Source organism: Ramlibacter cellulosilyticus (genome assembly GCF_014297465.1).
Lineage (GTDB): Bacteria > Pseudomonadota > Gammaproteobacteria > Burkholderiales > Burkholderiaceae_C > Ramlibacter > Ramlibacter cellulosilyticus.
On sequence record NZ_JACORT010000013.1, the window covers coordinates 1 to 112,370 of the forward strand.

The following is a 112,370-nucleotide window of genomic DNA, read 5'->3' on the forward strand; positions in this document are numbered from 1 at the left end:
CCCCCGAGCACCAGCTCCACCATCTGCTTCTGGAATTCCGCCGGATATGGCGGCACGAACCTTCTCATCGGACACCCCTCCTTTCAGGACGGTAAGGTGTCCGCGAAAAGGGGTCAACTTCAGGGCCCCTTGTAGGCTGGGTTGCGCGCAGCGCACCCCAGCCAAGCCTCACGACCCTTCACCCATCTGCGACTGCAGGTAGTTCTGCAGGCCGATCTTCTGCAGCAGGTCGATCTGCGTCTCCAGCCAGTCGATGTGCTCCTCGGTGTCCTCGAGGATCGCCACCAGGATCTCGCGCGACACGTAGTCGTTGACGGACTCGCACTGCGCGATGCCCGCCTTGATCGTCGCCTGCGCGCCGCGCTCGCTCTTGAGGTCGCAGTCCAGGATCTCCGGCACGTTCTCGCCGACCAGCAGCTTGCCCAGGTCCTGCAGGTTGGGCAGGCCGTCGAGGAAGAGGATGCGCTCCATCAGCTTGTCGGCGTGCTTCATTTCGCCGATCGATTCCTCGTATTCCTTCTTCGCCAGGCGGTCGAAGCCCCAGTGCTTCAGGATGCGGTAGTGCAGGAAGTACTGGTTCGTGGCCGTCAGTTCGTTCCTGAGCTGGGCCTGCAGGTGCTGGATGACTTGGGGATCGCCTTGCATGGTCGTTTCTCTCGCTTGGTCTTGTGCGGCGATTGTGGCCCAGAAAAAAGGGGGCTTGCGCCCCCTTTTTTTCCTCCCCGTCCGTCAGTGGCGGATCAGGTGGTCGAACGCGGACAGCGCCGCCTTCGCCCCGTCGCCCGCCGCGATCACGATCTGCTTGAAAGGCACGGTCGTGCAGTCGCCGGCGGCGAACACGCCGGGCATCGAGGTCTGGCCCCGGGCGTCGACCATGATCTCGCCATGCTTCGACAGCTCCAGGGAGCCCTTGAGCCACTCGGTGTTGGGCACCAGGCCGATCTGGACGAACACGCCTTCCAGGTCCACGCGCTTCTCCTCGCCGCTCGCGCGGTCCTTGTAGGTGAGGCCGTCCACCTTGTCGGTGCCGGTGATCGCCGTCGTCTGCGCGTTGAGGATCACGTCCACGTTCGCCAGCGAGCGCAGCTTCTCCTGCAGCACCGCGTCCGCGCGCAGCCTGGTGTCGAACTCCACCAGCGTCACGTGCTTCACGATGCCGGCCAGGTCGATCGCCGCTTCCACGCCGGAGTTGCCGCCGCCGATCACGGCGACGCGCTTGCCCTTGTAGAGCGGGCCGTCGCAGTGCGGGCAGTACGCCACGCCCTTGTTCTTCAGCTCCTTCTCGCCGGGCACGTTGATGTTGCGCCAGCGCGCACCGGTGCTGAGGATGACGGTCTTCGCCTTGAGCTTCGCGCCGCTTTCCAGTTCCACCTCGACGACGTCGCCCGCCTTCAGCGCCTTCGCGCGCTGCAGGTTCATGATGTCCACGTCGTAGTGGCGCACGTGCTCCTCCAGCGCCAGCGCGAACTTCGGACCCTCGGTTTCCTTCACCGAGATGTAGTTCTCGATGCCGAGGGTGTCGAGCACCTGGCCGCCGAAGCGCTCGGAAGCGATGCCGGTGCGGATGCCCTTGCGCGCCGCGTACACGGCCGCCGCGGCGCCCGCGGGGCCGCCGCCGACGATCAGCACGTCGAACGGGTCCTTGGCGGAAATCTTCTCCGCCTCGCGCTTCGCGGCGCCGCTGTCCACCTTGGCGACGATCTCTTCCAGGCTCATGCGGCCGGAGCCGAAGAAGGTGCCGTTCAGGAAGATCGTCGGCACGCCCATGATCTGCCGGTCCTCGATCTCCTGCTGGAACAGGCCGCCCTCGACCATCGTCGCCTTGATGCGCGGGTTCTGCACCGCCATCAGGTTCAGCGCCTGCACGACGTCCGGGCAGTTGTGGCAGGTGAGCGAGACGTACACCTCGAAGTCGAGGTCGGCGTCGAGCGCGCGGATCTGCTCCAGCAGCGCCTGTTCCACCTTCGGCGGGTAGCCGCCCACCTGCAGCAGCGCCAGCACGAGCGAGGTGAACTCGTGGCCCATGGGCAGGCCGGCGAAGCGCGGGCCGTCGCCGTGGCCGGGCTTGTTGATCTGGAACGAGGGCGTGCGGTGCGGGCCGCCGCGGGTCTCGCTCACGGTGACGCGGGGGGAAGTCTCCGCGATGTCCTTCAGCAGCGCCTGCATTTCGGCCGAAGCAGGCGTGTCGTCGAGCGAGGCGACGATCTCCACCGGCTGGGTCATGCGCTCCAGGTAGGCGGCCAGTTGGGCTTTCATGTTGGCGTCGAGCATGGACATTCCTTTCGAGTTCTGTTCGGAAACGGCAAGGCCCGGGCATGCCCGGGCCTTGTGGGCATCACGCCGGCCGGAGCCGGCAGAGCAGGGGACGCTTAGATCTTGCCGACCAGGTCCAGGGACGGGGCGATGGTCTTCGCGCCTTCGTTCCACTTGGCCGGGCAGACTTCACCCGGGTGCGAGGCGGTGTACTGCGCAGCCTTCAGCTTGCGCAGCGTTTCCTTGACGTCGCGGGCGATCTCGTTCGAGTGGATCTCGGCCGTCTTCACGATGCCTTCCGGGTTGATGATGAAGGTGCCGCGCAGGGCCAGGCCTTCTTCCGGGATGTGCACGCCGAACGCGTTCGTCAGGGTGTGGGTCGGGTCGCCCACCAGCGGGAACTTCGCCTTGCCGACGGCGGGGGAGGTCTCGTGCCACACCTTGTGCGAGAAGTGCGTGTCGGTGGTCACGATGTAGACCTCGGCGCCCAGCTTCTGGAACTCGGCATAGTTGTCGGCCGCGTCCTCGACTTCCGTCGGGCAGTTGAACGTGAAGGCGGCCGGCATGAAGATCAGGACCGACCACTTGCCCTTCAGCGAGTCGTCGCTCACCGGCACGAACTTGCCGTTGTGGAAGGCTTCGGTCTTGAAGGGCGGGATGGGGGTATTGATCAGGGACATTGGTTTCCTCTATAACTGAGCGCCTCTCCATGAAGCGCGCCTATGAATGATAAGGCCTCTCCCGCCCCTTTCCCATTGAAATGGGGCATCGGGGGCTTAGGCGTCGGCTATCGCGCCGTGGTCGGGGGCGATGCCGTGAAGACGAGCCTCAGTACTCCAGGCGCTCGGGCCGGATCTCCTGGAGGATGGTCGTGGCGATTTCCTCGATCGACTTGGTCGTCGTGGAAAGCCAGCGGATCCCTTCCCGGCGCATCATGGCTTCGGCCTCGGCCACCTCGTGGCGGCAGTTCTCGAGCGACGCGTACTTCGAGTTCGGCCGCCGCTCGTTGCGGATCTCGCTCAGCCGCTCCGGCTGGATGGTGAGGCCGAAGATCTTCTTGCGGTAGGGCACCAGCGCCGGCGGCATCTGGCGGCGGTCGAAGTCTTCCGGGATCAGCGGGTAGTTGGCGGCCTTCAGCCCGTGCTGCATGGCCAGGTACAGCGAGGTCGGCGTCTTGCCGCTGCGGCTGACGCCGATCAGGATCACGTCCGCCTGCTCGAGGTCGGCGTTCGACTGGCCGTCGTCGTGCGCCAGGCTGAAGTTGATCGCCTCGATGCGGTCGTGGTACTCCTTGCTCTTGCTCACGTCCGAGAAGCGCCCCACGCGGTGGCTGGACTTCATCCCGAGCTCGATCTCCAGCGGCCGCACGAAGGTGCCGAACATGTCCAGCACCATCGCCTTGCAGCCTTCCTCGATCACCTGCAGCACTTCGACATTCACCAGCGTCGTGAACACGACGGGGCGGCGGCCTTCGACCTCCGCGGTGTGGTTCACCTGCCGCACGACCTGGTGCGCCTTGTCCACGGTGTCGATGAAGGGCAGCCGCACGTGGCGGGGCTTGAACTCGAACTGCGCCAGGATGGCGTTGCCGAAGGTCTCGGCCGTGATGCCGGTGCCATCGGAGACGAAGAAGACGGTGCGGGTGTGCATGGGCATGATCCGTAAGCTCCGGCGCAGGCCACGATCACCTTGCGACGCCTACAATTCCGCCCATTATCCGAATTCCCCGCCGATGACCTGCCGCCGCCCACTCGAACAAGCACAAAGCCCCGCGGCAGGAGCCCATCGCGCCGTGCGCCCGCGCGCAGACCGATTACCAACTTCCGGAGTCTTCCCATGTCTGCCCGTTTCAGCGCGACCGCACTGGTCGTTCCCTTTGAGAACCTGAGGATGAGCGACGTCGAGGTGGTCGGCGGCAAGAACGCCAGCCTCGGCGAAATGATCTCGCAGCTGCCCCATGGCGTGCGCGTGCCCACCGGCTTCGCCACCACGGCCCACGCGTTCCGCGAATTCCTGAAGCACGGCGGCCTGGATGCGCGCATCCGCGAGCGCCTGTCGACCCTCGACACCGAGGACGTGCGCGCGCTCGCCGCGGCCGGCGCGGAAATCCGCGGCTGGGTCGAGGCGCAGCCCTTCCCGCCGGAGCTCGAACGCGAGATCCGCGCGGAGTTCGCGAAGCTGTCCGCGGGCAACCCGGAGGCCAGCTTCGCCGTGCGTTCCTCCGCCACCGCGGAAGACCTGCCCGACGCCTCCTTCGCCGGCCAGCAGGAAACCTTCCTCAACGTGCACGGCATCGCGGACGTCCTGCACAAGATGAAGGAGGTGTTCGCCTCCCTGTACAACGACCGCGCCATCAGCTACCGCGTGCACAAGGGCTTCGCGCACGAGCACGTGGCGCTGTCCGCCGGCGTGCAGCGCATGGTGCGCTCCGACCTGGGCGCCGCCGGCGTCATGTTCACGATCGACACCGAGTCCGGCTTCCCCGACGTGGTATTCATCACCTCCAGCTACGGCCTGGGCGAGACGGTGGTGCAGGGCGCGGTCAACCCGGACGAGTTCTACGTCCACAAGCCCATGCTCCAGGCGGGCAAGAGGGCGGTGATCCGCCGCAACCTCGGCTCCAAGCTGATCCAGATGGTCTTCACCTCCGACGAGGAGAAGGCGAAGGGCAGCAAGCTGGTGAAGACCGTGGACGTCCCGCTGGAGCAGCGCAACCGCTACTCGCTGACCGACGACGACGTGCAGGACCTCGCGAAGTACGCGCTGGTGATCGAACAGCACTACGGCCGCCCGATGGACATCGAGTGGGGCAAGGACGGCACCGACGGCCAGCTGTACATCCTGCAGGCCCGCCCCGAGACCGTGAAGAGCCAGGCCGAGGGCAAGGTCGAGACGCGCTACAAGTTGAAGAGCAAGGGCGCCGTGCTGGCCGAGGGCCGCGCGATCGGCCAGAAGGTGGGCACCGGCCCCGTGCGCCTGGTGCACAGCACCGCGGAGATGGACCGCGTGCAGGCCGGCGACGTGCTGGTGACCGACATGACGGATCCCAACTGGGAGCCGGTGATGAAGCGCGCCAGCGCCATCGTCACCAACCGCGGCGGCCGTACCTGCCACGCGGCGATCATCGCGCGCGAGCTGGGCATCCCGGCGGTCGTCGGCTGCGGCCATGCCACCGACACGCTCAAGGACGGCACCCTGGTCACGGTGAGCTGCGCCGAAGGCGACACCGGCTACATCTACGACGGGCTGCTGGAGACGGAAGTCACCGAGGTGCAGCGCGGCGAGATGCCGCCCATCCAGACCAAGATCGCGATGAACGTGGGCAACCCGCAGCTCGCCTTCGACTTCGCCCAGCTGCCGAACCACGGCGTGGGCCTCGCCCGCCTCGAATTCATCATCAACAACAACATCGGCGTCCACCCGAAGGCGATCCTGGACTACCCGAACGTGGATGCCGACCTGAAGAAGGCCGTGGAGTCGGTGGCGCGCGGCCATGCCTCGCCGCGGGCCTTCTACGTCGACAAGGTCGCCGAAGGCGTCGCGACCATCGCCGCGGCCTTCTGGCCCAAGCCGGTGATCGTGCGCCTGTCGGACTTCAAGTCCAACGAGTACCGCAAGCTGATCGGCGGCAGCCGCTACGAGCCCGAGGAAGAGAACCCGATGCTGGGCTTCCGCGGCGCGGCGCGCTACATCAGCGCGGAATTCAAGGAAGCCTTCGAGATGGAGTGCGAGGCGCTCGTGCGCGTGCGCGACGAGATGGGCCTGACCAACGTGCAGGTGATGGTGCCCTTCGTGCGCACGCTCTCGCAGGCGGAGCGCGTGACGAAGCTGCTGGCGGACCATGGCCTCAAGCGCGGCGAGAACGAGCTGAAGGTGATCATGATGTGCGAGATCCCCAGCAACGCCATCCTGGCCGACGAGTTCCTCAAGCACTTCGACGGCTTCTCCATCGGCTCGAACGACCTGACGCAGCTCACGCTGGGCCTGGACCGCGACTCGGGCCTGGAACTGCTCGCCGCCGACTTCGACGAGCGCGATCCCGCCGTGAAGGCGCTGCTCTCGCGCGCCATCCAGGCCTGCGTTGCCCAGGGCAAGTACGTCGGCATCTGCGGCCAGGGCCCCAGCGACCACCCGGACTTCGCGCAGTGGCTGGTGGAGCAGGGCATCACCTCGATCTCGCTCAACCCGGACAGCGTGATCGCCACCTGGCAGAAGCTCGCCAGCTAAGCAGAATCGATAGGATGCAAGCTCGGCCGCGGGTGCGATGATCGCGCCCATGGTCGACCTGCCGCCCACCGATCCGCCGCCGCCGCGCGTGCTGGCCCTCAAGCTGGGGCTGCTCGCGCTGTGGGCGGCGGTCGGCTTCGGGTCGGTCTATTTCGCGCGCGACCTGGACTTCGTCGTCCTCGGCTGGCCCTTCGGCTACTGGTTCGCGGCGCAGGGCGCGCTGCTCGCCTTCATCGCCATCGTGGTCGTCTATGCGTGGGCGATGAAGCGCCTGCAGCCGGAGGACGGCAGCGAGGGCGTCGAGCGGTGAGCCCGTACGAGCGGCGGCTGCGCCGCATCCTCCTCTCCTTCATCCTGTCCTTCCTGGCGTTCCTGGGCCTGCTCGCCTGGGCCGAGCACCAGGGCCTCTCGCGCTTCTGGCTGGGGCCCATCTTCATCTTCTCCACGGTGATGATGTACGCGGTGATCGGCATCCGCAGCCGCACCACCGACCCGGAGGAGTACTACGTCGCGGGCCGGCGCATCCCGCCGCTGTACAACGGCATGGCCGCCGCAGCCGACTGGATGAGTGCCGCGTCCTTCATCAGCATGGCGGGCGGGCTGTACCTGCAGGGCTACGGCGGCAGCCCGGGCCAGGCCGGCGGCCTCGCCTACGTCCTCGGATGGACGGGCGGCTTCTGCCTGGTGGCGCTGCTGATCGCGCCGCACCTGCGCAAGCTCAAGCTGTACACCGTCCCCGACTACTTCGAGCTGCGCTATGGCGGGCGCGGGCCGCGCGTGGTCGCGGCGCTGTCGGCGGTGCTGTGCTCCTTCGTCTACGTCGTGGCGCAGATCTACGGCATCGGCCTGATCGCGTCGCGCCTCACCGGCGTGCAGTTCGAGATCGGCATCCTGCTGGGGCTGGGCGGCGTGTTGCTCTGCTCCTTCCTCGGCGGCATGAAGGCGATCACGTGGACGCAGGTGGCGCAGTACATCGTGATGCTGCTGGCGTTCCTGATTCCCGTGTCGTGGCTCGCGTACAAGCAGCTGGGACAGCCCGCGGCGCCGCTGGTGTACGGCATGCAGCTGCAAAAGATCTCGGCGCTGGAGGAACGCTTCGCCAACGACCCCGCGGAGCAGCAGGTGGCCGCGATCTTCCTGCGGCGCGCGCGCGAGTACCAGGCCAAGCTGCGCGACGTGGACGCGGCTCTGGCGCAGGAGCGCGCCGGGGCCCAGGAGCGCATCCGCCTGCTCAAGCAGCAGGGCGCGGACTCGGCCCAGGTCTATGCAGCGAACCGCGCACTCGCCGCCTTGCCGCGCGACGCGGCGAGCGCGCGCGAGCTGTGGACGCGCGCCATGCACGAGAGTTACGAGCGCGCGCAGCCGCTCGGCGGCGTGCCGCGCCACAGCCAGCCGTTCGCGGGCGACCCTGGGGGCTCCGCGGCCGAACGCGAAGTCTTCGACGTCTCCCGGCGCAACTTCCTCGCGCTCATGTTCTGCCTGATGGTCGGCACCGCGGGGCTGCCGCACCTACTCACGCGCTACTACACCGTGCCCAGCGTGGCCGCGGCACGCACTTCGGTGGCGTGGTCGCTGTTCTTCATCGCCCTGGTGTACGTGAGCGCGCCGGCCCTCGCGGCACTGGTGAAGTTCGAGGTGATGAACAACCTCGTGGGCAGCAGCTTCGACGCGCTGCCGCCGTGGATCGCGCAGTGGGCGAGGGTGGACCCGTCGCTGCTCTCGGTCGCGGACGTCAACGGCGACCGCGTCCTCCAGTGGGGCGAGATCCGCCTCGGCGCCGACATCATCATGCTGGCCACGCCGGAACTGGGCGGCCTGCCTTACGTGATCTCCGGACTCGTCGCCGCGGGCGGCCTCGCCGCGGCGCTGTCCACCGCCGACGGCCTGCTGCTCACGATCAGCAATGCGCTCGTGCGGGACATCTTCTGGCACGACGTGAAGCCGAACCTGCCGCCCGAGCAGCGCGTGATCCTCTCCAAGTTCGCGCTGATGGCGGTGGCGCTCGTCGCGGCCGTGGTCGCGACGACCAAGCCCGCGGACATCCTCGCGCTGGTCTCTGCGTCGTTCTCCCTCGCCGCCTCGGCGTTCGTCCCGGCCATGCTGCTCGGCATCCTGTGGCGAGGGGCCAACCGCACCGGTGCCACCGCGGGGATGCTCGCGGGCCTGGGGCTTACCGTGGGCTACATGATGGTGAATGCCCCGGCGCTGCGCGCGGCCTGGGGCCTGCCCCCCGGGCAGCAGCTGTGGTTCGGCATCCAGCCGCTGTCGGCGGCGGTGTTCGGCGTGCCGTTCGGTTTCCTGGTCACCTGGATCGTCAGCCTCGCCGCGCGCCGCTCCTAGGGATAGCCCTAGGGGCGGCTGCGCAACCGTGTCAGGCTCGCGTCAGAGCGGGTTCCAACACTGGAATCTCCCCAACATAGGAGACAACATGGCAACAGCTTCCGCCGGCACGTCCGTCGGGTCGGGCGCCGCCGCTGCGCCGATGACGCGCGAGGAGAAGAAGGTCATCTTCGCTTCCTCGCTCGGCACGGTCTTCGAGTGGTACGACTTCTACCTGTACGGATCGCTCGCCGCCATCATCGGCGCGCAGTTCTTCTCGGGCCTGGACCCCACCTCCGCGTACATCTTCGCGCTGCTCGCGTTCGCCGCGGGCTTCCTGGTGCGGCCCTTCGGCGCCATCGTGTTCGGCCGCCTCGGCGACATGATCGGCCGGAAGTACACCTTCCTGGTCACCATCCTGATCATGGGTGCGTCGACCTTCATCGTCGGCCTGCTCCCGACCTACAAGTCGATCGGCGTCGCCGCCCCGGTGATCCTGATCGCGCTGCGCCTGCTGCAGGGCCTGGCCCTCGGCGGCGAGTACGGCGGCGCCGCGACCTACGTCGCGGAACACGCGCCGCACGGCAAGCGCGGTGCCTACACCTCCTGGATCCAGACGACGGCCACCCTGGGCCTGTTCATGTCGCTGCTGGTGATCCTGGGCGTGCGCGAAGCCATGGACCCCAAGGCCTGGGCCGAGTGGGGCTGGCGCATTCCCTTCCTGGTCTCCATCGTGCTGCTGGCCATCTCGGTCTGGATCCGGCTGACGCTGAACGAGTCGCCCGCCTTCCAGAAGATGAAGTCCGAGGGCAAGACCTCCAAGGCGCCGCTGAAGGAATCCTTCGGTGAGTGGCGCAACCTGAAGATCGTGATCCTGGCGCTCCTGGGCCTCACCGCCGGCCAGGCCGTCGTCTGGTATACGGGCCAGTTCTACGCGCTGTTCTTCATGACCACGATCGCGAAGGTGGACGTCACGACGGCCAACCTGCTGATCGCCGCGTCGCTGCTGATCGGCACGCCCTTCTTCATCGTGTTCGGCTCGCTCTCGGACAAGATCGGCCGCAAGCCGATCATCATGGCGGGCTGCCTGATCGCCGCGCTCACCTACTTCACGGTGTTCCCGATGCTGCTGAAGGCCGCCAACCCCGGCCTCGTGGCGGCGCAACAGGCGACCAAGGTGACGATCACCGCCGATCCGAAGCAGTGCTCGTTCCAGGGCAGCCCGATCGCCCGCGAGATCGACTTCACCAGTTCCTGCGACATCTCCAAGCGCGCGCTGACGCAGTCGTACATCCCGTACGAGAACAAGGTCGGCGCGCCCGGCTCGCCCGCCACCATCACGATCGGCGACAAGGTGATCACGGCCCCGACCGCGACGCTGAACGCCGAGCGCCACGGCTTCTCCGCCGAGTCCGCCAAGGCCATCGCGGACTTCAAGAAGCAGGTGGGCGACAGCGCCAAGGCCGCGGGCCTGACGCAGCCGGCCGACAAGTCGAAGATGAACCAGGGCATGGTGCTGGCCATCCTGGTGTTCCTCGTGATCCTGGTGACGATGGTCTACGGCCCGATCGCCGCCATGCTGGTGGAGCTGTTCCCGACGCGGATCCGCTACACCTCCATGAGCCTGCCGTACCACATCGGCAACGGCTGGTTCGGCGGCCTGCTGCCGACGACGGCCTTCGCCATGGTAGCGGCCACGGGCGACATCTTCTACGGCCTGTGGTACCCCGTGATCGTCGCTGCCGCCACCTTCGTGATCGGCATGCTGTTCATCCGGGAAACCAAGGACGTGGATATCTACGCCCGCGATTAAGCTCGTCCCTGACGCACGGAAAGGCCCGCCCCGCGCGGGCCTTTCTTCTTTCGGAGAAGCGGCAACATGACCTTGGCCAAGACGGATGCCGGGCTGCGGATGCTCAAGGACCGGGCGAGCGGGCTCTCGCCCCGGCAGCGCGCGGCCCTGATCCTGTTCGACGGCCAGCGCTCGCTGGAGGAGGTCCTGGCGGCCACTTCCGCGGGCGGCGTCACGCGGGCCGACATCGAGCACCTCCTGGACCTCGGGCTCGTCGCCGACCAGCCTCCGATGCAGCCGTTCAGCGATTCGGGCCCCGGCGGCCTGGACCGCGACCGCTACCTGCAGGCCTACGCCGTGGCCACCGCCCTCACGGCGGAACTGGGGGGCAAGTGGGGCAACCTGGACCTGGCGGTCGAGGCGGCGAACAACCTCGAGGAACTGGAAGCCCTGGCGCCCCGCATCCGCTCCGCCGTCGGCCCCCTGAAGTTCGCCAGGCTCGAGGCGCTGCTGCGCCCCCGCTGAGCCACGGCCCGTCCCGCTGCCCGGCAGCCATCCGCCCGGCGGGCTATAATCGCGGGCTTCGCCTTGCCGCACCCCGTCTTGACGCCGGAGGCGGCTGTTCCAACCCACAAGGAGTATGAATGCGTCACTATGAAATCGTCTTGCTGATCCACCCGGATCAGAGCGAGCAGGTTCCGGCCATGCTGGAGCGCTACAAGGGCATGATCACCGCCGGCAACGGCAAGGTGCACCGTGTCGAGGACTGGGGCCGCCGCCAGCTGGCCTACCAGATCAACAAGCTCGCCAAGGCCCACTTCCTGTGCATCAACATCGAGGCCGACCAGGCCGTGATGTCCGAGCTGGAGCATGCCTTCCGCTTCAACGATGCCGTGCTGCGCCACCTGACCGTGGTCAAGAAGAAGGCCGACACCGGCCCGTCCTCCATGATGAAGACCGTGGAGCGCGAGGAAGCCCGCAAGGCGCAACAGGCGGAGTTCCAGTCGTAAGCGACCGGCTCTCGCCGGGTGTGAACCAGACGATCCTGAGCGCGCGTATCGCGGAGGCCCAAGCCCTGCGCTACACGCCGGCCGGACTCCCGGCCCTCGACCTGCGGCTCGAACACGAGTCGGAAGTCCGCGAAGCGGGCGCCCAGCGGCAGGTGAGGGTGGAAGTCAGGGCGGTGGCCTTCGGGACGGATGCGGAAACGCTCGCGCGGCAGGCGATCGGCAGCGCATTCCGGTTCACCGGATTCCTGGCCGCTCCCCGCCACGGCAAGCACCCGGTCCTGCACATCCAGTCATTCCAGCAAGACACTTAATTCGTAGAGGTCCACCATGGCCACGTTCAAGAAGTTCAACAAGGACAAGCGTCCGAAGCGCAACACCCAGTCGCTGCTGTTCAAGCGCAAGCGCTTCTGCCGCTTCACCGTCGCCGGCGTCGAAGAGATCGATTACAAGGACATCGACACCCTGCGCGACTTCATCTCCGAAAACGGCAAGATCATCCCGGCGCGCCTGACCGGCACCCGCGCGATCTACCAGCGCCAGCTGAACACCGCCATCAAGCGCGCGCGCTTCCTGGCCCTGCTGCCGTACTCCGACCAGCACCGCATCTGAGGAAGTAGCCATGCAAGTCATCCTGCTCGAGAAAGTCGTCAACCTGGGCAACCTGGGCGAGATCGTGAAGGTGCGTGACGGCTACGCCCGCAACTTCCTGATCCCGCAAGGCCGCGCCCGCCGCGCCACCGAAGCGAACAAGGCCGAATTCGAAGCCAAGCGCGCCGAACTGGAGAAGCAGGCCGCCGCCAAGCTGTCCGACGCGCAAGCGCAAGGCGAGAAGCTGTCCGGCCAGACCGTCAAGCTGACCCAGAAGGCCGGCGTGGACGGCCGCCTGTTCGGCTCCGTCACCAACTTCGACATCGCCGAGGAACTCGGCAAGATGGGTTATCCCGTCGCGAAGGCCCAGGTGCGCATGCCCAACGGCCCGATCAAGACCGTCGGCGACAGCACCGTCTCCGTGGCCCTGCACACGGACGTCGTGGTCGACATCAACGTCACGGTCTACGGCGAGACGGCGTAAGCCGCTCCGTCCAGGGAAAGCCGCCTTCGGGCGGCTTTTTCTTTGGGGTGCGGAGAAAAGAACGCAGAAAGACCCGCAAGCCACGGCCATCTCCACAGGCAGCAGCGACTTATCCACAGAAGCTCCCCAGCGTTATCACTGGACATGCTTACAGGGGCGGCTGGACAATCCATGCCTGAGAAACGAGTGAGTCCATGTCCGCCGTCCTGAGCACCGTCGAAGACGATTTCCCCCGCGACCGGCAGGTGGCGCAGCTGCGCATCCCGCCCCATTCCATCGAGGCCGAGTCCAGCGTGCTCGGCGGCCTGCTGCTGGACAACGGTGCCTGGGACCGCGTCGGCGACCTGCTGGTCGACGAGCACTTCTACCGCTACGAACACAAGCTGATCTATGGCGCCATCGGCGGCCTCGTCAACGGCAACAAGCCGGCGGACGTGATCACCGTCTTCGAGGCGTTGCAGTCGCAGGGCAAGGCGGAGGAAATCGGCGGCCTGGCGTACCTCAACTCGCTCGCGCAGTACGTGCCGAGCGCCGCGAACATCCGGCGCTACGCGGAGATCGTGCGCGAGCGCTCCATCCTCCGCAAGCTGATCTCGGCCTCCGACGAGATCGCCACCCAGTCCTTCAACACGCAGGGCAAGCCGGTCGAGAAGATCCTCGACGAGGCGGAGCAGAAGATCTTCAACATCGGCGAGGAGGGCTCCCGCTCCAAGCAGGGCTTCCGGGGGATGGACAGCCTGGTCGTGGAACTGCTGGACCGCGTCCAGGAGATGGCCGACAACCCGAACGACATCACGGGCGTGCCGACCGGCTTCTACGACTTCGACCGCATGACCTCGGGCATGCAGGCGGGCGACCTGATCATCCTGGCGGCACGCCCCTCGATGGGCAAGGCGCAGCCGCTGGATGCGCGCGTGCGCACCCGCACCGGCTGGAAGGCGATGGGCGACCTGGAAGTGGGGGACGCACTGGCGTCGGTCGACGGGCGTCCTTCGATCGTCACCGGCCTCTACCCGCAAGGCGTGAAGCAGGTCTACCGCGTCACCTTCTCCGACGGCCGTTCGGCGGAATGCTGCGCCGAACACCTCTGGAAGGTGCATTGCCGGCATTGGGACGCGCCCAGGGTCATCGCCACGACCGAGCTCATGGCGTTGCTGGCCAGGAAGCGCTACCAGGGCCGCGTCTGGATCGAGCCGGCGACCGGCGACTTCGGGCATGACGAGCCGCTGCCGGTCGACCCGTGGGTGCTGGGCGCGCTCCTCGGCGACGGCTGCCTCACGCGCACCGGCAGCGTGATGTTCTCCAGCGCGTCCCTGGAGGCGCTGGCCCGCATGGAAGTCCGCGTGGGCGAGCCGATGACGCTCGTGCACGCGGGTGCCGATGACTACCGCATCGTTCGGGACGGCGGGGCGCATGCCAAGGGGGTGCAAGGCGTCCGGCCGAATCCCCTGCGCCAGGCCCTGCAGGACCTGGAGCTCTCCGGGCTCCCGAGCGAGCGCAAGTTCATCCCGCGGGTGTACCTCGAGGCGAACCGCGCAGCGCGCCTGGACCTCCTGCGCGGCCTGCTCGACACCGATGGCTGGGTGGAGAAGTGGGGCAGCATCCGCTTCTCGACCGCGAGCCGGCAGCTCGCCGATGACGTGGCGGAGCTCGTGCGCTCCCTCGGCGGCTGGTGCTCCATCACGGCCAAGCAACCGCACTTCACGAACGCAGCGGGCGAGCGCGTTCCCGGCCTGCCGGCCTGGGTCTGCCACATCAGCCATCCGCGGCCGCGCAGCCTGTTCCTGCTGTCGGAGAAGCAGGCGCGGGCGCCGGAGTCCGGGCTGCGCAAGAAGCGGCTGACCGTCACCGCCATCGAACCCACCCGCGAGGTGGCATGCCAGTGCATCTCCGTCAGCCATCCTGAGCACCTGTACATCACGGACGGCGACGTCGTCACCCACAACACCTCCCTGGCCATCAACATCGCCGAGCACGTCGCCCTCAACGAAGGCCTGCCCGTCGCCGTGTTCTCCATGGAAATGGGTGCCGCGCAGCTCGCCGTGCGTATCGTGGGCTCGATCGGCCGCATCGACCAGGGCCACCTGCGCACCGGCAAGCTCACCGACGACGAGTGGCCGCGCCTGACCGAGGCCATCGAGAAGCTGCGCAACATCCAGCTGCACATCGACGAGACGCCGGGCCTGTCGGTGAGCGAACTGCGCGCGAACGCGCGGCGCCTGGCGCGCCAGTGCGGCGGCAAGCTGGGCCTGATCGTGGTCGACTACATCCAGCTGATGAGCGTGTCCAGCGGCATGAGCGACGAGAACCGCGCCACGGCCGTGGGCGAGATCTCGCGGGGCCTCAAGATGCTGGCCAAGGAGCTCGGCTGCCCGCTGATCGCGCTGTCGCAGCTGTCGCGCGCGGTGGAGCAGCGCACGGACAAGCGTCCCATGATGTCGGACCTGCGGGAATCCGGCGCCATCGAGCAGGACGCGGACGTGATCATGTTCATCTACCGCGACGACTACTACAACAAGGACACCAAGGAGCCCGGCGTCTCCGAGGTGATCATCAGCAAGCAGCGTAACGGCCCGACCGGCACCGTGAAGCTGGCCTTCCTGAAGCAGCTGACCAAGTTCGAGAATCTCGCCTCGGGCAACGCCGACTTCTAGGAAGTGGTTTAACGCCGATTTCCTACGCCGCGCGGGCGGCGCGCGCGTGATCCTCCGGAACAACACACCGGAGACACAGCATGGCGCGCGAAGAGATCGACCTGTTGCCGACCCTGGCGGAAGCCTCGGCCCCCTTCCTGGCCACCGAGCACCTGCAGCCCGAGATCGACGACGAGGCGTCGCCGATCGAGAAGCTCAAGGCCGTGGACGAGGCCCGTGACGGCTTCCCGGGAGAGCACTGGATGGTGCTCGCGATGGGCGTCGCCGTGTGGCAGTTCACCCGCAAGGACCGCCGCTGGTACGTGCGGGCCCTCGGCGGCTTCCTCGCGACCACGCTCGTCGCGCGCGCCGCCAGCGGCCGCCAGGGCCTGTCGAAGGTGCTGCGCTACACGCCGCTGGGGCGCGGCATCAGCGCGTGCCCGCCGTGCACGCAGGAGCGGCTGGACGCCCGGAAGCGGGCGTCTGCCACTCACCACTGACCCTCCGTCGCCGTCGCGCATGCGGCGCTTGATGGATGTCAGGGGCGGTTGAAGTCCTCGATGTCCCACCGAACCCGGTGAAGACCAAGAAAAAAGGGGCGCGATGCGCCCCTTTTCCATGCCCGTGCGGTCAGAGCACTTCGCTCGCGAAATCCGCCAGCCGCGAGCGCTCGCCGCGGGCCAGCGTGATGTGCCCGCTGTGGGGCCAGCCCTTGAACTTGTCGACCGCGAACGTGAGGCCGGAGGAGCCTTCCGTGAGGTAGGGCGTGTCGATCTGCGCCAGGTTGCCCATGCAGATGATCTTGGAGCCCGGCCCCGCGCGCGTGATCAGCGTCTTCATCTGCTTGGGCGTCAGGTTCTGCGCCTCGTCGATGATGACGTACTTGTTCAGGAAGGTCCGCCCGCGCATGAAGTTCATGCTCTTGATCTTGATCTTCGAGCGGATCAGCTCGTTCGTGGCGGCGCGGCCCCATTCGCCGGCGCTACCTTCGGTCTTGCCGAGCACCTCGAGGTTGTCGTCGAGGGCGCCCATCCAGGGGCCCATCTTCTCCTCCTCGGTGCCGGGGAGGAAGCCGATGTCCTCGCCGACGCTCACCGTGGCGCGCGTCATGATGATCTCGGTATAGCGGCGCTCGTCCAGCACCTGGGTGAGGCCCGCGGCCAGCGCCATCAGCGTCTTGCCGGTGCCCGCCGTGCCGGACAGCGTCACGAAGTCGACCTCCGGATCCATCAGCAGGTTCATCGCGAAGTTCTGCTCGCGGTTGCGCGTCGTGACGCCCCAGACGGCGTTCTTCAGGTGGCCGTAGTCCTTCAGCGTCTTGAGCACCGCGGTCTTGCCGCGAATCTCGATCACGCGCGCATACAGGCTCGGCTCGCCGGGCGCCTCGAAGAACACGAACTGGTTGATGAACAGGCTGGGCACGATGGGCCCGCTGATCCGGTAGAAGGTGTGCTGGCCCGACTGCCAGCTCTCCACCGTCTTGCCGTGCTTGGACCAGAAGTCCGCGGGCAGGGCGAGCGAACCCGAGTACATCAGGTCCAGGTCGTCCAGCGTCTTGTCGTTGCGGTAGTCCTCGGTGTTCAGGCCCAGCGCGCGCGCCTTGACGCGCATGTTGATGTCCTTGGACACCAGCACCACCTGCCGCGGCGCGTGCTTCTCCTGCAGCGCCTGCACGACGCTCAGGATCTGGTTGTCCGCCTTGCCCGGCGGCAGGCCCATGGGCAGGCCCGTGGGCGACAGCGGCATGGTCTGGAAGAACAGGCAGCCGCCGGACTCCTTGTGCCCGGTGCTGTCGAGGCGCAGGCCGTCCTTGATGTCGGCGCCCTGGGCGCTCGCGAGCTGGTCCAGCGAACGGCTGGCCTGCCGGGCGTTGCGCGCGACTTCGGTCGTGCCCTTCTTGTGGCCGTCCAGCTCCTCCAGCACGACCATCGGCAGGAAGATGTCGTGCTCGTCGAAGCGGAACAGGCTCATCGGGTCGTGCATCAGGACGTTGGTGTCCAGCACGAAGACCTTGGACGGGCCCGTCGATCTCTTCTTCTTGGGCTGCGGCGCGGGGACGGTGACGTCCTTCTTCTTGCGCGCCGGCTGCGGCTCCTCGAGGTAGGTCTCGACTTCGGCGTCGTACGCGCCCGCGGGCACGTCGCCGCCGCCTGCGCGGGGGTCGAAATCGTCCTGGGCCTGCGGGTGCTCGGCGAGCACGCTATCGGCCGAAGGCGCCTCCGATTTTCGCGCCGCCTTGTGCGAGGACCGGGCCGGGGCGTCGAAGGCTTCCGGCGAGAGCATGGCAGCGCGCTTGGTCGGGGCGGGGGGCAGGGGCATGGGTGGTACGACTTCCTGTTGAGGTACGGCGGAAACAAAAAAGCCGCCAGGCGGGCCGGGCGGCTTCTTCGGGACTGACGGTGATGACGCTTCGCGTCTCGATCAACGGCATGAGCCCATTATGCATAGCAGGCGTGACAGGACAATGTCGGACGCCATGCTGTTGTGCTGGAGCATCAAAGCCCAGCCGTAGGCCAGCGGGAGGCTCAGGCAGCCTTCTTCAGCAGCTTCACGGCCTTCAGCACGTCGTCCACGTGGCCCGGAACCTTCAGGCCACGCCACTCCTGCTTCAGGATGCCGTCGGCGCCCACCAGGAAGGTGCTGCGCTCGATGCCCTTCACCTTCTTGCCGTACATGATCTTGTTCTTCACCACGCCGAACATGTGGCACATCTTCTCTTCGGTGTCGGCGATCAGCTCGAAGGGCAGTTCGAGCTTGGTCTTGAACTCGTCGTGCGACTTCATGTTGTCGCGCGAGACGCCCAGCACCACGGCGCCGGCCTTCACGAAGTCCTTGTACTTGTCACGGAACTGCATCGCCTCGGTGGTGCAGCCCGGGGTGTTGTCCTTCGGGTAGAAGTACAGCACCAGGATCTGCCCCAGGTGGGACGTGTTGGTCACCTTGATGCCGCCGGTGGCGTTCGCTTCGAATTCTGGAAGGGGTTTGTTGACAACGATCGCCATAGGTCCTGGTGCGGTGTGTGGTTCTGTGTGACAGTCTGCGCGGTGGCGGCAAGGCTACGCGCAGGCCCGGCCGCAACTGGAGATTTTACCGCCAAACGCCTCTTCGGCGCCTCCTGCTTCAGGACGGTTGATCGAGGAGAAGGGCCACTGCCACCTCCCGCCCCTCCTGCGCCAGGATGTTGTAGGTGCGGCAGGCGGCCGCCGTGTCCATGGTCTCGATGCCGATGCGCGCCTGCGCCAGGGGGGCGATCCAGGCGGGCCGGGGGAAGCGGATGCGCGGCCCGCTGCCGAAGATCACCACTTCGACCTTCAGCGCGGCGAGCTGCGCGAAGTGTTCCGGTCCCAGCTCCTCGTAGCTGCCTGCCCAGGCGAAACGTTCGCCGCGCGAGCCCAGGACGACGTTGTGCGTGATCTTTTCCGCCCCGGCGCCCGAACCCACGCCCACCCAGCCGGGGCCGTAGCCGGTGATGGTCTGTGCGTCGGACTGATCGGGCTGGAGCTTCAAGGGGGATCCGGAGAGGGTGGAGATGGCGGCCCTCTCGGAAGAGCCGCAGGCAATCTATGGTCAAATTATAGGTTTCACCTCCTCTCACCGCCTTGCGGAGGGCCTTTGAAGACCGTCCAGAAATCCACCAAGCTCGCCAACGTGCTGTACGACATCCGCGGTCCCATCATGGACGCGGCCCGGCAGATGGAGGAAGAAGGGCACAAGATCATCAAGCTGAACATCGGCAACCTCGCGCCGTTCGGCTTCGATGCGCCGGAAGAGATCCAGCAGGACATGATCCGCAACCTCGCGAACTCCGCGGGGTACTCCGACAGCAAGGGCATCTTCGCCGCGCGCAAGGCGGTGATGCACTACACCCAGCAGCAGGGCATCCAGGGCGTCACGCTCGACGACATCTGGCTGGGCAACGGGGCGAGCGAGCTGATCGCCATCGCCACCAACGCGCTGCTGAACGAGGGCGACGAGCTGCTCATTCCCTCGCCGGACTACCCGCTGTGGACCGCCTGCACGGCGCTCGCCGGCGGCACGCCGGTGCACTACCAGTGCGACGAGGCCAACGGCTGGATGCCGGACCCGGCGGACATCCGCCGCAAGATCACCCCGTCCACCAAGGGCATCGTGGTGATCAACCCGAACAACCCCACCGGCGCGCTGTACTCCGACGAACTCCTGCGCGAGATCGTGGCGATCGCCCGCCAGCACAACCTGGTCATCTTCGCCGACGAGGTCTACGACAAGGTCCTCTACGACGGCGTGAAGCACACCGCGATCGCGAGCCTGTCGGAAGACGTGCTGACGCTCACGTTCAATTCGCTGTCCAAGAGCTACCGTTCCTGCGGCTACCGCGCCGGCTGGCTGGTGGTCTCCGGCGACAAGAAGGCCGCCGCCGACTACATCGAGGGCCTCACCATGCTCTCGAACATGCGCCTGTGCGCCAACGTGCCGGGCCAGTGGGCCATCCAGACGGCGCTGGGCGGCTACCAGAGCATCGGCGAGCTGGTCGGCCCCGGCGGGCGCCTGCGCCGCCAGCGCGACCTGGCCTACGAGCTGATCACCGCCATTCCCGGCGTCACCTGCAACAAGCCGCAGGCCGCGCTCTACATGTTCCCGCGGCTCGACCCGAAGATGTACCCCATCGCGGACGACCGCCAGTTCTTCCTGGAACTGCTGCAGGCCACGCGCGTGATGCTGGTGCAGGGCTCCGGCTTCAACTACCCGGACAACAACCACTTCCGCATCGTCTTCCTGCCGCACGAGGACGACCTGCGCGAGGCCGTCGGCCGCATCGCGCGCTTCCTAGACCAATATCGCAAGCGTCACTCGAAATGAATCCGATCCAAGTCGGCCTGCTGGGCATAGGCACCGTGGGCAGCGGTGTCTTCAACGTCCTGAAGCGCAACCAGGCCGAGATCAAGCGCCGCGCGGGCCGCGGCATCGAAATCACGATGGTCGCGGACCTCGACACCGCCCGCGCGGAAGCCGTCGTCGGCAGGAACGCGAAGGTCGTCAAGGACGCCCGCGAGATCATCGCCAACCCGGACATCGACATCGTCATCGAGCTGATCGGGGGCTACGGCATCGCGCGCCAGCTCGTGATGGAAGCCATCGCGCAAGGCAAGCACGTCATCACCGCCAACAAGGCGCTGCTGGCCGTGCACGGCACCGAGATCTTCGCCGCCGCGCACGCCAAGGGCGTGATGGTGGCCTTCGAAGCGGCGGTGGCCGGCGGCATCCCGATCATCAAGTCGCTGCGCGAAGGCCTCACCGCCAACCGCATCGAGTGGATCGCCGGCATCATCAACGGCACCACCAACTTCATCCTGTCGGAGATGCGGGACAAGGGCCTCGATTTCGACGTGGTGCTGAAGGAAGCGCAGCGCCTGGGCTACGCGGAGGCGGATCCCACCTTCGACATCGAAGGCGTGGACGCCGCGCACAAGGCGACGATCATGAGCGCCATCGCGTTCGGCGTGCCGGTGCAGTTCGACAAGGCCTACGTCGAGGGCATCACCAAGCTCTCGTCGCAGGACATCGAGTACGCGGAGCAGCTGGGCTACCGCATCAAGCTGCTGGGCATCACCAAGCGCACGGCCCAGGGCATCGAGCTGCGCGTGCACCCGACGCTGGTGCCGTGCAAGCGCCTGATCGCCAACGTGGAAGGCGCGATGAACGCCGTGGTGGTGCAGGGCGATGCCGTCGGCACCACCCTCTACTACGGCAAGGGCGCGGGCTCCGAGCCCACCGCCAGCGCCGTGATCGCCGACCTCGTGGACGTGACGCGCCTGCACACCGTGGATGCCGCGCACCGCGTGCCGCACCTCGCGTTCCAGCCGGACGCGATGAGCGAGGAAGCCATCCTGCCCATGAGCGAGGTGGTCACGAGCTACTACCTGCGCCTGCGCGTCGCCGACCAGGCGGGCGTGCTGGCCAAGGTCGCGAGCCTGCTGGCGAACGCCGGCGTCAGCATCGACGCGATGCTGCAGCGCGAAGCCTCGGCGCTGGGCGGCAAGGGCGCGACGCAGACCGACCTGATCCTGCTCACGCACACGGTGCGCGAAGGCACGATGAACGAGGTGATCGCGCAGATGCAGGGCCTGGCCACCGTGCTCGCGCCCATCGTGCGCATCCGCAAGGAAGAACTGGCCTGAGGGCCGAGGACCATGCTGTACCTGTCCACCCGCGGCCATCCCGACCGCAAGCACTTCTGCGAGATCCTGCTGGAAGGCCTGGCGCCGGACGGCGGGCTCTACCTGCCCGAGTCCTACCCGAAGGTCGATGCGGCCACGCTCGCGAAGTGGCGCGGCCTGCCGTACCACGCGCTCGCCTTCGAGATCCTCTCCCTCTACATCGACGACATCCCGGCCGAGGACCTGCGCGCCATCACGCGCAAGACCTACACCGAGGAGGTGTTCGGCACGCAGGCGATCGTCCCGCTGAAGCAGCTGGAAAAGGGCGTGTACCTCGAAGCCCTGTCCAACGGCCCCACGCTGGCCTTCAAGGACATGGCCATGCAGCTGCTCGGCAACCTGTTCGAGTACGAGCTCGGCCGCCGCGGGGAGGAGCTGAACATCCTCGGCGCGACGTCCGGCGACACCGGCAGCGCCGCCGAATACGCGATGCGCGGCAAGAAGGGCGTGCGCGTCTTCATGACCTCGCCGCACGGCCGCATGAGCCCCTTCCAGCAGGCGCAGATGTTCAGCCTGCAGGACGCCAACATCCACAACCTCGCGATCGAGGGCGTCTTCGACGACTGCCAGGACATCGTGAAGGCGGTCTCCAACGACCTCGCGTTCAAGCGCAAGTACCGCATCGGCACGGTCAATTCGATCAACTGGGCGCGGCTCGTGGCGCAGGTCGTCTACTACTTCGCCGGCTACTTCCAGGCGACGAAGTCGAACGACGAGCGCGTGAGCTTCGCGGTGCCTTCCGGCAACTTCGGCAACATCTGCGCCGGCCACGTCGCGCGCATGATGGGCCTGCCGATCGCCAGGCTCGTGCTCGCGACGAACGAGAACGACGTCCTCGACGAGTTCTTCCGCACGGGCGTCTACCGCGTCCGGGGCAGCAAGGACACGTACGAGACCTCCAGCCCCTCGATGGACATCTCCAAGGCGAGCAACTTCGAGCGCTTCGTGTTCGACCTGCTGGAGCGCGACGGCGCGAAGGTGCGCTACCTGTTTGCCGAGGAGCTCGCGGCCAAGGGGCGGTTCGACCTGTCGCACGCCGCGCTGGCAGGCCGGGAGCAGTACGGCTTCGTGTCCGGCAAGAGCACGCATGCCGACCGCCTCGCGACCATCCGCGACACCTTCGAGCGCTTCGGCACGATGATCGACACGCACACCGCCGACGGCCTGAAGGTCGCCCGCGAGCAGCTGCAGCCCGGCATCCCCATGATCGTCCTCGAGACCGCGTTGCCGATCAAGTTCGCCGCGACCATCGTGGAGGCGCTGGGCCGCGAGCCCGACCGCCCCGCGAAGTTCGCGGGCATCGAGAACCTCCCCAAGCGCGTGACCGTGCTGCCCGCCGACGCGGAGAAGGTGAAGCAGTTCATCGCCGCGCACTGCGCATGAAGGTCGTCGGCTTCGCCGGTTACTCCGGCTCGGGCAAGACCCATCTCGTGGAGCAACTGATCCCCGCGCTGAAGCTGCGGGGCCTGCGCGTCTCCGTCGTGAAGCACGCGCACCACAAGTTCGACATCGACCATCCCGGCAAGGACACGTACCGCCACCGCGAGGCCGGCGCCTTCGAGGTCGTGGTCGCCTCGGACCGGAGGCTGGCGCTGATGCGCGAGTTCGAGCAGCCTGCCGAGCTCTCCGTGCACCACCTGATCGCGGAGCTCTACGACGGCGTGGACTGGGTCCTGGTGGAAGGCTTCAAGCAGAGCAACCTGCTCAAGGTCGAGATCTGGCGGCCCGACGCCGGCAAGCCCGCGCGCTACCCGGACGACGACTTCGTCGTCGCGATCGCCACCGACGCGCCCGACCGCCTGCCCGCGCCCACCCTGCGGCCCGTGCTGGATCTGAACGACCCCGATGCCGTCGCGCAGTGGCTGGTCGACAATGGGGACCGGTTCGACTACGACCCGGAGCGATACGCATGACCGAGAAGCGTCCGCCGCTGCGCCCCCTGGACGACGCGCTGCTGGAGCTGCTGTCGCACGCGCGGCTGCTGCCCGGCACCGAGAGCGTCGCCACCTTCGAGGCGGATGGACGCGTGCTGGCGGAAGACCTCGTCTCGCCGCTGCAGGTGCCGCCGCAGGACAACAGCTCCATGGACGGCTACGCCGTGCGCGTGGCGGAGATCGCCGACGAAGGCGTGCCGCTGCCCGTGAGCCAGCGCATCCCCGCGGGTGCCGCTGCGCAGCCGCTGCAGCCCGGAACCGCGGCCCGCATCTTCACCGGCGCGCCCGTGCCCGAAGGCGCCGACGCCATCGTGATGCAGGAAGACACGGAGCAGCTGCCCGACGGCCGCGTGCGCATCCAGCGCGTGCCTTCGGCGGGCCAGTGGATCCGCCGCAGCGGCGAGGACATCACGCGTGGCAGCACGGTGCTGGCGCGCGGAGAGCGCATCGGCCCCGCCGCGCAAGGCCTGGCTGCGAGCATCGGCCGCGACCGCCTGGTGGTGGCGCAGCGCCCGCGCGTGGCCCTGTTCTCCACGGGCGACGAACTGGTGATGCCGGGGCAGGTGGCGCCCGAGGCCATGAAGCCCGGCGCCATCTACAACTCCAACCGCTTCTTCCTGCGCAGCCTGCTGCTGCGGCTCGGCTGCGAGGTGCAGGACCTCGGCATCGTCCCGGACCGGCGCGATGCCACCATCGAGGCGCTGCGGACCGCGGCGCAGAGCAACGACCTGATCCTCACCAGCGGCGGCGTGTCCGTCGGCGAGGAAGACCACATCAAGCCCGCCGTGCAGCAGCTCGGCTCGCTGGACCTGTGGCAGATCGCGATGAAGCCGGGCAAGCCCTTCGCGTACGGCCATGTGGGCCATGCGCATTTCATCGGCCTGCCAGGCAACCCCGTCTCGAGCTTCGTCACCTTCCTCGTCCTGGTGCGGCCCTTCCTGCTGAAGCTGCAGGGCGCGGCGCAGCTGTCGGCGCGTGCCGTGCAGCTGCGCGCCGACTTCGACTGGCCCCGGCCCGACAAGCGCCGCGAGTTCCTGCGCGCGCGCCGCGACCTCGAAGGCGGGCTCACGCTGTTCCCGAACCAGAGTTCCGGCGTGCTGACGTCCACCGTGTGGGCCGACGGGCTCGTGGACGTGCCGGCGGGGGCGACCATCGCGCGCGGGGACTTCGTGCGCTTCCTGCCGCTGGCGGAGTTGCTGGCATGAAGGTCAGGATCCGTTATTTCGCCTCGATCCGCGAAGCGGTGGGGCAGGGCAGCGAGGAGCTGCAGACCCGCAGCGAGACGCTCGGTGCGCTGCGCGAGGAGCTCGTCGCGCGCGGCGCGCCTTATGCCGCCGTGCTCGCCCGCGGGCGTGCCGTGCGGATGGCGCTCGACCAGGTGATGAGCGACGAGTCGGCTGCCTTGCGCGAAGGCGCCGAGGTCGCGTTCTTCCCGCCCGTCACCGGGGGCTGAGCATGGCCCGCGTCTCCATCCAGACCGAGGATTTCGACGTCGCCGCCGAGATCGCCGCGCTGCGCGCCGGCGACGGCGGTGTCGGCGCGGTGTGCAGCTTCATCGGCACCGTGAGGGACCGCAGCGACGGCAGCGCCGTCACCGCCATGGAGCTGGAGCACTATCCCGGCATGACGGAGAAGGCGATCGAGCACATGATCGACGAGGCGCTGCGCCGCTTCGACATCCGCGGCGTGCGCGTGATCCATCGCGTGGGTCCGTTGAAGGTCGAGGACCAGATCGTGCTGGTCGCCGTCACCTCCGCCCACCGCGGCGAAAGCTTCCAGGCCTGCGAGTTCCTGATGGACTACCTGAAGACGCAGGCGCCGTTTTGGAAGAAGGAAAGCACGCCGGAAGGCGAGCGGTGGGTGGACGCCCGCGTCGCCGACGATGCTGCGCTTCGCCGCTGGGGCATCGACAGCGCGAATTCGTAGGCTGGGTTGCGCGCCAGCGCACCCCAGCTTCGCGGCGCTCGCCTGATCGCTGGGGTGGCTTCGCCAACCCAGCCTACTTCGGCGTGAACCCGCTCGCCTTGATGATCCTGTCCCACGTCGCCGTATAGCTCGTCACGCGCTTCGCGAACGCGGCCTGCGGCTGGTATGCCACCGCCAGGCCCATCGCGGCCAGGTGCTCGCGCACGTCCGGCATCGCGATCACTTTCGCGAGCGCCTGGTTGAAGCGCTCCACCACGGCGGGCGGCGTGCCCGCGGGCGCGAAGAAGCCGTAGTAAGGCAGTTCCTCGAGGCCGGCGACGCCCAGTTCGGCGAAGGTGGGCACGTCGGGCAGGATGGCCTGGCGCTTGTCGCCGATCACGGCCACGATGCGCAGCCGGCCGGCCTTGTGGTTCTCGATGAAGTCGGGAACGGACGCCACGCCGGCCTTGATCTGGTTGCCGAGCATGTCGGCCATCATGGGCGCGCCGCCGCGGTAGGGCGCCGCCTGCAGGTCCAGCTTGTACCGGGCGGCGACCATGCCGACCAGGAACTCGGGGATGGACGCGGGCGCCGGCACGCCGATCGTGTCCTTGCCGCCGGAGGTCTGCACGTGGCGGACGTACTCGGCCACCGACTTCGCCGGCGTGCCGCCGGAGACGGCCAGGGCGTTGGCGAAGGTGGCGAAGCCCGAGACGGGCACGAAGTCCACCGCAGGATCGAAGCCGGGGTTCTTCGTCACGAGCGGCAGGATCGAGATCGAGTGGTCGTGGCTGAGGAAGAGGGTGTTGCCGTCCGGCGCCGCCGCCTTGAGCGCCTGCGCCGCGATCTGGCCTCCCGCGCCCGCGCGGTTTTCCACCACCACCGGCGCGCCGAGCTGGTCCTTCAGCTTCTCGGCGAGCGTGCGCGCGATCGCGTCGGTGCCGCCGCCGGGCGGGAAGCCGACCAGGATGCGCACCGGGGCGCCCGATTGGGCCTGCGCAAGGCCGGCGGCAAGGGTGAACAGGCCGGCCAGCGCGAGGCGGCGCAGCGGGCGGAAGCGGGAGGTGTCGTTGTCGGGCATCCGGCGAGCATACCGGAGCGTCGCGTCACGCCACCTGACGCGTGGCTGGCGCGGGCGGCGGCACGAACGCGGCGCGCGCCTCGTCCTCGAGCCCGCCGGTGAGCAGCTGCAGCAGCTCCAGCAGCTGGTCCTGCTGCTCGCGATTGAGCGGCGCCATGAGGCGCCGGTACGCGCGCTCTGCAGGCTTCTGCGCCTGCTGCAGGATGCGCTCGCCCTCGCGCGTGAGCGTCACCGACACGTTGCGGCGGTTGTCCTCGGCCGGCCCGCGCGCCACGAAGCCGCGCGCCTGCAGGCCGCGCAGCACGCGCAGCACCGTCACCTTGTCGAAGCCGAGCGCGCGCGCGAGGGTCGACTGGCCGAGGCCCGGATGCGCCTGCAGCACCGTGAGCACGCCGAACTGGGCAGGCGTGAGGCCGAGGTCCTTGCAGGCGTCCTCGAAGACGGCGGCCGAGATCTGGTGCGCGCGGCGCAGCAGGAAGCCGGGGCGGGCATACAGCCGGGACAGGCTGACGGGGGTCTTCTGCGGGGCTGGCAAAGGCGGGGTCCTTGGGGTATGCGCCGATTGTGCCTCGTCCCGCGCCGCGCATACTCGTTAGCATGCCAACTCGCAAGCCCCGCAACGCAATGAACCTGCTTGTCCGTGCGGCGACAGCCGCCCTTGCCCTGTGCAGCCTCGCCGCCTTCGCGCAGGCGCCCCAGCCCGCGGCCGCGGGCGTCCCGCTCAAGCTCATCGTGCCGTTCACGCCCGGCACGGGCATCGACATCGTGGCGCGCACCGTCGGGCCGCGCCTGAGCCAGCGGCTCGGCCGCCCCGTCGTCGTGGAAAACCGCGCGGGCGCCTCGGGCAACATCGGCACCGAGGCGGTGGTGCGCGCCCCCGCCGACGGCAGCACGCTGCTCGTGAGCGTGAACACGCTCGTGATGAACAGGAGCCTGTATCCGCAACTGCCCTTCGACCCGGTGAAGGACCTCGTCCCGGTGTCGCTCACCAGCTGGGGGCAGCTGATCCTGGTGGCGCCGCCCAGCACCGGCTTCAAGACGGCCGCAGACCTGGTCGCCGCAGCGAAGGCGAAGCCGGGCAAGCTGAACTACGCGAGCCCCGGCGTCGGCACGCCGCACCACATGTCCATGGAGCTGTTCAAGCAGACCGCGGGCGTGTTCCTCACCCACATCCCGTACCGCGGCACGGCGCAGGCCGTCACCGACCTGCTGGGCGGCCAGGTCGATGCGATGTTCCTGCCCATCCACGTGGCGCTGCCGCACGTGAAGGCCGGCAAGCTGGTGGCGCTCGGCATCGGCAGCGACAAGCGCCATGCGCTCCTGCCGGAGCTGCCCACGCTGAAGGAAGCGCATGCGGGCGACGTGAACGTCGACATGTGGTACGGCATCTTCGCGCCGCCCGGCACGCCGGCCGACCAGGTGCAGAAGCTGAACCACGAGCTGCGCGACATCCTCGGCACCGCGGAAGTGCGCACCGCGTTCCAGACGCAGGGCATGGACCCGGCGACCAGCTCGCCCGACGAGTTCCGGCGCCTCGTCGCGCGCGACGCGGACCGCTGGGCGGGCGTCGTGAAGCGCGCGGGCATCAAGGCCGAATGATGCGCATTGCCATCGTCGGGGGCGGCATCGGCGGCCTGGCGCTCGCGCTCGGCCTGCACCAGCGCGGCATCGCGTGCGACGTGTACGAGCAGGCCCCGGAAGTGCGCGAGCTGGGCGTCGGCATCACGCTGCTGCCGCATGCGATGCGCGAGCTGGCGAAGCTGGGCCTGCAGCCACAGCTGGAGCCGCTGGGCATCGAGAACCTGGAAAGCGTCTTCTTCAACCGCTGGGGGCAGTTCATCTACCGCGAGCCGCGTGGCCGCCACGCGGGCTACGAGGTGCCCGAGCTCGGCATGCACCGCGGCAAGCTGCACGGCGTGATGTACCAGGCCGCCCTGCAGCGGCTGGGCACGGGGCGCATCCATCTCGACCACCGGCTGGTCGGCCTGCAGCAGGAGCAGCAGCAGGTCACGCTGGCCTTCCAGGACCGCGAGGGCCGCTTGCGCCCCGCCGTGGATGCCGACATCGTGATCGCCTGCGACGGCGTGAACTCCGCGGTGCGCCGCCAGTTCTATCCCGACGAGAAGCCGGCCTTCGCAGGCATCAACACCTGGCGCGGCGTGACGGTGCACGAGCCCATCCTCACCGGCAAGAGCTACCTGCGCATCGGCTCCATCGACACCGGGAAGATGGTGATCTATCCCATCATCGACGACGTCGACGGACAGGGCCGCCAGTTGATCAACTGGGTCGCGGAGATCCGCGCGGCGGACATGGGCATGAACGAATGGAACCAGCCGGGCCGGCTGCAGGACTTCCGGCCCGTGTACCAGGACTGGAAGTTCGACTGGCTCGACGTGCCTGCACTGATCACCGGCGCGAACGAGATCCTCGAGTACCCGATGGTCGACAAGGACCCGGTGCCGCGCTGGACCTTCGGCCGCGTCACCTTCCTCGGCGACGCGGCGCACCCGATGTATCCGCGCGGCTCCAACGGGAGCGCGCAGGCGTTGCTCGACGCGGCGACGCTCTCCGGCCTGCTGGCCGCGGGCGGCGATCCCCTCGCGGCGCTGCAGGCGTACGAGGCGCAGCGCCTGCCCGCGACGGCGAAGGTGGTGGAGACCAACCGCACGGTGCCGCCGGACTTCATCATCATGAAGGCGGACGAACTCAGTGGCGGCAAGCCCTTCCCGGGCACCATCGACGACCTCGTGAGCCAGGAGGAACTGCGGCGGATCTCGGACGACTACAAGACGGTCGCCGGCTTCGCGCTGGAGAAGAAATGATGCGGGGAACGCTGGGGTGCACTTCGTGCAACCCAGCCTACGCGCCTCGCACGCGAAAGGGTTGATTCACGGCGCATCGTAGGCTGGGTTGCGCCGCAGGCGCACCCCAGCTGGCAGCCTCAATTCAGGTACCGCGGCTTCGCCCCGTCGTCGTCCTGCGCCGGCTCCGGCGCCGCGAGTGGCACGAAGGGCTCCCGCCATTGCGACTGCAGCAGCGCCTGGTCCAGCAGGTGCATCAGCCCCTGCATCAGCTTGGGCTGCATCTCCATCTGGAAGCTGCGCGGCTTGGCGTCGCCGTGGGGCGGGCGCTCGTTGAAGTTCAGGCGCAGCGGCCCGCTCGCCAGCGGCGTGGCGTCGACGTCGGTCACCAGCAGCGGGTCCTCGCCGAGCGGCAGCCGGTGCTGCCCTTCCTTGTAGGGCGTGTCGAAGTCCGCGTGCTGGAGGAACTCCTCCTTGCGGAATTCGGCGAGCATCTTCTTCAGCTCCGGGTTGGCACCCGACAGCGACGCGCCGGCGGATTCCAGCTTGAGCAGGTGCTCGGTCAGCAGCTTCGAGAGCAGCGGCCACAACCCGACCATGAGCCGGCGGGTCAGCCACATCCGCATCTCCTCGCCTTCGACGGTGTTGATGCGCATGAGGATGCGGTCCTGCTCGGGCAGGTAGGTGACCGACATCTGGTGGATCTGCATCATTTGATTCTAGTCACCCCGGCTGGGCTGGAACGCGTCCTACAGTCGGACCTTGAAAAGTACCGGGCTCGACCTATCTGGGCCGTAACGGAGTATTTCATGCGACTCGACAAGCTCACGACCAAATTCCAGGAGGCCCTGGCCGACGCCCAGAGCCTGGCGCTGGCCAACGACCACGCCTACATCGAGCCGGCCCACCTGCTCGTGGCCATGCTGCGGCAGGAGGACGGGCCGCGCGCGCTGCTGCAGCGCGCCGGCACCAACGTGCCGGGGCTGCTCGCCGCCGCCGAAGGCGCCATGCACAAGCTGCCGCAGGTGCAGGGGCAGGAGCAGGTCCAGATCGGCCGCGACCTCGCCGCGCTGCTGCAGCAGACGGAGAAGGAGGCGCTCAAGCGCAACGACCAGTTCTTCGCCAGCGAGCTGTTCCTGCTCGCGGTGGCCGAGACCAAGCAGGACATCGGCCGCATCGCCCGCGAGAACGGGCTCACCCGCAAGTCGCTGGAAGCGGCGATCGACGCCGTGCGTGGAGGCCAGAACGTGGACAACCCCGAAGCCGAAGGCCAGCGCGAGTCGCTGAAGAAGTACACCCTCGACCTCACCGAGCGCGCCCGCCAGGGCAAGCTCGACCCCGTGATCGGCCGCGACGAGGAGATCCGCCGCGCGATCCAGGTCCTGCAGCGCCGCACCAAGAACAACCCCGTGCTGATCGGCGAGCCCGGCGTGGGCAAGACCGCCATCGTCGAAGGCCTGGCGCAGCGCATCGTGGCGGGCGAGGTGCCGGAAACGCTCAAGGACAAGCGCGTGCTGTCGCTGGACATGGCGGCGCTGCTCGCCGGCGCCAAGTACCGCGGCGAGTTCGAGGAGCGCCTGAAGTCCGTGCTGAACGAGCTCGCCAAGGACGAAGGCAAGACCATCGTCTTCATCGACGAACTGCACACGATGGTGGGCGCGGGCAAGGCCGAAGGTGCCATGGACGCGGGCAACATGCTCAAGCCGGCGCTCGCGCGCGGCGAGCTGCACTGCGTCGGCGCGACCACCCTGGACGAATACCGCAAGTACATCGAGAAGGACGCCGCGCTGGAGCGCCGCTTCCAGAAGATCCTCGTGGGCGAGCCGAGCGTGGAGGCCACCATCGCCATCCTGCGCGGCCTGCAGGAGAAGTACGAGGCGCACCACGGCGTGGACATCACGGACCCCGCCATCGTGGCCGCCGCGGAGCTCTCGCACCGCTACATCACGGACCGCTTCCTGCCGGACAAGGCCATCGACCTGATCGACGAGGCCGCTTCCAAGATCAAGATCGAGATCGACTCCAAGCCGGAAGCCATCGACCGCCTCGACCGCCGCATGATCCAGCTGCAGATCGAGCGCGAGGCGATGAAGAAGGAGAAGGACGAGGCTTCGCAGAAGCGCCTGGGCCTGATCAACGACGAGATCGTCCGCCTGCAGAAGGAGATCTCCGACCTCGAGGAAGTGTGGAAGTCCGAGAAGGCCGCCGCGCAAGGCAGCGCCCAGATCCGCGAGGAGATGGAGAAGGTCAAGTTCCAGATCGAGGAGTTCAAGCGCAAGGGCGACTTCAACAAGGTCGCCGAGCTGCAGTACGGCAAGCTGCCCACGCTCGAGAAGCAGCTGAAGGAAGCGCAGGCCGCCGAGACCGCCAAGGGCAAGAGCGGCAAGCCGCAGCTGCTGCGCACGCAGGTCGGCGCGGAGGAAATCGCCGAGGTCGTGGCGCGCGCCACGGGCATCCCCGTGTCCAAGCTGATGCAGGGCGAGCGCGAGAAGCTGCTGCTGATGGAAGGCAAGCTGCACGAGCGCGTGGTCGGCCAGGACGAGGCGATCGCCGCGGTGGCCAACGCCATCCGCCGCTCGCGCTCCGGCCTCTCCGACCCGAACCGGCCGACGGGCTCCTTCCTGTTCCTGGGCCCGACGGGCGTGGGCAAGACGGAGCTGTGCAAGGCGCTGGCGAACTTCCTGTTCGACAGCGAGGAGCACCTGATCCGCGTCGACATGAGCGAGTTCATGGAGAAGCACTCGGTGGCCCGCCTGATCGGCGCGCCGCCCGGCTACGTGGGCTACGAGGAGGGCGGTTACCTCACGGAAGCCGTGCGCCGCAAGCCCTACAGCGTGATCCTGCTCGACGAGGTCGAGAAGGCGCACCACGACGTGTTCAACGTGCTGCTGCAGGTGCTCGACGACGGGCGCCTCACCGACGGCCAGGGCCGCACCGTGGACTTCAAGAACACGGTGATCGTCATGACCTCCAACATCGGATCGCACATGATCCAGGCGATGGTGGGCAAGCCCTACGAGGACGTGAAGGACGCGGTGTGGGACGAGCTGAAGAACCACTTCCGCCCCGAGTTCCTGAACCGCATCGACGAGACGGTGGTGTTCCACGGACTCGACGCGCAGCACATCGCGCAGATCGCGAAGATCCAGCTGCGGGTGCTGGAGCAGCGCCTCGCGAAGATGGACCTGCACCTGCAGGTGTCGCCGGCGGCGCTGGAAGAACTGGCGAAGGTGGGCTTCGACCCGGTGTTCGGCGCGCGGCCGCTCAAGCGGGCGATCCAGCAGCGCATCGAGAACCCGCTGTCGCGGCTGATCCTCGAAGGGCGCTTCCCGCCCAAGAGCACCATCCCGGTGGAAGTCGACCCGGTGCGCGAGCCCGGCGTCTTCCACTTCGGCGAGCGCGAAGGCTCGCCCCGCGAAGCGGCCACCGCCTGAGGTCGCGGGCCGGGAAAGCCGGGGCCGGGCCCCGGCTTTTCCCTGCCCTTACCATCTCCTCCATGCCCCTGATCCTTTCCTTCCTCCTCCGGGCCGTGCTGGTCCTCGCGGGCCTCGTCTTCGTCGCGAGCCTCTTCGCCGTGTTCGTGCTGCTGCTCGCGCTGTGGTCGGTGCGGGCGCTGTGGGCGCGGCTGACGGGCCGGCCGGTGCATCCCTTCGGCATGCGCTTCGGGCCGCGCCAGGGCTTCGAGGAGATGATGCGCCGGGCCAGTGGAGCCGCGAGCCGCACGCCGCGCGCGGACGCCGCCGCGGGCTCGCCGCGCGTGCGCCTGGGCGACGTCACGGACGTCGAACCGCGCCAGCCCTGAGGCGCGCCTTTCCTGCCTCGCGCAAAGGGGCGACACAATGCGTGATCTTCCTACCGTGCTGTAGGCGCAAGACTACGTGACCGATCAACGCGACGTCTCTTAATGTCTCTGTCGGGGCCGTGAAGGCCCGGGAGGCACAGGAGACGGCCGTGAAGCTGCAACGCCTTGCCGCGATCGAGCACACCGGGGCACCGCCCCAGGGGCCCTGGGCCGCGCGTGTCATCCGCGTGGGCATCGCCGACGACCATCCCATCACGCGCACGGCGCTGCGCTGCTACCTCGACGAGCAGGACGGCATCCGCGTCATCGCGGAGGCTGCGTCCGGCCGCGAGGCGATCGACCTGGTGCGCACGCAGGCCGTCGACGTGCTGCTGCTGGACCTGGACATGCCGGGGCAGAGCGGCATCGACGCGCTCACCATGATCAAGGCCAAGGCCGAACACGTGGGCGTGATCGTGCTCTCCGGCTATCCCGAACACCAGTACGCCGTGCCGCTGATCCGCAATGGCGCCAGCGGGTACCTGAACAAGGCCTGCGAGCCGACCGAGATCATCGACGCGATCCGGCGCGTGGCGCAGGGCGGGCGCTACATCACGCCGGTGGTCGCCGAACTGCTCGCGACGCAGGTGATCACGCCGACGCCGGGCGGGCTGCACGAGCAGCTCTCCGCGCGCGAGCTGCAGGTGTTCCTGAAGCTCGCGCAGGGCTGCACGGCGGGCGAGGTCGCGGCCGAACTGTCGCTCAGCGCGAAGACCGTCAGCACCTACCGCGCGCGCCTGATGCGCAAGCTCGATGCGCGCTCCAACAGCGACCTCACGTACTACGCCCTCAAGCATCGTTTGCTAGACTGAGCGCGTGACGGACAAGAACAAGAAGCCGCGCATCGTCATCATCGGTTGCGGGTTCGGCGGGCTGGAGGCGGCCCGCGCCCTCGAACGCGCCGACGTCGACATCACCGTGGTCGATCGCACCAACCACCACCTGTTCCAGCCCTTGCTGTACCAGGTGGCGACGGCGGGACTGTCGGCGCCCGCCATCGCCGCGCCGGTGCGGCACCTCTTTCGCCGCCAGGCCAACGTGACGACGCTGCTCGGCGAGGTCGCCGACATCGATCCCGCCGCGCGCACGGTGCGCCTCGCCGACGGCGGCACGCTGCCCTACGACCACCTCATCGTCGCCGCCGGCGCCACGCACAGCTACTTCGGGCGCGACGACTGGGCGCGCTTCGCGCCGGGGCTCAAGACCCTCGCCGACGCGTTCGAGATCCGCCGCCGCGTGCTGTTCGCCTTCGAAGCCGCGGAGAAGGAGGAAGACCCGGCGGCGCGCGCCGCCTGGCTGACCTTCGTGGTGATCGGCGCCGGCCCCACGGGCGTGGAGATGGCGGGCACGCTGGCGGAGATCGCGCGCCACACCTTGCCCGGCGAGTTCCGCCACATCGATCCCGCGGGCGCGCGCATCCTGCTGCTGGAAGGCAGCCCGCGCGTGCTGCAGGCGATGCCCGAAGCACTGAGCGCGTCCGCGCAGAAGCAGCTGGAGCGCCTGGGCGTGGAGGTGCGCACCGCCTCGCGCGTGACGGCGATCGATGAAGCCGGCCTGGAGGTGCAGCCGCCCGAAGGCGCGGCGTACCGCCTCCCGAGCCGCTGCGTCGTCTGGGCCGCGGGCGTCGCGGCCTCGCCGCTCGGGCGCCAGCTCGCGGCCGCGACCGGCGCCACGGCGGACCGCGCCGGGCGCGTGCAGGTGGAGCCCGACCTCAGCCTGCCCGGCCACCCGGAGATCAGCGTCATCGGCGACCTCGCCGCGGCCCGCAGCTACCTCGCGGGGCACGAGCCGCGGCCCGTGCCCGGCGTGTCGCCCGCGGCCAAGCAGATGGGCCGCACGGCGGCCGCGAACATCCTGCGGCGGCTGCGCGGCGAGGCGACGCAGCCTTTCCGCTACCGCGACTACGGCAACCTCGCGACCATCGGCCGCAATTCGGCGGTGGTGGACTTGTGGACGCCGTGGCGCCGCATCGAGTTCAGCGGCTGGTTCGCGTGGGTCTTCTGGCTGTTCGCCCATATCTACTTCCTGATCGGCTTCCGCAACCGGATCGTCGTGCTGATCGACTGGGCGTCCGCGTACTGGAGCTCGCAGCGCTACGCGCGCGTGGTGACCGGCATCGCGCCCGGCACCACGGACAACTAGCGACCGCGCAGGCGCCGCGCGCCGCCGTGGCGGCGGTCCGCCTTCTCCGCCACCGGCTTGCCGGCGGCGATCCGCTCCGCGTTCGCCGTGAGCTTGTCCAGCGCCGCTTCGAAGGCTTCGAGTTCCGCGGGAGAGAGCACGGACAGCACTTCGCCGTTGAAGTGCACCGACTGCGGGAACAGTTCGTCGTACAGGCGCCGGCCTTCTTCCGTGAGGTCCACTTCCGCGCGGCGGCGGTCCTCCAGGTCCGCCACGCGCCGGATCAGGCGCTTCTCCGCCAGCTCGGTGATGTGGCGCGAGGTCCGCGGCCGCTCCAGGTGCGCGCGCTGGGAGAGTTCCGAGGGCGACATCGCGCCATGCGCCGCGAGCAGGGCGATCAGCCGCCACTCGCGCCGCGTGATGCCGTAGCGGCCCTCGCACAGGCGGATCACCATCGCCCCGCTTGCCGCGAAGAGGCGGCTCAGGCGGTAGTTCAGCAGGTCGTCGACGGTGCGCGGGCGGTCCAGGGACATCGGCTCGGATAGTTGTATAGATGAATTATCGGGTCGGCTCCTAGACTGGACGGCATCCTTTGAAGCCCCACCCGATGTCGACTTTCCCATCCTCTTCCGCCCTGCGCACGCAGGTCGGCATCATCGGCGCCGGCCCTTCGGGCCTGATGCTGGCGCAGATCCTGCACCTGCAGGGCATCGAATCCGTCGTGCTCGAGCGCTCCAGCCAGGAGCACGTGCGCGCGCGCCTGCGCGCCGGCGTGCTGGAGCAGGGCACGGTGGAAATGATGCGCGAGTTCGGTGTCGGCGAACGGGTCTCCACCGTCGGCCTGAAGCAGCGCGCGATCGACTTCCGCTTCCACGGCGAGTCGCACCCGATCGACTTCGAGCGCGAGTGCGGCCGCAACACCTGGGTGTATCCGCAGCACGAAGTCGTCACCGACCTGATGGCCGCCCGCGAGCGCAGCGGGCAGCCGGTGCTCTACGAGGCGCCCGTCACGCGCATCGAGGGACTCGAAGGCAAGCGGCCCGTGATCCACTTCGAGCACCGCGGCGAGTCCGTCCGGCTCGAGTGCGACTACGTCGCCGGCTGCGACGGCTTCCGCGGCGTGAGCCGGTCCGCCATTCCCGCGGACAAGCTGAAGGTGTACGACCGCATCTATCCCTTCGGCTGGCTGGGCATCCTGGCCGAGGCGAAACCGGCCATCGAGGACATCACCTGGGGCTGCCACGAGGACGGCTTCGCGATGATGAGCATCCGCTCGCCGAGCGTCACGCGCCTGTACCTCCAGTGCGAGCCCGACGAGACCCCGGACGCCTGGTCCGACGACCGCATCTGGTCCGAACTGCACAAGCGCCTCGACGTGCCCGGGCTGCCGCCGGTCAACGAAGGCCGCATCACGCAGAAGGGCGTCACCGCCATGCGCAGCTTCCTCTCGGAGCCCATGCAGCACGGCCGCCTGTTCCTCGCCGGCGACGCCGCCCACATCGTCCCGCCCACGGGCGCGAAGGGCCTCAACTCCGCGCTGGCGGACGTGAAGGTGCTGGGACGCGCGCTCACCGAGCACTACCGGCACGGCAAGGGCGAATGGCTGGAGCGCTATTCGGACATCTGCCTCAAGCGCATGTGGCTGGTGCAGCGCTTCTCCGCCGGCCTCTGCACGATGGTGCACCAGTTCCCCGGCGAGAACCCCTTCGTGCGCAGACTGCAGCGCGCCGACCTCGAGTACATGACGACCACCGTCCCCGGGCGGCTGGAGTTTTCCGAGAACTTCACCGGGCTGCCCGTCGCGGCCTGAGCACAGGAGAGAGAACATGGATCCCCGCTCCCTTCCCGCACGCCGGCGTTTCCTCGCGCAGGCCGGCGCCGCCGCCGCCACCACCTTCGCCTGGAGCGGCTTGCACGCGCAGGGCGACACCTGGCCGTCGCGCCCGATCAGGATCGTGTGCAACTTCCCCGCGGGCAGCTCGCCCGACGCGCTGGTGCGCGCCGTCTCGCAGCCGCTGCAGCAGGCGCTCGGCCAGCCGGTGGTCATCGACAACCGGGCGGGCGCGAGCGGCATCATCGGCGCGGAAGTCGTGGCCAAGTCGCCGGCGGACGGCTACACGCTGCTGATGACGGCGGGCAGCACGATCACGACGAACCCGCATGTCTTCGCGAAGATGCCGTTCGACCCGGCGAAGGACCTCGCGCCGGTGGCCGCGCTCGCGCGCCTGAACCTGTTCCTCGTCACGCGCGGCGACCTGCCGGTGAAGAACGTGCGCGAGTTCCTCGCCTACCTGAAGAAGAACCCGGGCAAGCTCACGTACGGGTCGGCCGGCAATGCCACCGGCCTGCACCTCGCGGGCGAGATGCTCAAGAGCCAGGCCGGCGTGTTCGCGGTGCACGTGCCTTACCGGGGCGCGTCGCTGGCGCTGCAGGACCTGCTGGGCGGCGCCATCGACTTCTATTTCGACCCGGGCATCGCGCTGCAGCACGTGAAGGCGGGCAAGCTGAAGATGCTGGCCATCGCGGCGCCGCAGCGCTCGCCCTTGTATCCCGACGTGCCGACGCTCGACGAGGCGGGGCTGAAGGGATTCGACGCGGGCACGACGCACGGCCTCTACGCACCCGAGGGCGTACCGGCCGCGATCATCGAGCGGCTCAATCGCGAGGTGAATGCCGCGCTGGCGCAGCCGGCGGTGAGGGCCCAGATCTCGGCGCTCGCGGCCGATCCTTCACCGCTCACGCCGGCGCAGTTCGACGCCCTGATGCGCGAGGACAGCCGCCGCTACGGTGCCGTGATCAAGGCGCGCCACATCACGGCGTCGTGACGGCCGGGTCGGCGGGACGCAGGGGGTCCAGGCCTTCGCGCTCCCACCCTTCCCCGAAAGTCTCGATGGGATGCTGGGTGCGCTCGGTGCCGTTGCCGCAGATCATCTGGTCCGCCGCGCAATAGCGGTCGCAACCCCAGCAGGTGCGCTCGGGGTGGGCCGGATGGATCGGAAACTTCTTGGCCATGGATCCATTCTGGAAACCCGCCGGCGCCATGGTTTTGCGTTCGGTCAAATGCAGTGGACGGCCCCCGCGCCGCACCGCGCGATCGCATACTCGGCCTCTCGCATCCCGGGAGCGACCATGCCCTACCTGCAGCACATCGGACCCGTCACGGCCCTCGTCGCCGGCATCCTGATCCTGATCATGCCCAGGCTGCTGAACTACATCATCGCGATCTACCTGATCGTGATCGGCCTCGTCGGCCTCTTCGGCCGCTAGGTCTTCGTGCCCATGTGGTGGGCGTAGAGCTTCTGCATGCCGCCCAGCCAGCGGTCGTAGTCCTGCGCCTTGGCGAGGAAGTACTGCTGCACCTCCGGGTGGGGCAGGGCGAGGAAGCGCTCCTCGCGCATCGTCTGCACGACGACTTCCGCCACCTGCTCGGGCGTGAGCACGCCGTTGATGCCGGCCGAGCCGGTGCCGTCGCGCGTCATGTCCGTCTGCACGGACTGGGGGCACAGGCAGGAGACGCGCACGCCCTTGCGTCCGTAGGCGATGCGCAGCCACTCCGCGATGGCGACCGCCGCGTGCTTCGTCACGCCATACGGCGCCGTCTCGACGATGTTCAGGAGTCCGGCGGCGGAAGCGGTGACGAGGAAGTAGCCTTCGCCGCGCGCCACCATCTCCGGCACGACCGCGCGCGCGGCCCACACGTGGGCCATGCCGTGGATCTTCCACATGCTGTCCCAGAGGGCGTCCTCCAGCTCCATGCCGCCCATCTGTCCGAGGATGCCGGCGTTGGAGATGTAGGCGTCGATGCGGCCGAAGCGCTCGCGCGCCTTCGCCACCAGGGCCTGGATCTCGGTCTCGCGGCTCACGTCGCAGCGCACGGCCATCGCCTGCGCACCGATCGCCTCGGCCACGCCCTGCGCACGCTCCAGGTTCACGTCGGCCACCACGACGCCCTGCGCGCCCTCGCGCGCGAAGCGTTGCGCCAGGCCCGCGCCGATGCCGCTCGCGGCGCCCGTCACCACCACCACCTTGTCCCTGATTTCCATGTGACCTCCGAGATGTGGCGCCGAGTATCGGACCTCCGCGGGCGGGCGCCAGCCCCGCAGGCGACATGCCGCTGCCGTTCCGCGCGCACGCGGCGTCCGAGCTCGCTGCGACGCGCGAGCTCAGGCAGTGGCCGCCGTCGCGCGCGGCGCCAAGGGGGGCGCCTGCACCCGGCGGGTACGCGCTCCGACAGCAGCGCGGCCCGGGCGTCCTACACGGTCGGGCTGCCGGCTTGGCGATCATCCTTTCCAGACAAACACGGAGAGATGGCCATGACCGCCATTGCACAAGACGACATCTGGCAAGAACAAGTGGATGACCCCGAGGTCCGCATCGACGGCCGCATCCGTCCGGACATCGAAGACGCGTACTGGCAGAGCGTCTACTGGGCCCAGCCCTACTACCGGGCGGGCCTGTCTTACGACGACTACGCCGCCGCGTACTGCGCCGGCTATATCGGCTACGCCCAGTACGGCGGCCGGTACGAAGACGCCGAGAAGTCGCTCTGCGCGAACTGGATCCGCATCAAGGGCGACTCGCGCCTGAGCGTCGAGGACGCGCTGCTGGCGATCCGCGCCGCCTGGGACCACGCCGCCATGGCGCCGGCCGAGCTCGAGGAGGACCTCGAGGAGCTCGTGCCTTCGGAGTTCATCGCCGCCCGCAGCGGAGCGGCGCAGCAGCCGGCCTACGCCGCAGCCTGACGGAACGCCTGTGCGGCCGTGCGCCGCACAGGCATCGCCGCGGTCCTACAGGCCGGGTCGGGCGCGCGCCGCAACATGGTGCGCATGACGCAGCCGTTCACCGTCCAGGACCTCTATCTCCACCAGGTCGTCAAGGAACTCGATGCCAGCGCGGATGGCGCGCAGGTCGCGTGCACCTTGCGTTCCGTGGACCGCGAGCAGGACGACTATGTCTCCTGCATCTGGTCGGTCCCCGCCGACGGCAGCGCCCCGCGCCAGCTGACCCGCGGCCCGGGCCAGGACCAGGCCCCGCGGTGGTCGCCCCAGGGCGATCGCCTCGCGTTCATCTCCAGCCGCGGGGGATCGCCCCGCGTCCACCTGCTGCCCAGGGACGGCGGCGAGGCGGTGGCCATCGGCCAGCTGCCCGGCGCGGTCTCGGACCTGCGCTGGCTTCCCGACGGCCGGGCCCTCATCGTGTCGGCGGCCGTTCCCGTCGATCCCGACTGGCGCGGTGAGCGGCCGGCGGGGCGCCAGCCGAAGCAGCGCAAGGTGCAGCCGCAGGTCGCGTGGAAGCTGCCGTACAAGAGCGACGGCATGGGCTACATGCTCGCGCGCGAGATCCACCTGTTCCGCCTCGACGCGCAGAGCGGCGAGCACCGCCAGCTCACGGATGGCGCTTTCGACGTGCTCGCCTGCGGTATCTCCGCGGACGGCCGGCAGCTCGCGTACACGCGCACGCGCGAAGGCCGCTTCGCGCACCGCTCCGACCTCTGGACCAGCGACATCGAAGGCCGCCAGCCGCGCCAGCGCACGCACGAATTCGCGACCGTGATGAGCCCGCTCTGGTCGCCCAACGGCCGCTGGATCGCGTTCTCCGCCACGCGCGCCGAGGGCGATGCACAGACCAGCCTGTACCTGCTGGAAGAGGCCACGGGCAAGGTCCGCCGCCTCGGCGACGCGGACCTGCAGGTCGCCGACCCCGCGTCCGTGCACTGGACGGGGGACGCGCGCGGCCTCGTGTTCGTGCGCCAGGTGCGGGGCCGCCACCAGGTGGTGCGCATCGCCGTCGATACCGGCAAGCTCGACGTGCTGGTGGAAGGCAACCGGCAACTCGGCGCGTTCGCGCCTGCCGGCGACGTCCTCGTCTACGCGGTCGACCATCCTTCGCAACCGAGCGAGGTGCACGCCTGCACGCCGGGGCAGGGCGAGCGGCAGCTGAGCGACTTCAACCCCTGGTGGAAGGAGCGCACGCCCATCCTCGTGGAAACCTGGGAGTTCGACGTGCCGGACGGCCGCGGCGGCCGCGAGAAGATCGAAGGCTGGCTGCTGCGCCGCGAAGGCGCGAGCGGCCCGCTGCCGCTGCTCAACGACGTGCATGGCGGCCCGGCCGCCTATGCGCTGCTCGATTTCGACACCAACGTCTACTGGCAGGTGCTGTGCTCGCAGGGCTGGGCCGTGCTCGCGCTCAACGCGGTGGGCTCGGCGAGCTACGGGCGCGAGTTCTGCGACCGCCTCATGGGCCACTGGGGCGAGTACGACCTGCCGCAGCACCTCGCGGCCTTGAAGCAGCTGCGCGACGAAGGCGTGTGCGACGAGCGCATCGCCGTCGCCGGCAAGTCCTATGGCGGCTACCTGAGCGCGTGGGCGATCGGGAAGAGCGAGACCTTCCGTGCCGCCGTGGTCATGGCGCCGGTGGGCAACATCGAGACGCACTACGGCACCTCCGACGGCGGCTACTACGCCGACCCCTACTACATGGGCACGGAGGAACGCTTCGACCGCAAGTTGGCGAAGGAGCTGTCGCCGATGGCGCACGTGGAGAAGGCGACCACCCCCACGCTCTTCCTCCAGGGCGCGGAGGACGAGCGCTGCCCCAAGTGCCAGTCCGAGGAGCTGTTCGTGAGCCTGATGCGCGCGGGCGACACGCCGGCGGAACTGGTGATCTACCCCGACGAAAACCACACCTTCCTGGGGGAAGGCAGGCCCTCGGTGCGCGAGGACGCGGCGCAGCGCATCATCGACTGGGTGGGCGAGCACACGAGCCGGGCGCCCGCGCCGCACCGCCAGCAGCAGGACACGCAGGCCACGCAGGGCGAAGGCGGCTGACCTCAGGGCGGCAGCGCGCCGCCCTGCAGCCACTGCTCCAGGCTGTCGATGAAGGGCGCCTGCCCGGCGATGAGCTTGCGCCGGGCCTCCTCCAGCCCGAACCACGCGACGCGGTCCACTTCGGGAAAGGATTGCAGGCGACCCGAGCGCGGCGGCCACTCCATCTCGAAAGGGTTGCTCACGAGCCGCGCGGGATCGGCGTCGCCCTCGAAGGCCCAGGCCATGATGCGCTTGCCGCTCTTCTGCCGCAGCTCGCCGAGCGGCACGAAGGGCGGGCCGCTGGCGAAGCCGGTCTCCTCCAGGAATTCGCGCTGCGCCGCGGCGAGCGCGTCCTCGCCGGGCCCGATCTCGCCCTTGGGCAGCGTCCACGCCGCCTCGTCACGGCGCGACCAGAAGGGGCCGCCGGGATGCGCGAGCAGCACTTCGGTGCCGCGCGCGGCCCGGCGGAACATCAGCAGGCCGGCGCTGCGAATCGTGCTCACGCGGCCAGTGTAGGGCCGTTCCGCGGCTGGAAGCGGCTGGGCGGCTGGCCCATCGCCGCCTTGAACATCGCGGTGAAGGCGCTCTCGCTGGCGTAGCCGCTCGCGAACGCCACCTGCGACACGGACACGCCGCGCGCGAGCAGCGGCAGCGCGTGCGCCAGCACCGCCTGCTGCCGCCACTGCTGGTAGCTCGTGCCCAGCTGCTCGCGGAAGAGGCGCGCCATCGTGCGCTCGCTCGCGCCCACGTCGGCAGCCCACTGCGCCAGCGTCGCGCGTTCCGCGGGGGCGCGCAGCACGGCTTCGCACAGGGCGCGCAGGCGCTTGTCGCCGGTCTCGGCGGGCGGCAGCGGCACGCCGAGGCCGTGCGTGTCCGCGGCCTGCAGTTCGTCGAGCAGCAGCGCGGTGAGCAGCGTCTCGCGCGGGCGGGCGAGTTGCGGTTCGTCCAGCGCCTGCACCAGCTCGCGCAGCAGCGGCGACACCACCAGCACCCGGCAGCCGTTCCAGCCGGCAGGAGCGACCGACGCGTCGACGTACAGGGTGCGGAACTGCGCGGCCTGCAGCACGTGCACGGAGTGCAGCGCGTCGGGCGCGATCCAGACCGCGCGCGAAGGCGGCACGATGTAGGTCACCTCGCCGCTGGCGCTGCCCGGGTCGGCGGCCCCCACCTGCAGGATGCCGCTCGCGCAGTACGCCACCTGCGCCCACGCGTGGCGGTGCGGCTCGAAGTGCGCGTCGGCGGCGAGGGCGCGCGAGCGCACGCGCACCGGCCGGCTGCGCGTGGGCCGGAAGCGCACGGCGTCGGCGTTGGGAACGACGGAAAGGCGGCTGCGTGGCATTGGCCGATTTTCGCCGAATCCTGTCTTTCCGTCGCATTCCGGAAACGCCGCCGGGCCCGTACGATCCGCCCATGCGTTCCGCCACCGCCCTGAACGGGCCCGTCCCCCTGCGCCGCGACGCCGGCGTGATCGGCCTCGTGGGCCTTGCCCACCTCGTGAGCCACTTCAGCCAGCTGCTGCTGCCCCCGCTGTTCCCCTGGCTCAAGGACGCCCTGCACGCGAGCTACATCGAGCTCGGCTTCCTGATGACGATCTTCTTCGTCGTCTCGTGCGCGGTGCAGACGACCTCCGGCTTCCTCGTCGACCGCTTCGGCCCGCGGCCTGTGCTGTTCGCGGGCCTGGCGCTGGTGGCCGCCGCGGCGTTCGGTTTCGCGGCGAGCCCGAACTACTGGTCCATGGCCTTCTTCACGATCGTGGCCGGCCTGGGCAACGGGGTGTTCCACCCCGTCGACTACACCTTGCTGAACCGCAAGGTGAGCGCGCCGCGCCTGGGCCACGCGTACAGCGTGCACGGCCTCACGGGCAGCCTGGGCTGGGCGGCCGCGCCGGCGCTGGTCGTTCCTCTGGCGATCGCCTTCCACTGGCGCGTGGCGCTGGCCGTGGCTGGCTGCGTCGCGCTGGTGGTGCTGGTCGTGCTCTGGTTCCAGCGCGCGACGCTGGACCTGGCACCGACGGCGCGTCCCGCCGCGCAAGCGTCCGCAGGCGACGACACCTTCGGCTTCCTGCGCATCCCCGCCGTGTGGATGTGCTTCGCCTTCTTCTTCGTCTACGCCGTGGTGCTGAGCGTGGTGCAGGCCTTCGCGCCGGAAGCGGCGCGCCAGCTGCACCAGGTGCCGGTGGCGATGGCCGCCGCCTGCCTCACGGTGTACATGGTGTGCAGCGCCGGGGGCATGGTGGCGGGCGGCTTCCTCGCGACCGACCCGGCCCGCTGCGAACGCGTGTTCGGCGCCGGCTTCGCGGTGGCGGCCGCGATCGCGCTGGCGGTGGGCTTCGCGCCCGTTCCGGGCGTGCTGGTCCCCGTGCTGTTCGGCGCCATGGGCTTCGCCGCGGGCCTGGCGGCGCCGTCGCGCGACATGCTCGTGAAACGTTCCACGCCGGAGAATGCCAGCGGCCGCGTGTACGGCGTGGTCTATTCCGGGCTGGACATCGGCCAGGCCGCCGCGCCGCTGGTGTTCGGCGCCATGATGGACCGCCACAACTGGCAGGGCGTGTGGCTGGGGCTGGTCCTGATGCAGACGCTCCTGATCGCCAGCGCCTTCAACGTGCGCCGGGTCCGGCGCACGGCGCTGGCCCCCGCCACCTGAGGGCCGGACCCGAGGCGCGCGGTTACATCCGCGCGCTATCCTTCGTCCCATGTACGCCGCGTATTTCGGGCTGAAGCAGGAGCCGTTCTCGATCGCGCCGGACCCGCGCCTGCTGTTCATGAGCGAACAGCACCGCGAAGCGCTGGCGCACCTGCTGTACGGGGTGCAGGGGGGCGGCGGCTTCGTGCTGCTCACGGGCGAGATCGGCACCGGCAAGACCACCGTGTGCCGCTCCTTCCTGGAGCAGGTGCCGGAGCACGTCAACCTCGCCTACATCTTCAACCCCAAGCTCACCGTCCTGGAACTGCTGGAGACGGTCTGCCACGAGTTCGGGGTACCGGTGTCGCTGCCCGCGCAGCGCGCCGCGACGGTGAAGGACTTCATCGACCCGCTCAACGCCTTCCTGCTGCGCGCGCACGCCGAGGGTCGCAACAACGTGCTCGTGATCGACGAGGCGCAGAACCTCGCGCCCGAGGTGCTGGAGCAGCTGCGGCTGCTGACCAACCTGGAGACCAGCGAGCGCAAGCTGCTGCAGGTGATCCTGATCGGGCAGCCCGAGTTGCGCGAGATGCTCGCGCGCCCGGAGCTGGAGCAGCTGGCGCAGCGGGTGATCGCGCGCTACCACCTGCAGGCGCTGTCGCGCGAAGAGAGCGAGCAGTACGTGCGCCACCGGCTGGAAGTCTGCGGCCTGCAGCGGCCGCTGCCGTTCGACCGCGGCGCGCTCAAGCTCGTCCACGCGGCTTCGGGCGGCGTGCCGCGGCGGATCAACCTGCTGTGCGACCGCGCGCTCCTGGGCGCCTATGCCAACGGCGAAGGGCAGGTGACGCGCGGCATCGTCCGGGAGGCGGCCGCCGAAGTCTTCCCCAAGGTGCCGCGTGCACGCCAGGGCGGCTGGCCGCGCACCGTGCTGGCCGCCGGCGCGGGCCTCGCCGTCGGCGCGGGCCTGCTCGCCGCCGTTACGCGCGTCACGGAGCCGCCGTCGCTGTCGCACCTGTCGCTCACCGTCACCCCGCGGCTGTCCGCGACGCCCGCCGCCGCGATGCCGCCGGCCGCGCCCTTGCGCGTCGCCGCGACCGCGCCGGCGCGTCCCCCGACCTTGCACCATGACGAGAACGCGGCGTGGCGCGAACTGGCCGGGGCCTGGAAAGTCGCGCTCCCGGAAGGCACGGGCAACCCGTGCAGCGCCTTCGCGCGCGAGCAGGTCCACTGCTTCGAGAAGAACCTGAGCCTTGCCGTCATCCGGCAGCTGGGGCGGCCGGGCATCGTCACGCTCGACGCGGACACCGGCCGGCCCTCGTACGCGCTGCTCGTGGGGCTGAACGAGCAGTCCGCCACCTTGCAGGCCGCGGGCACCGAGCAGACGGTCACGCTGGCCGCGCTCGCGCAGCGCTGGCAGGGCGACTTCGCCACCTTGTGGCGTGCCCCCGAGGGCTACCGCGACACGCCGCGCGACGGACAGGGCGGCGCCGCCGTCGACTGGGTGGCGGCGCAGCTCGCCAGCGCCCAAGGCACGCCCGCGCCCAGGCGGCCCGCGCGGCTCGATGCGAAGCTGCGCGACGACGTGCGCGCGTTCCAGGTGGCGCAAGGCCTGCCGGCGGACGGCCGGCCGGGGCCGCTCACCTACATGCAATTGAACCGTGCCGCCGGCGTCGAAGAACCGCGCCTGCGCGCCCAGCCCTGAGAACCGCATGTCCTACATCCTCGATGCCCTGCGTCGCGCCGATGCCGAGCGCGAGCGCGACCCGGCCCGCGGCATCCACGCGCAGCCCGCGGCCGGCGCGCCGGTGCTCTCGCGTGCACGCGTGCCGGGCTGGGCCTGGCCCGCGGGCGGGTTCCTCGTGCTCGCCGCGGCGGGGGTCGTGGCCTGGCTGCGGCCCGCGTCGCCCGAACCGCCCCTGGTTCCGGCCGTGGCCGCGGTGCGACCGTCGCCGGCTGCCGTGGTCCCCGTCGCTGCTGCCGCCGTCATGCCGCCGCCTCCGCCCGCCCTTCCGGAGCCCGCGCGCCCGGCGCCGGGGCCCATCGCGTTGAAGGTGCCGGCCGCTGCGCCGGTGGCCGCCAAGGCGCCCGTCGCTGCTGCGTCCCCGCCGGCCCCCGCGGCAAGCGCTGCCACCGCGGAGCGCATCTACAACGTGGCCGAACTGCCGCCCGACGTGCAGGGCCAGTTGCCCAAGCTCGCCATCAGCGGCGGCGTGCACTCCGACAACGCCGCGCAGCGCATGCTGATCGTGGCGGGGCAGGTCGTGAACGAAGGCGCGGAGCTCGCGCCGGGCGTGGTGCTGGAGCAGATCCGGCCGCGCACGGCGGTGCTGCGCTTCCGCGGGTATCGCTACAGCGTCGGCTTCTGAGTCAGCCGACCAGCCAGCGCGTCGCGGCCCCGAGCAGCAGCGCGAGCACCGGGACGAGCGCCAGCACCGCGCGCCAGCCGCGCGGCAAGGCGCGCAGGGACAGCAGCACGCCCACCGTCGCCAGCGCCGTCGGGTCCGGCAGGAAGCCGAAGGTTTCCGCTTCGCCCGGGGCATGGCCTGCCAGCGGCGCGAGCAGCGGGTAGAGCTGCGCGATCGCCAGCAGCGGGATGCCGACCCGGGAGGACGGCGACGAACCGCGAACCGCGAGACTTGCGGCGAGGAGCAGCAGTGCCTGCGCTCCCGCCGCGATCGCCAGCGAGGGCGCCGCGATGAAGATCTCGGCATACCAGCGCGCGAGGAAGCTCCAGGCCACCCAGGCCCAGGCGGCGGCAAGGATCACCAGCGCGGCGCGCCCGCGGCCGCGCAGCACCATCCAGGGCAGGGCGAGCGAGGCCGCCACGCCCAGCAACTGCGCGGGCCACCACGCCGCGTTCGCGCGCGCCACGAGGCGCCAGTACGCCTGCGGCGAGAACATCAGGAAGTCCGACAGCCCGTAGGTGCCCCACTCGGGCATCACAGGCCCGCCACGTGGGCGGCCATGCGCCGGCGCATCGCCTCGTCGGGCATGGGGCCGCTCGCGGCCGCGAGGTTCTCGCGGACGTGGTCGACGCGGCGCGTGGCGGGAATCGCGCAGGTCACGGCCGGGTGGCTCACGATGAACTTCAGCGCGAACTGCGCCCAGCTCGCGCAGCCGATCTCCGCCGCCCAGGGCGGCAGCGGATGCCGCTGCAGCCGGCGCAGCAGCTCGCCTTCCTGGAAGGGCCGGTTCGCCAGCACCGCGATGCCGCGCTCGGCGGCGAGCGGCAACAGGCGCTGCTCCGCCTCGCGGTCCACGACGTTGTACGTGAACTGCACGAAGTCCAGCTTGTGGCCGCGCATCACCTGCTCGAACTCGCGGTGGCGCCGCCCTTCGGACGTCGTGATGCCCACGTAACGCAGCTGCCCGCGGTCTTTCATCGCCTGCAGCAGCGGCAGCTGCTTCTCCCAGGCGAGCAGGTTGTGCACCTGCAGCAGGTCGAAGCGGGGCAGCTGCCAGAGGCGCCGCGACGCCTCCACCTGGGCGACCCCGTCCCCGCCGGTCCAGACCTTGTCGGCCGAGAAGACCTGCCCCTGGGCCCCCAGGGAACGCAGCGCCTCGCCCACCACGCCTTGCGAGGAACCGTACATGGGCGAGGAGTCGACCAGCCGCCCGCCCGCGGCGAAGAAAGCGCGCATCACCTGGGCGCACTGCGCGCGGGCGGGCGGGTCGTTGCCGACGTTGAAGGTGATCCACGTGCCCAGCCCCACGCGCGGGATCGCCTCGCCCGTGGCCGGGATGGTTCGCGTGAGGGGCGCGGGCTGCGCACCCGCGGGCGCGGCGAGCGCCAGCGCCGCGCCCTGCAGGAGTGTTCGCCGCTTCATGCGGCGCACGTTAGCATGCGTGCGCGGAGGTGTTCCCCATGAACCGCAGAGCGATCCTGGTCTTGCTGGCGGGCCTGGCCGCCGTGGTGCTGCCCGCGCGCGCCGACGACGCGGCGCTTTGGGCCTTGCTGCGCGGGGGCGGGCAGGTGGTCTTGGTGCGGCATGCCGTGACGGAGCCCGGCGTCGGCGACCCGCCGGGCTTCCGCGTGGAGGACTGCAGCACGCAGCGCAACCTGAGCGAGGCGGGCCGCCGCGAAGCGCGCCGCCTCGGCGAAGCCTTGCGCGCGCGGCAAGTCCCCGTGGGCGAACTGCTCACCAGCCCCTGGTGCCGCTGCCGCGAGACCGCGCGGCTCGCGTTCGGCCGCGAGGGCCGGCCGGAACCGGCGCTGGGCAACCTGTTCGGCCGGCGGCAGGAAGAAGCCCCGCAGGTCGCCGCGCTGCAGCGGCTGGTGCGGTCGCCGGCGGGGGGCAACGTCTTCATGGTGACGCACGGGTCCACCACGTTCGCGCTCACGGGCGTGTCGCCCGGCACGGCGGAGATGGTGGTGCTGACGCCGCTGGAAGCCGGCGGCTTCCGCGTGGCGGGCCGCCTCGCGGTGATGCCCTAGTCCGAGGCCACTTTCTGCGGCGGCTGGTACACGGACCAGCGCCCGTCCTTGAACAGGTACAGCCCCGAGGAGATGCGCGTGGCGTCGCTGCTGGCGAAGAGCGCCGCGGCGCTGAAGCGCAGCGTGGCGATGGCGGATTCGTCGTCGGCGCGCGCGAACACGAGGCCACCGCGGTCCGGCACGGCGGCCACGATGCCCGCGGGCGAGTCGCGCAGCTGGGCCAGCCAGAAACCGCGGTCGAGGAAGTAGCTGCTATCGAGCTCGGGGGCGTTGCCGTGCACCTGCATGACGCCGCCGGTCCACGGCTCGGCCACCGGCGTGCCGTAGCGGCGCCGCAGGTTGTCGACGGCGCGCTCGAGCGCCGCCTCCGGCGACAGGCGCAGGCGCTGCAGGTCGTCGGGCATCGCGCTCTGCACGCGGCGCTTGCCGTCGAACACGAGGCGCAGGTGCATGTCGCCGAGGTACTGGAACCAGCTCGCCTCGAACTCGAACTCGCGGCCGTCGGCCGCGCGTGCGCTGATCTTGCCGAAGGGCGTGAGGCCTTCCTCCAGCTTGTTGGCGCCGGGGCTTTCGCGCAGCACGACCAGCAGGTTGGCGGCGCTCTCCTCGAAGCTCTCGTCGTCGCGCGTGTCGACCGCGCCCGCGGCGGAAGCCGCCAGCAGGGCTGCCGCGGCGATCCATGTCCTCCAGCCGTACTTCATGTCGGTCCCCTTCCTTCTGCTGTCATCGTGAAGCGATGACCTGCGACATGCAAGCAATCTTTGGCCGCTCCCCATGGGACCTTGGGCCAACGTCGGCGCGCTGCAACGCCATTCGTTACCCTTCTTGCGCCATGGCGTGAACATGTAATGCGCGCGCTCCCTACCATCGGCAGCTCTTCGTTGTCACTCTCTCAGAGGAAAGCACTCCATGGCCTTGCAGTCCCCCTTCTTCAACAGCAACAACAAGCGTGAAGAGGCCTATCCCCGTCCCGGGATGAGCCCCAACGCTGCCGCCGCCGCGGGCCAGGCGCCGGCCGCCGCCGCGCCGCAGCAGGCCGCGCCTGTCGCCACGCCCGCCAAGGAGGGCGAGAGCAAGCTGACCGTCGGACCGAACATCAAGCTGAAGGGCGTGGAGATCACCGACTGCGACACGCTGGTGGTGGAAGGCTCCGTCGAAGCGACGATGGATTCGCGCGTGATCCAGATCTCCGAGCGCGGCGCCTTCAAGGGCTCCGCCGAGATCGACGTCGCGGAGATCCGCGGCCTGTTCGACGGCAACCTCACCGTGCGCCAGAAGCTCGTGATCTATTCGACCGGCAAGGTCACCGGCAAGGTGCGCTACGGCAAGGTCGTGATCGAGGAGGGCGGGCAGCTGTCGGGAGAGATCGAGGCGGGCACGACGGGGGCGAAGCCGGCGGAGAAGCGTCCGGGCCTGCAGCCGGTGGCGTAAGCCACTGCGTCATCCCCGCCTTCGCGGGGATGACGGTCAGACGACCGTCTTGTGCCGCGCGATGCAGGTGTCCAGCGTCTCCTCGTGGGAGCGCTGCCACCAGTTGCCGGTCGAGAAGATCTCCACCTCGCTGTAGCCGGCGAAGCCCTGCGCCTCCACCCAGCCGCGGATGCGCGGGATGTCGATGACGCCGTCGCCCATCATGCCGCGGTCGTTCAGCAGGTCCGCGGTCGGCGTGAGCCAGTCGCAGACGTGGAAGGCCAGCAGGCGTTCCTTGCCGGCACGCGCGATCTGCTGCTCCAGCTTGGGGTCCCACCACACGTGGTACACGTCGCAGGCGACGCCCAGCGCTCCCGTGCGCTTCGGGTCGAGCTCGTCGCACAGGTCCAGCGCCTGCTCCATCGTGTTCACGCACGCGCGGTCCGCCGCGTACATGGGATGCAGCGGCTCGATGGCGAGCGGCATGCGCGCCTGCTTCGCGTAGTCCAGCAGTTCGGCGATGCCGTCGCGCACCTGCGAGCGGGCGAGGGCGATGTCCTTGTGCGCCGCCTTGCCTTGCAGCGCGCCGGGCAGGCCGCCCACCACCAGCACGAGGCAGGGAGCGCGCAGCTCCGCGGCTTCGTCCACGGCGCGGCGGTTGTCGTCGCGTGCGGCCTTCAGGCCCGCAGCGTCGGCCGCGGGGAACATGCCGCCGCGGCAGTAGCCGGACAGCTCGAGGCCGTGCGTGCGCACGAGCTTCGAGACGTTCGCCAGGCCCGCGGCCTGCACCTGGTCGCGCCAGGGCGAGATCGCGCGGATGCCGCGCTTCACGCACGCTTCGATGATGTCGGGCAGCGGCAGGTCCGCGCCCTTGCTCTTGCGCACCGTCGCCGTGTTGATCGACAGCCAGCGGTGGTCCTGCGAGAAGTCGCGCATGTTCACGCCACTCCGTGCAGCGCGAGCAGCGTCTTCATGCGCTTCACCGCGAGCTCCGGCTGCTCGAGCAGGTTGGCCGCATCGGCGAGCCGGAACAGCTCCGCGAAGTGCGGCAGGCTGCGCGTGCTCTGCTGGCCGCCCACCATCGTGAAGTGCTTCTGGTGGCCATTGAGCCAGGCCATGAACACCACGCCCGTCTTGTAGAAGCGGGTGGGCGCCTGGAAGATGTGGCGCGAGAGCGGCACCGTGGGGCCCAGGATCGCGTGGAACTTGTCGATGTTGCCCTGCGCCAGTTCGCCCAGCGCGGCGCTCGCGGCGGGCGCGATCGCGTCGAAGATCCCGAGCAGCGCGTCGCTCCTGCCCTGGTTCGGCGAAGAGCCGTGGGCGTCGCCCGCGATCAGCTCGGCGTAGTTGAAGTCGTCGCCCGTGTACATGCGCACGCCCGCGGGCAGGCGGCGGCGCATGGCTATCTCCTTGTCCTTGTCCAGGAGGGAGATCTTGATGCCGTCCACCTTGGACGCGTGCGCGGCGATGATGCCCAGCGCCGTGTCCATCGCGGCGTCGACGTCCTTCGTGCCCCAGTAGCCGGCCAGCGCCGGATCGAACATGTCGCCCAGCCAGTGCAGCACGACGGGCTGCCTGGCCTGCGACAGGATGCGGCCGTAGACCTTTTCGTAGTCCGCCGGCGAGGTCGCCACGCGTGCCAGCGCGCGGCTGGCCATGACGATCAGCTTGCCCCCGAGCTTCTCGATGGCGGCCATCTGCTCCTCGTAGGCGCGGATGACGTCGTCCACGCTCTTCGCGTTCTCGGGCGCGAGATGGTCGGTGCCGCAGCCGGACGCGATGATCGCGCCGGGCACGTCACGGGCCGCGTCCAGCGAGCGGCGGATCAGCTCCAGCGAGGTCGGCCAGTCCAGGCCCATGCCGCGCTGCGCCGTGTCCATCGCTTCGGCGACGCCCAGCCCCAGCGACCACAGGCGCTGCCGGTACGCGATGGTCGCGTCCCAGTCGACGGCGGCCTGCAGCCACGGGTCCACCGCGGCGAGCGGGTCCGCCACCACGTGCGCGGCGGAATAGGCGATGCGGTTGAACTTCACGCCCGCCGCCGGCTTCACCGGCGCCGTGCCGCGCAGCGCGTAGTCTTCGAGTTTGCCTGCGGGGGTGGGCAGCTGGATCGTCAGGGCCATGGCGCGCGTCCTCAGAGGTCGAGGGAGGGCACGTCGACGAAGCGGCGTTCCTTCCAGCTTTGCAGCGCGGCTTCCACCAGCTGCACGCCCTTCGCGCCTTCCGGCAGCGTCCACTTGTACGGGGCGTTCTCCACCACGTGGCGGATGAAGGCTTCCCACTGGATCTTGAAGCCGTTGTCGTACACCTGCGTGTCGGGCACGTCCTGCCACTGCTCGGTGAACTTCATCGTCTGCTTCACGTCCGGGTTCCACACGGGGCGCGGCGTGTTGACGCGGCTCTGCGCCTTGCACCCGGTCAGCGTCGCCACGGCGGAACCGTGCGTGCCGTCCACGTGGAAGGTCACGAGGTCTTCGCGGTTCACGCGGGTGGCCCAGGACATGTTCAGCTGCGCCACGATGGGCTCGCCGTCGAAGCCCTTGAGTTCGGCGATCGCGTAGGCGGCGTCGTCGGCGGTGGCCTTGTACCTGTTGCCGTTCTCGTCCCAGCGCTCGGGGATGTGCGTCGCGCCCAGGCAGGTGATGGACTGGACTTCGCCGAACAGGTTGTCCAGCACGTAGCGCCAGTGGCACATCATGTCCAGGATCATGCCGCCGCCGTCCTCGGCGCGGTAGTTCCAGCTCGGGCGCTGGATCGGCTGCAGGTCGCCCTCGAACACCCAGTAGCCGAATTCCAGGCGCAGCGACAGCATGCGGCCGAAGAAGCCGGCGCGGCGGAGCATGTCCAGCTTGCGCAGGCCCGGCAGGAACAGCTTGTCCTGCACGGCGCCGTGCTTGAGGCCGGACTTCTGCGCGATCTTGGCGATCTCCACCGCCTCGCCCAGCGTGGTGGCGATCGGCTTCTCGCAGTAGACGTGCTTCTTCGCGCGCAGCGCCTTGGCCAGCAGCTGCGGGCGCATCTGCGTCGTGCCCGCGTCGAAGAACACGGTGTCCTCGGGGTTCGCCAGCGCGGCGTCGAGGTCGGTGCCCCAGCGCGCGATGCCGTGGGCCTTCGCCAGCGCCTCGATCTTCTCGGCGTTGCGGCCGATCAGGATCGGGTCGGGCATGACCTTGTCGCCGTTGGACAGCGTCACGCCGCCCTGGTTGCGGATCGCCACGATGGAGCGGATCAGGTGCTGGTTCATGCCCATGCGTCCGGTGACGCCGTGCATGATGATTCCGAGACGTTGGGTGGGCATGTTCGCTCCTTGGCTTGCGATTACTTGTGCACTTCGAGGCCGGCGGCCTTCACGAGCGCGGCGTTGCTCTTGATCTCTTCGCGGATGTACGCGTCGAATTCCTTCGGCTCCAGCGTCCAGGCATCGGCGCCGAGCGCGGCGAAGCGCTCCTTGACCTCGGGCGTGGCCAGCGCCTTGACGACTTCGTCCTGGAGGCGCTCGACGATGGCCGAGGGCGTCTTCGCCGGGGCGAACATGCCGATCCAGAAGTTGAATTCCGAACCCGGCACGCCGGCCTCGGCCGTCGTCGGCACCTGGGGCAGGGCCGCGGCGCGCTTGGGCGAGCCGACCGCCAGCGGCACCAGCTGGCCATTGCGGATCTGGCCGATCACGGGGGCGATCGGGGAGAAGTAGTAGTCCACCCGGCCGGACATCACCTCGGTGACCGCCTCGGCGGAGCCCTTGAACGGCACGTTGACCGCATCGATCTTCGCGGCCAGCTTGAACTTCTCGGCGTTCAGGTGCGTGGCGCTGCCCTGGCCGGCGGAGGCGAAGTTCATCTTGCCGGGGTTGGCGCGCGCGGCGCTGAGCAGTTCGCCCAGGGTCTTGATGTTCTTGGCGGGCGCGATCACCAGCACGTTGGGCGTGGAGGAGATCGGCGTGATCGGCGTGAAGTCCGCCAGCGTGTCGAACGGCAGCTTCGCGAAGGTGTGCGGGCTGACCGTGTGCGACGACGAGTGGATCATGATCGTGTAGCCGTCCGGCGCGGCGGCGGCGACCTGCGCCTGGCCGATGGTGCCGCTGGCGCCGCCCTTGTTCTCCACGACCACCGGCTGGCCCAGGCTCTGCGCCATCTTGTCGCTGATGGCGCGGGCGATGATGTCCGTGGTGCTGCCCGCGGCGAAGGGCACGATCACCCGGATCGGCTTGTTCGGGTAGCCGGACTGGGCGAAGGCGCCCAGCGGCGCGGCGATGGCGAGCGCGGCCAGGGTGAGGGCGAGGGTGCGGCGGGTGGCTTGCAAGGCTTGTCTCCTTTGCGGTGGTTAATTCACTAGTTGGTGAATTATAGGGAAGACCTTGCCGCTGGCAAGCCCCGGGTTTCTCCGGTCAGGCGTTCAGCAGGTAGCCGAGGATCACGTCCGTCATGTGCGACAGGCGCTCGGCCCGCGCCTTGGGCGCGAGCAGGTCCCGGCCGAAGATGGCCTGCAGGGTGTGGCTGTTGGAGAGGTAGAAGTAGGCGAGGCCGGCGATCGACACGTACAGCTGCACGGGGTCGACGCCGCCGCGGAAGACGCCTTCCTTGCGCCCGCGCTCCAGCACCGCGGCCAGCGTCTCGATCACCGGCGAGTTGAGCTCGCGGGCGCGCTTCGATTCCGAGAGGTGCCGCGCCTTGTGCAGGTTGGCGCTGTTCAGCAGCGTGATGAACTCGGGATGCTCGCGGTAGTAGTCCCAGGTGAACTCGATGAGGCGCTTCACCGCGGTGGCGGGCTCCAGCTCGGTGAGACGCAGCTTGCGTTCCTCGTCGCGGATGTCGCGGTACACCTGCTCCAGCACCGCCTGGAACAGCTTCTCCTTGTCCTCGAAGTAGTAGTAGATGAGGCGCTTGTTCAGCCCCGCGCGTTCCGCGATGCGGTCCACGCGCGCGCCCCCGAGGCCGTACTCGGCGAATTCGTCGCGCGCCGCTGCTAGGATGGTGTTCTGCGAGCGGTCGGCGTCGCGCACGCGTTCTTCGCCGGCGGGGCTGGGGTCTCGGGCCATGGTCCCATAATTCACCAAACAGTTAATCGAGTCAAGCCTATGTCGCAAGAGAAGCAGCTCGCCGGCCACCTCATCGTCGAGTGCCTGGTCGCCCAGGGCGTCACCACGGCCTTCGGCGTGCCCGGCGAGAGTTACCTCGCCGTGCTGGACGGCTTCCACAAGTACCGCGAGCAGATCCGCTTCGTGATCAACCGGCAGGAGGGCGGCGCCGCCTTCATGGCCGAGGCGCACGGCAAGATGACGGGGCGCCCGGGCATCTGCTTCGTGACGCGCGGGCCCGGCGCCACCAACGCCTCGATCGGCGTGCACACGGCGTTCCAGGACTCCACGCCCATGGTCCTGTTCGTCGGCGACGTGGCGAGCGACCAGCGCGACCGCGAGGCCTTCCAGGAAGTCGAGTACGCCAACTTCTTCGGGCCCAGCACCAAGGGCATGGCCAAGCGCGTGGAGCGCATCGACGACCCGGACCGCATCCCCGAGTACGTCGCGCGTGCCTTCGCCACCGCCATGAACGGCCGTCCGGGCCCCGTGGTGCTGGTGCTGCCCGAGGACATGCTCGTGAAATCCACCGCGGCCCGTCCGACGGCGCGCGTGGAGGCGGTGGAAGCCTGGAGCGACCCCGGCGCGCTGCGCACCCTGCGCGAGATGCTGCTGGCCGCGAAGAAGCCGTTCGTGATCGCCGGCGGCGGTGGCTGGACGCCGCAGTCCGCGCAGGCCCTGCAGCGCTTCGCCGAGAACTGGAAGCTGCCGGTGGGCAATGCCTTCCGCTTCCAGGACACCTTCGACAACCACCATCCGCAGTACGCGGGCGACGTGGGCATCGGCATCAACCCGAAACTGGCGGCGCGCGTGCGCGAGAGCGACCTCGTCATCGCCATCGGCCCGCGCCTCGGCGAGATGACCACGGGCGGCTACACCTTGCTCACGCCCCCGAAGGCGGCGCAGAAGCTCGTGCACATCCACGCGAGCGCCGAGGAGCTGAACCGCGTGTACCAGGCGGACCTCGCGATCAACGCCACGATGAACGCGGCGGCGCGTTCGCTGGAAGTCCTCACCGCGCCCCCCGAAGTGCCTTGGGCGGCCTGGACCGAGGCGGCGCACGCCGACTACGAAGCCAACCTGCAGCCGCAGCAGCTGCCGGGTGCCATCGACATGCCCGCGATCGTGGCGACGCTGCAGAAGCACCTGCCGGCCGATGCGCTCATCACCAACGGGGCCGGCAACTTCGCGTCCTGGACGCACCGCTTCTTCCGCCACCACGGCCTCGCCAAGGGCCACAAGACGCAGCTCGCGCCGACCTCCGGGGCGATGGGCTACGGCGTGCCGGCGGGCATCGCGGCGAACCTGGTGTCCGGCCGCGTGGCGCTCACGATGGCCGGCGACGGCGACTTCCTCATGACCGGCCAGGAACTCGCGACGGCCTCGCAGTTCGGCGGCAAGTCCATCATCGTGCTGCTGAACAACGGCATGTACGGCACGATCCGCATGCACCAGGAGCGCGAGTACCCGACGCACGTCGAGGGCGCGGGCACGCAACTGGCCAACCCCGACTTCGTCGCGCTCGCCAAGGCCTACGGCTACGAAGGCACGCGCATCACGCGCACGGAGGAGTTCGAGCCGGCCCTGGTCGCGGCGCTGCAGCGCAGGCAGGGCACGGTGATCGAGGTGATGCTGGATCCGGAAGTGATCACCACGCGCGGGACGCTGAGCGCGATCCGCGATGCGGCGCTGAAGAAGGCCGGCTGAGGGGTTGCAGGGTGGGGTGAGCGAGCGAAGCGGCGAACCCCACCGGGCGGCCTCAGTCCAGGAACCGCCGCTCGCATTGCGCCGGGGGCACCAGGCACGTCTCGCTGCGCCCGAACAGCCGGTAACGGTTGCGCGCGACCAGCCGGTATGCCGCATCGCGCAAGGGCGCCGGCACCAGCCACCCCAGCCACGCGGCGCGCCACGGCCAGCCCAGGCCGTGCAGCACGCGCAGGATGGCAGCCGTCTGCTGCCAGCTGCGCGCGCCGTCGACGAGCAGCAGCGTCTGCAGGTTGTCCACCGGCAGGCCCGCCTCGTGCAGCAGCGCGCGGCCGGTCGGCCCCTGGATGGAGGCGAAGCGGAACACGCCGCGCCTGTCGTGCTTCAGCAGGAAGCGCACCCAGCCGCTGCACAGCAGGCACTGGGCATCGAACACCACGATCACGTCGGATCCTCCAGCGAGGGCAGCTGCAGCCAGCCGCGGTAGCCCGCGACGCGCCCCAGCAGCGGCACCGTCGCTTCCACGTGGAAGTGCAGCACGCCCGGCTCGCCGCGTTCTTCCGCCAGCACCCGCGGCAGGAGCCAGCGAGGGCAGGGCAGGCGCAGGAACTGCAGCCGCACGAGGCGCATGCGCAGGCTCGCCTCGCTGCGCACGAGCGCGAAGGTGAGGCGCGCCGGGCCGAGGTCCTCGACCACGCAGGCGTCGCCGCTCAGCCGCGAGCGCATCGTCCGGCCGGGGAAGTGGCGCGTCCAGGTCTCGGCCGCGGGGGCCGCGGCGAGCTCGAAGCGCAAGGGGCCGCTGTGGGCCCGCTGCGGCGCGCCGCCAGGCACCACGCGAGCAGGCGGGCCGCGGCCGAAGCCGGCGGCTGCGTCTCCACCCAGCCGTGCAGCACGTGCTGCCCGGACAGCGAATGGAAGCGGCGCAAGGACGGTGCGAGCAGGGCGAACTCGGCGCCGAGCACGCGCTGGTACAGCGAGCGCTCCGTCATGCCGAAGTCTCCGTCGCGATGTGGAGGCCCTCGGCTTCCCGCAGGATCTCCTGCAGGGACAGCAGCCCCACGCAGGGCTGCGCGCCCGCGGGCAAGGGCGTGCCGGCGGCCAGCTTGCGCACCAGCGCCGCTGCTGCGAGCGTCGGCACGTACGGCCCGTCGCCGTGCGTGGCCACGAGCTGCCACGTGCGCTCCACCGGGGTCCCGTCCGCGGCCAGCCCACGCACGCGCACGTGCATGGCGCCGGCATCGCTGCCCCAGTGCCGGAAGACGTCCGACGCGCGCTTCAGCAGCCGCGCATGACGGCTCCAGTCGCGCACGAGGCCGCGCCGCGCGCACCAGGCGAGGAAGTTCATGCCCCGGTGCAGGAAGCCGAGTTCCAGGCCGGCACCGAAGGCGACGCTCGGCGTGCCGGCGTAGCGCGCCGGCAGCACGGCGAGGTCGGGCACGTCGCAGGGCGACAGCAGCCGCTCGCCGACGGGTGCCGGGTAGCGATGGCGCCGGCTGCCGGACCACCCCGTGACGCCGGCGGCTCCCGCGGGCAGCGGCTGCCCGCAATAGCTCAGGATCGCCTTGACCGTGGAGAGGCCCCGGTCCGTGCGGTTGCCGGGGCTGATGCCGATGTCGATCGCGTGCACGGCCTGCAGACCGCGCGCCAGGTGGTCGGCCGCGGCGGAGGACAACGCGGGCACCGAGCTGGCGCCGCTCGCGACGCACACGCCCGCCGCCTGCGCGGCCCCGTGCAGGGCCGTGATGCCCGCCACGTAGGCACGGCCGTCCGCCAGGTCGATGGCATGGCAGCCGGCCGCGACGGCTGCCTGCGGGACGCGGTCATCGTGGCGCTGGAAGGGGCCGGTGGCGTTCACCAGGACCTGGGGTGCGACGCGGCGCAACTGCGCCTCCAGGCGGGCTTCCTGCGCGTCCAGGGCCAGCGGTTCCAGCCGGGCCGCCGATGCGCCCTGCAGGGCCTGCACGAGCCCCGCTGCGGCCTCCGCCGACCGGCCGGCCACCAGCACGTGCAAGCCCGGCTGGCGTGCGAGCCGGCGCACGAGCCGCTGCCCGAAGAAGCCGTAGCCCCCGATCACCAGCACGCGGCACTGCGACATGCGTCCAGTCTAGCGGGACGGCGGCACCAAAGAAAAACGCCGGCGGAAGCCGGCGTTTTCAGCGATCGGGAAGCCCGATTACTTGACGTGCTTGCCGATCAGGCCAGCCATCTCGAACATCGACACCTGGCCCTTGCCGAACAGAGCACGGAGCTTGTCGTCGGCGTTGACCATGCGCTTGTTCTGCTGGTCCTGCAGCTTGTTCTTCTTGATGTAGGCCCACAGCTTGGACACGATCTCGGTGCGCGGCAGGGGGTTGGAACCCACCACGGCGGACAGGGACGCGTCCGGGGTCAGCGGCTTCATGAACGCCGCGTTCGGCGTGCGCTTCTTCGCGGGGGCCTTGGCGGCCTTCTTCGCGGGAGCGGCCTTCTTCGCCGGAGCCGCCTTCTTCGCAGTTGCCTTCTTGGCCGGGGCCGCCTTCTTGGCCGGGGCCTTCTTCGCTGCGGCCTTCTTCGCCGGAGCCGCCTTCTTCGCGGCAGCCTTCTTCGCCGGAGCCGCCTTCTTCGCCGGCGCCTTCTTCGCCGCCTTCTTTGCAGTTGCCATGATCGATTTCCTTCTAGAAGTTGATGAATCACACCAGCGAAACACTGCACTCACTGGCAGTGCGGATGCTAAGGGAGAAAAGGGACGCGTCAAAGGGGAAACGACGGTTTTTCACTCGGAGATGTTGCTTTTTCTCTAAGGGGAACACCCCGTTTTCCCTCTGGAGATGAGCCATCCGCCCTCTGGAGCGCGCCTGCGGACGCGCGATGCGAGCCTGCGAGAGCGTCTCTCCAGAGGAGAAACGAGGCGCGCCCACTGCTCACGCACTGCGAGAGGAAGCGCGATCAACATCGCGCCGCCACTGGAGATTTCGCTCTCGCGGCAGCTCCGTGCGCGGCGCGCGAAGCGCTGCGCTAGCTCCTGCGCGGGGCCGTCGCGAGCACCACGCCCGCGAGCGCGGAGGCGAAAGCGAGCATCTGCACCGCACCGAGCGACTCCCCGAGCACCAGCACGCCCACCAGCGCAGCGGAAACCGGCAGCATGGCGGTGAACACGCCGGCCTGCGCCGCGGGCACCACCTTCAGTCCGGTCATCCAGAGCCACACCGTCCACACGCTCGCGGCGAGCGCGTAGAACACGAGCAGCACCCAGGCGCCGGGGGCGACAGCGGCGAAGTCGAAGCGCAGAGCGGCGTACACGCCGAAGGGCGTCACGAGGGCGAAACCCCAGAGGTTGATGAGCGAGGTGATGCGCTTGGGCCCCAGCACGCCCGTGAGCGCCTTGCCGATCACGGCATACGACGCCTCGCAGACCACCGCGCCCAGCACGAGCAGGTTGCCGAGCCACGCGAGGCTGCTGCCTTGCTCCGCACCGGCGGGCGCGTGGGCGGGCTTCGCGAAGGCGAGCAGCCCGATGCCGGCCGCGGCGCACGCGATGGCCGTCCACGTGCGCGCCGTGATGCGTTCGCGCAGGAAGATCCAGCTCAGGAGCGCCACCGTGGCGGGAATGGCGGCCATGATCACGCCGGCCGACACTGCGCTGGTCAGGCTCACGCCGAACAGCATGCACAGCGAGAACAGGAAGTTGCCGAGGAAGGACTCGAGGAACAGGAGGCGCTTCGTGCGCGCGGTGAGCGGCGCCTCGTTCGCCGGCTTGCGCAGCCAGTGCAGCATGGCGAGGCCGCCGATGCCGAAGCGCAGCCATGCGAGCAGGAAGACCGGGAAGGCGGCCGCGAGCGGCTTGGAGAGGGCGACGTAGCTGCCCACCAGCGACATGCTGAGCGCGAGGCAGGCGTAGGCGAGGGGCCGGCTCGGAACGAGGCTCATCGACAATGGCGGGCGCGAAAACGCCGGATCATGCCTCAAGCCCCCGAACGCCACGTCTTCGTCTACGGCACGCTGCGCCGCGGCGGCCGCAACGACATCAACCGCCTGCAGCCCCCGCCGGAGTACGTCGGCATGGGCGAGGTGCGCGGCGTGCTGTACCACATCGACTGGTATCCGGGCCTCACGCTCGGGGGCGAGGAAGCCGTCACCGTCGTGGGCGAGGTGTACCGCATCACGCCCGAACTCGAGGCGGTGCTCGACGAGATCGAGCAGATCGTGCCCGGCGCCGACAGCGAGTACTTCAAGCGCGAGGTCGACATCGCGGTGCAGGGCGGGACCGTGACCTGCCTGGTGTACGAGGTGAACCCGGCGCGCGTGAAGGACCGGCAGGTGATCGGCCACGGCGACTGGATCGTGTTTCACACATCGTGAAAGGCATTCCGCATTGCGGGATTGGTCGATGGTGCGGCGCCGCAAAATTTCTCAATACAAGAAAGCAGATGCCGCATTGCGGAAAGGCTCTTGCAAGTCATTGATTCCTCTGCAGAAAATATTTAGTCTTGTATAAGACACAAGAGCCCCACGAAGTCTTCTACAAGACTTAGAGTTCTCTCATCGCGGCACGCATCGCGGCCGCCCCAGGTTTCACATCAACCGCACCGGAGAGAACCATGACCCACTGGACCCACCTGACCCGCGAACAGCAGATCGCCCAGCTCGAGAAGGACTGGGCGGAGAACCCGCGCTGGAAGGGCATCAAGCGCGGCTACAGCGCCGCGGACGTGGTGAAGCTGCGCGGCTCCCTCGCGATCGAGCACACGCTCGCCCGCCGCGGCGCCGAGAAGCTGTGGACCCTGCTGAACACGGAACCCTTCGTGAACACGCTGGGCGCGCTCACCGGCAACCAGGCCATGCAGCAGGTCAAGGCGGGCCTGAAGGGCATCTACCTCTCCGGCTGGCAGGTCGCGGGCGACGCCAACAGCAACGGCGAGATGTACCCCGACCAGTCGCTGTACTCGGTGGACTCCGTGCCGAAGGTCGTGAAGAAGATCAACAACACCTTCCAGCGCGCCGACCAGATCCAGTGGAGCGAAGGCAAGGGCCCGGGCGACGAGGGCTACGTCGACTACTTCGCGCCCATCGTGGCCGACGCGGAAGCGGGCTTCGGCGGCGTGCTGAACGCCTTCGAGCTGATGAAGGCCATGATCGAGGCGGGCGCCGCCGGCGTGCACTTCGAGGACCAGCTCGCGTCCGTCAAGAAGTGCGGCCACATGGGCGGCAAGGTGCTCGTGCCGACGCGCGAGGCCGTGGCCAAGCTGGTCGCCGCGCGCCTGGCGGCCGACGTGATGGGCACGCCCACGATCCTGCTGGCCCGCACCGACGCGGAAGCCGCCGACCTGGTGACGAGCGACGTCGACCCGGTCGACCAGCCGTTCTGCACGGGCGAGCGCACGGTCGAAGGCTTCTTCCGCACCCGCAAGGGCTTCGACCAGGCCGTGAGCCGCGGCCTCGCGTACGCCGAGGTGGCGGACCTGATCTGGTGCGAGACCGGCACGCCGGACCTGAAGTTCGCCAAGGACTTCGCCGACGCGATCCACGCGAAGTTCCCGGGCAAGCTGCTGGCCTACAACTGCTCGCCGTCCTTCAACTGGAAGAAGAACCTCGACGACGCGACCATCGCCAAGTTCCAGAAGGAGCTGGGCGCCATGGGCTACAAGTTCCAGTTCATCACGCTGGCGGGCTTCCACAGCCTGAACTACTCGATGTTCGACCTGGCGTACGGCTACGCCCGCAACAACATGAGCGCCTTCGTGGAACTGCAGCAGAAGGAGTTCGCCGCCGCCGACAAGGGCTTCACCGCCGTGAAGCACCAGCGCGAGGTGGGCACGGGCTACTTCGACGCCGTGACGACCACGATCGAGGCGAACGCCTCCACCGCCGCCCTGAAGGGCTCCACCGAGGACGAGCAGTTCTTCGACGACCACGCGGCGCAGAAGAAGGCGGCCTGAGGCGGGCCGCCGCCCCTGCCAGGCCTCCTGCGGTCCCCTGTCCGCGGGATTGCCTTCGGCCCGGGCGTGGCTACATTGGCCCGGGTGGCACCCCGGGCCATGCCGCGCCCGCTGCCGACACGCCGAGGAGGGGATCATGGTTGCGAAGCCTCCGCAGAAGACTCTCGAGGCGCTCAGGAAGCTGCTCCTCGACTTGGGCCTGGACTTTCCCGGGCTCAACTTCATCGAACGCGACGCCGTGTACCGGCCGACGCCGAATGCCAGGGTCCACGAGGTGGACCGCACGCCGGTCGTCTTCGATCCCGGCCTCGGCGGCAGTGGCGAGGTGCCCGCGCGGTGCTTCTTCAACGACACGCTCGATCTCGGAGGCCAGGCGACGACCGACGGGGCCGGGCGCCTGACGTGGAAGCTCAGTCAGTACGTGTGTTCCTCCGAGCGGCCGGCCGGCTACGTCGCGCCCGTGAGCTTCGTCACCACGGCCCTGGGGAGTTCCCCGGTCTTCCTCACCGCGCGCATCGCGTCCGTCGCGAGCGACGTGGTGATCGACGTCTTCAGCTGGGGCGCGAACGGCGCGCCGGCTCCGAACGCGCGCTTTGCCTGGCGTTGCTGGGTCCCGGTCGCGACGATCGTCTTCTAGGCGCGGCGGCCGCGGCCGCGCGCCCCGGGCCTTGTCTTTGCCGCGCGCCTCGCTACAGTCGGGCTATCAGCCGTACAGGAGGTGGCCATGGCATCTTCGACCGAGGAAACGACGGGCGTCTTCAACATGCAGAACCTGAGCGGGGGCAAGCCCTGCCCGGACTGCGACGGGGTGGGGCAGCTGCGCTTCGACAGCGAGAACATCAACGAGAAGTTCGAGGTCGAGAAGCAGACGGTGATCACCGAATGCGCGCGCTGCCACGGCACGGGCCACGTGCCCGTGGGTTAGAATGGTCCGGCGGATCCAGCACGGACCGGCAACAAGGGCGAGAAAGGCATCATGGTTATGACACCGCGAACTACCACGGAAGGTTCCACGGCCCGCTAGCGGCCGGGTAGTCGCGCGTCCACGATCCTCGTCCCAGGAATAGAAAGCGCGGCTGCCGCCGCGCTTTTTTCATTTCCGGACAGATCCTGCACACCATGATCCACATCACGCTTCCCGACGGCTCGCAACGCGAATACCCCGCCCCGCTCACGGTGGGCGAGGTGGCCGCCTCCATCGGCGCCGGCCTGGCCAAGGCGGCGCTCGCAGGCAAGGTCGACGGCAAGGTCGTCGACACGGCCTACCGCATCGACCGCGACGCCAGGGTCTCCATCCTCACGGCCAAGGACCCCGAAGGCCTGGACGTGATCCGCCACTCGACGGCCCACCTGCTGGCCTATGCGGTGAAGGAGCTCTACCCCGAGGCCCAGGTGACGATCGGCCCGGTCATCGAGAACGGCTTCTACTACGACTTCGCTTACAAGCGCCCCTTCACGCCCGAGGACCTCGCGGCCATCGAGAAGCGCATGGGCGAGCTCGCCGCCAAGGACGAGCCGGTCACGCGCCGGGTGCTGCCGCGGGACGAAGCCGTGAAGCATTTCCGCGACATGGGCGAGAACTACAAGGCGGAAATCATCGGCAGCATCCCGGCCGGCGAGGACGTCTCCCTCTACGCCGAAGGCGGCTTCGAGGACCTGTGCCGCGGCCCGCACGTGCCCAGCACGGGCAAGCTGAAGCATTTCAAGCTCATGAAGGTGGCGGGCGCCTACTGGCGCGGCGACCACCGCAACGAGATGCTGCAGCGGGTGTACGGCACGGCGTGGGCCAGCAAGGAGGAACTGCAGCAGTACCTGACGATGCTGGAAGAGGCCGAGAAGCGCGACCACCGGCGCCTCGGCCGCGAGCTGGACCTCTTCCACATCGACGACCATGCGCCCGGCGTCGTGTTCTGGCACCCCAAGGGCTGGGCCGTGTGGCAGGCCGTGGAGCAGTACATGCGCCAGGTCTACCGCGACAACGGCTACCAGGAGGTCAAGGGGCCGCAGATCCTGGACAAGGGCCTGTGGGAGAAGACGGGCCACTGGGACAAGTACCGCGAGAACATGTTCGTCACGGAATCGGAGAAGCGCGAGTACGCGCTGAAGCCGATGAACTGCCCCGGCCACGTGCTGATCTTCAAGCAGGGCGTGAAGAGCTACCGCGACCTGCCGCTGCGCTACGGCGAGTTCGGCCAGTGCCACCGCAACGAGCCCTCGGGCGGCCTGCACGGCATCATGCGCGTGCGCGGCTTCACGCAGGACGACGGGCACATCTTCTGCACGGAAGACCACATCCTGCCGGAGTGCGTCGAATTCACGCAGGTGCTGCACAAGGTCTACCGCGACTTCGGCTTCACGGAGATCATCTACAAGGTCGCCACGCGGCCGGAGGCGCGCATCGGCTCCGACGAGCAGTGGGACCGCGCGGAAGAGGCACTGATGGAGTCGCTGCGCCGCTCGGGCTGCGAGTTCGCGATCGCCCCCGGCGACGGCGCCTTCTACGGCCCCAAGATCGAGTACACGCTCAAGGACGCGATCGGCCGCCAGTGGCAGGTCGGCACGATGCAGGTCGACTTCAACCTGACGACGCGCCTGGACGCCGAGTACGTGGGCGAGGACGGCAACCGCCACCGCCCCGTGGTGCTGCACCGGGCCATCGTGGGCAGCATGGAGCGCTTCATCGGCATCCTGATCGAGCAGCACGCCGGGGCGCTCCCCGCCTGGCTGGCGCCGGTGCAGGCCGTGGTCCTCAACATCACCGACGGCCAGGCCGACTACGCCCGGGACATCGCCAAATCGCTGAGGAATCAAGGGCTTAGGGTGGAGACGGATCTGCGCAACGAGAAGATCACGTATAAAATACGGGAGCATTCGCTGCAAAAGCCGCCCTACCTCCTCGTCGTCGGCGACAAGGAGAAGGCGGCTGGTGCCGTCGCCGTGCGCGCCCGGGGCAACAAGGACCTGGGGGTGATGAGCCTCGACGCGTTCTCCCAGAGGATCGCCGAGGACCTGGCTGCCAGGCGTTGACCACGCTGGAGCCCGCGCCCGTGCTGACGGTGTTGCTACAGATACTGTAGTTGTTTATTGGAATAAGGATAGAAGACCATCGCTACTGAATTTCGCGACCGCCGCCACCGCGAGGAACGCAAGCACCGCCTGAACCGGGAGATCATGGCCCCGGAAGTCCGCCTGAGCGGACCCAACAACGAGCCCCTGGGGATCGTGAGCCTGCAGGAAGCCCTGCGGATGGCAGGCGAACTCGACGTGGACCTGGTTGAAATCGCCGCCACCGCCAATCCGCCGGTTTGCCGGCTGATGGACTACGGCAAGTTCAAGTACCAGGAACAGAAGAAGGCGGCGGAAGCGAAGTCGAAGCAGAAGGTCATCGAGGTCAAGGAAATCAAGTTCCGGCCCGGAACGGACGACGGCGACTACAACATCAAGCTGCGCAACATCCGCCGGTTCCTGGAAGAGGGCGACAAGTGCAAGATCACGCTGCGCTTCCGCGGCCGCGAGATCACGCACCAGGAAATCGGCATGGCGCTGCTGCAGCGCATCCGGGACGACCTCGGCGACACCATCGTCGTGGAGCAGTTCCCGAAGCTGGAAGGCCGGCAGATGATCATGATGATCGCGCCGGGCAAGAAGAAGGCGGGTCCTGCCAAGCCCGCCGCCGAAGCCGCCGGTTCGCCGGCGACCACGGCGTAGGAGAGTTTCAAAGCCATCACGGTGTTCGCGCCGCGGTGGCGGCGGAGGGGAGGCCTTTGCGCCTCCTGGCGCCTTCGGGCGCCGAACAAGTGGCTCGGGGCCATCAAGGCACGGAAGTTTTCCGTGACGCCTCACGAGCACAAGAAGAGAAGGAGCAGCAATGCCCAAGATGAAGACCAAGAGCGGAGCGAAGAAGCGCTTCCGCGTGCGTCCCGGCGGGACGGTCAAGCGTGGCCAGGCTTTCAAGCGCCACATCCTGACCAAGAAGACCACCAAGAACAAGCGCCACCTGCGCGGTGCGGTCGCTGTGCATGAGACCAACATGGGTCACATGGCGCAGATGCTGCCCTTCGCCGGCCTGTAACCCACTGACGAAAGGAAAACACACATGCCTCGCGTCAAACGTGGTGTAACGGCTCGCGCCCGTCACAAGAAGGTCCTCGCCCTCGCCAAGGGTTTCCGCGGCCGCCGCGGCAACGTCTTCCGCATCGCCAAGGAAGCGGTGATGAAGGCGGGGCAGTACGCCTACCGCGACCGCCGTGCCAAGAAGCGCGTCTTCCGCCAGCTGTGGATCGCCCGTATCAACGCCGCCGCGCGTGCGAACGGCCTGACCTACAGCCAGTTCGCCAACGGCATCCGCAAGGCCGGCATCGACATCGACCGCAAGGTCCTCGCCGATATCGCCGTGCACGATCCGGCGGCGTTCACCGGCATCGTGAACCAGGTGAAGGCCAAGCTGGCTGCCTGAGTTTCGCGGTGGGCGCCCCCGGGCGCCTGATGCAAACCCATATGGACAGGGCTAGGGCTGCGAAGCGCTAGCCCTGTTTTTTTCGCATGACCCAAGAATTCGATTCGATCGTCGTTTCGGCCCGCGAGGCCTTCGGCAAGGCCGCCACCCCGGCGGAGCTGGAGAACGCGAAGGCGCAGTACGTCGGCAAGTCCGGCCGCATCACCGAGCTGATGAAGGGCCTGGCCGCCCTCTCCGTGGAGGAGAAGAAGACGCGCGGCGCGGCGATCAACCAGGCGAAGCAGGCGATCGAGGCCGCCCTCGGCGAGCGCCGCCAGGCCCTCGCGGACGCGGAGCTCGAAGCGCAGCTGAAGGCCGAGGCGCTGGACGTCTCGCTGCCCGGGCGCGTGCGCGAACCCGGCGGCCTGCACCCCGTGTCGCTCACCATGGAGCGCATCGAGCGGATCTTCGCCAGCATGGGCTTCGACGTGGCCGACGGCCCCGAGGTCGAGAGCGACTGGCACAGCTTCACGTCGCTGAACAACCCGCCCAACCACCCGGCGCGCTCGATGCAGGACACGTTCTACGTGGACATCGACGGCGACGACGGCATCCCCTACAACCTGCGGCCGCACACCAGCCCGATGCAGGTGCGCTACGCCCACCAGCACATCAAGCGCTACGCCGAGGCGGTCGAGCGCGGCGAGCCCATGCCGGAGATCCGCGTGATCGCCCCCGGCCGCACCTACCGCGTGGACAGCGACGCGACGCACTCGCCGATGTTCCACCAGTGCGAAGGCCTGTGGCTCGGCGAGAACGTGAGCTTCAAGGACCTGAAGGTCGTCTTCACCGACTTCTGCCGGACCTTCTTCGAGAGCGAGGACCTGGCGCTGCGCTTCCGTCCCAGCTTCTTCCCGTTCACGGAGCCGTCCGCCGAGATCGACATCCAGTTCCAGAGCGGGCCGCTGGCGGGCCGCTGGCTCGAAGTCGCCGGCTCCGGCCAGGTGCACCCGACGGTGGTGCGCAACATGGGGCTGGACCCCGAGAAGCACATCGGCTTCGCCTTCGGCATGGGCCCGGACCGCCTGACCATGCTGCGCTACGGCGTGAACGACCTGCGCCTGTTCTTCGACGGCGACATCCGTTTCCTGAAGCAATTCCGCTAAAGACATGCAATTCCCCGAGTCCTGGCTGCGCGCGTTCTGCAACCCGCCGCTGTCCACGCAAGAAGTCGCCGACGTGCTCACCATGGGCGGGCTGGAGGTGGAGGACCTGCGTCCGCTCGCGCCGCCCTTCACCAGGGTCGTCGTGGGCGAGATCAAGGAAGCCGTGCAGCACCCCAACGCCGACCGCCTGCGCGTGTGCCAGGTGGACGTGGGGCAGGGCGCGCTGCTGAACATCGTCTGCGGCGCGCCGAATGCGCGCGTGGGCATCCGCGTGCCGACGGCGCTCGTGGGCGCCGAGCTCCCCCCGGGCGGGGACGGCAAGCCCTTCGCCATCAAGCTGGGCAAGCTGCGCGGGGTGGAGAGCCAGGGCATGTTGTGCTCGGCGCGCGAGCTGCAGCTGAGCGAGGACCACGGCGGCCTGCTCGAACTGGCGGGCGATGCGCCGATCGGGAAGGACATCCGCGAGGTGCTGAACCTCGACGACCACGTCTTCACGCTGAAGCTCACGCCCAACCTCGCGCATGCGCTGTCGGTCTACGGCGTGGCGCGCGAGCTGTCCGCCTTGACGGGTGCGCCCCTGATCGAGCCGAAGTTCGAGCCCGCGCCCGTGAAGCACGACCAGAAGCTGAAGGTGAAGGTCAGCGCCCCGGACCTCTGCGGCCGCTTCTCCGGCCGCGTGATCCGCAACGTGGACACGAAGGCGAAGACGCCGCAGTGGATGGTCGACCGCCTCGCCGGCTGCGGCCAGCGCAGCGTGACGGCACTCGTCGACATCTCCAACTACGTGATGTTCGAGTTCGGCCGTCCCTCGCACATCTTCGACTTCGACAAGATCCACGGCGGCCTGGACGTGCGCTGGGGCCGCAAGGGCGAGCAGCTCAAGCTCCTGAACGGCAACACGATCGAGGTGGACGAGAAGGTCGGCGTGATCGCCGACGACAAGGCGGTCGAGTCGCTCGCCGGCATCATGGGCGGCGACGCCACGGCCGTCTCCGACGACACGAGGAACGTCTACGTCGAGGCCGCCTTCTGGTGGCCCGAAGCCGTGCAAGGGCGCTCGCGCCGCTTCAACTTCTCCACCGACGCCGGCCACCGCTTCGAGCGCGGCGTCGACCCCAGCCTCACCGTCGAACACATCGAGCACATCACGCGCCTGATCCTCGAGATCTGCGGCGGCGAGGCCGGCCCGATGGACGACCAGGTGGCGAAGCTGCCCGAGCGCAAGCCGGTGCAGCTGCGCGTCGCCCGCGCGGCGAAGGTGATCGGCATGCCCATCACCGAGGCGCAATGCCTCGACGCGTTCCGCCGCCTGCAGCTGCCCGCGAAGGCGCAGCAGGGCGTGATCACGGTCACGCCCCCTCCCTACCGCTTCGACCTCGCCATCGAGGAAGACCTCATCGAGGAGGTGGTGCGCGTCGTCGGCTACCAGCAGCTGCCCACCACGCCGCCCCTGGCCCCGATCACGGCGAAGCTGCCGCCCGAGAACCGACGCAGCCGCTTCGCGGTGCGCCGCCTCCTCGCCGCGCTGGGCTACCAGGAGACCATCAACTTCAGCTTCGTCGAGGAACACTGGGAGAAGGACCTCGCCGGCAACCCCGACCCGATCCAGCTGCTGAACCCCATCGCCAGCCAGATGAGCGTGATGCGCTCCTCGCTGCTCGGGTCGCTGTTGCAGGTGCTGAAGTTCAACCTGGACCGCAAGGCCGAACGCGTGCGCGTCTTCGAGCTCGGTCGCGTCTTCGTCCGCGATGCCTCGGTGCAGACCACCGACACGACCGTGCGCGGCGTGCGCCAGCCCATGAAGGTCGCGGGCCTGGCCTACGGTTCTCCGGACGGCCTGCAATGGGGCCGCAAGGCGGCGGCCGTCGACTTCTACGACATGAAGGGCGACGTGCAGGCGCTGCTCGCGCCGCTGCAGGCGGAGTTCGCGCCGGGGGCGCACCCCGCCATGCATCCGGGCCGCTGCGCCGCGATCCGCATCGGAGGGCGCGAAGTCGGGGTGGTCGGCGAGTTGCACCCCCGCTGGCGCCAGAAGTGGGAACTGCCCCACACGCCGCTGCTGTTCGAGCTGGACCTCGATGCCGTCACCGCACGCGAGGTGCCGCAGTTCGAGTCCGTGCCGCGCTTCCAGCCGGCCGAACGCGACATCGCCGTCATCGTGGGCGAGAAGGTCACCCACGACCAGCTGCTCGCCGCGATCCGCTCGGCGGACACGGGCGGCCTGCTGCGTGACGCTTTCCTCTTCGACGTGTACAAGCCGCAGCAGGCGACGGCCGGACTCGCGCTGCACGAGAAGAGCCTCGCCGTTCGCTTGACGCTCGCCCGCAGCGACGCCACACTGACCGACGAGCAGATCGATGCGGCCGTGCGCGCGGTGGTGGAGCGGGTCACCGCGCAACTCGGAGGCCGCCTGAGGGGATAAAGGACGATGGCCGAACTCGCAACAACAACAGCTCTCAAGCAAGAGGACATCATGGAGTTTGCGGTCGAGAGCCTGGAGACGCCTGCGCTCACCAAGGCGCAGCTGGCGGAGCTGCTGTTCGAGCAGATCGGGCTGAACAAGCGCGAATCCAAGGACATGATCGATGCCTTCTTCGACCTGATCTCCGCGAGCCTCGTGGAAGGCAAGGACGTCAAGATCTCGGGCTTCGGCAACTTCCAGATCCGCACCAAGGCGCCCCGGCCGGGCCGCAATCCGCGCACGGGGGAGGCCATCCCCATCGAGGCGCGGCGCGTGGTGACCTTCCACGCCAGCCACAAGCTCAAGGAACAGATCCAGGGCAACGGCAACGGGGCGGAATAAGCCCGCCCGCCGCCCGGCTGTCGCTGCAGCGCGACCGCACGGCCCGCCCGCAACATCCTCCGCCGGGCCGGCTTTGCAGTTCCCACCACTTAGAGTAACCTCGAAGCTTCCTCTCCTAGTACCTTGATTTCAATGGAGAAAGGCCTCCCGGCAATCCCCGCAAAGCGCTACTTCACCATCGGTGAGGTCAGCGAGCTCTGTGGCGTCAAGCCCCACGTGCTACGGTATTGGGAGCAGGAGTTCACGCAGCTTCGGCCCATGAAGCGGCGCGGCAACCGGCGCTACTACCAGCACCACGAGGTGCTGATGATCCGGCGCATCCGCGACCTGCTGTACGACCAGGGCTTCACCATCAGCGGCGCCCGCAACAAGCTGCAGGAAATCGTGCAGGTCGAGCGCGACAAGCGCCGGGCCGGCGAGGTCATGCTCGATGGCGTGGAAGTCATCGAGGTCGAGGAATCCACCTTCGGCGAAAGCCAGTTCGAGGACGCCGCGCCGGAAGAGCGCGACGCCATCACCTACAAGCTGCAGCAGCTGAAGCGCGAGCTGTTCGAGATCCGCGATCTGCTCAGTTCCGTCCACTGACCGCGGCTGCGGCGCATGCTGCAAGCAAATTGTCGGGAACATGCCGGAACCGGCTTCCGCGCCCGGCTATAATCGTGGGCTTCGGCGTGTAGCGCAGCCTGGTAGCGCACTTGCATGGGGTGCAAGGGGTCGCGAGTTCGAATCCCGCCACGCCGACCACAAAACGGAAAGCCGGTTCGTCCCGCAAGGGCGAACCGGCTTCTTCGTATGCGTTGCCCTCGTTGCATAATGGTCGCGCATGGCCTCCGTCGTATTCGCTGACCTGGTTGGGAGCACGGGCATCTTCGAGCGGCTCGGCGACGAGACCGCCGGGCGCTTCGTCACGACACTCACGACGGCGCTGGCCAAGATCTTCGAGCAGCACAAGGGCCGGGTGGTCAAGCTGCTCGGCGACGGCCTCTTCGTCGTCTTCTCCAGCGAGGAACAGGCGCTCACCGCCTGCATCGCCATCCAGGAACGCCTGCAGCAGAAGCCCGTGCGCCCCGGCGGCACCGGCCGGCCGGTGCAGATGCAGATGGGGATCGAGTCCGGCGAAGTCGTCGAGATCCAGGGCGACTGCTACGGCGACGCCGTCAATTGCGCGGCGCGCCTCGCGGACCTCGCCGGTGCCGACCAGATCCTCACCACCCAGCGCGTGCGCGACGCCCTGCAGCCGGAGCAGCAGGAGAAGCTGCGCAGCCTCGGCCCCATGTACCTGCGCGGCAAGGCGGAGGTCACCGAGGTGTACCGCGTCGAGTGGCAGCCGGAGCGCGACGCGGAGGCGACGGTGATGGGCGTGTCGATGTTCGGCCAGCCCGCCGAAGCCCACCTCCAGATCACCATCGGCGACCAGACGCGCCGGCTGCAGTCGCGCGGCGATTCGGTCACCATCGGCCGCTCCGCCACCGCGGACATCAACCTCAACGACTCGCGCGTGTCGCGCGCGCACGCCACGGTGGAATGGCGCGGCGGCCACTTCGTGCTGAGCGACGCGTCCAGCTTCGGCACCTGGGTGTACTTCGGCAACCATCCGGAACCCGTGGTCCTGCGCCGCACCGAGTGCTACCTGGTCGGCGCGGGACAGATCGCCTTCGGCTGCGACCGCAACGCCGACGCGGCGCCCATCGCGAACTTCTCGATCCACAGCTAGCGATGGCGCTGGACCTGCACATCTCCGGCCCCGGGCTGGATGTCCACCGCCGGCTGGAGCGCGGCGAACCGGCCCTGGTCCTCGGGCGCGACAACGACTGCGCCGTCTGCCTGCCGGACCCGGAACGCAACATCTCGCGCCGCCACCTGAGCGTGTGGAACGAGGGCGACCTGCTGCACTTCCACGTGCTGTCCGTCGTGAACGGCGTCGACGTCGCCGCGGGCGAGTTGCCGCCGGGCGCGCGCGGCGTGCTCGGGCCGGGCGAGGTGATGGCCTTGTCCGCCTACCGCATCGTCGTCGCGCCCGTGGTGCCCGTGCACGTTCCGGACACGACGATCCCCGGCGAGGTCGATCCCTGGACCGAGTTCGAACGCGCGGCGGCGCAGCTCGTGCCCGACGCCGGCCCCGAGACGATCCCCGCCAACCTGGATGCCGACGATCCTTTCGGCGACTGGGGCTTCCAGAGCACCTTCGGCCCCGGCGCGCCCGGCGGCACGCTGAATGCGGACGACCTGCAGCCGGCGACGGACCTGGAGCCCTTCCTGCGCGGCCTGGGCGCGGGCGCGCCGGACGCCTTGACGCGCGGCGAGCTCGAGGCCCTCGGGCGCGTGACGCGCATCGCGGCGCAGGCACTGCTCCAGGCCGCGCAGGCCGCGGCCGTTTCGCGCCGGGACGTGCGCTCCGAGGACCGCACGCTGGCGGAGCCGCGCGAGCTCAACCCGCTGCGCCTCGAAGGGCCGGTGGAGGACAAGCTGGACTACCTTTTCGGCCGGCATCCGCCCCGCGGCGGCCTGCTGCCCCCCGACCGCGCGATGGCGCAGCTGGCCACGGAACTCGTCGCGCACGAGCAGGCGATGGCGGAAGCGGTGCGCGAGGCCGTGCGCGCGACGCTGCAGGAGTTCGAGCCCGAAGCGCTCAAGAAGCGGCTGCTGGGGGGCGGCGCGCGCATCTTCGAATCGGCGCGGGCCTGGGACGCATTCGTGCGCGATTACGCCGAGCGGCAGTCCAGCGGGGACGAATGGGTAGGGCAGCTGCTCGACCGCCACTTCGCGCGGGCGTATGCCCGTGCCCTCCTGCGTGCGAAACGCACAACGGGCCGTAACGAAGGGGCCTGAACTCGGCCTTGTAAAGAAGGGCGGGGGCTAGAATGCGTTTCCACGTGTATCCCATGGCGCAGATGTGACTCTGAAGAAGCTGGGACGGTACGAAGTGCTCCGTGTCCTCGGCAAGGGTGCCATGGGCGTGGTGTACGAAGGCCGCGATCCCAACCTGGACCGCCGCGTCGCCATCAAGACCGTCAAGGTCGAGAACCTCTCCGAGGAGGCGGCCGCGGAATACGAGCACCGCTTCCGCACGGAGGCGCGCTCCGCCGCGCGCCTGCAGCACCCCAACATCGTCAGCGTCTACGACTCCGACCGCGACGGCGACGTCGCCTTCCTGGTCATGGAGTACATCCAGGGCGACGACCTCAAGCACCACCTCGACCGCGGGGTGCGCTATTCGCTGGAGCAGTCGCTCAAGATCGTGCGCGACCTGCTCAGCGCGCTCGACTACGCGCACAAGCAGGGCATCGTCCACCGCGACATCAAGCCCGCCAACCTGCTGATCGAGCCGGGCGGGCGCGTGAAGCTCACCGACTTCGGCGTGGCGCGCATCCAGGACTCCGGCGAGGCCACGCGCACGCAGGGCAGCATGGTGGGCACGCTGAAGTACATGGCCCCCGAGCAGGTGCAGGGCCAGAAGATCGATTCGCGCGCGGACCTCTTCTCCGTCGGCGTGGTGCTGTACCAGCTGCTCACCGACAAGCGCCCCTTCGACGGCGACAACGACTTCTCGATCATCCACCAGATCATCGGCCACCACCCGCCGCCTCCGAGCTCGGTGAACCCGCGCCTCCCTGCGGCGCTGGACGCCGTGGTGGCGCGCGCGCTGGCCAAGACGCGCGAGGAACGCTTCGCCACCGCCCGCGACTTCGCGGTGGCGCTGCAGGCGGCGATCCGCCGCGCCGAGGACCAGACGGTGGTCCCGCCGCTGAATCCCAACCGCCGGCAGGAACCGGGCTCGCGACCGCTCACGCGTCCCGGCACCGTCCCGCCGCAGCCGGGCCTGAGCACCGCGCCTTCCATCGGCGGGGCGAGTTCGGTCACGCAGGAACTCGAGCTGGTCTACTGGAAGGACGTCAAGGACTCCGCCGACGTCGAGGACCTGCAGGGTTTCCTGGACAAGTTCCCCGACGGCATCTACGCGGACCTGGCGCGGCGCCGCCTGCGCAAGCTCGTGGGGGGCGACTCCACGACGGTGATCGGCACCAGCACGCCGGCGAACGCGACCACGCCCAGCCGCCCCGCCGCACCGCCCGCGGGGGCCTATCCGGGCACGGGCAGCACCTTCGCGACGCAGTTCCCGGACAACGAGGCCACGCGCCTGCGCACGGACACCTCGCGTCCCGCGGTCGGCGCGGACCTCTCGCAGCCGCGCCCCGCCCAGTGGGTCCAGGAGGAGTTCACCAACACGGTGATCCAGAAGGCGGCTGCGCCGGCTCCGGTGCCCGCGCAGGCGGCAGCGCTGGCGCCCCCTGCGCCGGCCGCACAGCCCGCTGCCGCGACGCCGTTGCAGCCGGGTGTCGCCAAGGCAGCGACGCTCTCCAGCGCGGCGGCCGCCGCCTCTTATGCGGCCGCCGTCGGCGCGGCCCTGTCCCCGGGCAAGCGCCCCGCCGCGGAGCCGGAATCGACCCCGGCCGAATCCGAGTTCCCGGCCACCGAGATCATGCCGCCGGCGCCTGCGCCCGCAGCGGCGCCGCGCGCGCGCCGCGTGGCCGACGACGATACCGACAGCCTGCCGCCGCCGCCCGCGAAGAAGAAGCTTCCCGTGGCCGTGCTCGCCGGCGTCGGCGCGATCGCCGTCGCGGGCCTGCTCGCCGTGGCGCTCACGCGCGGCAAGGCGCCCGAAGCGCCTCCGCCGGCCGACGTGCCCGTGCTGGCCGCGCCCGGCGCGCCGGCCGGGAGCTCCGGCACCGCGGCGGCGCCGCCGCCGGCGCCCGTCGACGTTCCCGCACCGGCGGCGCCGCCCGCCGCCACGCTGGCTGCCGCTGCCAACCCGCCGGACACGCCCATGCCCGCGGCGCCGCCTGCCGCGGCACCTGCAGCGAAGGCCGCGGCGCCGGCCGCCGCGCCGCGCAAGGCGGCGAGCCAGCCGGCGCGCGTGGCCCGCGCGACGACCCCCGTGGCACCCGAGCCCGTGCGCCCGGCGTCTCCCGCGGCGCCCGCACGCGTCGATCCGGAGCCGGTGCCCAAGCCGCTGCCGCCGCCGGTGGCCAGCAACGGCAATCTCGCCGCCGTCGACCAGTGCCGCGACAAGTTCCTGCTCGCCAAGGAGTCCTGCCTGGCCGAGAACTGCGCCAAGCCGGGCGCCCGCAGCCATCCGCTGTGCGTGAAGCACCGCGAGGAAGTGCGCCTGCGCGAGGAAGGGAAGGTCCGCCAGGGGCCCCAGCAGGCGCCCTGACGCGGCTGGAGCCCGGGCTCCTAGACGATGTCGAAGGCGTGCACGCCGAAATGGCCGCGTGCACGGTCCTCGAAGAAGCGCTGCAGCGTCTCCTTCACCGTGCGGAAGGCGATCTCCTCCCAGGGGATCTCGTCCTCGCGGAAGAGGCGCGCCTCGATGGTCTCGAAGCCCGGGTCGAACACGTCGCTCAGGAGCCGCGCCCGGTAGAACAGGTGCACCTGGCCCACGCGCGGCACGCTCAGCACCGTGAAGAGGCCTTCCATCTCGATCTGCGCGCCGGCTTCCTCGTGCGTCTCGCGCGCCGCGCCTTCGGCGGTGCTCTCGCCGAGTTCCATGAAGCCCGCGGGCAGCGTCCACTTGCCCCAGCGCGGCTCGATGTTGCGCTTGCACAGCAGCACGCGGTCGTCCAGCCACGGCACCGTGCCGACGACGTTCAGCGGGTTCTCGTAATGGATGGTGTCGCACGCCGGGCAGACCGCGCGCTCGTGCGTATCGCCGTCGTCGGGCACGCGGTAGACGACGCCGGCGCCGCAGTTGCGGCAATGCTTGATGGGGCTGCGCAGGACGGTCACGACATGACGAGGGCTCCCGCAGGAGCCCTCGTGGGGAATGGACTGCTTCGAGTTTACGCCTTGGTCGTCTTCATGTGCTTGTCGATGAGCGCGCGCGCGGTATCGAGCAGCTTGCGGCCGTCGTGGCCGCGCTTGTTCATGTCCTCGACCCACTCCACCTCGATCTGCCGCGAGCGGCGGCGGAACTCCTGCGCCTCGGCGGCGCTGACCTTGAAGATGGTGTTGCCGCGGTCGCTGGCCGCCTTGCGCCCCGCCGCGTCGCCGCCCTGCTGCACCTTGCCCAGCCAGGCGGAAGTCGCCATGCCGGAGTTGGCATCGATGATCTTCTTCAGGTCCGGCGGCAGGCTGCCGTACTTGGCCTTGTTCATCGCCATCACGAAGGTGGTCGTGTAGAGCGAGCCGCCGGCGGGATCGAACTCCGCGTGGTACTTGGTGAGCTCGTGCACCTTCACCGAAGGCACCACCTCCCACGGGATCACGCAGCCGTTGATGGTGCCCTTGGACAGCGCGTCGGGGATCTGCGGCAGCGGCATGCCCACCGGCGTGGCGCCGAGCGAGCCCACCAGCTTCGTCACCTGGCGCGTGGGCGCGCGCACCTTCAGGCCGCGCATGTCGCCGACGCTGTGCACCGGCTTGTCCGCCGTGTGGATCACGCCCGGGCCGTGCACGTGCAGCGCGATCACCTGCGTCTCCTTGAATTCGTCCGGCGCGAGCGTCTGCACGTACTCCCAGTACGCCTTGGACGTGGCCTCCGCATTGCTCATCATGAAGGGGAGCTCGAACACTTCCACGCGCGGGAAGCGGCCTGCGGTGTTGCCGGGGAGCGTCCAGACGATGTCGACGACGCCGTCGCGCGCCTGGTCGTACAGCTGCACCGGCGTGCCTCCCAGCTGCATGGCGGGATAGGCCTCGAACTTGATGCGGCCGCCGGAGTCCTTCTCCACCTTGTCCATCCAGGCCTTGTGCATGTTCAGCCACACGTTGGACGTGGGCGCCATGAAGGTGTGGAACTTGAGCGTGACCGACTGCTGCGCGAAGCCGGAGAGGGCGGAAGCGCCGAGCGCCGCAGCGGCGCCGGAGCGGAGGATCGTTCTGCGTTGGACCATGGCGGGGACTCCCAAGGGTGAAAGCCGCGGAACGGTACTCCAGCGCTGCGCGAGCGAGTAGGGGGCTTTCCCGCAGCGCTATCCCACGTATTTCACCAGCCACAGCGAGATGGATGGGAACAAGAGCAGCACGATGGTGCGGATCGTGTCGCTCACGAGGAAAGGCATCACGCCGCGGTAGCTCTCCCAGATCGGGATGTCGCGCGCCATGCCGTTCACCACGTACACGTTCAGTCCGACCGGCGGCGCGAGCAGGCCGAAGCCCACGGTCATGAGCACCATGATCCCGAACCAGATCGCCGTGTATTCCTTGGACATGCCGAAGTCGAGCGACATGACGAGCGGGAAGAAGATGGGGATCGTCAGCAGGATCATGGACAGTTCGTCCATCACCGCGCCCAGCACCACGTAGAACAGCAGGATGGCCGCGACCACGGCCACGGGCGCCAGTCCCCAGCCGCTCACGACGCTGGCGAGTTGCGCGGGCACCTGCGTGAGGGCCAGCGCCGCGTTCATCACGTCGGCGCCGATGAAGATCATGAAGATCATCGCGGAGCCTTCGGCCGTGGCGTAGAAGCAGTGCTTGAACTTCTGCCACGTCATCTCGCGCTTGAGCAGCGCCGCGACGAAGGTGGACGCGGCGCCGACCGCCGCACCTTCGGTGGGCGTGAAGAGGCCGCCGTAGATGCCGCCGAAGACCAGCACGAAGATGAAGGCGATGGGCACCACGCCGCCGAGGGCGTGCACCGTCATGCGCGAGGCTTCCTCGTGCTCCGGCGCGTGCCCGGGCACGAGGCGCACGTAGATCGCGATGGCGATCATGTAGCCCACCATCGCGATCACCCCCGGTACCATGGCGGCGGCGAACAGCTTGGCGATGTTCTGTTCCGCGAGGATGGCGTAGATCACGAGCGGCACCGAGGGCGGGATCAGGATGCCCAGCGTGCCGCCGGCGGCGAGCGTGCCGGTGGCGAGCCGGCCCGAATAGCCGTGGCGCTTGAGTTCGGGCAGGGCGACCGAGGTGATGGTCGCGGCCGTCGCGACCGAGGAGCCGCAGATCGCGCCGAAGGCCGCGCACGCCATCACGGCCGCCATGGCCAGTCCGCCGCGGAAGCGCGACATGACCGCGCTCGCGAACTCGAACAAGGCCTTGGAGATGCCGCCCTGCGTGGCGAACTGCCCCATCAGGATGAACAGCGGGATTACCGACAGGTCGTAGCTCGCGAAGCGCGCGAAGGCCTGCGTGTTGAGGAAGTTCTCCAGCGGCGCGAGGCCCGCCTGCAGCACGTAGCCCACGCAGCCGGCGATGAACATGGAGATGGCGATCGGCGTGCGGATCGCCATCAGCACCAGCATGACCCCGAAGATGAGTCCGCTCAGGGCCAGGGGGCTCATTCATGCACCTCCGTCCCGAACCCGAACACGCCTTGCCAGATGCCGATCACGGCGGTGAGGACCAGGGGCGGCACCATGCAGGCATACACGATCCACTCGGGGAAGCCGAGCATCATCGTGGTGGACTGCGCGCGCCACGAGCTCAGGCCGCCGATCGCCGCGCGCCACGCGAGCAGGGCGACGGCGAGCCCCAGCAGCAGGGCACCGAGCCGGTCGAGGCGCGCATTGGTGCGCTCGCTCGCCTTCGCGGTGAAGAAGTCGACGATGATGTTGCTGCGCCTGGCCTGGCACCAGGGCAGGAAGAGGGCGATCGCCGCGCCCGCCGCCACCCCCGTGAGCTCGAAGTCGCCGACCAGCGTCGTGCCCGTGGTGTTGCGCCCGATCAGGCTGGCGCAGGTCATGAGGGTGATGCCGGTGAGGATGAAGCCGGCGAGGATGGCGCAGAACTTCGCCAGCGATTCCAGGACGCGCAAACGGGACTCCTCTTCGTTGTGTTTTTCGAGGGCCGCGCGCGTCGGACCGCGCGGCGGGGCGTGCCGCGCGATCATAGCGGCCGCCGTGCAGGCGGCCGCGGGGGGAAACGATCAGGCGCCCTGGACCTTCACCGTGATGCCGGTGAGGTTGCCCACGCCGCCCACGAGCGTGTCGCCCGCCACCACGGCCGCCACGCCTTCGGGCGTGCCCGTGTAGATCAGGTCGCCGGGCGCGAGGTCCCACGCGGCGGAGATGTGCTCGATGATCTCGCCGATGTTCCAGATCAACTTGGACACGTTGCTGCGCTGGCGGTCCTTGCCGTTCACCTGCACCCAGATCTCGGCGTTCTCGATGTCGCCCGCCTGGTCCGCCGGCGTGATCGGGCCGATGGGCGCCGACTCCTCGAACGACTTGCCGATCTCCCACGGGCGGCCGAGCTTCTTCTGCTCGCCCTGCAGGTCGCGGCGGGTCATGTCCAGGCCCACGGCGTAGCCGAAGATGTGCTTGCGCGCGTCGGCGGCCTTGATGTTCTTGCCGCCGGTGCCGATGCACGCGACCAGCTCGATCTCGTGGTGCAGGTCCTTCGTCAGGCTCGGGTAGCGGATGGTGGCCGTCTCGCCGGCCGGCACCACCACCGTGGCATCCGCGGGCTTGAAGAAGAAGAACGGCGCCTCGCGGCCGGTGAAGCCCATCTCCTTGGCATGCTCCACGTAGTTGCGGCCCACGCAGTAGATGCGGCGCACGGGGAAGCGCTCGGCGCGGCCGACGACCGGCACGGACACTTGCGGTGCGGGGTTGAAGACGTAGCTCATGACAACCTTTCTTCTCTGTGGATGCCCAGGGCCTCGTGCACCGGGCGGTCGGAAAAACTGAACAGCACGCAGCCGGCACGGCTGGAGAGGCGCGCAGTGTGCCACGACGGCACCACGAAGTGATCGCGCGGGCCGAAGGCGTAGCGGGATTCGCCGCGCTCGCCGGTGATGAGCACTTCGCCTTCGCCTTCCACCACGCTGTACACGGCGCCATCGGTCTGGCGCCAGCCCTGGCCCTCGAAGCCGGCGGGCAGGCGCTGCATGAACGTGCCGATGGTCGGCATCGTCCAGCCGCCGGTGAGCGGGTTCACGTAGCGCAGCTTGAAGCCGTCCCACGCGTCGACGGGACCGTGGCGCTCCAGCTGCTCCAGCGCCTCGCGGCTGCGCTCGTAGGGATAGCTGAAGATCGGCGAGGTCTTGCCGAAAGGCGGGTCGTGGCGCACCGGCACCATGTTGTGCCCGTAGCGCGCGAAGCTCGCGCCTTCGGGCCGTGTCACCTGCTGCGACTTGCTGGTGTCGTTCTGCGCGAAGCCCGCGTCGAAGAAGCGCAGCATCGGGATGTCGAGGCCATCGAGCCACACGACCGGTTCGTCGGCCTCGTGGCCGTGGTCGTGCCAGGTCCAGCTCGGGGTGATGATGAAATCGCCCGGCTGCATGGTGGTGCGTTCGCCGTCGACGGCGGTATAGGCGCCGCGGCCTTCGACGATGAAGCGCAGCGCGCTCTGCGTGTGCCGGTGGCTGGGGGCGACTTCGCCGGGCAGGATCAGCTGCAGGCCCGCGTAGAGCGACTGCGTGATGCACGACTGGCCGCGCAGGCTCGGGTTCTCCAGGATCAGCACGCGCCGCACCGCTTCTTCCGCCGTGATCGCGTCGCCGGCGCGCATCAGGAAGGGGCGCACCTCCTCGTACTTCCAAAGCGCGGGCACGCAAGGCGTCTTCGGGCTCGGCGGCACCAGCGCATGCAGCACCTCCCACAGCGGGGTGAGGTGGTGGCGGTCCATGTCGCGATAGAGCTGTTCGCGGACCTGCGCGGTGGGGATGGCTGCGTTCATGGAGACTCCTTTACCAGCTGCGGCCCAGGTAGGCGCCGTACCGTTCGAGCGTGGATTGCAGGCCAGCGAGGTCGACGCCCGCGTTCGTGCTGCCGGACTTGAGCGCCAGGTCGGCGGCCGTGCCCACGGCCTCGCCCATCACGAAGCACGCACCCGTAACGCGCGCGGCGGACTGCGCCTCGTGGCTCATGGAGGCGCAGCGGCCCGCGATCCAGACGTTGTCCAGTCCTTCGGGCACCGTCATGCGGTAGGGCAGGTGGTTGAAACCGCGGCTCTCGGGAATCTGCGGCCAGCGGAATTCGACGTCGCCCTTCAGGTGCAGCTCCAGCGGCCAGCCGTTGACGCCGATCGTGTCGTCGAAGCTCGCGCACTCCAGCACGTCGGACTCGGTGAGTTCGTACAGGCCGCGCACGCGCCGCGTCTCGCGGATGCCGACCTGCGGCGCGATGTCGGAGATGTAGCTCTTCTCGAAGCCGGGCACCTCGCGCAGGAAGCCGGCGACGGAGGCGATCTGGCGGCGGCCCAGCACTTCGGCGTCGGATAGCTCGCGGGCGTCGGTGCCGTCCATGGCGTTGCCTTCGCGATTGGCGAGCTGCGTGAGGTTCGCGCGCCATTCGATGCCGCTCTTCTGCGGGCGGATGATCGGCGTCTTGCGCGGGAACTTGTAGCGCCCCTCGGCTTCCGCCTGCAGCATCAGCTTCGGGATGGTTTCCCAGGCCTTGCCGGCGCGTTGAGCGTCGACGCCGTTGATGCGGAACATCGTCGAGGGGTAGAGCATGTTGCCCTGGCCGTCGCCCAGCGCATACGGCGCGCCGGCCCAGGCGGCGAGGTCGCCGTCGCCCGAAGCGTCGACGAAGGCGCGCCCCGCGACGGCGTAGCGGCCCGACTTGGTCTCGACCAGCAGGGCCTGCACGCGGCGCGCGCCCTCCATCACCACGCCGGCGGCGAGTGCATGGAACAGCACCTCGACGCCGGCGGCGAGCAGGAGGTCGTCCGCGGCGATCTTGTACGCGGCGGTGTCGTACGCCTGCGCCACGGTCTTGCCGAACAGCGCATGCGGCTCGTTCAGGCCGCCCAGGCGCGCGATGCGCGCGAGCAGGTCGTCGGCGACGCCATGCACCACCTGGCGGATGTCGCCGTGCACGTTGGCGTGCAGGCCGCAGAAGTTGGTCACGCCGGCGGCCGTGCCCATGCCGCCGAGGAAGCCGTAGCGCTCCACGAGCAGGGTCTTGCGCCCGGCGCGGGCCGCCGCGACCGACGCGGCGATGCCGGCGGGCCCGCCGCCGAGGACGACCACGTCGTATTCGCCCCAGACGGGCGTCTGGCGCGCGGGTTCGGTAAGGGTTCTCGTCATGGGGGGATGATAAGCGTACATATCAATGCGCCCTGGCGCAAGCGACGCCGGCCTCGCTACACTGGGCCGCATGGCGAAGAGCTACGACTTCCGGCATGCACCGGGCCACCTGATCCGGCGGGCGCACCAGGTTTCCTGGGCGCTGTTCATGGAGGAGACGGCCGGCTTCGACGTCACGCCCGTGCAGTTCGCCATCCTGAGCGCGCTGCTGGAAGACCCCGGCGAGGACCAGGTGACGCTCGCGCGCAAGGTGGCCTTCGATCCGGCCACCTTCGGCTCGGTGATCGCGCGCCTCGAAGGGCGCGGGTGGGTGCGCCGCGAAGCCGACACCGCCGACCGCAGGCGCAAGCTCCTGTGGGTCACGGCGGAGGGGGCGGAGGTCGCGCAGAAGATGCGTCGCGCCGTGGCCAAGGTGCAGCAGCGCATCCTGGAGCCGCTGTCGCCCGGCGACCGCGAGCAGCTGGTCCACCTGCTGGGCAAGCTCGTCGACGGCCACGAAGGCGTGGACGGCGCCGACGCGTAGGCCGCCACGGCCGGCTCCGCGGGAAGGGTAAGTCCCGACCCCGCCGCGCTGGCAAGCCGCTTTCATGTGAACGTATGATGATTGGGCAACTGCGCCGCAAGGGCGCAGGGGCAAGCGGCGCTGTCAGAAGCCGTGGCGGGACGTGCTTGGGAGGCATCCAACCAAGGAGACAGCATGAGCTCACGCATTGCCTTCGCGGCCGCGATCGCGGCCCTCGTTGCCTCGTCGGCGGCCGTGGCGGCCGGCCCTGCCGTGGTGCAGGGACCGGGCGAGAACCCCGGCTGCTTCAAGCCCTGGGACGCGAACACGAAGCACTTCCAGTGGCCCGCGAAGAAGGGGCCGTACCGCATCGCGCTGGCCAACGGCTTCGTCGGCAACACCTGGCGCATCCAGATGATCAAGATGGCCAAGGCCTACGCCGCCACGCCCGAGATGGCCTCGCAGATCAAGGAGTTCAAGATCGTCTCCACGGGCACCGACGTGGCGGCGCAGATCGCGGCGATCGACAACTTCATCAACTCGGGGTACGACGCGATCGTCACGATCGCCGTCAACCCCACCGCGTTCGGCCCGGTCATCAAGCGCGCGAACGCCAAGGGCGTGGTGCTGGTGCCGTTCGACAACGTGCTGGACACCAACGAGGTGATGATGGTCAACGAGGACCAGCTCGCCATGGGCCAGCAGTCGGGCGAGTGGATCGTGAAGAACATCCCCTCGAAGTCGGGCAAGCTGCTGGAGGTGCGCGGCGTGCCGGGCAACTCGGTGGACCGCGACCGCCACCTGGGCTTCCGCAAGGTGGTCGAGGCGCCTGGCAACAAGTTCGAGGTGGTGGAGGTGGTCGGCAACTGGGACGACGGCACGGCGCAGAAGGCCGTGGCCGACGCAGTGGCCGTGCACAAGAAGTTCGACGGCATGTTCGTGCAGGGTGGCTCCACCGGCGCGGTGCGGGCGCTGATCGACGCGAAGCACAGGATGATCCCGGTCGCGGGCGAGGCCGAGAACGGCTTCCGCAAGCTCTGCGCCGAGCGCGCCAAGGACGGCCTGCTGTGCGCTTCGCTGGGCCAGTCGCCGGGCCTGGTGGCCATCTCGATGAAGGCCGCGGTGTCGGCGCTGCAGGGCAAGGTGATGCCGCAGATGATCTCGGTGCCGATCCCCTCGGCCACGCACCCCGACTTCAAGGCGGACGTCAACTACTTCCCGAAGCTGACCGACAACTTCTTCACCACCAACGAGTTCCCGCCGTGCGGCGTGAACCTGAAGGCCACCGACATCATGTCGAAGGACGAGAAGAACAACTGAGGCGGGCTCCCTTGGAAGCCGTGCTGCAGCTGTCGGAGGTCTCCAAGCGCTACGGCGGGGTGCGTGCGCTGGAGCGTGCGAGCTTCGCCTGCGGCGCCGGGCGCATCCACGCGCTGCTGGGGGAGAACGGCGCCGGCAAGTCGACGCTGATCAAGGTGATGGCCGGCGTGGTGCAGCCCGACGAGGGCCGGCTCCTGCTGCAGGGGCGCGAGCGCCGCTTCGCGCACCCGCAGGAGGCGGTCGCCGCCGGCATCGCCTGCATCTTCCAGGAGCTCTCGCTGCTGCCCGACCTGAGCGTGGCGGACAACATCTGCATCACCAATCCGCCGCGCCGCTTCGGGCTGGTGGACCGCCGGGCGCAGCGGCGGGTCGCCGAGGCGGCGCTCGCGCGCGCGGGCGCGGAGGACATCCATCCGCTCGCGCCCGTCGCGAGCCTGCCGCTGTCGCGCCGGCAGCTGGTGGAGATCGCCAAGGCGCTCGCGCGCGACCCGAAGATCCTGATCCTGGACGAAGCCACCTCGGCCCTGACCGCCGCCGACGTGCAGCGCGTGTTCGCGCTGCTGCGGCGGCTGCGCGGGGAGGGCATGGCCATCGTCTACATCTCGCACCGCATGCGCGAGATCGCGGAGCTGGCCGACGACTGCTCGGTCTTCCGCAACGGCACGCGCGTCGCGACCTTCGAGGCCGGCACCCGCAGCGACGCGCAGGTGCTGGAGATGATGATCGGGCGCGACATCGCGCACGCGTTCCCGCCCAAGCCGCAGCCGCCGGCCGCCACCGTGCCGGCCATCCTGGAAACGCGCGGCCTCGGCTGGGCCGGCCGCCTGCACGGCATCGACCTGGCGGTGCGGCCGGGCGAGATCGTCGGCCTCGGCGGGCTGGACGGCCAGGGCCAGCGCGAGCTGTTCCTGGCCTTGTTCGGCGTGCTGCGCGGCGTGGCGGGGGACGTGCGGGTCGACGGCCGCGCCGTGCGCGTGCGCGGGCCGCGGCATGCGCGCGCGCTGGGCATCGCGCTGGTGCCCGAGGACCGCAAGACCGACGGCCTGCTGCTGCCGATGTCGGTCCACGACAACCTGTCGCTCGCCGCCCTGGACCGCCTGAGCCGCGCCGGCGTGCTGCGTGCGAAAGCCGAGAACGAGGCGGTCGCAGGCATGGTGCGCCGGCTCGCGATCAAGGCCGCGGATCCCGCCGATGCGGTGGGCACGCTGTCCGGGGGCAACCAGCAGAAGGTGGTGATCGGCAAGTGGCTGCTGACCGCGCCGCGCATCCTGCTGCTGAACGACCCGACGCGCGGCATCGACGTGGGCACCAAGCAGGAGATCTACGCGCTGGTGCGCGCGCTGGCTGCCGAAGGCGCGGCCGTGCTGCTGTATTCGACCGACTACGCGGAGCTGATCGGCTGCTGCGACCGCGTGGCCGTGTTCTACGCCGGCCGCATCGTGCGGTGGCTCGAAGGCGCGGCGCTCACCGAACGGGCGCTGGTCGCCAGCGCGCTGGACCTGCAGGAGGCCGCGTGATGCGCCCGGACTGGCACTACCCCCTGCGCGAGCACCGCGCCACCTTGTTCGCGGCGGCGCTGTTCGCGGGGCTGTTCGCCCTCTACATCGCCAAGCACCCGGTAGGCTGGGACGGGGCCGTGCTCGCCACGGCGGCCAACAAGGGCGTGCTGCTCGCCGTCGTCGCGATGGCGCAGACGCTGCCGGTGCTCACGGGGGGCATCGACCTCTCGGCGGGGATGGTGTTCGTGCTGGCCAACTGCCTGGCGTCGCACATGGTGGTGGGCAGCGGGTGGCAGGCGGCATTCGGTGTCGCGGTCGTGCTCGCCGCGGGCGCGGCGTGCGGGCTGGCGAACGGCATCATCATCGTCTACGGCCGGCTGCAGCCGATCATCACCACGCTGGCGACCGGCATCGTGTACTTCGGGCTCGCGCTCGGCCTGCGGCCGGTGCCGGGCGGGGACGTGCATGCCGGCCTCGCGGAAGCACTCACGGGCACGCTGCCGGGCGGCATCCCCGCCATGCTGGTGGTGCTGCTCGCCGTCGTGCTGCTCGTGTGGCTGCCGTTCCGCCGCTCGGTGACGGGCCGCTCGGCGCTCGCGATCGGTTCCTCCGAGCAGGCGAGCTACATGTCGGGCGTGGCGATGGGCCGCACGATCCTCGTCACCTACACGCTCGCGGGCCTGCTCTCGGCCGTCGGCGGCCTGCTGCTCACCTTCGTCACCTTCTCCGGCGAGGCCTCCTCGGCCATCGGCGGCGTCTACACGCTCAACGCGATCGCCGCGGTGGTGATCGGGGGGACCTCGCTCGCGGGCGGCAGCGGCAGCGCCATCGGCTCGATCTTCGGCGCCTTCGTGCTGCGCACGATCGGCGACCTGCTGTTCGTGTTCGACCTGGAGCCGCTCTGGCAGCCGCTGTTCCAGGGCGTGATCCTGCTGGCGGCCGTGAGCTTCGGCTCGCTGGCGCTGCTGCGCGTGGGCAACCGGCTCGACCTCTTCCGCTGACGCATGACGACGCTCGCCCTGCGCCTGCGCACCTCCCGCCACCTGCCGGTGCTCGCGGGCGCCGTGTGCACGGTGGCGCTGCTGCTGCTGGGCAGCCTGTACTCGCGCAACTTCCTCTCCCCGGAGTACCTGCTGCTGCAACTGCAGATCGCCTCCTTCCTGGGGATCATCGCCACCGGCGCGATGCTGGTCATCCTGCTGGGCGGCATCGACCTCTCGGTGCCCTGGGTCGTGACGGTGGGCGGCATGATGTCCGCCGCCGCCGCAGGGTGGTGGGACGGCGCGGGCGCCGCCTTCGCGATTCCGTTCGGGATCCTGTGCGGCGCGCTGCTGGGCCTGGTCAACGGCATCGGCGTCGCCTGGCTGCGCGTGCCCTCGATGATCTTCACGCTGGGCATCAACGCGGTGGCGCAGGGGCTGATCGTCGTGCACACCGGCGGCTTCGCGCCGCAGGACCGCGCCACGCCGGCGATGCACCTGGTCGCGACCGGCCGCTCCTTCCTCGGCATCCCGAACGCCCTGCTGGTGTGGGCGGCCGTGGGCGCGGCGACGCTGTTCCTGCTGCACCGCACGGCCTTCGGGCGCGCCGTGTACGCGGTCGGCAACCGGGAGCGCGCCGCGTACCTCTCCGGCATTCCCACGCGCCGCGTGGTGGTCCTGTGCTTCGTGATCGCCGGCGCGTGTTCGGCGGCCGCGGGCGTGCTGCTCACCGGCTATTCGACCAAGGCCTACCAGGCCATGGGCGACGCCTACCAGCTGCCTGCGATCGCCGCGGTCGTGCTGGGCGGCACGCACATCCTCGGCGGCCGGGGCTCCTACCTCGGCACGGTGGTGGGCGTGGTGCTGATCACGCTGCTGCAGTCCATCCTTTCCGTGATGCAGATCCCGGAGATGGGGCGCCAGGTGGCCTACGGCGTCGTGATCATCGCGATGCTGCTGGTGTACGGCCGCGGGCGCCGCCACGCGGGCTGAGGAGCGCTGCATGCCCGTCGCACCCACTGCCGACTTCGAAGTCCTGGACGCGCGCTTCCATGCGCTCGTTCTCGCCAACGTGCACCTGGAGCGGCTGGCCACCGGATGCCGCTGGGCCGAGGGGCCGGCGTGGTTCGCCGCCGGCCGCTACCTCGTGTGGTCCGACATCCCCAACGACCGCATGCTGCGCTGGGACGAGACCGACGGCTCCGTCTCCGTGTTCCGCCAGCCCGCGATGAACACCAACGGGCACACGGTGGACCTGCAGGGGCGGCTCGTCTCCTGCGAGCACCGCGGCCGCTGCGTGTCGCGCACGGAGCACGACGGCCGCCGCACGGTGCTGGCCGACCGCTTCGAGGGGCGCCGCCTCAACTCGCCGAACGACGTGGTCGTCAAGTCCGACGGCAGCATCTGGTTCTCCGATCCCAGCTACGGCATCGACGGCGACTACGAGGGCGATGCCGCCGCGAGCGAGCTGGGCGAGTGCTGCGTCTACCGCATCGACGGGGACGGCGCGGTGACGCGCGTGGCGGCCGGCTTCGTGCAGCCGAACGGGCTCGCCTTCTCCCCCGGCGAGGACTGGCTGTACGTGGCGGACACCGGCGCCACCCACGTGGCCGACGGCCCGCGCCACATCCGCCGCTTCCGGGTGCAGCCCGGGGGCCGCACCCTGGCCGGCGGCGACGTCTGGGCGACGTCCACGAACGGGCTGTTCGACGGCTTGCGCGTCGACGCGCACGGGAACGTCTGGACCAGCGCCGGCGACGGCGTGCACTGCCTTGCACCGGATGGGACCTTGCTGGGCAAGGTCCGCGTGCCGGAGGCCGTCGCCAACGTCTGCTTCGGCGGCACGAAGCTGAACCGCCTCTTCATCTGCGCGACGACCTCGCTCTACGCCGTCTACCTCAACACGCGCGGAGCGCTCAGGACTTCGCCACCAGCGTGAAGTGCTCCACCACCGGCGGCTGCGCGAAGAACGGCCCGACGATCGAGCGCCACTCCGTGAAGGCCGGGCTGCCACGGAAACCCACGGTGTGGTCTTCCAGCGTGTCCCAGAACACCTGCAGGATGTAGCGTTCCGGCGACTCGATGCCCTTGTTCACCTGGAAGCCCTGGCAGCCCTTCGCCTGGGCGATGACGGTGGCGGCGCCGCGGGCGATGGCCTGCTCGAAGGCGGCCTGCTCGCCGGGACGGATGCGGATGTCGGCGATCTCCAGGATCATGGTTCTCTCTCCTCTGGCGGGAGCCGCAGTCTAGCCGTAAGCGAAAGCAACTTTTCGTGGCGCCGCGCAGGAATGCGCTCGCCAGCGCCGGGCGGAGGGCCTATGGTGGGTGCTTTACGGGAAAGGAGCCCTCGCATGAAGAAGATCGCCATCGTCCTCGCCATCGCCGCCGTCGCGGCCGCCGGCTGCGCCGACATGAACACCGGCAGCACCGGCCAGGGCACCGGCATGAGCGACACCACCAAGAACACGCTGATCGGCGCCGGCATCGGCGCCGTCGCGGGCGGCCTGATCGGCGGCGACGCCAAGGGCGCGGCCATCGGCGGCGTGGTGGGCGCCGCGGGCGGCTACGGCTGGTCCAAGTACATGGAGAACAAGAAGGCCGAGATGCAGCGCGCCACCATGGGCAGCGGCGTGGCCGTCGTGCAGACGCCGGACAACCAGCTCAAGCTCGAAGTGCCGAGCGACATCTCCTTCGCCAGCGGCCGCGCGAACCTCAACCCGCGCCTGCGCCCCATCCTCGACCAGTTCGCCAACGGACTGGGCAACCAGCCGAACACCGAGGTGCGCATCATCGGCCACACCGACAACACGGGCAGCGACGCGCTGAACGACCGCCTCTCGCTGGACCGCGCGCAGTCGGTGAAGAACTACATCGTCGCCCGCGGCGTGCGGGCCGACACCGTGCAGGTCGCGGGCCGCGGCGAGCGCGAGCCGGTGGCGGACAACGCAACCGAAGCGGGCCGCGCGAAGAACCGCCGCGTGGAGATCTTCCTCGGCGAGCGCGCCAACGTCTCGCAGCGCTAGTACTGCGTCTCCGGCAGGTCGACGGCCAGCCCGTCGAGTTCGCGCGTGAGCTCCACCTGGCAGCTCAGGCGGCTCGTCGGCCGGCGTTCGGCCGCCGCGAACTCCAGCATCGCCAGTTCGTCGGCCTGCGGCGCCGGCAGCCGGGCCGCGAACGGTTCGCGCACGTACACGTGGCAGGTCGCGCAGGTGAGCATGCCGCCGCAGTCCGCGGCGATCCAGGGCACGTTGGCGGCGACGGCCGCCTGCATCAGGCTTTCGCCCTCGCGGGCCTGCAGGGTGGTCTCGGCCCCGTCCGGGGCCCACAGGTGGATCGTGATCATTCAGAAACGGCCGAAGTACTCGCGGCGCTGGAATTCGTCGATGTCCTCGGCGGCGGCGAAGCGCTGCTGCTCGGACTGCTTGATGCGGCTGAAGTACGCCACGAAGTCGCGCCCGAAGGCGTCGCACAGGACCGCATCGTCCGCGAGCGCGGCCAGCGCCTCGCCCAGGCTGGTGGGCAGGCTCTCGCCGCCGCCCGCATACGGTGCATCGGTGGCGCGCGGCGGCTTCAGCCCGCGCGCGATGCCGTCCAGGCCCGCATGCACCTGCGAGGCGAAATAGAGATACGGGTTGGCGGCGGGTTCGCCGATGCGGTTCTCGATGCGGGTGGCCGCGTCACCGCAGCCGCCGATGACGCGCACCATGGCGCCGCGGTTGTCGCGGCCCCACAGCACGGACTGCGGCGCGAGCGCATTGGGGCGGAAGCGGCCGAAGCCGTTCGCCGTCGGGGTGCAGAAGACGGTCATGCCGCGTGCGTGATGCAAGAGTCCGGCCAGGTAGCTTGCGCCGACCTCGGAGAGCGTGTGCGCAGCGTCGTTCGTGTCCGTGCCCGGCGCGGGCGCCTCGCGCAGGAACGCGTTGCGGCCCGTGCGCGCGTCGCACAGCGACTGGTGCAGGTGCCAGCCGCTGGACATGATGTTGGGAAAGGGCGGGCGGCACATGAAGGTGGCGTGGTAGCCGGCACGGCGCAGCGCCATCTTCACCGCGTTGCGGAACAGCACCATGTTGTCGGCGGCCGTGAGGGCGTCGGTCGCCTCGAACACCGCTTCCACCTGGCTGGGCCCGAGCTCCACCTCCAGCGAGAGCAGGGGCAGGCCGAGCGACTGCGCCGTGTGCTGCACGATCCGCAGCGGCTCCTCCGCGAGGTCGAACCAGCCCTCGGCCAGCAGGTTGTAGCCGGGGTGCACGAGGCTCACGGCGGGCGCGGGACCCGGCCATGCGGCCTGCATCGGGTCCAGCGAAGGCTGCGCGTCCTGCAGCTTGTAGATGTGGAACTCGACTTCCAGCCCGCAGCGCAGCGTGTAGCCCGCATCCGCGAGCTTCGCGAGCGCGCGTTGCAGCACGCGGCGCGTGTCCAGTTCCACCGGCGTGCCGTCCTCGAACCAGGGCTGCGCGCGCAGCCAGCCGGTGGCGGCCGTCCAGGGCAGCTGGCGGAAGCTGTCGGGGTCGGCAAGCAGCAGCAGGTTGTTGGCGAAGCCGAAGCCGGGCAGGGTGGCGGTGCCGCCCGGCTCGAACACCTGGAAGGCCGTGCGGTCGGACGTGTCCTTGAGCATCAGCGTGCTGACCATCCCCACGCCTTCGCGCAAGGCACGTTCCGCCGCGGACGCGACGAGCGTCTTGCCGCGGAGCACGCCGTGCAGGTCGCACCAGGCGAAGCGCACCAGCTCGATGCCCTGCTCGGACAGGCGCCGCGCCAGGCGGGCCACGGACTGCTCGCGCGCGGCGTCGTGCACGCCGCAGCGCTGCGCGAAGCCGCTCACGAAGCCTGGGCCTCGACCGCCGCCGCGGTGCCCCGCAGCCAGGGCGCGCCGGCGCGCTTGGCCTGCGCGCGCTCCTGCCACCAGGTGGACCACGCGCCGGCGGGCGCGATGCCGTCCACGGTGTCGGGTCCCTGCATCTGCGCGGCGAGGCTCGCATCGGCCACGCCCGGCGCGGCCGCGCCCGCCTGCACCGACTCGATCGCCTTCAGCAGCAGGCGCCGGTTGGCCATGATGACCTTGTCGCTGGTGCCCAGGTGCTCGCGCGTGCGGTCCTGGATGGGGCCCATGCTCTCCACGGCCCACTGGTCGTGCACGTTGATGTCTTCCTCGCCCATGCCCAGGTAGGTGCGGCTGCGCTGCTCGTCGGCGTTGAAGCCCCAGTTGTTGTGGCGCCCGGACCGGGGAACGTAGTCGGGCAGCGAGATGAACTGCAGCCGCTGGTTGCGCATCGCTTCCTTGTCGACGGGTCCGGCGAAGCTGGTGAAGAAGGAGTACCAGTAGGTGCGCTCGTCATCCACCGGAACGTGCATCTGGGTGATCGTGAGCGTCTCCGACAGCGGGATCACGAAGGTGTGCGGGAAGATCGCCTGCGTGACCCGCACGTGCGTGAGTTCCTCCGTCATGGGGCGCAAGGCCGTGATCTGCAGGCCCCAGGGGCGGTTCTCGAAGGAGAGGTCCGGCTGGTGGAACTCGCGCATGATGCGGCTCATGGGCCACTTCTCGCCCGCGAACTCGCCGGCGCTCGCGCTGCGGAACTGGCGGCCGGCCGCGTTCTCGCCCACCGCGTCGAGCGCGGCGTCGTTGAGGAAGCGGTGCAGGAAGGAAGGGTGCGCCGGGTCGATGCCCACCTCGAAGGCCTGCAGCCAGTTGCAGTGCCACAGGCCCTTGAACGCGAACGTGTGGGTGGACGGCGCCGCGAAGCAGTCGAAGCCTTCGGGAAAGGGCGGCGCCTCGCCGTCGCCGAACCACGCGAACAGCACGCCGCTTTTCTCCAGGACGGGATAGGCGCGCTGCTGCACGCGCTCGCACAGCTTGCTGCCCGTCGGCTCCGCCGGGGTTTCCAGGCAGCGGCCCGTCGCGTCGAACTTCCAGCCGTGGAAGGGGCAGCGCAGGCCGTCGCCCTCGTGGCGGCCGAACGCGAGGTCGGCGCCGCGGTGCGGGCAGTCGCGATCCAGCAGCCCCCATCGGCCGGTGGCATCGCGGAACAGCACGAGGTCCTGTCCCAGCACGCGCACGGCCTTCACCGCGCGCTGCGCCATGCGCGGGTCGAGCCGGGGGTCGAATTCGTCGACGAGCGCCACGGGCTGCCAGTACCGGCGCAGCACCGCGCCGCACGCGGTGCCCGGGCCGATGCGCGTGACCAGTTCGTTCTGTTCCGCTTTCATGGCGCCGCTCAGGAACGCACGATGACGGCGCAAGCCAGGCGCGGGCCCGAATTGCCGGCCGGCTGGCTGTAGTCGTCCGGGTCGCGGTGCACGATGAGGCCCTTGCCGATCACGTCGTTGGGGCCGCTGCCCACGCGGAAGGCGCTCGCCTCCACGCTGAACCTGACGGTGCCGGACGCGTCGGCGCGCAGGCTGGGCAGGTCGCCGGCGTGGTGGCGCGGGGCATCGTGCTTGCCGTGCGGCTGCTCGGTGGGGTTCCAGTGCCCGCCGGTGCTCATGCCGTCGCCGCTGGAGCAGTCGCCTTTCTCGTGCACGTGGAAGCCGTGTTCGGCATTCGGCTTCAGGCCGCGGATCTCGCCGGACACCACGACGGTGCTGCCCGCCTGCGTGAAGCGCACGGTGCCGTTGGTGGCGCTGCCGCGCGTGGGCGCGAGCGTCGCGGTGGCCACGGGGCCGGTACCGGGCATCATTTCCTTCATCTGCGCGCAGCCGGCGAGCAGCAGGGCGGCGAGCGCCAGGGAAACGTGGACCTTCTTCATCTCTTCTCCTTGTGGTTCAGGCCAGGGCCTGCTTCAGTTGAGCCGCGCAGAGCTGCACGGCGACGTTCGCTTCGTCGAGCACGCGGCCCATGAGCGCGAAGCCATGGACCTGCCGTTCGAAGTTCACCAGCGCTGCGCGCGTGCCGGCGGACGACAGCCGATGCGCGTACTGCAGCCCCTCGTCGCGCAGCGGGTCGTAGCCGGCGGTGAGCACGAAGGCGGGCGGCAGGCGCGAGTGGTCGGCGTGCAGCAAGGGCGACGCGCGCCAGTCCGCGTCGAGCGTACCGTCGGCGGGCAGGTAGAGGTCGTGGTAGTAGTCGATGCTGTCGCGCGTGAGCAGGTAGCCTTCGCCGTTGCTGGTGTGCGAGGGCCAGCCGCGGCGCTGGTCGGTGGCCGGGTAGATGAGCAGCTGGAAGGCGAGGGGCAGGTCGCCCGCATCGCGCGCGGCGAGGGCGACGACCGCGGCCAGGTTGCCGCCCGCGCTGTCGCCGCCCACCGCGATGCGGCGGGGGTCGACCTTCAGCGAGGATGCATTCGCGTGCACCCAGCGCGTGGCCGCGACGGCGTCGTCGAAGGCTGCCGGGAAGCGGTGCTCGGGTGCGAGCCGGTAGTCGACGGCGACGACGGCGCAGCCGGACTGGTTCGCGAGCTGCCGGCAGAGCACGTCGTGCGTGTCGAGGTCGCCGATGACCCAGCCGCCGCCGTGGAAGTACACCAGCACGGGCAGCGCCGCATCCCCGTGCGAACCCAGCGGACGGTAACTGCGCAGGGGGATGGGGCCGGCCGGCCCGCGCGCCTCGAGGTTGCGCACCGACGCCACCTCGGGCGGTTCGGGCTGCGTGAACGTGCGGCGCTGCAGGTAGTAGTCGCGCGCCTGCGCCGGCGTGAGCGTGTGCGTGGCCGGCACGCCCTTTTCCTCGATCAGGCGCAGCAGCGCCCGGGCCTGCGGATGCAGCATGCTTGTCTCCTTGTCTTTGGCCCGCAGTGTAGGGGAGACTTGTTTATGCTCGCTGCCATGAAGCTCTACAACTATTTCCGCTCGTCCGCCTCCTTCCGCGTGCGCATCGCGCTGGAGCTCAAGGGCCTGCCGTACGAGTACCTCCCCGTGCACCTCGTGAAGGGCGAGCACAAGAGCGAGGCCTATGCCGCGGTGTCGCCGTCCGGGCTGGTGCCCACGCTGGAGACCGACGAGGGCGAACTCCTGAGCCAGTCGATGGCGATGATCGAGTACCTCGACGAGACGCATCCGCAGCCGCCGCTGTTGCCCGCCGATGCGCTCGGCCGCGCCCGCGTGCGTGCCCTGGCGCAGCTGATCGCCTGCGAGATCCATCCGATGAACAACCTGCGCGTGCTGAAGTACCTCGTGCGCGAGCTGCAGGTGAGCGAGGAGGCGAAGAACGCCTGGTATCGCCACTGGGTGCGCTCCGGGCTGGAGCTGTTCGAGAAGGAACTGCAGCGGCTGCCCGGCGGCAGGTACTGCTACGGCGACACGCCGACGCTCGCCGACTGCTGCCTCGTGCCGCAGGTCTTCAACGGCAAGCGCTTCGACGTGGACTTCGGCGGCCTTCCGCGCACCATGGCCGCGTTCGACGCGTGCATGCAGCACCCGGCCTTCCAGAAGGCGCAGCCCTCCAGCTGCCCGGACAACGAGGCCTGAGGCGATGACGCCCGAGTGGCCGCTGCCGGCCGGCGTGCGCTCTTGCTGCAGCGAGCGCGCGGGCGGTGTCTCCGCCCCGCCGTGGGACACGCTCAACCTGGGCGACCACGTGGGGGACGACCCGCTGGCCGTCGCGGAGAACCGTCGGCGCTTCGCCATGCAGCTGGGCGCGCGGCCGGTCTTCCTGAAGCAGGTGCACGGCCGCGGCGTGGTGCGGCTGGACACGGACACCGCGGACGGCACCGAAGCGGACGCGTGCTGGACCACGCAGCGCGGCGTCGCCTGCACGATGATGGTCGCCGACTGCCTGCCGGTGCTGCTCACCGACCGCAACGGCGACGTCGTCGGTGCCGCGCACTGCGGCTGGCGCGGGCTGGCTGGCGGCGTGCTGGAAGCCCTTCACGCGCAGATGCGCGGCGCGGGCGCCGGCGAACTGCTCGCCTGGCTCGGCCCCTGCATCGGTCCCGGCGCTTTCGAAGTCGGTGCCGAGGTGCGCGACGCGTTCCTCGCACCGGATCCGGAGGCCGGTCCGCTCTTCCGCCCGCACGCGCAGGGCAAGTTCCTCGCCGACCTTCCCGGCCTGGCGAGACGGCGCCTCGCTGCGCTGGGCGTTCCCGCGGTCCACGGCAACGACGGCAGCGCTGCCTGGTGCACGGTCGGCAATCCCTCAAGGTTCTTTTCGCACCGGCGGGACCGGGTCAGCGGGCGCTTCGCCGCCGCCGTCTGGCGGGCCTGAAGCCTCCAGCGCCTCGGCACGCCGGCGCGCGGCCCGGCGCTTGCCGTGCCCGAGCAGGTACCACAGCAGTGCCGCCGGCCCCGCTCCGTAGAGGAGGAAGGTAAAGACCGCACCGAGCACTGTGCCATTGGGGTGGTTGGCCTCGGCCACGGCCATCATGAGGGCGACATACAACCAGCCGACGACGACGAGGTTCATGCCGCCCGGCTCCAAAAATTGTTGCGGTGCAACATGGAAGCTGGGATACTCCGGGAAATCCCGAATAAGACTATAGGAGACATCGTGATGAATTCTGAAGTGGATTGGGCCGCGCAGGCCCGCCAGTTCCAGGACAGCATCGGCAAGCAGTGGACGCAGGCTGTCCAGAGCATCCAGCAGGGTGCTGCCGGGCTCCCCGCCCTCAATTTCCAGCACGACAAGCTGCTCGAACTGCAGCAAGCGTACCTCCGCGAAGCCGCCGAACTGTGGAACCAGGGCCTCGGCGGCAAGCCGAACGGCGACAAGCGCTTCGCCAACGACGCGTGGTCGCGCAATCCCGTCGCCTCCTTCTCCGCTGCCGTCTACCTGCTCAACGCGCGCACGCTGCTCGGCCTCGCCGAAGCCGCCGACGCGGACGACAAGACGAAGACGCGCCTGCGCTTCGCCGTGGAGCAGTGGCTCGCGGCCTCCGCGCCGAGCAACTTCCTGGCGCTGAATGCGGAAGCGCAGCAGAAGGCGATCGAGACGCGCGGCGAGAGCATCGCGCGCGGCGTGCAGAACCTGCTGGCCGACCTGCAGCAGGGCCACGTCTCGATGACCGACGAGAGCGCCTTCGAAGTCGGCGTGAACGTCGCCACCACCGAGGGCGCGGTCGTGTTCGAGAACGAGCTGTTCCAGCTGATCGAATACAAGCCGCTCACGAAGCAGGTCTACGAGCGCCCCTTCCTGGTCGTGCCGCCCTGCATCAACAAGTTCTACATCCTCGACCTGCAGCCCGAGAACTCGGTGGTGCGGTACCTGTCGGAGCAGGGGCACCGCACCTTCCTCGTGAGCTGGCGCAATCCCGACGCGTCGATGGAAGACAAGACCTGGGACGACTACATCGGCGACGGCGCCATCACGGCCATCGAGACGGTGCAGGACATCACGGGGGCGAAGACGATCAACGCGCTGGGCTTCTGCGTCGGCGGCACGATCCTCGGCACCGCGCTCGCGGTGCTGGCCGCGCGCAAGCGCAAGCCGGTGCAGTCGGCGACCTTCCTCACGACCTTCCTCGACTTCTCGGACACCGGCGTGCTCGACGTCTTCGTCGACGAGCCCTTCGTGCAGTTCCGCGAAGCGACGATGGGCAGCAAGGGCCTGCTCAAGGGCCAGGAGCTCGCCTCCACCTTCAGCTTCCTGCGCCCGAACGACCTCGTCTGGAACTACGTCGTCGGCAACTACCTGAAGGGCGAGACCCCGCCGCCCTTCGACCTGCTGTACTGGAACAGCGACTCCACCAACCTGCCGGGCCCCATGTACGCCTGGTACCTGCGCAACACCTACCTCGAGAACAACCTGGTGCAGCCGGGCAAGGTGACGGTCTGCGGCGAGAAGCTGGACTTCTCCAGGGTGGACCTGCCGGTCTACCTCTACGGCTCGCGCGAGGACCACATCGTGCCGGTCGCCGGCGCGTATGCGTCGGTGAAGCACCTGCCGGGCAAGAAGCGCTTCGTGATGGGCGCCTCCGGCCACATCGCCGGCGTGATCAACCCGCCTTCGAAGAACAAGCGCTCCTACTGGACCAACGACAAGCTGCCCGAGACCTTCGATGCATGGGTGGCCGGCGCCAAGGAGCATCCCGGCAGCTGGTGGCCCGACTGGGCGAGCTGGCTGAAGCCGCACGGCGGCAAGCAGATCCCCGCGCCCAAGGCGTACGGCAAGGCGAAGAAGTACAAGGCCATCGAGCCCGCGCCCGGCCGCTACGTCAAGGCCAAAGCCTAGCCCTGATCCCTCGTCCCTAGCCCCCAGCACCTGGAGTTCCCCATGGAAGACATCGTCATCGTTTCCGCCGTGCGCACCGCCGTCGGCAAGTTCGGCGGCTCGCTCGCCAAGATTCCCGCGACCGAGCTCGGCGCGATCGTGATCAAGGAAGCGCTCGCGCGCGCCAAGGTCGATCCCGCGCAGGTGGGCGAAGTGATCATGGGCCAGGTGCTCGCCGCCGGCGCGGGCCAGAACCCCGCGCGCCAGGCCTCGCTGAAGGCCGGCCTGCCGAAGGAAGTGCCGGCGCTGACGATCAACGCGGTGTGCGGCTCCGGCCTGAAGGCCGTGATGCTGGCCGCGCAGGCCGTCGCCTGGGGCGACAGCGACATCGTGGTGGCCGGCGGCCAGGAGAACATGAGCGCGGCGCCGCACGTGCTGATGGGCTCGCGCGACGGCCAGCGCATGGGCGACTGGAAGATGCAGGACACGATGATCGTCGACGGCCTCTGGGACGTCTACAACCAGTACCACATGGGCATCACCGCCGAGAACGTCGCCAAGGAACACAACATCGACCGCGCGGCGCAGGACGCGCTGGCGCTGGGCAGCCAGCAGAAGGCGGCGGCCGCGCGCGAAGCCGGCAAGTTCAAGGACGAGATCGTCCCGGTCTCCATCCCGCAGAAGAAGGGCGACCCGCTCTCCTTCGACAGCGACGAGTACATCAACACCAAGACCAGCGCCGAAGCGCTGGCCGGCCTGCGCCCCGCCTTCGACAAGGCGGGGTCGGTGACGGCGGGCAATGCCTCGGGCCTGAACGACGGCGCTGCCGCCGTGGTGGTGATGAGCGCGAAGAAGGCGAAGGAACTCGGCCTGAAGCCGCTGGCCACGATCAAGGCCTTCGGCACCAGCGGCCTCGACCCGAAGACCATGGGCATGGGCCCCGTGCCGGCCACGAAGAAGGCGCTGCAGCGCGCCGGCTGGAAGACCTCGGACGTGGACCTGTTCGAGCTGAACGAGGCCTTCGCGGCGCAGGCCTGCGCGGTGAACAAGGCGCTGGACATCGATCCCGCCAGGGTCAACGTCAACGGCGGTGCCATCGCCATCGGCCACCCGATCGGCGCGTCCGGTGCGCGCATCCTCGTCACGCTGCTGCACGAGATGCAGCGCCGCGACGCGAAGAAGGGCGTGGCCGCCCTGTGCATCGGTGGCGGCATGGGAGTTTCCCTCGCCGTCGAACGCGCCTGAGCGCGCAGAATGAATCTTCAAGTGAACCGAGACAAGGGGAAGAACATGGCCCAGAAAGTTGCATACGTGACCGGCGGCATGGGCGGCATCGGCACCGCCATCTGCCAGCGCCTCCACAAGGAAGGCTTCAAGGTGATCGCCGGCTGCGGCCCGACGCGCGACTTCAACAAGTGGCTCGACGAGCAGAAGGCGCAGGGCTATACCTTCTACGCTTCCGTCGGCAATGTCGGCGACTGGGACTCGACCGTGCAGGCCTTCAGCAAGGCCAAGGCCGAGCACGGCAGCATCGACGTGCTGGTGAACAACGCGGGCATCACGCGGGACCGCATGTTCCTGAAGATGACGCGCGAGGACTGGGACGCGGTGATCGAGACCAACCTGAACTCCATGTTCAACGTGACCAAGCAGGTCGTGGGCGACATGGTCGAGAAGGGCTGGGGCCGCATCGTCAACATCAGCTCGGTCAACGGCGAGAAGGGCCAGGCCGGCCAGACCAACTACTCCGCGGCGAAGGCCGGCATGCACGGCTTCTCGATGGCGCTGGCGCAGGAGCTCGCCACCAAGGGCGTGACGGTCAACACGGTGAGCCCGGGCTACATCGGCACGGACATGGTCAAGTCGATCCGCCAGGACGTGCTGGACAAGATCGTGGGCACCATCCCGGTCAAGCGCCTGGGCGAGCCGAGCGAGATCGCCTCGATCATCGCGTGGCTGGCCGGCGAGGAGAGCGGCTACACCACCGGCGCCGACTTCTCGGTGAACGGCGGCCTGCACATGGGCTGATCGACCGATGGCGGCCCGCCGCCATCGCGGAACGCAAAGGCTCCTCCGGGAGCCTTTTTCTTTCAACGCACTGCTGCTCACCCTCGCGGCGCCACGGCCGAGCAGGCAACGTGAACGCTCGCACGTTTTCGCGACTTATCCCCTTCGGTGCTTGCGGCCACCTCTGGCCCAGCGTTAAATTGCCGCCATTCCTGTGAACGCAGTAACAAGAAGATCACCCCTAACAGGGAGTCGGCTCACCTCCGAGCGTTAGGCAGACCCAACGGCGTGCACCGCGGTGCCGGTGCACGCAGTGCGCGAGGAGGCCGCCCATGCGGAACTCTGCCAAGGCGCTGGCCGGACTGCTGGCCACCCAAGCCGCCCGCCAGCGGCAATCCCGTCACACGCCGAGCCGGCTGCTGCTCGCACTGGTGCACCGGTGCTCCTTCCTCCTGTTCCGCTGGCTCGGCGAGCGCTGGGCCGCGTTCCGCCGCTGGCGCGCGGCGCGCCGCACCGAGGCGGCGACGCACATGCAGTTCGAGGCCCTCGAGCCGCGCCTGCTGCTGTCCGGCGACCTCGTGCCTGCCGCTTCGGAAGCCGCGGCCGCGGCTGCCGCGGCCGCGCAGGTCCAGCGGCAGCCCGACCCCGATCCGCTCACGCTCGTGCTGTCGGCGGACGTCGCGGTGCCCGCGGTGCAGGTCGTGGGCGGGGGCAGGGCGGAACTCACCGCGCAAGGCGGCGGCTTCGCGCTGCGGATCTTCGGCACCAACGCCAACAGCGCCGTCACGCTGCAGCCCACGACGCCCGGCGGGCGCGTCCTCCTCACGGGCATCACGGCGGATGCGGCGGTGGGCGACGCGTCGCTGGGCAGCGCCGACCTGCGCGGCACCGCCAACTTCGCCGGCGGCGTGCGCACCCTCACGCTCGGCGACGTGCGCGATGCGACGGTGCAGGTCGCGGGCAGCGGCGACGTCACGCTGACCGCGCGCGCCATGGTGAACAGCTCGGTGCAAGCGCCCGGTGCGGCGGCCACCATCCGTGCGGACAGCATGACGGTCGATGCAGGCCACGCGGCCACCTTGCGGGTCGCCGCCCTGAGCCGGCTGGACGTGGCCGGCAACATGGGCGTCGACGTCGACATCCTCGGCACGCCGCGCCTGCGCGACGCGCTGGGCGACGTGCAGGTGGGCGGGGCGCTCACCGGCGGGCTCTGGTCCGTCGAAGGGCGCGGGCGTGCGCTGTCCGCGCAGAGCACCGCGGCCGCCTGGCGCTTCAACGCGAGCGGCACGCTGCTCGAATTCACCACCGCGCGCGATGCGTCCGGCAGCCTGGCCGCGTCCAGCCTGCAGGCGCTCACCGTCGGCGGGTCCATGCGCAACATGACCGTCTACATCGGCGCCGACCTCGGCGCCGATGCCGCGATCGGCGGCACCGGCGGCAATGCCGACACCTTCGCCGCCGGACGGCTCGCGCACCTGCGCGTCGCCGGCCAGATGATCGACAGCCGCATCTACGTCAGCATCGACCCGGTCGACGGCGTCTACGGCAACGGCAACGACCGCGACCTCGGCACGGTGGTGCAGCGCGTGCAGGAGGTGGTCGTCACCGGCAACGTGAACCCGCAGTCGCAGCTGGTCGCCCCCGGCTTCCCCACCAGCGTGCTCTTCGCCGGGCAGAACAGGCAGCCCGACGACGTGCCGGGGCTGTTCAACTCGAAGAAGGACAAGCATGCGCCCGTGCTCACGGCCGCCCTGAAGGACGACACGGGCGCGTCGGCGCAGGATGGCCTCACGCGCGACGCGTCCATCCTGCTGAACGTGACCGACCACGGGCCGGTGACGATCCAGGCCCGCACGGGCTCGCAGGCCTTCCAGACGATCGTGCCGGCGGTGCAGGCCGGCGGCGGGTTCCTGGTCACCCCGCAGATGCTCGCCTCGCTGGCCGGCGGCACGCTCGCCGAGGGCGCGCACCGCTTCGAGTTCCGCGCGCGCGATGCCGCCGGCAACCTCAGCCCGATCGTGCCGGTGCAGTTCACGCTGGACACCCGCGCGCCCGTGCTCACGAGCATCGCGCTCGACCCGGCGGGCCACCCCGTATCGGACCTCACCACCACCGCCGATGTCGTGCGGCTGGTCGGCATCACCGAAGCCGGCCTCGCGGTCACGCTGCGCCGCACGCTGAACGGCACCATCGTCGGCGCCACGACGTCGGCCAACGACGGCAGCTTCAGCCTCGACGGGGTCGCCGTGCCGCAGATGGGCAGCAACGGCTTCACGCTGGTGCTCACGGACCGCGCCGGCAACCGGCTCGACCGCGACTTCGCCATCACCCGCGTGCCCGCGGACCAGGTCGCTCCGACCCTGAGTGCCGCCCTGCAGGAAGACACCGGCACCTCCGCGACCGACCACCTCACGCGCAATCCGGCGATCGCGGGCACGGCCAGCGACAACGTGGCGGTCACGCGGCTGGAAGCCGCGCTCGACCCGGGTGCGACGCCCACCTTCACCGACGTCAGCTCCGCGCTGCAGACGGATGGCAGCTTCGTGCTCTCCGCGGCGCAGCTCGCGACCCTGGCGGGCGGCACGCTCACCGACGGCGCGCACGTTCTGCGCGTGCGGGCCGCCGATGCCGGCGGCAACGCCACGAGCACGGACGTGAGCTTCACGCTCGACCGCGCCGCGCCCGCGACCGCCAGCTTCGACCTGGCGCCGGCTTCCGACAGCGGGACGGCGGGCGACCACGTCACCACGGCAGCGCAGGTGACGCTGCGCGGCACGACCGAGGCTGCCGCGCGGGTCACGCTCATGCAGGGATCCACCGCGCTCGGAACGGCCACCGCCGCCACGGATGGCAGCTTCAGCTTCACCGGGGTGGCGCTCGCCGCCGGTGCCAACGCCTTCAGCGTGGTCACGGCCGACGCGGCCGGCAACAGCGCGAGCCAGGCCTTCACGTTCACGCGCGACGTCACGCCGCCGGCGCTGTCCGCCGCGCTGCAGGACGACACGGGCAGCTCCGCCAGCGACGGCGTGACGCGCGATCCGACGGTCGCCGGCAGTGCCACCGACGGCGTGGCGGTCGCCCGCCTGGAGGCCGTGCTCGATCCGGGCTCCGCCCCCGTCTTCACCGACGTGACGGGCAGCCGGCAGTCCGACGGCAGCTTCGTGCTGTCCGCCGCGCAGCTCGCGACGCTCGCGGGCGGCACGCTTGCCGACGGCACCCACACGCTGCGCCTGCGGGCGACGGACAGCGCGGGCAAAGAAACCCTGCGCGAGCTCGCGTTCACGCTCGATCGCGCGGGGCCGGTCGACATCGGCCTGGACCTCGGCGATGGATTCGACACCGGCACGATCGGCGACCACGTGACGAACGCCGCGACGGTCACGCTGGTCGGCAATTCCGAGCCCGGCGCGACGATCACGCTGAAGCAGGGCGCGGCCACGCTGGGCAGCACCACCGTGGCGGGCACGGGCCTCTTCAGCTTCGCCGGCGTGGCGCTGGCCGCAGGCGAGAACACCTTCGACGTCGTCGCGGCCGATGCGGCAGGGAACGCGCTCACGCGCAGCTTCACGATCACGCGCGACACCACGGCACCGACGATCGCCGCCGCACTGCAGGACGACACCGGTGCTTCCGCTTCCGACGGGCTCACGCGCAATCCGGCCATCGCCGGCACGGCGGGCGACGACCTCGCCGTCGCCCGCCTGGAGGCGGTGCTCGACCCGGGCGCGACGCCCGCGTTCAGCGACGTCGCGCTGCAGCCGGACGGCAGCTTCACGCTGTCCGCTGCGCAGCTCGCCACGCTCGCGGGCGGCACGCTCACCGATGGCGCCCACACGCTGCGCCTGCGCGCCACGGACGTCGCCGGCAACGCCACGATCCGCGACCTCCTCTTCACGCTCGACCGCGCCGCGCCCGCGTCGATCACGCTGGACCTGGCAGGCACGTCGGACAGCGGCACCGTGGGCGACCGCATCACCAGTGCCGCCAGCGTCACGCTGGTCGGCACCACCGAGGCCGGCGCGCAGGTCGCCCTGATGCAGGGCAGCACCACGATCGCCAGCACCACGGCCGCGGGCGACGGCAGCTTCAGCTTCGCCGACGTGGCGCTCGCCACCGGCACCAACAGCTTCAGCGCGGTGGCGACCGACGCCGCCGGCAACGCGTCCACGCGCAGCTTCAACTTCACGCGGGACAGCAGCACGCCCGCGCTGGCCGCCGCCCTGCAGGACGACACCGGCGCCTCCGGCAGCGATGCGCTCACCAACGACCCGGCGATCGCCGGCCAGGTGAGCGACGTGCTCGGCGTCGTGCGCCTGGAAGCCACCCTCGACCCGGGCGGCGCGCCGGTCTTCACCGACATCACGACGCACCTGCAGCCCGACGGCAGCTTCGCGCTCTCTGCCGCGGAAGTCGCCGCGCTCGGCGGCGGCCCGCTCGCCGACGGCGCGCACACCGTACGCGTGCGGGCCAGCGACGCGGCCGGCAATAGCAACACGCGTGACGTCACGTTCACGCTGGACCGCACCGCGCCCGCCAGCGTGGGCGTGGACCTGGCCGCCGCCTCGGACAGCGGCACGCCGGGCGACCAGGTCACCAATGCGGCCGTCGTGCGCCTCGAAGGCAGCACCGAAGCCGGCGCGCAGGTCGCCCTGGTGCAGGGCGCGACGCCCCTCGCCACGACCACCGCGGCCGGCGACGGCAGCTTTGCCTTCGACGGCGTCGCGCTGGCCGAAGGCGCCAACGGATTCACCGTCTCCGCGACCGACCCGGCGGGCAACGTGCGCAGCGACGCTTTCACCTTCACGCGCGACAGCACGGCCCCGGCCGTGTCTGCGGCCCTGCAGGACGACAGCGGCGTGCTCGCGACGGACGGCCTCACGAACGATCCGGCGATCGCCGGCAACGCCAGCGACAACGTCGCGGTGGCGCGCCTCGAGGCGGCTTTCGATCCGGGTGCGGTACCCGTCTTCGCCGACGTCGCGCTGGCGGCGGACGGCAGCTTCACGCTCACTGCCGGCCAGCTCGCCACGCTCGCGGGCGGGACGCTCGTGGACGGCGCCCACGTGCTGCGCCTGCGCGCCACCGACACGGCCGGCAACAGCAGCACCTTCGATCTCGCCTTCACGCTGGACCGGCAGGCCGCCGAGGTGGAGAACCTGGCCCTCGACGCTGCGTCCGATACGGGCACCGCGGGCGACGGGCTCACCCATGCCGACAACGTGACGCTCGTCGGGAGCACCGAGGCGAACGTGGCGGTCTCCCTGCTGCAGGGCACGACGGTGCTCGCCAGCACGGCGGCCGCGGCCGACGGCAGCTTCAGCTTCGACGGCGTGCCGCTCGCCGCCGGGGCGAACACCTTCACGGTGCGCACGGTCGATGCCGCGGGCAATGCCGGCACCCGTGACTTCACCTTCACCCGCGACAGCACGCCGCCTGCGCTCGCGGCCGCACTGCAGGACGACACCGGCACGCCGGGCGACGCGATCACGCGCGACCCCACGGTCGCCGGCACCAGCAGCGACAGCGCCGGCATCGCCCGGCTGCAGGCGAGCCTCGACCCGGCCGGTGCGCCCGCGTTCGAGGACATCGCCTTCGCCGCGGACGGCAGCTTCACGCTCGACGCCGCGCAGCTCGCGACCTTGGCCGGCGGCACGCTGGCGGACGGCGACCACGTGCTGCACCTGCGCGCCACGGATGGGGCCGGCAACGTCGCCACGACGACGGTGTCCTTCACCCTGGACCGCACGCCGCCCGTGATGCCCAACTTCATGCTGGACGAGCCCTTCGACAGCGGGACGCCCGGCGACAACCTCACCAGCGCCGCCGAGGTCACGCTCGACGGCAACGGCGCCGATCCCGGCATCCTCATCGCGCTGATGAAGGGCACGGACGTCCTGGCCACCACCACGGTCGCCGCCGACGGCAGCTTCAGCTTTGCCGGCGTGGCGCTCGACCCGAGTGCGAACGCCTTCAGCGCCGTGGGCACGGACGTCGCGGGCAACACCACCACGCGCACGCTCACCGTCACCCGCGACAACGCCGGCCCGGTGCTGGCGGCGGCGCTGCAGTCCGACACGGGCGCCTCCGGCACCGACCGGCTCACGCGCGACCCGTCCATCGCCGGCACGGCCACCGACAACGTGGCCATGGCGCGGCTGGAGATCGCGCTGGATCCGGGTCCGGCCCCCGTCTTCACCGACATCACGGGCAGCCTGCAACCGGATGGCAGCTTCGTCGTCACCGCCGCGCAGCTCGATGCCCTGGCCGGCGGCACGCTGGCCGACGGTGCCCACACGGTGCGCCTGCGCGCCACCGACGCAGCGGGCAACGGCAGCACGCAGGACGTCGACTTCACGCTCGATCGCACCGCGCCGGCCGCCGGCACGCTGGCCCTGGACCCCGCCTTCGACAGCGACCCGGTGGGCGACCAGAGCACCACCGCCGCCCAGGTCACGTTGCTCGGCACGGCCACCGCGGGTTCGCAGGTCAGCCTGGCACGCGGCACCACGAGCTTCGGCAGCACCACCGCTGCGGGCGACGGCAGCTTCAGCTTCACCACCGTGGGCCTGCTGCCCGGACCGAACACCTTCACCCTGACGGTGACGGACACGGCGGGCAACGCGACCAGCCAGGCCTTCGTCTTCACGCGCGAAGGAGGCGACGACGTCGCGCCGACGCTCGCCGCGGGCCTCCAGTCCGACACCGGCCGCTCCGGCACCGACGGCATCACGCGCGATGCCACCATCGCCGGCACGGCCGCCGACAACATCGCGCTCACCGCGCTCGAAGCGGTGCTCGACCCGGGCGCCAGCCCCGTGTTCACCAGCATCCTGGACCGCCTGCAGCCCGATGGGAGCTTCGTGCTCACGCCGGCCGACCTCGCCACGCTGGCGGGCGGCACGCTCAGCGACGGCACCCACACGCTGCGCGTGCGGGCCCGCGACGTGGGCAGCAACGTGACGACGCGGGACGTGGTGTTCACGCTGGACACGCAGGGCCCGGGCACGGCCACCATCTCCATCGCCGGCACCGATGCCCTGCCGGGCACCGACGACCAGACCGCCGCGGCCGTGGTGCAGGTCCGCGGCACGATAGACCTCGACACCGACCTGGTGCTCGCTGCGCAGGGCCTGAGCGCCCGCGCGGGCGCCGGCGGGCTGGTCCTGCTGCCGGGGGTGAGCCTGAACCTGGGCGCGAACGAAGTCGCCTTCACCATCGTCGACGCCGCCGGCAACAGCACGGCGGCCTCGCGCACGCTGACGCGCGTGGCGCAGACGGCGAGCGACCCGGTGCTGGCCTGGAACAACCTGGCGCTGCGCGCCATCCAGCTGGACAACACCGACGTGCCGATCGCCACGCGCCTGCTGGCCATGGAGAGCCTGGCGGTCTACGACGCGATGGCCGCGATCGAAGGCACGCCCGCCTACCTGGTGCAGCGCACGGTGTCCGGCCCCGTCTCGGCCGACGCAGCCGCCGCGGTCGCGGCGCACCGCATCCTCACGCTGCATTACCCGGCCCAGGCGCCGCAGCTGAACGCCGCGCTGGCGGCCAGCCTCGCCGCCATCGCCGACGGCGCCGCCAAGGATGCCGGCATCGCCCTGGGCCTCTCGGTCGCCGACGCCGTGTGGGCGCTGCGCGCCGATGACGGGTCCCGCGACTTCACCACCTACCTGGGCGGCACCGGCATCGGCCAGTGGCGCCCGACCGAGCCCATGTTCCTGGTGGCGCAGGATCCGCACTGGGGCGACGTCGACCCGTTCGCGATGACCTCGTCCGAGCAGTTGCGCCGCGGCCCGCCGCCGGCCGTGGACACCGCGGCCTATGCCGCCGCGGTCGAGGAAATCCGCAGCCTCGGGTCCGCCACGAGCACGACGCGCAGCGCGGACCAGACGCAGCAGGCGCAGTTCTGGGCCGACGGCGCCGGCAGCTACACGCCGCCGGGCCACTGGAACCAGATCGCCGCCGAGATCGCCACCAGCCGCGGCAACAGCCTGGGCGCCAACGCGCGGCTGTTCGCGCAGCTGAACGTCGCCCTCGCGGATGCGGCCATCGCCTGCTGGGACACCAAGTACTTCTACGGCGAGTGGCGCCCCGAGACGGCCATCGCGAACGCCGGCATCGACGGCAACACCGCCACCTCGCCCGAGGACGGCTGGCGCCCGCTGCTGATCACCCCGCCGCACCCGGAATACATCTCCGGCCACTCCACGTTCAGCGCCGCCGCCGCCTCCATCCTGGGCGCGACCTTCGGCGAGAACACGAGCTTCGGCACCACCAGCGCGACGCTGCCCGGCGTCACGCGCAACTTCACCAGCTTCACGCAGGCCGCGCAGGAAGCCGGCCGCAGCCGCATCTACGGCGGCATCCACTACGAGTTCAGCAACCAGGCCGGCCAGGCGCTCGGGCGCGAGGTGGCGGAGGTGGTGCTGAACCGGTTCGCGCTGACGGAGGACGTGACCGCGCCGACGGTGGTGCTGGACGCCACGCCCGCCGCCGCGGCGGCCAACGTCACGCTGCGCGGCCAGGTGCTGGACAACCTCTCCGGCGTGGCCTCGGCGCAGTTCCGCATCGACAGCGGGCCGCTGCAGGACGTGGTGCTGGATGCGCAGGCGCGCTTCGAGATCACCACCACCTTCGCGCTGGACGGCAGCGCCGACGGCAGCCACACCGTCACGCTGATCGCGCGCGACGCCGCGGGCAACATCAGCGGCGGCTTCACGCGCAGCTTCGTGCTCGACACGCAGGCGCCGCAGGTGACGCTGGCCAGCATCACCGACGCCATGGCCCTGACGGCCGCCACGCGGCTGACCGGCACCGCCGACGCCGGCATCTCCGGCCTCGTGCTCCTGAACTACAGCATCGACGGCGGCACGGTCCGCAGCCTCGCCTTCGACGGCAGCGGCGGCTTCGACCAGGCGCTGCTGTTCGGCAACATCGACATCGGCGACCACACGCTGCAGCTGAACGCGCGCGATGCGGCCGGCAACACCACGACGGTGAGCCGCGCCGTGCGGGTGGAGGCGCTCGCGCCCTTCCTGGTCACCGACCTGAGCCCGGGCGAGGGCTCCGTGGACGTCGGGGTCACCCAGCGGCCGCAGGTGCGCTTCTCGCGCGCGGTGAACGCCGCCACGCTGACGGCCGATTCCTTCTATGCCACCGGTCCCGACGGCAGCCGGCTGGCGACCACCATCGTGCCGGCGCAGGACGGCAGCTTCGCCTGGCTGTTCTTCGACCAGCCCATGCCGGGAGGCGCGCGCGTGACGGTGCACGTGGACGGCTCGCGCATCCGTGCCGCGGCCGACGGCGCCTTCCTCGACGCCGACGGCAACGGCACGGCCGGCGGCGAGCTCACGGCGAGCTTCACCACGGTGAGCACCACCACCGTGACCGGCACCCGCCTGGTCGGCCGCGTCGTCGACCCCGGGCCGGACCTCGACCCGATGACCTTCGACGACATCCGGCGCGGGCCCGACGGCATCATCCACACCGCCGACGACGTGTTCCTGCTGCCCATCGCGCACGCGAAGGTCTTCCTCCTCGGCCGCGAAAGCGAGTTCGTCTACACGGACGCGCAGGGCTTCTTCGCCCTCGAGAACGTCCCCGCCGGCACCGTGAAGCTGGCGGTGGACGGCCGCACCGCGACCAATGCGCCGGCCGGCGTGTTCTTCCCGGAAATGGTGATGAACCTCGAGCTGCAGGGCGGGGCGACCAACACCGCGATGGGCACGATGGGCTCCCTCCAGGAGCGGCAGGCCAACGCCGACCGGCAGGAGATCTACCTGCCGCGCGTGCGCAGCAACGTGCTGCAGGACGTGAGCGACACGCAGCCGACGGTGGTGACCGTGACGGACGCGGCTTCCGCCCCGCAACTGACGGAGCAGCAGCGCGCGGCGCTCACGCTGACCGTGAATCCCGGCAGCGCGATCGGGGACGACGGCCAGGTGCTGAGCAACGTGCAGATCGGCATCAGCACCGTGCCCCCGGAACTGGTGCAGGACATGCTGCCGCCGGGCGTGCTGGAGCACACCTTCGACATCACGATCCAGGCACCGGGCGTGCAGACGTTCTCGCAGCCGGTGCAGATCACGCTGCCCAACGTCTTCAACGCGGCGCCGGGCAGCAAGCTCAACATCCTGAGCTTCGACCACACCACCGGCATGCTGGTGATCAACGGCACCGGCACGGTCTCGGCCGACGGGCTGACCGTGGTCTCGGATCCCGACTCCGGCATCCGCGCGCCCGGCTGGCACGGGCTGACGCCGCCGGGAGGCTGCGGCGACGGCAGCGAACCGCCGCCCCCGCCGCCGCCGCCGCCGGCACCGAACACCGTCACCGAGAACCCGCCGGTGGTCATGCCGCTGCTGTTCGGGCAGGCCGGCTCGCTCGGCTCGTTCTCGTGGACGGCGCCCGACCCGCTGCCCGCCACGCCGCCGCCGCCGCCGCCGGATCCCAACTGCCCGACGCCGCCGCGGCCGGCCAACCCGCCCAACCAGCAGCAGCCGTACCTGACGGTGACGATCGACGTGGACCCCGAACTCGCGGACTTCATGAAGAAGACCGGCAACCTGAACCTGGCCAGCCAGTCCTTCACGCTGACGGCCGGGTCCGGCGAGACCAAGACCTTCAGCGGCGTCGCCAAGAGCTACGCCGAGATCTTCGGCGGCGCCAACCCGCTGCAGAACGTCAACGACAACATCCTGTGGGGCAGCAAGATCTTCATCACGGAGGTGCGCGGCAACCCGGACGGCTCCACGACCACCACGACCTCCAAGTACTACCTGTACCGCTTCCTGGATGCGACCGACGCCGACCACGAAGACCACAGGATCGAGTTCGAGGACGCGCTGGTGGGCGTCAACCGCGACAAGACGATCCAGCTGCGCACCGGCTCCTCGACGCCCACGCTGGCGGCGACGGGGGCCTTCAGCTGGAACGCGGGCACCGTGCGCTTCAGCCCCACCACGACCGCGCTGGACCAGACCGGCACGCTCACCGTCACGGCCCCCGAGGGGGGTGACGCGGGCACCGTGCAGCTGCGCGGCGATGGGCAGGCCAAGCAGCGCTGGCAGGTGGACATCAGCGCCGCCCTGAACCCCGACGATTTCCGCGAGGCGATCGAGAACGCGTTCGACAACGACATGACGGACGCGGAGAAGGCGCTCTTCGGCGTCGACGACGGCACGGGCACCGGCACCCTCGTGTACAGCGCGGCCCTCGGGAACACCTTCATCGACGACGTGATCGCCGAGGCGGAGCGCCTGCTCCTGCCGTTCACGGCCGGCGTCGAGCGGGTGACCTCCGCCGACGGCAACACGGTCACCTTCGACGATTTCGAGAAGGACTTCTTCGAAGGCCTGGGCGGCGAGCTGGGCACCGCCTTCATCGTCGACAACGAGAACGGCGCGTACACGACCGAGGACATCCGCGCCAACCTCACCGTGTA

At 69.8% G+C, this 112,370-nt stretch carries 105 protein-coding genes and 1 tRNA gene (1 of these 106 running past the window's edge); 64 read left to right on the forward strand and 42 right to left on the reverse strand.

Annotated features, from left to right (window positions below; all coding sequences use genetic code 11):
* Positions 1-168: 168 nt before the first annotated feature.
* The 4 genes from bfr to ppsR all read right to left on the reverse strand — a co-directional run bounded on the left by bfr (position 169) and on the right by ppsR (position 3,903).
* Positions 169-645 (reverse strand): bacterioferritin, encoded by a 477-nt coding sequence (gene bfr, locus H8N03_RS23170; RefSeq protein ID WP_187078610.1) that lies wholly within the window; start codon positions 643-645, stop codon positions 169-171.
* An 84-nt stretch (positions 646-729) separates the two neighbouring features.
* Entirely contained in the window at positions 730-2,271 is a 1,542-nt protein-coding gene (ahpF, locus tag H8N03_RS23175; RefSeq protein ID WP_187078611.1) for an alkyl hydroperoxide reductase subunit F, read from the reverse strand.
* A gap of 98 nt (positions 2,272-2,369) precedes the next feature.
* Positions 2,370-2,933, reverse strand: coding sequence for an alkyl hydroperoxide reductase subunit C (gene ahpC / locus H8N03_RS23180; protein WP_187078612.1), 564 nt, complete (start codon positions 2,931-2,933; stop codon positions 2,370-2,372).
* A gap of 148 nt (positions 2,934-3,081) precedes the next feature.
* Complete coding sequence (gene ppsR, locus H8N03_RS23185; protein WP_187078613.1) at positions 3,082-3,903, reverse strand: posphoenolpyruvate synthetase regulatory kinase/phosphorylase PpsR; 822 nt, start codon at positions 3,901-3,903, stop codon at positions 3,082-3,084.
* Between the two features lie 186 nt (positions 3,904-4,089).
* On the opposite strand from ppsR, the gene ppsA reads away from it, so the two are divergent.
* From ppsA to H8N03_RS23240, 11 genes are all read left to right on the forward strand, one after another.
* Entirely contained in the window at positions 4,090-6,480 is a 2,391-nt protein-coding gene (gene ppsA / locus H8N03_RS23190; protein WP_187078614.1) for a phosphoenolpyruvate synthase, read from the forward strand.
* 49 nt (positions 6,481-6,529) lie between these two features.
* Positions 6,530-6,790, forward strand: coding sequence for a DUF4212 domain-containing protein (locus H8N03_RS23195; protein ID WP_255428368.1), 261 nt, complete (start codon positions 6,530-6,532; stop codon positions 6,788-6,790).
* Positions 6,787-8,820 (forward strand): VC_2705 family sodium/solute symporter, encoded by a 2,034-nt coding sequence (locus H8N03_RS23200; RefSeq protein ID WP_187078616.1) that lies wholly within the window; start codon positions 6,787-6,789, stop codon positions 8,818-8,820. Before H8N03_RS23195 ends, H8N03_RS23200 begins: the two co-directional genes overlap by 4 nt.
* Positions 8,821-8,908: 88 nt before the next feature.
* Positions 8,909-10,612, forward strand: coding sequence for an MFS transporter (locus H8N03_RS23205; protein ID WP_187078617.1), 1,704 nt, complete (start codon positions 8,909-8,911; stop codon positions 10,610-10,612).
* Between the two features lie 66 nt (positions 10,613-10,678).
* Positions 10,679-11,116, forward strand: a complete 438-nt coding sequence (locus H8N03_RS23210; protein WP_187078618.1) for a hypothetical protein — start codon at positions 10,679-10,681, stop codon at positions 11,114-11,116.
* Positions 11,117-11,235: 119 nt separating this feature from the next.
* Positions 11,236-11,601 (forward strand): 30S ribosomal protein S6, encoded by a 366-nt coding sequence (rpsF, locus tag H8N03_RS23215; RefSeq protein WP_171557074.1) that lies wholly within the window; start codon positions 11,236-11,238, stop codon positions 11,599-11,601.
* Positions 11,602-11,621: 20 nt separating this feature from the next.
* A complete protein-coding gene (gene priB, locus H8N03_RS23220; protein ID WP_187078619.1) occupies positions 11,622-11,912 on the forward strand; it encodes a primosomal replication protein N in 291 nt (96 codons plus the stop codon).
* 16 nt (positions 11,913-11,928) lie between these two features.
* Positions 11,929-12,210 (forward strand): 30S ribosomal protein S18, encoded by a 282-nt coding sequence (gene rpsR / locus H8N03_RS23225; RefSeq protein WP_169420325.1) that lies wholly within the window; start codon positions 11,929-11,931, stop codon positions 12,208-12,210.
* Between the two features lie 10 nt (positions 12,211-12,220).
* Positions 12,221-12,673, forward strand: coding sequence for a 50S ribosomal protein L9 (gene rplI / locus H8N03_RS23230; protein ID WP_187078620.1), 453 nt, complete (start codon positions 12,221-12,223; stop codon positions 12,671-12,673).
* 194 nt (positions 12,674-12,867) lie between these two features.
* Positions 12,868-15,327 (forward strand): replicative DNA helicase, encoded by a 2,460-nt coding sequence (gene dnaB / locus H8N03_RS23235; protein ID WP_187078621.1) that lies wholly within the window; start codon positions 12,868-12,870, stop codon positions 15,325-15,327.
* Positions 15,328-15,407: 80 nt separating this feature from the next.
* On the forward strand, positions 15,408-15,806 hold the full coding sequence (locus H8N03_RS23240) for a hypothetical protein (RefSeq protein ID WP_187078622.1): 399 nt from the start codon (positions 15,408-15,410) through the stop codon (positions 15,804-15,806).
* Positions 15,807-15,936: 130 nt separating this feature from the next.
* Here the strand turns inward: H8N03_RS23240 and H8N03_RS23245 are convergent, their stop codons facing one another.
* The 3 genes from H8N03_RS23245 to H8N03_RS23255 all read right to left on the reverse strand — a co-directional run bounded on the left by H8N03_RS23245 (position 15,937) and on the right by H8N03_RS23255 (position 18,813).
* Entirely contained in the window at positions 15,937-17,625 is a 1,689-nt protein-coding gene (locus H8N03_RS23245; protein ID WP_187078623.1) for a PhoH family protein, read from the reverse strand.
* 206 nt (positions 17,626-17,831) lie between these two features.
* Positions 17,832-18,308 (reverse strand): peroxiredoxin, encoded by a 477-nt coding sequence (locus H8N03_RS23250; RefSeq protein ID WP_187078624.1) that lies wholly within the window; start codon positions 18,306-18,308, stop codon positions 17,832-17,834.
* A 118-nt stretch (positions 18,309-18,426) separates the two neighbouring features.
* Complete coding sequence (locus tag H8N03_RS23255; RefSeq protein ID WP_187078625.1) at positions 18,427-18,813, reverse strand: Mth938-like domain-containing protein; 387 nt, start codon at positions 18,811-18,813, stop codon at positions 18,427-18,429.
* Between the two features lie 105 nt (positions 18,814-18,918).
* On the opposite strand from H8N03_RS23255, the gene H8N03_RS23260 reads away from it, so the two are divergent.
* The 7 genes from H8N03_RS23260 to H8N03_RS23290 are packed head-to-tail and all read left to right on the forward strand — an operon-like array spanning position 18,919 to position 25,363.
* Positions 18,919-20,145, forward strand: coding sequence for a pyridoxal phosphate-dependent aminotransferase (locus tag H8N03_RS23260; protein WP_187078626.1), 1,227 nt, complete (start codon positions 18,919-18,921; stop codon positions 20,143-20,145).
* Positions 20,142-21,464: a homoserine dehydrogenase gene (locus H8N03_RS23265; protein WP_187078627.1), complete on the forward strand. Its 1,323-nt coding sequence runs from the start codon at positions 20,142-20,144 to the stop codon at positions 21,462-21,464. The genes H8N03_RS23260 and H8N03_RS23265 overlap by 4 nt, the downstream gene beginning before the upstream one ends.
* Before the next feature lie 12 nt (positions 21,465-21,476).
* Complete coding sequence (thrC, locus tag H8N03_RS23270) at positions 21,477-22,886, forward strand: threonine synthase (RefSeq protein WP_187078628.1); 1,410 nt, start codon at positions 21,477-21,479, stop codon at positions 22,884-22,886.
* On the forward strand, positions 22,883-23,416 hold the full coding sequence (gene mobB / locus H8N03_RS23275; protein WP_187078629.1) for a molybdopterin-guanine dinucleotide biosynthesis protein B: 534 nt from the start codon (positions 22,883-22,885) through the stop codon (positions 23,414-23,416). The genes thrC and mobB overlap by 4 nt, the downstream gene beginning before the upstream one ends.
* On the forward strand, positions 23,413-24,642 hold the full coding sequence (locus tag H8N03_RS23280) for a molybdopterin molybdotransferase MoeA (RefSeq protein ID WP_187078630.1): 1,230 nt from the start codon (positions 23,413-23,415) through the stop codon (positions 24,640-24,642). The genes mobB and H8N03_RS23280 overlap by 4 nt, the downstream gene beginning before the upstream one ends.
* Positions 24,639-24,890, forward strand: a complete 252-nt coding sequence (moaD, locus tag H8N03_RS23285; protein ID WP_187078631.1) for a molybdopterin converting factor subunit 1 — start codon at positions 24,639-24,641, stop codon at positions 24,888-24,890. Before H8N03_RS23280 ends, moaD begins: the two co-directional genes overlap by 4 nt.
* 2 nt (positions 24,891-24,892) lie before the next feature.
* A complete protein-coding gene (locus H8N03_RS23290) occupies positions 24,893-25,363 on the forward strand; it encodes a molybdenum cofactor biosynthesis protein MoaE (RefSeq protein ID WP_435531684.1) in 471 nt (156 codons plus the stop codon).
* 73 nt (positions 25,364-25,436) lie between these two features.
* Here the strand turns inward: H8N03_RS23290 and H8N03_RS23295 are convergent, their stop codons facing one another.
* Positions 25,437-26,423 (reverse strand): Bug family tripartite tricarboxylate transporter substrate binding protein, encoded by a 987-nt coding sequence (locus tag H8N03_RS23295; RefSeq protein ID WP_187078632.1) that lies wholly within the window; start codon positions 26,421-26,423, stop codon positions 25,437-25,439.
* Between the two features lie 25 nt (positions 26,424-26,448).
* Positions 26,449-26,958 (reverse strand): MarR family winged helix-turn-helix transcriptional regulator, encoded by a 510-nt coding sequence (locus H8N03_RS23300; RefSeq protein WP_187078633.1) that lies wholly within the window; start codon positions 26,956-26,958, stop codon positions 26,449-26,451.
* Positions 26,959-27,047: 89 nt separating this feature from the next.
* On the opposite strand from H8N03_RS23300, the gene H8N03_RS23305 reads away from it, so the two are divergent.
* Together H8N03_RS23305 and H8N03_RS23310 are read left to right on the forward strand one after the other, a co-directional pair.
* Positions 27,048-28,022, forward strand: a complete 975-nt coding sequence (locus tag H8N03_RS23305; RefSeq protein ID WP_187078634.1) for a tripartite tricarboxylate transporter substrate binding protein — start codon at positions 27,048-27,050, stop codon at positions 28,020-28,022.
* Positions 28,022-29,248 carry a flavin-dependent oxidoreductase gene (locus H8N03_RS23310; RefSeq protein ID WP_187078720.1) on the forward strand — a complete coding sequence of 409 codons (1,227 nt, stop codon included), beginning with the start codon at positions 28,022-28,024 and terminating at the stop codon, positions 29,246-29,248. The genes H8N03_RS23305 and H8N03_RS23310 overlap by 1 nt, the downstream gene beginning before the upstream one ends.
* A 119-nt stretch (positions 29,249-29,367) precedes the next feature.
* Here H8N03_RS23310 and H8N03_RS23315 read toward each other — a convergent pair whose 3' ends face one another.
* The gene (locus tag H8N03_RS23315; protein WP_187078635.1) at positions 29,368-29,937 is read right to left on the reverse strand and encodes a hypothetical protein; all 570 of its coding nucleotides are present in this window, start codon (positions 29,935-29,937) and stop codon (positions 29,368-29,370) included.
* Between the two features lie 99 nt (positions 29,938-30,036).
* Here H8N03_RS23315 and clpB point away from each other — a divergent pair, with 99 nt between their 5' ends.
* The 4 genes from clpB to H8N03_RS23335 all read left to right on the forward strand — a co-directional run bounded on the left by clpB (position 30,037) and on the right by H8N03_RS23335 (position 35,210).
* Positions 30,037-32,661: an ATP-dependent chaperone ClpB gene (gene clpB, locus H8N03_RS23320; protein ID WP_187078636.1), complete on the forward strand. Its 2,625-nt coding sequence runs from the start codon at positions 30,037-30,039 to the stop codon at positions 32,659-32,661.
* 62 nt (positions 32,662-32,723) lie between these two features.
* Positions 32,724-33,029: a hypothetical protein gene (locus tag H8N03_RS23325; protein ID WP_187078637.1), complete on the forward strand. Its 306-nt coding sequence runs from the start codon at positions 32,724-32,726 to the stop codon at positions 33,027-33,029.
* Positions 33,030-33,202: 173 nt separating this feature from the next.
* Positions 33,203-33,880 carry a response regulator transcription factor gene (locus H8N03_RS23330; RefSeq protein ID WP_187078721.1) on the forward strand — a complete coding sequence of 226 codons (678 nt, stop codon included), beginning with the start codon at positions 33,203-33,205 and terminating at the stop codon, positions 33,878-33,880.
* Between the two features lie 4 nt (positions 33,881-33,884).
* Complete coding sequence (locus tag H8N03_RS23335) at positions 33,885-35,210, forward strand: NAD(P)/FAD-dependent oxidoreductase (protein ID WP_354005169.1); 1,326 nt, start codon at positions 33,885-33,887, stop codon at positions 35,208-35,210.
* Here H8N03_RS23335 and H8N03_RS23340 read toward each other — a convergent pair.
* Positions 35,207-35,722, reverse strand: a complete 516-nt coding sequence (locus tag H8N03_RS23340) for a MarR family winged helix-turn-helix transcriptional regulator (protein WP_187078638.1) — start codon at positions 35,720-35,722, stop codon at positions 35,207-35,209. The genes H8N03_RS23335 and H8N03_RS23340 overlap by 4 nt on opposite strands.
* A 101-nt stretch (positions 35,723-35,823) precedes the next feature.
* Here H8N03_RS23340 and H8N03_RS23345 point away from each other — a divergent pair, with 101 nt between their 5' ends.
* Positions 35,824-36,999, forward strand: coding sequence for a 4-hydroxybenzoate 3-monooxygenase (locus tag H8N03_RS23345; protein ID WP_187078723.1), 1,176 nt, complete (start codon positions 35,824-35,826; stop codon positions 36,997-36,999).
* A gap of 16 nt (positions 37,000-37,015) precedes the next feature.
* Positions 37,016-38,014 carry a Bug family tripartite tricarboxylate transporter substrate binding protein gene (locus H8N03_RS23350; RefSeq protein WP_187078639.1) on the forward strand — a complete coding sequence of 333 codons (999 nt, stop codon included), beginning with the start codon at positions 37,016-37,018 and terminating at the stop codon, positions 38,012-38,014.
* On the opposite strand, the gene H8N03_RS23355 is transcribed toward H8N03_RS23350, so the two are convergent.
* Positions 38,001-38,201 (reverse strand): DUF3079 domain-containing protein, encoded by a 201-nt coding sequence (locus H8N03_RS23355; protein ID WP_187078640.1) that lies wholly within the window; start codon positions 38,199-38,201, stop codon positions 38,001-38,003. The two genes, H8N03_RS23350 and H8N03_RS23355, sit on opposite strands and share 14 nt — an antisense overlap.
* Positions 38,202-38,318: 117 nt before the next feature.
* Between H8N03_RS23355 and H8N03_RS23360 the strand changes: the two genes are divergently transcribed.
* Positions 38,319-38,456 (forward strand): DUF3096 domain-containing protein, encoded by a 138-nt coding sequence (locus tag H8N03_RS23360; RefSeq protein ID WP_187078641.1) that lies wholly within the window; start codon positions 38,319-38,321, stop codon positions 38,454-38,456.
* Here H8N03_RS23360 and H8N03_RS23365 read toward each other — a convergent pair.
* Positions 38,453-39,232, reverse strand: a complete 780-nt coding sequence (locus H8N03_RS23365) for an SDR family oxidoreductase (RefSeq protein WP_187078642.1) — start codon at positions 39,230-39,232, stop codon at positions 38,453-38,455. The genes H8N03_RS23360 and H8N03_RS23365 overlap by 4 nt on opposite strands.
* A 270-nt stretch (positions 39,233-39,502) precedes the next feature.
* Here H8N03_RS23365 and H8N03_RS23370 point away from each other — a divergent pair, with 270 nt between their 5' ends.
* Both H8N03_RS23370 and H8N03_RS23375 read left to right on the forward strand, forming a co-directional pair.
* Positions 39,503-39,931: a hypothetical protein gene (locus H8N03_RS23370; RefSeq protein WP_187078643.1), complete on the forward strand. Its 429-nt coding sequence runs from the start codon at positions 39,503-39,505 to the stop codon at positions 39,929-39,931.
* An 84-nt stretch (positions 39,932-40,015) separates the two neighbouring features.
* Positions 40,016-42,016 carry a S9 family peptidase gene (locus H8N03_RS23375; protein WP_187078644.1) on the forward strand — a complete coding sequence of 667 codons (2,001 nt, stop codon included), beginning with the start codon at positions 40,016-40,018 and terminating at the stop codon, positions 42,014-42,016.
* A 2-nt stretch (positions 42,017-42,018) separates the two neighbouring features.
* Here H8N03_RS23375 and H8N03_RS26070 read toward each other — a convergent pair whose 3' ends face one another.
* The gene (locus H8N03_RS26070) at positions 42,019-42,498 is read right to left on the reverse strand and encodes an NUDIX hydrolase (protein WP_354005170.1); all 480 of its coding nucleotides are present in this window, start codon (positions 42,496-42,498) and stop codon (positions 42,019-42,021) included.
* Positions 42,495-43,334, reverse strand: a complete 840-nt coding sequence (locus H8N03_RS26075; protein ID WP_222623126.1) for an AraC family transcriptional regulator — start codon at positions 43,332-43,334, stop codon at positions 42,495-42,497. Before H8N03_RS26075 ends, H8N03_RS26070 begins: the two co-directional genes overlap by 4 nt.
* A gap of 71 nt (positions 43,335-43,405) precedes the next feature.
* Between H8N03_RS26075 and H8N03_RS23385 the strand changes: the two genes are divergently transcribed.
* Genes H8N03_RS23385 through H8N03_RS23395 form a run of 3 tightly spaced genes read left to right on the forward strand, consistent with a single transcriptional unit; the run spans position 43,406 to position 46,983 of the window.
* Positions 43,406-44,638, forward strand: coding sequence for an MFS transporter (locus tag H8N03_RS23385; RefSeq protein ID WP_187078645.1), 1,233 nt, complete (start codon positions 43,406-43,408; stop codon positions 44,636-44,638).
* A gap of 49 nt (positions 44,639-44,687) precedes the next feature.
* On the forward strand, positions 44,688-46,319 hold the full coding sequence (locus tag H8N03_RS23390; protein ID WP_187078646.1) for an ExeA family protein: 1,632 nt from the start codon (positions 44,688-44,690) through the stop codon (positions 46,317-46,319).
* 7 nt (positions 46,320-46,326) lie between these two features.
* Complete coding sequence (locus tag H8N03_RS23395; protein ID WP_187078647.1) at positions 46,327-46,983, forward strand: general secretion pathway protein GspB; 657 nt, start codon at positions 46,327-46,329, stop codon at positions 46,981-46,983.
* A 1-nt stretch (position 46,984) separates the two neighbouring features.
* Here H8N03_RS23395 and H8N03_RS23400 read toward each other — a convergent pair whose 3' ends face one another.
* Entirely contained in the window at positions 46,985-47,557 is a 573-nt protein-coding gene (locus tag H8N03_RS23400) for a DUF6064 family protein (RefSeq protein ID WP_187078648.1), read from the reverse strand.
* The gene (locus tag H8N03_RS23405) at positions 47,557-48,444 is read right to left on the reverse strand and encodes an aldo/keto reductase (protein ID WP_187078649.1); all 888 of its coding nucleotides are present in this window, start codon (positions 48,442-48,444) and stop codon (positions 47,557-47,559) included. The genes H8N03_RS23400 and H8N03_RS23405 overlap by 1 nt, the downstream gene beginning before the upstream one ends.
* Positions 48,445-48,482: 38 nt before the next feature.
* On the opposite strand from H8N03_RS23405, the gene H8N03_RS23410 reads away from it, so the two are divergent.
* Positions 48,483-49,052: a histidine phosphatase family protein gene (locus H8N03_RS23410; protein WP_187078650.1), complete on the forward strand. Its 570-nt coding sequence runs from the start codon at positions 48,483-48,485 to the stop codon at positions 49,050-49,052.
* On the opposite strand, the gene H8N03_RS23415 is transcribed toward H8N03_RS23410, so the two are convergent.
* The gene (locus H8N03_RS23415; protein WP_187078651.1) at positions 49,049-49,753 is read right to left on the reverse strand and encodes a hypothetical protein; all 705 of its coding nucleotides are present in this window, start codon (positions 49,751-49,753) and stop codon (positions 49,049-49,051) included. The genes H8N03_RS23410 and H8N03_RS23415 overlap by 4 nt on opposite strands.
* 208 nt (positions 49,754-49,961) lie before the next feature.
* On the opposite strand from H8N03_RS23415, the gene H8N03_RS23420 reads away from it, so the two are divergent.
* Complete coding sequence (locus H8N03_RS23420; protein ID WP_187078652.1) at positions 49,962-50,483, forward strand: bactofilin family protein; 522 nt, start codon at positions 49,962-49,964, stop codon at positions 50,481-50,483.
* A gap of 36 nt (positions 50,484-50,519) precedes the next feature.
* Here the strand turns inward: H8N03_RS23420 and H8N03_RS23425 are convergent, their stop codons facing one another.
* The 5 genes from H8N03_RS23425 to H8N03_RS23445 form a co-directional block, all read right to left on the reverse strand.
* Positions 50,520-51,398, reverse strand: coding sequence for a sugar phosphate isomerase/epimerase family protein (locus H8N03_RS23425; protein WP_187078653.1), 879 nt, complete (start codon positions 51,396-51,398; stop codon positions 50,520-50,522).
* A gap of 2 nt (positions 51,399-51,400) precedes the next feature.
* A complete protein-coding gene (locus H8N03_RS23430) occupies positions 51,401-52,585 on the reverse strand; it encodes a dihydrodipicolinate synthase family protein (protein ID WP_187078654.1) in 1,185 nt (394 codons plus the stop codon).
* An 11-nt stretch (positions 52,586-52,596) separates the two neighbouring features.
* Positions 52,597-53,760, reverse strand: a complete 1,164-nt coding sequence (locus tag H8N03_RS23435) for a Gfo/Idh/MocA family protein (RefSeq protein ID WP_187078655.1) — start codon at positions 53,758-53,760, stop codon at positions 52,597-52,599.
* A 20-nt stretch (positions 53,761-53,780) separates the two neighbouring features.
* Positions 53,781-54,761, reverse strand: a complete 981-nt coding sequence (locus H8N03_RS23440; RefSeq protein WP_187078656.1) for a tripartite tricarboxylate transporter substrate binding protein — start codon at positions 54,759-54,761, stop codon at positions 53,781-53,783.
* An 85-nt stretch (positions 54,762-54,846) separates the two neighbouring features.
* Positions 54,847-55,497, reverse strand: a complete 651-nt coding sequence (locus H8N03_RS23445) for a TetR/AcrR family transcriptional regulator (RefSeq protein ID WP_187078657.1) — start codon at positions 55,495-55,497, stop codon at positions 54,847-54,849.
* A gap of 39 nt (positions 55,498-55,536) precedes the next feature.
* On the opposite strand from H8N03_RS23445, the gene H8N03_RS23450 reads away from it, so the two are divergent.
* Positions 55,537-57,243, forward strand: a complete 1,707-nt coding sequence (locus H8N03_RS23450) for a thiamine pyrophosphate-binding protein (protein ID WP_187078658.1) — start codon at positions 55,537-55,539, stop codon at positions 57,241-57,243.
* 52 nt (positions 57,244-57,295) lie between these two features.
* Here H8N03_RS23450 and H8N03_RS23455 read toward each other — a convergent pair whose 3' ends face one another.
* The 5 genes from H8N03_RS23455 to H8N03_RS23475 all read right to left on the reverse strand — a co-directional run bounded on the left by H8N03_RS23455 (position 57,296) and on the right by H8N03_RS23475 (position 61,146).
* Complete coding sequence (locus tag H8N03_RS23455; RefSeq protein ID WP_187078659.1) at positions 57,296-57,685, reverse strand: thiol-disulfide oxidoreductase DCC family protein; 390 nt, start codon at positions 57,683-57,685, stop codon at positions 57,296-57,298.
* On the reverse strand, positions 57,682-58,032 hold the full coding sequence (locus H8N03_RS26710) for a DUF4166 domain-containing protein (RefSeq protein ID WP_435531685.1): 351 nt from the start codon (positions 58,030-58,032) through the stop codon (positions 57,682-57,684). Before H8N03_RS26710 ends, H8N03_RS23455 begins: the two co-directional genes overlap by 4 nt.
* A gap of 193 nt (positions 58,033-58,225) precedes the next feature.
* On the reverse strand, positions 58,226-59,335 hold the full coding sequence (locus H8N03_RS23465; RefSeq protein WP_187078660.1) for a saccharopine dehydrogenase family protein: 1,110 nt from the start codon (positions 59,333-59,335) through the stop codon (positions 58,226-58,228).
* A 78-nt stretch (positions 59,336-59,413) separates the two neighbouring features.
* On the reverse strand, positions 59,414-59,881 hold the full coding sequence (locus H8N03_RS23470) for an SWIB/MDM2 domain-containing protein (RefSeq protein WP_187078661.1): 468 nt from the start codon (positions 59,879-59,881) through the stop codon (positions 59,414-59,416).
* A gap of 353 nt (positions 59,882-60,234) precedes the next feature.
* Positions 60,235-61,146, reverse strand: coding sequence for a DMT family transporter (locus tag H8N03_RS23475; protein WP_187078662.1), 912 nt, complete (start codon positions 61,144-61,146; stop codon positions 60,235-60,237).
* Positions 61,147-61,176: 30 nt separating this feature from the next.
* Here H8N03_RS23475 and H8N03_RS23480 point away from each other — a divergent pair, with 30 nt between their 5' ends.
* From H8N03_RS23480 to H8N03_RS26560, 16 genes are all read left to right on the forward strand, one after another.
* Complete coding sequence (locus H8N03_RS23480) at positions 61,177-61,578, forward strand: gamma-glutamylcyclotransferase family protein (protein WP_187078663.1); 402 nt, start codon at positions 61,177-61,179, stop codon at positions 61,576-61,578.
* Between the two features lie 239 nt (positions 61,579-61,817).
* Positions 61,818-63,155 (forward strand): isocitrate lyase, encoded by a 1,338-nt coding sequence (aceA, locus tag H8N03_RS23485; protein WP_435531686.1) that lies wholly within the window; start codon positions 61,818-61,820, stop codon positions 63,153-63,155.
* Positions 63,156-63,291: 136 nt separating this feature from the next.
* Positions 63,292-63,792: a hypothetical protein gene (locus tag H8N03_RS23490; RefSeq protein WP_187078664.1), complete on the forward strand. Its 501-nt coding sequence runs from the start codon at positions 63,292-63,294 to the stop codon at positions 63,790-63,792.
* A gap of 87 nt (positions 63,793-63,879) precedes the next feature.
* The gene (locus H8N03_RS23495) at positions 63,880-64,080 is read left to right on the forward strand and encodes a hypothetical protein (RefSeq protein WP_187078665.1); all 201 of its coding nucleotides are present in this window, start codon (positions 63,880-63,882) and stop codon (positions 64,078-64,080) included.
* A 194-nt stretch (positions 64,081-64,274) separates the two neighbouring features.
* Positions 64,275-66,182 carry a threonine--tRNA ligase gene (gene thrS / locus H8N03_RS23500; protein ID WP_187078666.1) on the forward strand — a complete coding sequence of 636 codons (1,908 nt, stop codon included), beginning with the start codon at positions 64,275-64,277 and terminating at the stop codon, positions 66,180-66,182.
* Positions 66,183-66,260: 78 nt separating this feature from the next.
* On the forward strand, positions 66,261-66,863 hold the full coding sequence (gene infC / locus H8N03_RS23505; RefSeq protein WP_187078726.1) for a translation initiation factor IF-3: 603 nt from the start codon (positions 66,261-66,263) through the stop codon (positions 66,861-66,863).
* Positions 66,864-67,023: 160 nt separating this feature from the next.
* Positions 67,024-67,227: a 50S ribosomal protein L35 gene (rpmI, locus tag H8N03_RS23510; RefSeq protein ID WP_013901101.1), complete on the forward strand. Its 204-nt coding sequence runs from the start codon at positions 67,024-67,026 to the stop codon at positions 67,225-67,227.
* 24 nt (positions 67,228-67,251) lie between these two features.
* Entirely contained in the window at positions 67,252-67,611 is a 360-nt protein-coding gene (gene rplT, locus H8N03_RS23515; RefSeq protein ID WP_187078667.1) for a 50S ribosomal protein L20, read from the forward strand.
* Between the two features lie 86 nt (positions 67,612-67,697).
* Positions 67,698-68,756, forward strand: a complete 1,059-nt coding sequence (gene pheS, locus H8N03_RS23520; protein ID WP_187078668.1) for a phenylalanine--tRNA ligase subunit alpha — start codon at positions 67,698-67,700, stop codon at positions 68,754-68,756.
* 4 nt (positions 68,757-68,760) lie between these two features.
* Positions 68,761-71,178: a phenylalanine--tRNA ligase subunit beta gene (gene pheT / locus H8N03_RS23525; RefSeq protein ID WP_187078669.1), complete on the forward strand. Its 2,418-nt coding sequence runs from the start codon at positions 68,761-68,763 to the stop codon at positions 71,176-71,178.
* 51 nt (positions 71,179-71,229) lie between these two features.
* Positions 71,230-71,559, forward strand: a complete 330-nt coding sequence (locus tag H8N03_RS23530) for an integration host factor subunit alpha (protein WP_187078670.1) — start codon at positions 71,230-71,232, stop codon at positions 71,557-71,559.
* 132 nt (positions 71,560-71,691) lie between these two features.
* Positions 71,692-72,144 carry a MerR family transcriptional regulator gene (locus tag H8N03_RS23535; RefSeq protein WP_187078671.1) on the forward strand — a complete coding sequence of 151 codons (453 nt, stop codon included), beginning with the start codon at positions 71,692-71,694 and terminating at the stop codon, positions 72,142-72,144.
* An 82-nt stretch (positions 72,145-72,226) separates the two neighbouring features.
* Positions 72,227-72,303: transfer RNA gene (locus tag H8N03_RS23540), tRNA-Pro, on the forward strand.
* A 79-nt stretch (positions 72,304-72,382) separates the two neighbouring features.
* Positions 72,383-73,273, forward strand: coding sequence for an adenylate/guanylate cyclase domain-containing protein (locus H8N03_RS23545; RefSeq protein ID WP_187078672.1), 891 nt, complete (start codon positions 72,383-72,385; stop codon positions 73,271-73,273).
* 2 nt (positions 73,274-73,275) lie between these two features.
* Complete coding sequence (locus tag H8N03_RS23550; RefSeq protein WP_187078673.1) at positions 73,276-74,388, forward strand: type VI secretion system-associated FHA domain protein; 1,113 nt, start codon at positions 73,276-73,278, stop codon at positions 74,386-74,388.
* Positions 74,389-74,452: 64 nt separating this feature from the next.
* Positions 74,453-76,774: a serine/threonine-protein kinase gene (locus tag H8N03_RS26560; protein WP_187078674.1), complete on the forward strand. Its 2,322-nt coding sequence runs from the start codon at positions 74,453-74,455 to the stop codon at positions 76,772-76,774.
* Between the two features lie 20 nt (positions 76,775-76,794).
* Here H8N03_RS26560 and H8N03_RS23560 read toward each other — a convergent pair whose 3' ends face one another.
* From H8N03_RS23560 to H8N03_RS23590, 7 genes are all read right to left on the reverse strand, one after another.
* A complete protein-coding gene (locus H8N03_RS23560) occupies positions 76,795-77,346 on the reverse strand; it encodes an NUDIX hydrolase (protein ID WP_187078675.1) in 552 nt (183 codons plus the stop codon).
* A 53-nt stretch (positions 77,347-77,399) separates the two neighbouring features.
* A complete protein-coding gene (locus tag H8N03_RS23565) occupies positions 77,400-78,452 on the reverse strand; it encodes a TRAP transporter substrate-binding protein (RefSeq protein ID WP_187078676.1) in 1,053 nt (350 codons plus the stop codon).
* Between the two features lie 78 nt (positions 78,453-78,530).
* Positions 78,531-79,847: a TRAP transporter large permease gene (locus H8N03_RS23570; RefSeq protein ID WP_187078677.1), complete on the reverse strand. Its 1,317-nt coding sequence runs from the start codon at positions 79,845-79,847 to the stop codon at positions 78,531-78,533.
* Positions 79,844-80,320, reverse strand: a complete 477-nt coding sequence (locus H8N03_RS23575; RefSeq protein WP_187078678.1) for a TRAP transporter small permease — start codon at positions 80,318-80,320, stop codon at positions 79,844-79,846. Before H8N03_RS23575 ends, H8N03_RS23570 begins: the two co-directional genes overlap by 4 nt.
* A 111-nt stretch (positions 80,321-80,431) precedes the next feature.
* On the reverse strand, positions 80,432-81,133 hold the full coding sequence (locus H8N03_RS23580; protein WP_187078679.1) for a fumarylacetoacetate hydrolase family protein: 702 nt from the start codon (positions 81,131-81,133) through the stop codon (positions 80,432-80,434).
* Positions 81,130-82,185: a gentisate 1,2-dioxygenase gene (gene gtdA, locus H8N03_RS23585; protein ID WP_187078680.1), complete on the reverse strand. Its 1,056-nt coding sequence runs from the start codon at positions 82,183-82,185 to the stop codon at positions 81,130-81,132. Before gtdA ends, H8N03_RS23580 begins: the two co-directional genes overlap by 4 nt.
* A 10-nt stretch (positions 82,186-82,195) precedes the next feature.
* Positions 82,196-83,539 (reverse strand): FAD-dependent oxidoreductase, encoded by a 1,344-nt coding sequence (locus H8N03_RS23590; RefSeq protein WP_187078681.1) that lies wholly within the window; start codon positions 83,537-83,539, stop codon positions 82,196-82,198.
* Positions 83,540-83,609: 70 nt separating this feature from the next.
* Here H8N03_RS23590 and H8N03_RS23595 point away from each other — a divergent pair, with 70 nt between their 5' ends.
* From H8N03_RS23595 to H8N03_RS23620, 6 genes are all read left to right on the forward strand, one after another.
* The gene (locus H8N03_RS23595) at positions 83,610-84,062 is read left to right on the forward strand and encodes a MarR family winged helix-turn-helix transcriptional regulator (RefSeq protein WP_187078682.1); all 453 of its coding nucleotides are present in this window, start codon (positions 83,610-83,612) and stop codon (positions 84,060-84,062) included.
* A 174-nt stretch (positions 84,063-84,236) separates the two neighbouring features.
* Positions 84,237-85,361, forward strand: coding sequence for a sugar ABC transporter substrate-binding protein (locus H8N03_RS26470; RefSeq protein ID WP_187078683.1), 1,125 nt, complete (start codon positions 84,237-84,239; stop codon positions 85,359-85,361).
* A gap of 11 nt (positions 85,362-85,372) precedes the next feature.
* On the forward strand, positions 85,373-86,878 hold the full coding sequence (locus tag H8N03_RS26475; RefSeq protein WP_187078684.1) for a sugar ABC transporter ATP-binding protein: 1,506 nt from the start codon (positions 85,373-85,375) through the stop codon (positions 86,876-86,878).
* Positions 86,878-87,861, forward strand: a complete 984-nt coding sequence (locus H8N03_RS23610) for an ABC transporter permease (RefSeq protein ID WP_187078685.1) — start codon at positions 86,878-86,880, stop codon at positions 87,859-87,861. Before H8N03_RS26475 ends, H8N03_RS23610 begins: the two co-directional genes overlap by 1 nt.
* A gap of 3 nt (positions 87,862-87,864) precedes the next feature.
* Entirely contained in the window at positions 87,865-88,833 is a 969-nt protein-coding gene (locus tag H8N03_RS23615; protein ID WP_187078686.1) for an ABC transporter permease, read from the forward strand.
* Between the two features lie 10 nt (positions 88,834-88,843).
* Entirely contained in the window at positions 88,844-89,779 is a 936-nt protein-coding gene (locus H8N03_RS23620) for an SMP-30/gluconolactonase/LRE family protein (protein ID WP_187078687.1), read from the forward strand.
* On the opposite strand, the gene H8N03_RS23625 is transcribed toward H8N03_RS23620, so the two are convergent.
* Positions 89,757-90,056, reverse strand: a complete 300-nt coding sequence (locus tag H8N03_RS23625) for an antibiotic biosynthesis monooxygenase family protein (RefSeq protein WP_187078688.1) — start codon at positions 90,054-90,056, stop codon at positions 89,757-89,759. The two genes, H8N03_RS23620 and H8N03_RS23625, sit on opposite strands and share 23 nt — an antisense overlap.
* A 135-nt stretch (positions 90,057-90,191) precedes the next feature.
* Between H8N03_RS23625 and H8N03_RS23630 the strand changes: the two genes are divergently transcribed.
* On the forward strand, positions 90,192-90,863 hold the full coding sequence (locus tag H8N03_RS23630; RefSeq protein ID WP_187078689.1) for a YiaD family glycine zipper/OmpA-like lipoprotein: 672 nt from the start codon (positions 90,192-90,194) through the stop codon (positions 90,861-90,863).
* Here H8N03_RS23630 and H8N03_RS23635 read toward each other — a convergent pair.
* The 5 genes from H8N03_RS23635 to lipP1 are packed head-to-tail and all read right to left on the reverse strand — an operon-like array spanning position 90,860 to position 95,544.
* Complete coding sequence (locus H8N03_RS23635; protein WP_187078690.1) at positions 90,860-91,183, reverse strand: 2Fe-2S iron-sulfur cluster-binding protein; 324 nt, start codon at positions 91,181-91,183, stop codon at positions 90,860-90,862. The two genes, H8N03_RS23630 and H8N03_RS23635, sit on opposite strands and share 4 nt — an antisense overlap.
* On the reverse strand, positions 91,184-92,662 hold the full coding sequence (locus H8N03_RS23640) for a glutamine synthetase family protein (RefSeq protein WP_187078691.1): 1,479 nt from the start codon (positions 92,660-92,662) through the stop codon (positions 91,184-91,186).
* On the reverse strand, positions 92,659-94,047 hold the full coding sequence (locus H8N03_RS23645; protein WP_187078692.1) for a Rieske 2Fe-2S domain-containing protein: 1,389 nt from the start codon (positions 94,045-94,047) through the stop codon (positions 92,659-92,661). The genes H8N03_RS23640 and H8N03_RS23645 overlap by 4 nt, the downstream gene beginning before the upstream one ends.
* 8 nt (positions 94,048-94,055) lie before the next feature.
* On the reverse strand, positions 94,056-94,586 hold the full coding sequence (locus H8N03_RS23650; RefSeq protein WP_187078693.1) for a superoxide dismutase family protein: 531 nt from the start codon (positions 94,584-94,586) through the stop codon (positions 94,056-94,058).
* Positions 94,587-94,602: 16 nt separating this feature from the next.
* Positions 94,603-95,544 (reverse strand): LipP1 family hormone-sensitive lipase, encoded by a 942-nt coding sequence (lipP1, locus tag H8N03_RS23655; RefSeq protein ID WP_187078694.1) that lies wholly within the window; start codon positions 95,542-95,544, stop codon positions 94,603-94,605.
* A 57-nt stretch (positions 95,545-95,601) separates the two neighbouring features.
* Here lipP1 and maiA point away from each other — a divergent pair, with 57 nt between their 5' ends.
* Both maiA and pgeF read left to right on the forward strand, forming a co-directional pair.
* Positions 95,602-96,243, forward strand: coding sequence for a maleylacetoacetate isomerase (gene maiA, locus H8N03_RS23660; protein WP_187078695.1), 642 nt, complete (start codon positions 95,602-95,604; stop codon positions 96,241-96,243).
* Between the two features lie 4 nt (positions 96,244-96,247).
* Positions 96,248-96,979, forward strand: a complete 732-nt coding sequence (gene pgeF / locus H8N03_RS23665) for a peptidoglycan editing factor PgeF (protein ID WP_187078696.1) — start codon at positions 96,248-96,250, stop codon at positions 96,977-96,979.
* On the opposite strand, the gene H8N03_RS23670 is transcribed toward pgeF, so the two are convergent.
* The gene (locus H8N03_RS23670) at positions 96,911-97,177 is read right to left on the reverse strand and encodes a hypothetical protein (protein ID WP_187078697.1); all 267 of its coding nucleotides are present in this window, start codon (positions 97,175-97,177) and stop codon (positions 96,911-96,913) included. The two genes, pgeF and H8N03_RS23670, sit on opposite strands and share 69 nt — an antisense overlap.
* Positions 97,178-97,264: 87 nt before the next feature.
* On the opposite strand from H8N03_RS23670, the gene H8N03_RS23675 reads away from it, so the two are divergent.
* From H8N03_RS23675 to H8N03_RS23690, 4 genes are all read left to right on the forward strand, one after another.
* Positions 97,265-98,941: a PHA/PHB synthase family protein gene (locus H8N03_RS23675; RefSeq protein WP_187078698.1), complete on the forward strand. Its 1,677-nt coding sequence runs from the start codon at positions 97,265-97,267 to the stop codon at positions 98,939-98,941.
* A 42-nt stretch (positions 98,942-98,983) separates the two neighbouring features.
* A complete protein-coding gene (locus tag H8N03_RS23680; protein ID WP_187078699.1) occupies positions 98,984-100,165 on the forward strand; it encodes an acetyl-CoA C-acetyltransferase in 1,182 nt (393 codons plus the stop codon).
* A gap of 45 nt (positions 100,166-100,210) precedes the next feature.
* Complete coding sequence (phbB, locus tag H8N03_RS23685) at positions 100,211-100,948, forward strand: acetoacetyl-CoA reductase (protein WP_187078700.1); 738 nt, start codon at positions 100,211-100,213, stop codon at positions 100,946-100,948.
* 311 nt (positions 100,949-101,259) lie between these two features.
* A protein-coding gene (locus H8N03_RS23690) for an Ig-like domain-containing protein (RefSeq protein WP_187078701.1) crosses the window boundary here: on the forward strand, positions 101,260-112,370 show its beginning. 13,936 nt of this gene lie beyond the right edge of the window; the window shows 11,111 of its 25,047 coding nt (coding positions 1-11,111); it begins with the start codon at positions 101,260-101,262; the stop codon falls past the right edge of the window.

What these genes read in the sequence shown, in the direction of transcription:
- H8N03_RS23405 (WP_187078649.1), bottom strand. Translation starts at nt 48,444, where the DNA reads ATGAAGCGGCGAACACTCCTGCAGGGCGCGGCGCTGGCGCTCGCCGCG.
- H8N03_RS23680 (WP_187078699.1), top strand. Translation starts at nt 98,984, where the DNA reads ATGGAAGACATCGTCATCGTTTCCGCCGTGCGCACCGCCGTCGGCAAG.
- H8N03_RS23580 (WP_187078679.1), bottom strand. Translation starts at nt 81,133, where the DNA reads ATGAGCTACGTCTTCAACCCCGCACCGCAAGTGTCCGTGCCGGTCGTC.
- rpmI (WP_013901101.1), top strand. Translation starts at nt 67,024, where the DNA reads ATGCCCAAGATGAAGACCAAGAGCGGAGCGAAGAAGCGCTTCCGCGTG.
- H8N03_RS23635 (WP_187078690.1), bottom strand. Translation starts at nt 91,183, where the DNA reads ATGATCACGATCCACCTGTGGGCCCCGGACGGGGCCGAGACCACCCTG.
- H8N03_RS23290 (WP_435531684.1), top strand. Translation starts at nt 24,893, where the DNA reads ATGGCCCGCGTCTCCATCCAGACCGAGGATTTCGACGTCGCCGCCGAG.
- H8N03_RS23265 (WP_187078627.1), top strand. Translation starts at nt 20,142, where the DNA reads ATGAATCCGATCCAAGTCGGCCTGCTGGGCATAGGCACCGTGGGCAGC.
- H8N03_RS23625 (WP_187078688.1), bottom strand. Translation starts at nt 90,056, where the DNA reads ATGATCCTGGAGATCGCCGACATCCGCATCCGTCCCGGCGAGCAGGCC.
- H8N03_RS23470 (WP_187078661.1), bottom strand. Translation starts at nt 59,881, where the DNA reads ATGGCAACTGCAAAGAAGGCGGCGAAGAAGGCGCCGGCGAAGAAGGCG.
- H8N03_RS23550 (WP_187078673.1), top strand. Translation starts at nt 73,276, where the DNA reads ATGGCGCTGGACCTGCACATCTCCGGCCCCGGGCTGGATGTCCACCGC.
- H8N03_RS23670 (WP_187078697.1), bottom strand. Translation starts at nt 97,177, where the DNA reads ATGAACCTCGTCGTCGTCGGCTGGTTGTATGTCGCCCTCATGATGGCC.
- H8N03_RS23590 (WP_187078681.1), bottom strand. Translation starts at nt 83,539, where the DNA reads ATGACGAGAACCCTTACCGAACCCGCGCGCCAGACGCCCGTCTGGGGC.
- rplT (WP_187078667.1), top strand. Translation starts at nt 67,252, where the DNA reads ATGCCTCGCGTCAAACGTGGTGTAACGGCTCGCGCCCGTCACAAGAAG.
- pheS (WP_187078668.1), top strand. Translation starts at nt 67,698, where the DNA reads ATGACCCAAGAATTCGATTCGATCGTCGTTTCGGCCCGCGAGGCCTTC.
- maiA (WP_187078695.1), top strand. Translation starts at nt 95,602, where the DNA reads ATGAAGCTCTACAACTATTTCCGCTCGTCCGCCTCCTTCCGCGTGCGC.
- H8N03_RS23395 (WP_187078647.1), top strand. Translation starts at nt 46,327, where the DNA reads ATGTCCTACATCCTCGATGCCCTGCGTCGCGCCGATGCCGAGCGCGAG.
- H8N03_RS26470 (WP_187078683.1), top strand. Translation starts at nt 84,237, where the DNA reads ATGAGCTCACGCATTGCCTTCGCGGCCGCGATCGCGGCCCTCGTTGCC.
- dnaB (WP_187078621.1), top strand. Translation starts at nt 12,868, where the DNA reads ATGTCCGCCGTCCTGAGCACCGTCGAAGACGATTTCCCCCGCGACCGG.
- H8N03_RS23240 (WP_187078622.1), top strand. Translation starts at nt 15,408, where the DNA reads ATGGCGCGCGAAGAGATCGACCTGTTGCCGACCCTGGCGGAAGCCTCG.
- lipP1 (WP_187078694.1), bottom strand. Translation starts at nt 95,544, where the DNA reads ATGCTGCATCCGCAGGCCCGGGCGCTGCTGCGCCTGATCGAGGAAAAG.
- ahpF (WP_187078611.1), bottom strand. Translation starts at nt 2,271, where the DNA reads ATGCTCGACGCCAACATGAAAGCCCAACTGGCCGCCTACCTGGAGCGC.
- H8N03_RS23425 (WP_187078653.1), bottom strand. Translation starts at nt 51,398, where the DNA reads ATGCGCGACTTCTCGCAGGACCACCGCTGGCTGTCGATCAACACGGCG.
- H8N03_RS23295 (WP_187078632.1), bottom strand. Translation starts at nt 26,423, where the DNA reads ATGCCCGACAACGACACCTCCCGCTTCCGCCCGCTGCGCCGCCTCGCG.
- ppsR (WP_187078613.1), bottom strand. Translation starts at nt 3,903, where the DNA reads ATGCACACCCGCACCGTCTTCTTCGTCTCCGATGGCACCGGCATCACG.
- H8N03_RS23620 (WP_187078687.1), top strand. Translation starts at nt 88,844, where the DNA reads ATGCCCGTCGCACCCACTGCCGACTTCGAAGTCCTGGACGCGCGCTTC.
- H8N03_RS23630 (WP_187078689.1), top strand. Translation starts at nt 90,192, where the DNA reads ATGAAGAAGATCGCCATCGTCCTCGCCATCGCCGCCGTCGCGGCCGCC.
- H8N03_RS23530 (WP_187078670.1), top strand. Translation starts at nt 71,230, where the DNA reads ATGGAGTTTGCGGTCGAGAGCCTGGAGACGCCTGCGCTCACCAAGGCG.
- ppsA (WP_187078614.1), top strand. Translation starts at nt 4,090, where the DNA reads ATGTCTGCCCGTTTCAGCGCGACCGCACTGGTCGTTCCCTTTGAGAAC.
- H8N03_RS23465 (WP_187078660.1), bottom strand. Translation starts at nt 59,335, where the DNA reads ATGTCGCAGTGCCGCGTGCTGGTGATCGGGGGCTACGGCTTCTTCGGG.
- H8N03_RS23370 (WP_187078643.1), top strand. Translation starts at nt 39,503, where the DNA reads ATGACCGCCATTGCACAAGACGACATCTGGCAAGAACAAGTGGATGAC.
- H8N03_RS23595 (WP_187078682.1), top strand. Translation starts at nt 83,610, where the DNA reads ATGGCGAAGAGCTACGACTTCCGGCATGCACCGGGCCACCTGATCCGG.
- ahpC (WP_187078612.1), bottom strand. Translation starts at nt 2,933, where the DNA reads ATGTCCCTGATCAATACCCCCATCCCGCCCTTCAAGACCGAAGCCTTC.
- H8N03_RS23480 (WP_187078663.1), top strand. Translation starts at nt 61,177, where the DNA reads ATGCCTCAAGCCCCCGAACGCCACGTCTTCGTCTACGGCACGCTGCGC.
- H8N03_RS23305 (WP_187078634.1), top strand. Translation starts at nt 27,048, where the DNA reads ATGAACCTGCTTGTCCGTGCGGCGACAGCCGCCCTTGCCCTGTGCAGC.
- H8N03_RS23365 (WP_187078642.1), bottom strand. Translation starts at nt 39,232, where the DNA reads ATGGAAATCAGGGACAAGGTGGTGGTGGTGACGGGCGCCGCGAGCGGC.
- H8N03_RS23445 (WP_187078657.1), bottom strand. Translation starts at nt 55,497, where the DNA reads ATGGCCCGAGACCCCAGCCCCGCCGGCGAAGAACGCGTGCGCGACGCC.
- H8N03_RS23315 (WP_187078635.1), bottom strand. Translation starts at nt 29,937, where the DNA reads ATGCAGATCCACCAGATGTCGGTCACCTACCTGCCCGAGCAGGACCGC.
- pheT (WP_187078669.1), top strand. Translation starts at nt 68,761, where the DNA reads ATGCAATTCCCCGAGTCCTGGCTGCGCGCGTTCTGCAACCCGCCGCTG.
- H8N03_RS23650 (WP_187078693.1), bottom strand. Translation starts at nt 94,586, where the DNA reads ATGAAGAAGGTCCACGTTTCCCTGGCGCTCGCCGCCCTGCTGCTCGCC.
- H8N03_RS23675 (WP_187078698.1), top strand. Translation starts at nt 97,265, where the DNA reads ATGAATTCTGAAGTGGATTGGGCCGCGCAGGCCCGCCAGTTCCAGGAC.
- H8N03_RS23280 (WP_187078630.1), top strand. Translation starts at nt 23,413, where the DNA reads ATGACCGAGAAGCGTCCGCCGCTGCGCCCCCTGGACGACGCGCTGCTG.
- H8N03_RS26075 (WP_222623126.1), bottom strand. Translation starts at nt 43,334, where the DNA reads ATGCCACGCAGCCGCCTTTCCGTCGTTCCCAACGCCGACGCCGTGCGC.
- H8N03_RS23570 (WP_187078677.1), bottom strand. Translation starts at nt 79,847, where the DNA reads ATGAGCCCCCTGGCCCTGAGCGGACTCATCTTCGGGGTCATGCTGGTG.
- H8N03_RS23350 (WP_187078639.1), top strand. Translation starts at nt 37,016, where the DNA reads ATGGATCCCCGCTCCCTTCCCGCACGCCGGCGTTTCCTCGCGCAGGCC.
- rplI (WP_187078620.1), top strand. Translation starts at nt 12,221, where the DNA reads ATGCAAGTCATCCTGCTCGAGAAAGTCGTCAACCTGGGCAACCTGGGC.
- H8N03_RS23210 (WP_187078618.1), top strand. Translation starts at nt 10,679, where the DNA reads ATGACCTTGGCCAAGACGGATGCCGGGCTGCGGATGCTCAAGGACCGG.
- H8N03_RS23645 (WP_187078692.1), bottom strand. Translation starts at nt 94,047, where the DNA reads ATGAAAGCGGAACAGAACGAACTGGTCACGCGCATCGGCCCGGGCACC.
- H8N03_RS23375 (WP_187078644.1), top strand. Translation starts at nt 40,016, where the DNA reads ATGACGCAGCCGTTCACCGTCCAGGACCTCTATCTCCACCAGGTCGTC.
- H8N03_RS23450 (WP_187078658.1), top strand. Translation starts at nt 55,537, where the DNA reads ATGTCGCAAGAGAAGCAGCTCGCCGGCCACCTCATCGTCGAGTGCCTG.
- gtdA (WP_187078680.1), bottom strand. Translation starts at nt 82,185, where the DNA reads ATGAACGCAGCCATCCCCACCGCGCAGGTCCGCGAACAGCTCTATCGC.
- H8N03_RS23205 (WP_187078617.1), top strand. Translation starts at nt 8,909, where the DNA reads ATGGCAACAGCTTCCGCCGGCACGTCCGTCGGGTCGGGCGCCGCCGCT.
- H8N03_RS23355 (WP_187078640.1), bottom strand. Translation starts at nt 38,201, where the DNA reads ATGGCCAAGAAGTTTCCGATCCATCCGGCCCACCCCGAGCGCACCTGC.
- bfr (WP_187078610.1), bottom strand. Translation starts at nt 645, where the DNA reads ATGCAAGGCGATCCCCAAGTCATCCAGCACCTGCAGGCCCAGCTCAGG.
- H8N03_RS23420 (WP_187078652.1), top strand. Translation starts at nt 49,962, where the DNA reads ATGGCCTTGCAGTCCCCCTTCTTCAACAGCAACAACAAGCGTGAAGAG.
- H8N03_RS23435 (WP_187078655.1), bottom strand. Translation starts at nt 53,760, where the DNA reads ATGCCCACCCAACGTCTCGGAATCATCATGCACGGCGTCACCGGACGC.
- clpB (WP_187078636.1), top strand. Translation starts at nt 30,037, where the DNA reads ATGCGACTCGACAAGCTCACGACCAAATTCCAGGAGGCCCTGGCCGAC.
- H8N03_RS23250 (WP_187078624.1), bottom strand. Translation starts at nt 18,308, where the DNA reads ATGGCGATCGTTGTCAACAAACCCCTTCCAGAATTCGAAGCGAACGCC.
- H8N03_RS23475 (WP_187078662.1), bottom strand. Translation starts at nt 61,146, where the DNA reads ATGAGCCTCGTTCCGAGCCGGCCCCTCGCCTACGCCTGCCTCGCGCTC.
- thrS (WP_187078666.1), top strand. Translation starts at nt 64,275, where the DNA reads ATGATCCACATCACGCTTCCCGACGGCTCGCAACGCGAATACCCCGCC.
- moaD (WP_187078631.1), top strand. Translation starts at nt 24,639, where the DNA reads ATGAAGGTCAGGATCCGTTATTTCGCCTCGATCCGCGAAGCGGTGGGG.
- H8N03_RS23400 (WP_187078648.1), bottom strand. Translation starts at nt 47,557, where the DNA reads ATGCCCGAGTGGGGCACCTACGGGCTGTCGGACTTCCTGATGTTCTCG.
- H8N03_RS23195 (WP_255428368.1), top strand. Translation starts at nt 6,530, where the DNA reads ATGGTCGACCTGCCGCCCACCGATCCGCCGCCGCCGCGCGTGCTGGCC.
- H8N03_RS23490 (WP_187078664.1), top strand. Translation starts at nt 63,292, where the DNA reads ATGGTTGCGAAGCCTCCGCAGAAGACTCTCGAGGCGCTCAGGAAGCTG.
- H8N03_RS23325 (WP_187078637.1), top strand. Translation starts at nt 32,724, where the DNA reads ATGCCCCTGATCCTTTCCTTCCTCCTCCGGGCCGTGCTGGTCCTCGCG.
- H8N03_RS23610 (WP_187078685.1), top strand. Translation starts at nt 86,878, where the DNA reads ATGCGCCCGGACTGGCACTACCCCCTGCGCGAGCACCGCGCCACCTTG.
- mobB (WP_187078629.1), top strand. Translation starts at nt 22,883, where the DNA reads ATGAAGGTCGTCGGCTTCGCCGGTTACTCCGGCTCGGGCAAGACCCAT.
- H8N03_RS23340 (WP_187078638.1), bottom strand. Translation starts at nt 35,722, where the DNA reads ATGTCCCTGGACCGCCCGCGCACCGTCGACGACCTGCTGAACTACCGC.
- H8N03_RS23615 (WP_187078686.1), top strand. Translation starts at nt 87,865, where the DNA reads ATGACGACGCTCGCCCTGCGCCTGCGCACCTCCCGCCACCTGCCGGTG.
- thrC (WP_187078628.1), top strand. Translation starts at nt 21,477, where the DNA reads ATGCTGTACCTGTCCACCCGCGGCCATCCCGACCGCAAGCACTTCTGC.
- H8N03_RS23535 (WP_187078671.1), top strand. Translation starts at nt 71,692, where the DNA reads ATGGAGAAAGGCCTCCCGGCAATCCCCGCAAAGCGCTACTTCACCATC.
- H8N03_RS23415 (WP_187078651.1), bottom strand. Translation starts at nt 49,753, where the DNA reads ATGAAGTACGGCTGGAGGACATGGATCGCCGCGGCAGCCCTGCTGGCG.
- H8N03_RS23430 (WP_187078654.1), bottom strand. Translation starts at nt 52,585, where the DNA reads ATGGCCCTGACGATCCAGCTGCCCACCCCCGCAGGCAAACTCGAAGAC.
- rpsF (WP_171557074.1), top strand. Translation starts at nt 11,236, where the DNA reads ATGCGTCACTATGAAATCGTCTTGCTGATCCACCCGGATCAGAGCGAG.
- H8N03_RS23495 (WP_187078665.1), top strand. Translation starts at nt 63,880, where the DNA reads ATGGCATCTTCGACCGAGGAAACGACGGGCGTCTTCAACATGCAGAAC.
- H8N03_RS23410 (WP_187078650.1), top strand. Translation starts at nt 48,483, where the DNA reads ATGAACCGCAGAGCGATCCTGGTCTTGCTGGCGGGCCTGGCCGCCGTG.
- H8N03_RS23565 (WP_187078676.1), bottom strand. Translation starts at nt 78,452, where the DNA reads ATGGTCCAACGCAGAACGATCCTCCGCTCCGGCGCCGCTGCGGCGCTC.
- rpsR (WP_169420325.1), top strand. Translation starts at nt 11,929, where the DNA reads ATGGCCACGTTCAAGAAGTTCAACAAGGACAAGCGTCCGAAGCGCAAC.
- H8N03_RS23360 (WP_187078641.1), top strand. Translation starts at nt 38,319, where the DNA reads ATGCCCTACCTGCAGCACATCGGACCCGTCACGGCCCTCGTCGCCGGC.
- H8N03_RS23245 (WP_187078623.1), bottom strand. Translation starts at nt 17,625, where the DNA reads ATGCCCCTGCCCCCCGCCCCGACCAAGCGCGCTGCCATGCTCTCGCCG.
- phbB (WP_187078700.1), top strand. Translation starts at nt 100,211, where the DNA reads ATGGCCCAGAAAGTTGCATACGTGACCGGCGGCATGGGCGGCATCGGC.
- H8N03_RS23385 (WP_187078645.1), top strand. Translation starts at nt 43,406, where the DNA reads ATGCGTTCCGCCACCGCCCTGAACGGGCCCGTCCCCCTGCGCCGCGAC.
- H8N03_RS23390 (WP_187078646.1), top strand. Translation starts at nt 44,688, where the DNA reads ATGTACGCCGCGTATTTCGGGCTGAAGCAGGAGCCGTTCTCGATCGCG.
- aceA (WP_435531686.1), top strand. Translation starts at nt 61,818, where the DNA reads ATGACCCACTGGACCCACCTGACCCGCGAACAGCAGATCGCCCAGCTC.
- pgeF (WP_187078696.1), top strand. Translation starts at nt 96,248, where the DNA reads ATGACGCCCGAGTGGCCGCTGCCGGCCGGCGTGCGCTCTTGCTGCAGC.
- H8N03_RS23545 (WP_187078672.1), top strand. Translation starts at nt 72,383, where the DNA reads ATGGCCTCCGTCGTATTCGCTGACCTGGTTGGGAGCACGGGCATCTTC.
- H8N03_RS23310 (WP_187078720.1), top strand. Translation starts at nt 28,022, where the DNA reads ATGCGCATTGCCATCGTCGGGGGCGGCATCGGCGGCCTGGCGCTCGCG.